This is a genomic window from Streptomyces sp. NPDC058335, assembly GCF_042723915.1.
Classification (GTDB): Bacteria; Actinomycetota; Actinomycetes; order Streptomycetales; family Streptomycetaceae; genus Streptomyces.
Genome location: NZ_JBHXHX010000028.1, coordinates 1 through 103,672, shown reverse-complemented (window position 1 = coordinate 103,672; position 103,672 = coordinate 1). Strand labels below are relative to the sequence as shown.

Genomic DNA, 103,672 nt, shown 5'->3' with positions numbered 1-103,672 from the left:
CCCACGTGGACGTCGGCCACCATGAGGTGGAGCGCCTGTTCCTTCTGGCGGCCGGGATCGCCGTGACGAGCGGCTGGCCTCACCGGAAAACTGGCCGGTCACGGTGAGCGCAACGCCCAGGAGCTCCTTGACGCGTTGGCCAGGTTGCCGCGCCGTACGGCGATGCCCCCGGCCGGCCCGATGACGTGAGGATCCGCCAATCCCGCTACGTGGCTGAGGCCCGCGTTTCACGAGGCCGGCCGCGCCGTGGTCACCGCGGCCTACGGTGCCCACATCAAGGTCATCGGTGTCATTGACCTGCCCGCCGCACAGGGCGGAGCCCCGCACAGGGCGGAGCCCCGCCCCGTGCGGGGCTCCGCCCCGTTCCCGTTCACGGCGATCCGGCGCGCCAAGACCGGGTAGGGGCAGGCCTGCCGCGGAGCGCCCGCGCCGCGGCGGAGACCTGGGTGAAGCGGCGTGGCAGATCACGTCCTCGGCAGTAGCAAGGCCGTACGGCTGCTCCTGGCCGTCCTCTTCGATCGGATGGGCTGCCTCTCCGGCTGCTGCCTGCGGAGCAAGAGCAGATCACGGTGTGCGGGGCGGGAAGAGAGGTCAGGCCGTGGGGACGAGGCGCCACTGCTGGCAGTTGTTGTTCAGCCACGTCCACAGCCGTACGTCCGCCCCGTTCGCGGTGCCGCAGTTCGCGACGTCGGCGACCTTGCCGCTGTTCTCGTTCACGATCCGCACGTAGTCACCGGTGGCCGTGTAGACCAGACGGAACTTCTGGCAGTTGTTGTTCAGCCAGGACCACTGGGCGATGTCGGTGCCGTCGGCCGTCGCGCAGCCCGCGGTGTCCACGACCTTGCCGGTTGCGACGTTCACCAGCCGGTTGGTGTCGTTGCCGAGGTCCTCGATCCGCCACTTCTGGTTGGCGCCGCCGTTGCAACTCCACTGGAAGACGTTGGTGCCGTCCGCAGTGCTGCCGCCCTCGACGTCCAGGCACTTGCCGCTGTTGCGGTTCACCAGGGTGTACGCGGTCGGGGTCGTCGCCGTCTCCCCCGAGGGGCCGGGCAGCGTGGTGCCGAGCGCGACCGGGGTGCCGAAGTTCGGTGTACCGTCCGCGTTCCAGGTGAACTTCTGCGCCCGCGTCGTACGGCCGTTGCCGCAGCCGCCGTTCGCGGCGTTGTTGGCGTGGTAGACGATCCAGTTCTCGGTGCCGTCCGGCGAGCTGAAGAAGCCGTTGTGGCCGGGGGCGTAGACGCCTGCCGCGTCATCGCGCTGGAAGACCGGCGTCTGCTTCTTCGTCCAGGAGGAGGCGAGCAGGGGGTCGCTGCCGGTGAGCTCCAGCTGGCCCAGCTTGTAGTCGGCGGTCTGGCAGTTGGAGGCGGAGAAGGTGAGGAAGGTCCGGCCGTCGTGGTAGAGCGGCTCGGGTCCCTCGTTGACCGGGCCGCCCTGGGTCTCCCAGCTCAGGGTGGGGCTGGAGATGATGGTGAAGGGGCCGCTGAGCGTGTACGGGTTGCTCATCGGGGCGATGACCAGGCTCTGCGTGCTGCCGTTGATCTTGCCACTGCCCAGGAGGTACAGCTTGTCGTCGTGCTTGAGCACACTGGCATCGATGAGCCAGCCCTGAGCGCCGGCCGGGCCGGGTGTGAGGCTGGCGTCGGTGAGGATGTTCTTGTACGTGTACGGGCCCATGGGGTCGGTGCCCGCGCTCTCCAGGACGTGGGTGCGCTGGGAGTCGCAGCAGGCGACACCGCTCTGCGCCGCGGAGTAGTACAGGTACCAGTGGCCATCGAAGAAGTGCAGCTCAGGTGCCCAGATGTTGGTGTTGCGGGTGGGGGTGGTGTCGCTGAAGACCTGGAGGCTGGCGGCGGTGGAGAGTCCGGCCAGGGTCGGCGACTTCCGCATGGTCAGCACACCGGTGAAGGACGTGGTGACCAGGTAGTAGTTGCCGTTGTAGTACTCGAGCCAGGGGTCGGCGCCCTTCTGCGACTTGATCGGGTTGGTGTACGGGCGGCCCTCGGCGGCGGCGGCCGGGGTAGTCGCTGACACCATGGCGATCAGTACGGCGAGCAAGCACAGGATCAGGGATCTCTGGCGTCCGGCGGGGGGCTGCTCTGACATCTTCGGCATGCGGGACCGTCCCTGTGCGTAATTTCGAACATGGTTCGTAAATTCGACCAAAACATAAGTGGGACGCAACTCAGCGTCAACGGTTTCGCCGTATGCGATTTCGACGGTGTCGTCGTGGGCCATGGCGAACACGATGGTGAATTCCCATCGCACAGGCCCCGGACGGACACCGGGCCTGCCGGCAGATGGCGCGGCACTTGGGCGGGTGGCGGCGAATCGGCCACAAGTCCCCTCGCATGCTGTGGGATGACGGGCGTCGGCCCAAGGGCTTGACCACCGTCGGCCCCCGTCACGAAGGACGCCGACGGATACCGGTTCTGCTCCATGAGCAGGTGCTGTCCTCGATGAGGGACAGCGGCGCGCGGGCTGCATCTTGGCCCATGTCGTGCAGCGGCTGACGCACGGTGGTCAGACCGGGGAAGCTCTGCGCCCCTTGCGCGAGGTCGACGAAGCCGACGACCGAGAAGTTGGCGGGTACGGTGAGCCCGCATGCGCTGACGGCGTCGATGGAGCGCCATCGAATCGGCCCGGCGACGATCGCCGTCGGGCGGTGTTCGGTGATCAGCAGAGAGGCGGAGCGGAAGCCGCCGGCCTAGGAGAAATCTCAGGAGGCGACCAGCCGCTCGTCCACTGCGTTCAGCAGTCCTGAGGCGGGCCGAGTATGCGGTGCAGGCCCGGCTCGATGTCCGGGGCGCTGATCGAGCCGTAACCGAAGACGAGGCCTGGGCGCGCGGAGCGGTTCGCGGCGACCTCCGCCAGGGTGTAGACCGCCACGCCGGATGCCCGAGCCCGGACAGCCCGGTTCGCGAGGGCGTCGGGCTCGGCGAGATGGGCTTGGGTGAATGTGGTCACGTGCAGGCCCGCGGCAGACGGCACCAGCTCGGTCAGGTCCGCGAAGTGGTCAGTGAGCGCGCGGGTGATGGCTTGGTGTCGGGTCGCGTACATGTGCTGCATCCGGCGGATGTGGCGGGCGAGCAACCCGTCGTCGACGAAGCGGGCGAGCGCTGCCTGCGTGGGGACCGCTGTGTGCCAGTCGGGTGTACTTGGCGGTGCGCAGGGCTGTGCGCAGCGGGGCGGGCGCCACCAGGAAGCCGACGCGCAGGGAGGGCAGCATCACCTTGGAGAACGACCCCACGTAGATGACGTGTCCGTCCCGGTCCAGACTCTGCAGCGTCTCGACCGGCCGCCCGCCGAACCGGAACTCGCTGTCGTAGTCGTCCTCGATCACGGCCGCGCCGTGCCGCCGCGCCCATCGCAGCAGCGCCGTTCTGCGCCGCAGGGACATCGGCATGCCGAGCGGGAACTGGTGGGCGGGGGTTACGTACACGGCGCGAGTGTCCGGCGGGATGGCGTCCACCAGCAGGCCCTCGGCGTCCACCGGTATGCCCGTGACCTCGGCGCCCTGCGCCAGGAACGCCAGCCGGGCCGGTGGGTAGCCGGGCTCCTCGACGGCCACCCGGTCGCCCGGTTCCAGCATCACCCGCCCGATGAGGTCCAGGGCCTGCTGCGTGCCGGTGGTCACCAGCACGTCGTCCGGGCCGGTCCGCACGCCGCGGGAGAGTCCGATGTGCCGGGCGAGTGCGGCCGGCAGTCCGGCGTGGCCGGCCGGATCGCCGTATCCGACCGCCCCGGCTGCCGAAGGGCGTAGTTCCCGGGCGATCAGGGGACGCCAGGCGTCGTACGGGAAGAGCCGGGCGTCCGGCAGGCCGACCCGGAAGTCGCGGGCCGCCGTGGTCGGCCCGGTGGTCTCCGGGGCTGCCCATGGGGACAAGCCCGCCCACAGGGCGCGCGGGCGCAGTCCCGAGCCGGTGGTGCCGGTGGCGGCCGCGGCCCGAGGCGCTTCCTGCGGCTGCTGCCACCATCGCGGGATCCTGGCCCCTCGTGGGAGCGAGTGCAACCGGAGCGGCCGGGCCCCCGGCGCGCAGGGTGCGTCAGGCGCCCTGCCAGGAGTCCAGCAGGGCGAGGGCGTTGTCTATCCCCTGATCGAGGAGCTCGGTGGCGAGTCGGCTGTCGGTCAAGGCGCGGGAAAGCTGTAGCGTCCCGGCCATCATGCCGAGGAGGCTGAGTGCCTTCACACGTGCGGAGGCCGGGGCCTCGGGCGCCAGGCGGGCGGCAATGCCCTCGACGAGGATCAGCACACCATCGGTGTACGCCTGCCTGGTCGTCTCGGTGCAGCGCCCGATCTCGTCGAGCAGAGCGGCGTTGGGGCAGCCGTCACCAAGCGTTTCGCGGTGCTGGGGCGAAAGGTATCCCCGCACTATCTGCTCGAGTCCGGCACGGCCGGGCTCGGCCAGCGCGACGACGTTCTCGGCCTGCACCTTCAACTGGTCGGCGATCGCCGTGGTGACGAGGTCATCCTTGGATGCGAAGTGAGCGTAGAAGGCACCGTTGGTCAGACCCGCGTCCTTCATGAGCGTCGAGACACCGGAGCCGTCGATACCGTCCTGCTTGAACCGGCGGCCCGCTGTCTCGATGATCCGCCGCCTGGTCTCCGACTTGTGCTCTTTGCCGTACCGCACCACGCCACACGCTCCTTCGCCGGCCGGATGGACCGGCTGTCCTTCCCCCGACTCGCCCAGTCTATGGTATTGCAAACGTAATCCAAAGGTTCGGCAGAGGCGACGGGATCGGCGGCGTGCGTGGTCGTCCCCCACTCGACGGCGGATCTTCGCATCAGTCGTGCTGTTCTTTGTCTAGCAGCGCGAGGGCGTTGCGGATGCCCTGTTCGAGGAGTCGGTCGGCGAGTTGCCGGTCGGTCAGGGCACGGGGGAGTTGCCGTGTTCCGGCCGGCATGCCGAGGAGGTTGAGTGACTTCAGGCGTGCCGAGGGCGGATCGTGGGGTGCCAGGCGGGCGGCGAAGCCGTCGATGAGGGCCAGCGCGCCGTCGGCGCAGGCCTGCCTGGTGGTGTCCGTGGAGGGCGATCTCGTCGAGGAGGGCGGCGTTGGGGCAGCCGTCCTCGATGCCGTCATGCTGCTGGGTGGAGAAGTACCAGCGAATGATCTGTTCGAGACGCCCCGGCAAGGAGAGCGGGGAAGTTGATGTCGGCGGTGAACCTGAGCACGTTGGCGCCGATCGGCAGGGCCTCGGTGGGCACCGACGCGAGAGCAGGATCGGTCAGCCACTCGGTCGCCGATCCGCCCGAGACCGTAACGGACCAGAGGACGCCCTTGAGGCTGTCCGCGATGTGGAGGTCGTCGCCGCCCGCCATCGCATCCGCGATCACGTCGTCGAAGAGGCGCCGTCAGTCTCGGACGGGTCCGGTCACGCGAAAGGTGAGTGTCAGTTCGGCATCCGGTTGAACCTGCGGACGATGCGGTCGAAGATCCGGGCCGGAAGGACGCGGTGGAACACGCTGATGCCGGCGGCCGTCGAGCCGGCGGTGCGCCGCGGTTTCGGGTTCCGGTCGGTGGCCGCCGCGACGATCACCTTGGCCACGGTGGCTGGATCGTCGCCGCCGCTGAGATTCTTCGCCAGCACCTCGTCGAAGTTGCGCCGTCCCGACGCGTAGAGCGGCAACGGGGTGTCGCCCTGCACGCTGTGGTCCCCGAACGGGGTGTTGATCGGGCCGGGCTCGACGAGCAGGATCCGGACGCCGTGCTCGCGGACCTCGTGGTCCAGCGACCCGGAGTAGCCCTCGACCGCGTGCTTGGACGAGGTGTAGATGGCCATGAACGGGCTGGGGACGAATCCGCTGAGGGAGGAGACGTTGATGACGCGTCCGCGCCGTTGACCGCGCATGTGCGGCAGAACCGCCTTGGTCATCCGCATGATGCCGTAGACGTTGACGTCGAAGACCTCGTGCGTGCGGGCGACGGAGAACTCCTCGGCGGCGCCGTTGGCGCCGACGCCGGCGTTGTTGACCAGGACGTCGATGCGCCCGAACCGGTCGATCACCTGCTTGACCGCGGAGTCGACCGATTCGTCGCTGGTCACGTCGAGGTCTAGGTAGGTCACCCCGGCGGGCGCGGTGACTCGCGCGGTGTTGCGGGCGGTTCCGATCACCTCGAAGCCCGCCGCGGCGAAGGCGCGGGCCGTCTCCCTGCCGACTCCCGATGAGGCACCTGTCACGAGTGCCACCGGCCGAGTTGATGCCATCACGAAGCTCCTTTGGATTTGCATTACGTCCGTATGTATTACGATCGTGCGACCATGTGGAGGTCGTCGGTCGATGGCAGTGGTCACGGCTGGCGATGCCAGAAAGGTCCGCGAAGCGTGGGGTGCGGTACAGGAAAGCCCGTGAGCGGGCGACGGGCAGGAACCGCCGACTGACCCTTCGGCGCACAGTCCCTTTTTGCACCCCGACGATTTTCTCCATACGCGCCTGCCTGGCTACCGCGTCGGCGAACCGCGAGTTCCGGTCCTGCGTGCATCACAAGAGGGCCCTCACCGCCAGGACGGCGGAGCCCAGGCAGGGCCGGGCGGCACCGTTGAACTCGCCCGCCTGACCGGAGTGCCAGTCGGGCGCGACGACGGTGGTGCAACGGCCGCGGTGGTCGGGGTGGACGCAGGCCACAATCCCCAGGGCGTCACCCACCGCCGAGCCGGCGAAGCACCAGCGGCCCGCTGAATCCGCTGCATGCGCGAAGGCCTGTGCCGCGCCGACGCCAGCGCTGCCTATTTTCTTTTTCGGCTCCCCGGCTCCCCGGCTCCCCGGCTCCCCGGCTCCCCGGCTCCCCGGCTCCCCGGACCATCGGCGGCTAGCGCGCCTCGTCTGCAGAGGGTGCGCCGTCTGAGACACCTTGGGTCTGAGACACCCGTACAGGTCGTATAACGCCGTCCAGTGCGGTCGCCTCCGGCAGCTGCGCGGCCCCGGTCTCAATCTCTTGGAAACGCCGGAAGCATCCCGGTGCCGTGCCTCGAGCGCAGCACCGCCCGGCCCGCGTCCACGGAAAGCAGGGCCGGCAACCCGTCCCACTTCGGCTCGCCCGCCCGCCCGGTTGCAGAACCGGATCAGGCACGGGGCCGGCCGGCATCGGCTCCGGCAGCGTCCACGTCACCCACCTTGCCTTCCACCCAGGTCATCGGTCGCCCGGTGACCGATGACCGCACCGGTCCTGGTCGGGCCCGGGGTCCCTGGTGGCGTCCACGGCTACTCGGCTCCACCCACCTCGGGGCAGTCCGGAGCCTCCACCGATATCGGAGCGGTTCACTGTCTGCAGATCTCAGCCGGGGAGCTTGTTGCTCTTGCGGACCTGTCCGTCGAAGACCCCGGCGGGAAGGATGCGGTGCGCCGCGCTGAGGAGCCGGGCGCTCCGGCCGGCGGTGTACCGCACCTGCGGCTTGGAGTCGGTGGCGGCCGCGACGATCGCCTTCGCGACGATGGCGGGGTCGTCGCCGTCCTCGTTGACCGCCAACGCCACCTGGTCGGCGATGCGCCGCTGCTCCGCGTAGATCTGCATCGGCATGTCGGGTGCGACGGTGTTCGCCTCGAACGAGGATTTGGTACCGCCCGGCTGGACGATGAGGGCCCGGACCCCGTGTTCGCGGATCTCGTGGTCCAGGGACTCGGTGTACCCCTCGAGGGCGTGCTTGGACGCCGAGTAGTTGGCCATGTAGGGCGCGGGGAGGAACCCGAGGACGGACGAGATGTTGATGATGCGCCCGCTTCCCCGGCCACGCATGTGCGGGAGAACGGCCTTGGTCATGCGCATCACACCGAAGACGTTGATGTTGAAGAGGCGCTGGGCCTGCGCGAGAGAGTTCTCCTCGTCGGCGCCCGAGGAGCCGATGCCCGCATTGTTGACCAGGACGTCGATCCGCCCGAACCGCTCAATCACCTGCTCGACCGCGGCAGCGACCGAATCGTCGTTGCCCACGTCGAGGGCGAGGAACGTCACGCCGTCGCGACGGTCGGCTGCCGACGTCTTCCGGCTCGTTCCCACCGTCTCGAAACCCGCTGCGGCGAGCGCGAGGGCGGCCGCCTTTCCGATTCCGGTGGAAGCGCCTGTCACGAGTGCCACCGGCCGAGTTGTCGCCATCATGAGCTCCCTTGGTTTTGAAGTACGTCCGTATGCCTTACGTTCGTACGACCATATGGTGGTCGTCGGTCGATGGCAAGTGGTCGCGTCCGGTGATTCGAAACGGATCAGAGAAGAGTGGGGTGCAAGCAGCACCCGGCCGCCGCCAAAGGGAAACGAGGTGACGTCCTACTGGACCTTGTCGCCGCCGTCGACGTTGAGGATGGTTCCGGTGATGCAGGACGCCTGAGGGGAGGTGAGCCAGGTGATGGCATCGGAGACCTCGGTGGGACGGCCCATGCGGTTGGCCGGCTGGGGGGCGGCGATGGTGGCCTCGTCCCAGGTGTCGGCCTCGATGGCGGTGCTGAGGATGTCGGTCTTGATCGCGGCGGGGGCGATGCCGTTGCTGCGGATGTGGTCGGTGGCGTACTCCAGCGCGGCGGACTTGGTCGGGCCGACCACGGCGTGCTTGGTGGCGGAGTAGTTGGCCGCGTAGCGCATGCCGCCCAGGCCGGCGATCGAAGCCAGGTTGATGATGGCGCCGCCGGGGTTGTCCTGGGCCAGCATCTGCTGGATCCGATACTTCATGCGCCGGTCAGCGCGGTCAGTCTCGACGAGCTGAGCCGGCGCGTCGGCCTGGCAAAGCCCGACGTGCTGCGCTACTTCGAATCGCGCGAAGCCATCCTGCTGTTGCGGTCACTCTCCTGGCTCTGTCACGGAAGGCGGGTGGCCAGCAGGCCGACGCCTTCCGCACCCACCGGGCGACGATGGTGCGGTGCATCCCGTTGTCTCCGGGGTCGCCCGGCCGCTGGTCACAGCGCAGTACCGCCGGCACGATGCCCGCGATCTTCCCGCGGGCCGGCCCGCCACCTGTAGCCGATCTTCTTCAGATGGCCGCGGTTCAGGTCGGCGAGCCATCAGCGTGGCGCTCGACGGGGGCAGGCGGGCGGTGAGTCAAGCCCGTCAGGGCCTTCGACGGTGCTGTTGGCTTCCTTCAACAGCCGTCCACCAGGCGATCACTCGGACGGCCATCGCGTCCGGTCGCGCGCCAAGGGGATCGAGACCGAAGTGCTCCTCCACCTCGCGGCGCAGGAACTCACCGATCTCCGTCTCGTCGGCACCGCCGCGGAGGCGCTGGAGCATGGGAAGGAGCATGCAGTCGTACTCGTCCTGCACCTCGTCGGCGACGCCGAGCGGGTCCCACTCGTTGAGCAGATGCCGCAGAGCGTTCTTCACAGATGGGCTCCGGGGCTGCATCGGCCCAGATTGCCATCCCCGGCATTTCCTGCCGCACTCGCCCCCACCTTGATCGAAAGGAGAAGCCCTAGGCCTCCGGGGGGCGCGCGGTGTGCCCCTGCCGCGCTGCTGTGCGCAGGGCTGCGATGAGGGCCGTGGTCGTCGGGTTCGCGGATTCGGTGTGGCGCGTCGCGGCGAACAGCAGGCGCAGGATCGGGCGATCCTCGATGGGTGCCGTGCTGATTCCGGGTGTTGCCGGGTCGATGGCCGTTCGGGGGACGAGTGCGGTGGCGAGGCCGGCCCGTGCGAGGGTGAGCTGGGCGCCGGTGTCGGCGGTGATGTAGCGGGCCGTGGGGGTGAAGCCGGCCTGGCGGAAGGCGTGCAGGATGGCCTGACCGCAGTCCGTGGTCGGCGGCGGCACGGCGAGGCTGTGCGTGGCCAGATCCCGGAGGGCGACCGGCCGCTCGTCGCCCTGGTCGGCCGCGGTGACGACGAGTAGCGGATCGTCGAGCAGCGGGGAGACCTCGACGCCCCGAGGTGTGGCATCCGGCAGGTGGTGATACCGCTGTCCCAGCACCACGTCGACGGTGCCGAGGGTGAGTTCCCGCAGTTGCGCCTGGTCGGTGACGAGGCAGGTCACCGTGAGCTGCGGGTGGTGTGAGCGCAGTGCGGTCAGTGCGGGGCCCACGATCCCGGAGACGGTCGACGGCAGCGCGGCCAGGGTGGCGGTGGTGCCGACGGTGCCTTTGACCGCCGCGAGGGCGCTTTCGGCTTCCTGCACGGCGGCGAGGATCCGGTCGGTGTGCTCGAGGAGCACCCGGCCCGCTTCCGTCAGCGCCACGGTTCGCCCGTCGGGGCGCAGCAACTCGACTCCCACGTCGCGGTGCAGCGCGGACAACTGTTGGGACACGGCACCGGCGGACAGCGCCAGTGACTGGGCGGCCGCCGCGATGGAGCCGCGGGCGGCGACGGTTTTGAGCATGTGCAGACGGCGGACATCCAGCATGACCCGAGACCTTACTCGATACTTTCTCTAAAGGGTTTCATCAGAATTCACCCTCTTGACCTATTGGGTCCTGGTGGGCGACCTTCGGCGCATGGAGATCTTCGACTGCATCGCCGCGGTTGCCCGGCCCATCCACGATTTCGGCGACGAGTTCATGTCCGACAAGGCGACCGCCGCCGTCGGTCTGCGTGCCGGGTTTCCCCCGGGGCGCGGCTTCTACTGCCGCGGCCGGTTCGGGGTGCTCGGCGAGGCATCGGTCTCGGTTGTCCAGGCGGTGCAGGGCTTCCTCGGCCCTCATCTGGTTGCTGCGGGCTGGCTGGAGGGACGGCCCGTGATGCCGGCGGAGGAAGCCGCCGCCCTGTACGCACAGGCCATCCGGACCTGGGGGCGTGCCAACATCCCCACCGACGTCGACGTGGAGCACTTCAACCGCTTGGCACAGCAGCTGATCGACGTCGCCGACGCCGACGCACTGCCTCTGTACGCCGGCTGGCGAGCGCAAGCCTGCCCCTCCGGCGACCCGGTCGGTGGGGCCATGCAGCGCATCCACGTACTGCGGGAACACCGTGGCGCCTGTCATCTCGCGGCGGTGCGCATGTGCGGGCTGAGCGCCCGAGCGGCAATGGTCATCAACCTCGGCGACGAGCAGGCAGCCCACTACGGATGGCAAGAGCCACATCTCGTTGCCGCGGCCCTGACACCCCGACGGCAGCGTGCCGAGCAGCTCACCGATGAGCTGCAGGCGCCGCTCTACGCCACACTGACCGAGCGGCAACGCACCGAATTTGCCCAGCTCGTCAACGCGTTGACCGCTTCTCCGACCCCATGACCGGACGTCGAGAACAAATGGCGGCGGTGGGGCGGCTGGCTGTCCGCGCGTTCCGCCTCTGCAGCCAAGCACAGCCCGCCACCCCAGGCCGATGATCCGCGCGTTCGTGGGACCTCGCTGGACGAGCTGGTCGCGGCCCTCTGCCTGCGTGGGCTACGCAGGCCATGAGCGGCTTCGCGGGCCAGGACCTGTTCACCAAGGAGAGCGACGTGGCCGAGACCGTGTGGCGAGCCGTGCCGCGACACGACCGGCCGGCTGCGATCACCGGGCGGTCCGGCGTGCTTCATAGGCGCTGCTGGTGAAGGGCAGGGTCCGCTCAGTTGGTGTGGCTCCGCGATCGGCGGTGGACACGCGTTGGAAACGCAGTGCTGTGACTCGACATGCGAAAACGTTCGCGCCCCCGACGTAGAGCCGCCCCACTTCGGTGACGGGAGTTCCCATGGTCCGGCCTCGGCCCGTGGGCCTGTAGGCGTGGGTGCATCCGTTCCCGGCCAGTGCCTCGGCGTCGGCCGTAGCGGCTGGTGTTGCAGGACCGTGGTGTGCTCGGAAGCGTTGCAGGCCAGCATCGACCGGGCATCAGCCTGCAACGCCGCCACTACCGTGACGCTCAGGCCGCCACCGGCTCCGCCGCAAGGAAGGCTTCCACGGCCTTCCCCGCGCGGCGGTCGAACTCGGTGTACTGCGCCTCGCGCTCGGCTCCCGCGACCGCGTCGCCGACCAGCAGATTGCCCTCGGCGTCGAGGCGCTGAGGGCGCTCCTCGGCGTCGGGGAGCAGGGCGACGGAGGAGTGGGAGAACCCGCAGTAGTAGGCGATGCCCTCACTCAAGTTGGTCTCCAGCAAGGCCTGCATTCCCTCCGTGATGGGGTCGTCCGAGGTGGCACCGGCCAGGCCCAGCCACAGCATGCGCTTGCCCGCCAGGCTGGGCTTGCTGCGCCCGTAGGCGAATCCGTAGTTCCACACGCGATCGATCCAGCCCTTGAGGAGGGCGGGCACGCTCTGCCAGTACACGGGGAACACGGCGACGACGACATCGGCGTCGAGAATGCGCTGCATATGGGCCCGGACTTCGTCCGAGTACGGCTTCTCCCTGTTGCCCCAGTCAGGCTGGTCCGCCACGTTCATCCGCGGGTCGAATCCCTCGGCGTGCAGGTCGAGCAGGTCGACGACGTATCCGGCGGTCTCGAGTTGGGCAGCGGTACGGCGGGCGGTGTGCGCGGTGAGGGAATCGGTGCGGTGGTGCGCGATGACCACAAGGGCGGTTCTGGCTGCGCTGTCGAGGTGCGACATGGTTCCTCCTGGCTGGTCTCGGTCGGTTCTGCCAGTCCAGTACACCCGTGATCGATTGGATGATCCATGGGAGAAACGCTCAGCTGCATAGGAGTTCGTCTACGATGGCGCCCGTGGATCCTTTGAGTTCTCTCCTCAGTGGCATCCGGGCCGAGGGCTCGGTCGTCAGTCACGCCGTGCTGGAAGCGCCCTGGACCATCCGCTTCGCCGACGGCGCCCCGCTCACCATGGTGAGCGTGCTGCGTGGCGGCGGCACCCTGCTGCTGCCCGACGGCACCGAACAAGCGGTCGGCGTCGGCGACACGGCCATCGTGCGCGGCCCCGACCCGTTTCACCTCGCGGATCGGCCGTCCTCCTGCAACCGCCCACACGTCGAGTACGAAATCGCCTGCTTCGCAGAGGATGCCGCATGCACCGCCCAGGATCTCGGCGGTATCCGCTGGGGCAACGATCCGGACGGAGCGACCGCACTGATCGTGGGCGCCTACCGCGCTTCGGGCCATCGCCATCAACGACTGCTGCGCGCCCTGCCACCCGTGCTGGTGATCAATGAGGGCACCGAGGTTTGCGCCTGGCTGGAGACAGCCGCCGCCGATGCCGCCCTGCGCTCGGCCGGCTCGCAGGCGCTGATGGACCGACTCCTGGACTGGGCCCTGGTGTGCACGCTGCGCACCTGGTTGGAGCAGGCGGGCCCGGACGCCCCCGACTGGTATCGCGGCCTGGCCGAACCGATCCTCGCCCCCGCCCTCCAAGCCTTCCACGCCCGGCCCTCCAAGACGTGGACGGTAGCGGCGCTCGCCGCCGAATCCGGCGTCTCCCGGGCGCTGTTCGCCAAACGCTTCACCGAGGTTATGGGCCGCCCGCCTCTGACCTACCTCACGGAATGCCGCATGGACGAGGCCGAGGCACTCCTGTCCGACACCGACTTCGCCATCGCTCAGATCGCCAAGTCTGTCGGCTACGCCGATGCCTTCGGCTTCAGCGCCGCCTTCAAACGCCAGCGGGGCCTGAGCCCCAGCGTCTTCCGCGCCGCGGCGTCCTGACGTCCCGCCACCCCGGGTAGCGGATGTCGCCGAAACCACGGGCGGCCACTCCAGCACACCGAGGCCAGCGTGATACGAGATGACGCTGTCGGCTACGCCGGCGGTCCGCGGCATCGTCCATGAACACGGTCATCATGACCGCGCTGTCCATGCCGCCGGACAACTGGCCGGTGAGGTCGCTGGCCGAGCTGTCGCTGGTGGGTGCATACCACCGGGGCCATGGCGGGCTCTACGCCGCCGTGGCCCGTGGACGCATCGGTGCCGGCTGGCTGCAGCGGGCACTGGCCGAAGTGCCCCTGCCGCGGACCGCCGACGGCCGACTGGTCCTGGCCGTCGACGTCACCTGTCGGCTGCGGCCCGACCACTCTGTACCAAGTCCCCAGGCCAGGGCGGGTTGTGTGGTCCTGCGGAAGGTCGGCGTCGTCAAGTCGCCCGCCCGCCTGCGGATTGGCGATCACCCTCCGGGGGCATCAGGACTGGGCAGGACCGGCCGCCCAAGACATGGCGCGGCCCCGGCGAGCGGCCACGCCGCGAGCATGCCGGGTGCCCTAGGAGGGGAAGTGATCCGCCATGCGTACGCATCGGCGTACCCATCGGCGTTCCGTACGAGTGGAGTATCTGCTGCCCGACCATGCCACATCGGCCGGACGGGCGCGGAGGCTGACCTCAGCGTTTCTCGCCCGGCCCCGCCACCGGATGGCGCCGGTGCATGCCGAGCAGATCGACGACGCGACGCTCATCGTGTCCGAACTGGTCGCCAACGCCACCCGGCACGGCCGCAGTGGCTGCCGGCTGCGCCTGTGGGTGACCGATGAGCAGGTGACCGTCGAGGTCTGCGACGACAGCCCGGCCCGGCCCCGCCTGAGGCCACCCGCGCCCGATGCCGAGAGCGGGCGGGGCCTGGCCATGGTGCGGTGCCTGGCCGATCGCTTCGACGTCACTCCGGTCACCGGGGGCGGCAAGCGAGTACGCGCGATCCTGGCCATCTGACGCTGCACGCACGTCCTGCCGGGATCCGGGGCGCCACCACCTCAAGCCGGCGAACCTCCGCCCAGGGCAGCACCGCACCCGGGGCCGGCGGTTCACCCGGAGATGTCCCAACCGGGCCTGTCAGGGATGCCTGGTGGTCCAGGTCCGCCAGACGTGGAGTGTGTTCGGCAGTTCGGGGTGATCGAGGAGCCAGAGCACATAGCCGGCCTGGCGTCGGCCCCAGGGGTTGTCCGACTGGGCGGCCACGCTGAGCCTTCCGCGCAGGTCCTGGCCGTCGACGGCCCTGGCAACACGTACGTACTCGCGGTCTTTGCAGCGGTAGGGCCGTTGTACGGCGATCTCGACGAGGTCGGTGAGCTTGGTCCTGACCGGATCGTCGTGGCCGGCGACCGCCACATCCCGTATGAGCAGCTGCTTCGTGCCCCACTTCTTGGCGTGCCGGGTCCACTCCTGGGGATACCTCGCCTCCCACTCCAGGAAGAGCAGCGAGTACGGCAGACCCGGCCATACTCTGACGTCCCCTTGCGGGCGGTTCCACAACGCGTTCGGCAGTGAATGCCTCCCGGCGGCGATGTACGCCTCGTGGGCCTGCAGGAAGGCCGGGTCCTGGTACGCCTGTCGGCCCAGCGTCAGTGTCGCCCTCGACAACTCGTTGAACCGGCTCAGTGCCTGGTTGACGCTCCTCTGGGCATGGCCCAGACGTACCAGGGCCGCGGCCCGGTCGGTGGGATCCTCCGCGATGAGCCCGTAAGCCCAGTCCAGCCGTGTGTTCCACGTGTGGGCGTCATCGACACCCGCGCCAGCTCCCGAACCTCCTCTCTTCATCACGCAGGAGATCATCCCCGTCTGCTTCGGTGAGGTACAGGGCTCGGCATCGCCGTCCCCTGACAGCGGGCAACATGGCGGCCATGACGGGTCTGTACTCGCTCGCCGTCCTGTCCGACTGGCGTCGTCCACTCCTCGCCGGGGATAGCCAGCTGGACTCCGTTCGCAGTGGACCGTTCGCAGTGGACTTCTTCGCGTACCCGCTCAGATCGGTCAACGGCGTACCCGATAGCGCAGGTGAAGCACCCGGTTGCCCTGAATCACCACGTCAGGATCCTCCAACAGGTGCTACGCGTCGACCGACCCGAAGTAGCGCTTGCCGGACCCGAACACGACGGGTACGACGTCCATGCGCACCTCGTCGACCAGGCCCGCGGCAAGTATCTGGCCACCGACGTCGCCGGCGGCGACCTCGACCATGCGGTCACCCGCGAGCTCCTGCGCCTTGGCCACGGCTGCCTCGACGCCGTCGACGAAGTGAAACGGCGCCTCGGGGTCCCAGCCCTCAGGCATCGGCCGGTGCGACACGACGACCACGTGGTCGATCCCGCCCGGAGGCTTTCCGTCCCATCCGTCCGTCAGGTCGAAGACGTGGCGACCGACGATCGTGACTCCGATCTGGTCCCAGTACGGCCTGGTGTAGTCGTAGGACGTCTGCGACACCTGCACATCGCCGCTCTCGTCCAACGGGACGTCACCACTGGACAACCAGTCGAACAGCGGTCCGGGCTGGTCATTCTCGTCCGCGACGAAGCCGTCCACCGACACCGAGCTGTACATGACCACCTTGCCCACGGGGCTCTCCTCTGCCTTGGGGTGCCCCAAATTAGCGTGTCGTGAGCTGTCGCTCTGGTAGGCAATCAATCGGCCGACAGGGGCCGGCTGTCCAGCACGTGGCCGGGATGTTCGCGCAGGAACCACCGCCGGACTTCGACGTACCGGGTCGGCATGGGCCCGGTGAACGCCCGGAACTCGTGGCCGAAGACCGTTGGGTGGTCGAGCGGACCTTCGCCCGGCTGCACGGCTTCCGCCGATTGCGCGTGCGCTGGGAACGACGAGCGGACATCCACGAGGCGTTCCTCGAACTCGCCTGCTGCCTCATCACCCGCCGACAACTCGACTCATCTTCGGCCGTTGTCAGCAGTGGTATCCGTCCGGGCATTCGGGGAACAGCACTCCGAACAACAAGAAGAAGAGAATCGGCACACTGGATACCGCGGCCATGATCAGGAATCGCCCGCGTGCCTCTCGCCGGTCTCCAACCTGAGCCACCACGAATCCCGCTGCCGGCGCAAGCACGGCAGTGAACAGGGCCACCAGGCCGAACGCCCAGCCGATCTCTCGTCTCACGTCCGGCAACCCCATCGCATACGCGATCGCCGGGGTGAACAGGAGGAGGGGCGCAGACGCCCACCACCACGACAGTGCTCTGATGATCCCGTCCGCTCGTGTCGGCGCCAGGCCGGTCGGCCTCGTTCCCTCGCGACGGCTTTCCGGAGCGATCCCAGACGATGACATGCGTGCATCGTAGGCGGCTGAGGGGACATGTGGCCGTCTCAGGCATTCAGGTCCCGGCTGGAGTCCGGGCATCGGAGTTCCACCGCTCGTCCTGGGCGGTCGTATGCCCGAGCACCTGGACGACCACTGGACGAACCGGGACGCGGAGGGGTACGAGCTCACCCCGTCCCTGCGGCTGATCCGCACTCCGGGCCACAGCCTCGAGGACATCACGCTGCTGGCGGGCACGGACTCGGGCGTGGTGGCCTTCGCCGGCGACCTGTAGTGGCACGCGAACGGCCCGGCGGACGACCCGGTAGCCCCGGACCGCGAGGTGCTGCGCGCCTCCCGGCTGCGGGTGCTGGCCGCTGCGGACCTGATCGTGCCCGGCCACGGCGGCCCGTTCAAGGCCGACAACACCACTCCGCGCTGACCGTCCCGTCCGCAGCGTGAACTGCGCAATTCAGGTCGATCGGTCTTCGCTGCTCACTGGTGCCACGCCGTTGTGGTCGTTGGCGCTGGTGGCGGGCGGTGTGTCCCCGAGTACAGGGTGGCTTGGTGCGCCTCGTCAGTTCGGGGGTTCTGCGTGAGGACCAGGCTGTGCGGCGCTGCGCCAGAACTCGTTGAGGGCGGCGACGAGCGCCTCGGGTGCCTCTTCGGCGATGTGGTGTCCGGAGGCGATCGGGCCACCGTCCAGCTTGTCGCCCGCCCAGTCTCGCCAGACGCTCAGTACGTCGCCGTAGAGGTCGGCCAGGTCGTCGCGGGTGGCCCACAGCACTTGCAGGGGACAGTCGATGCGCCGGCCGGCTCTGCGGTCGGCTTCGTCGTGGTCCCGGTCGACTCCGAGGCCGGCCCGGTAGTCCTCGCACATGGCGTGCACGGTGGCCGGATCGTGGATCGCGCGTCGGTAGTCCTCGTAGGCGTCGTTGCCCATCTGTTCGGGGGTTGCCCTGTACCAGGCGTCGGGGTCGGCGTTGATGATGCGTTCGGCAGGCTTGTCGGTCTGTCCGAGGAAGAACCAGTGCCACCAGCTTGCGGCGAAGGTCGCATCGCAGCGTCGCAGTGCCTCCGCGATGGGGACGGCATCGAGCACGCTCACGGTCGACACCGCCTCGGGGTGGTCCAGGGCCAGGCGGGTGGCCACGTATGCGCCTCGGTCGTGGCCGACGACGGCGAACCGCTGGTGGCCGAGGCGGCGCATGACTGCCAGGCAGTCGTCGGCCATGGCGCGCTTGGAGTACGGACGGTGCCGCGCGTCGGTCGGTGGCTTGTCGGACTGGCCGTAGCCGCGCAGGTCGGGGCAGACGACCGTGCGACCGGCCGCTGCGAGCAGCGGGGCGACGCGATGCCAGGTCGCGTGCGGGCGGGGATGACCGTGCAGGAGCAGCACCGCGGGACCGCTGCCTCCGTGACGCACCCGCAGGCGAGCACCGTTTCCCTCACATCGTGTCAGCTCAAAGCCGTCGAACACGCAGCCTCCTCACCTCGCACGTCCATGTCCCCTGCCCTGGAGCACACAGCCCATGCCACGGTGGCCCGACCGACACTCGGGGCGCCCCGGTACTTCGCGTGGCCAACTGGCCGGCTGCCGATCCCGGGAGGCCTGCTCAGACCTGGTGCCGACTGTGTGCCCAGACCTTGAGCAGCAAGGGTCTGTTGCCCATGGGTCCGGCCCTGCTGCTGCCATACGCCCACGGCCCGCGGGTGGCCGAGCGCACCCAGCCGGTAGCTGAACGGCCGCGACGATGCCGACCCCCGAACCGCTGTGGGGGGTACTGGCTGCTGTCCGGCTACGGACTGCCTCCTCCAGCGCCATGATCTGGGTGCTCACCGCGCTATGGCCAAGCGGATGCGGTGCTGCAGCCGCCCCCTCGGGTCATTGGGCAATCGCCGACGGGCTTGCGGCAGCACAGGACAAGCAGGCGTACTCGTGAGCCCGCAACGCGAGCCGGGGCCACGTCCTTCGCTCTGCTTCAGGGAGGAAAAGGGACAGGAATGACGCTGCAGGGCCCTTGCCGGCTCTGAAGGGAAACGCTGTTCCCGGGCACTCACCGAAGGCCCTGCCGACACCGGGACGGCGAAGAACTTGGTGTGCGGAGCTGACGGGACCGGGTAACGTCTTCGTCATGTTCTTCCAGACGCCGATTTACGAGTGAGAGCGTGATGGGCCCCTGCTGATGTCCTTCGACGAAGCCGCGCCCGTCCCCCACCCATGAATCCGTAGATCACTCCACATCATTCCGGGAGAACCCGTGAGCAAGAACATCAACAACCCCGTGGGCATGGGCGGCGGCCAGCGCAAGAAGCTGTCCCGCGCCGAACGGCAGAACAACGGTCCGCACCGCAACCTCGACCGTCAGAGTGCCGCCGACCAGAAGACGGAGCTGCTGCGCAAGATGCGCGAGAAGGCAGGCACAGCTGAGGGCGCCGGGCAGACGGGCGACGACACCGCACACAGCTGACGCACCGCCACCGCAGGGCGGGCACCGCACGGGGCAGGGCCCAGACCGCGACACGTGGTCCGGGCCCTGCTGCCGTACCAGGCGCGGGCCTGCCCCGCTCCGCTCCCGGCCGACCAACCGCCATCCCCGCGGGCGCATGGTGCAGGACCTGCGGTAATGCGTCTTCGGTGCGGTAGCGCCGCCATCCCCGGAGGCGCGGGGAGCGGGCTGCGCCACCTGCGACCATCCCCGCGGGTGCGGGGAGCGGAAGACGATGCTGCTGGCACAGCGCTTGAGGCGCTGGACGATATGCCGTGGGAGCGGCTGGAGTCGGCGCTCGGGCATGACCCCGCCGTGGAGCTGCGGCGCGCCCTGCGGGGTTTGGCAGGCAAAGGTACGGCGGCGACCGAGGAAGACTGCGACCCGCTGTTCGCATCCGTCGTGCTGGGCACTGGACGCGTGACCTCCGTCGCGACCGCCGCGCCGCCGTTCGTCATTGCTCTCGCCGGCGATCCGGACATGGGCGCCCAGGGCCACGCCCGTTCAACCGCTGACGGGCATGTCCGAGGCGGCAGCCTCGGGCAGGGAGTCCGCGAGCAGCGCCAGGAGCCTGGGACACCTGGCTGCGGCCACGGGCGGCGGTCGCGCTCTGGCCGATCACGGGCGAACCGGAGCCGAGCGTGTCCGTCCTGGAGGAGTACCTCCCTCCCATCGCCCACGCCGACGACAGCTACGGCAGCTTCCTCGACGCCCTTCAGGCCGTGCCCTGGTCGGGGAGGTGCGGCGCTTGGTTCTCTTGGTACCGGTGGCCGACGAGCGCCTGGGGCCGGTGAGTTCGGGCGGGATGCGGGTGGGCCTGCGGGTTCACCGACGAGACGTCAGCGGCCCGGTTCGCCTTGCGGCACGGGCCAGGGAGCGGCCAGTGGAATACGCAATGCTGCTGGGTGCCCGCTTCGTTGATGAGATCGTGTCCCCGGACGGTCAGTGGGACCAGGCGCCGGACGACACCTTCGGCCCGTCGCCGGAGGAGAGCGCTCGACAGGCGCAGCAGGGGCGGCAGCAGGGCGATTGTGGGGGGAACTGACGGTGGGTATCGGCGACTTCATCAGTGACATCACGCCGGACTCGGTCGAGGACGTGGTCGAGGACGGCACCGAGTGGGTGGGCAACCGGGTCGAGGACGCGGGCAACTGGACCGCCGACCGGCTGGACGACGTCGGCTGGGAGTCCGGCGCGGACTGGGTGCGCGAGCAGTCCCGTTCGGTCGCCAACCGGATGGGCGCCGAGGTCGACGAGATGGACCTCGGCCAGACGGAGGACAAGACCAAGCTGGTCTACGGCAGCCCCGACAAGATTCGTTCCACCGCCGAGAAGCTGTACGCCTTCCAGAAGGCCTTCGACGACGCCGGCGAGGGCCTGAGAGGTCTGGACTCCTCCCGGCTCAAGGGCGAGACGGCCGAAGCGCTGCGCACCGCGGTCAGTACCCAGCCGCCCAAGTGGTTCACGAGTGTCGATGCGGTCGAGAAGGCGGCCGCCGCGCTGGAGACGTTCGCCAACACCGTGGTGTGGGCTCAAGCTCAGGCGCAGACGGCGATCAGCATGTGGAAGGAGGGCGTCAAGGCGTCCGAGAACGCCGCCGACGCCCACCGCAAGAAGGTCGACGACTACAACAGCGCCGTCGACCGCTACAACGCCCAGCCGGCGGACAAGCGCGATCCGGCCTCGCTGCCGTCCAAGCCCGGGGAGACGTTCGACGACCCGGGCAAGAAGCTGATGAAGGAGGCCCAGGACATCCTCGCCGAGGCCCGCAAGCAGCGGAACTCGGCGGCGGAGACGGCCCGTACGGCGGTCCGCGCCGCCCGCGACATGGCTCCGGAGAAGCCGTCGTACGCCGATCAGCTGGGCGACGGGTTCAAGGAACTGCAGATCATCGGCGACCATGTCGGCGGCGGCATCATCAAGGGCACGGCGGGACTGCTCAACTTCGTCCGCAGCGTCAACCCGTTGGACCCGTACAACATCACGCACCCGGCCGAGTACGCCACGTCACTCAACAGCCTGGCCGCCGGACTGGTGGTCGCCGCCAACGACCCGGTCGGCACCGGCAAGCAGATGATCAGCGACTTCATGAAGGACCCGGCCGAGGGCTTCGGCCGCCTGATCCCCGACCTCGCGCTGACCGCGGCCACCGGTGGCGGTGGCGCGGCGGTGAAGGGCGTCCGCCTCGCCGAGGAGGCCGCCGACGCGGCCCGGCTGCGCCGGCTGATGGACGACGCCCCGGACGGGACGCACAACCGTCCCGACGGGAGTCGCATCGTTGCCGGTACCGACCCCGTCGACCTCGCCTCTGGCCGCATGTTCCTGCCTCAGACCGACCTGGAGATCCCCGGCGTTCTGCCGTTGGTCTTCACCCGCCGTACCGAGTCCGGGTGCACGGCCGGCCGCTTCCTGGGGCCCGCCTGGACGTCCACCGTCGACGAGCGGTTGCAGATCGACGCCATCGGTGTCGTCCACGTCACCGCCGACGGTCTCCTGATCCCTTACCCGCACCCGGCGCCCGGGGCCCCCACCGCACCGGAGTCGGGCATCTTCCGCACCCTCCTTGCCCGGGACGGACACGGCGACTACACGCTGACCGATCCCGACAGCGGCCTGGTCCGGCACTTCACCGCCCATCCCGGCACCGAACCGGGAGACGACGGCGTCGCCTGGCTGGAGCGGACCGAAGATATCCACGGGAACTGGTGGGCCGTCGACCGCGGCGAGGACGGGCTGCCGCTGGCCCTGGTCCACTCGGCGGGCCACCGGGCGAAGCTGGCCACCGCCGACGGCCTGGTGACCGCCCTGTCCCTGGCCGGAGCGGGTCAGGACGACGCGGACCTGACCCTGATGAGTTACAGCTACCAGGACGGCGACCTCACCACCGTCACCCGACCCTCCGGCGCCGCGACCACCTTCGTCTACGACGACCGCCGCCGCGTCATCGCCTGGATCGACTCCAACGGCAGCCGCTACGACTATCTCTACGACGAGCACGACCGCGTCGTCGCCGAAGGCGGCGAAGCCGGCCACGTCCAGATCACCCTCGCCTACACCGATCCCGACCCCGCCACCGGCCACCGGACCACCACCCTCACCACCGCCGAAGGCCACGCCACCCGCCACCTCATCGGTGCGAACTGCCGCATCCTGGCCACCACCGACCCTCTCGGCCACACCACCGGCTTCACCTACGACACCCACGGCGACCTCCGGACCCGCACCGACCCTCTCGGCCTCACCACCGCCTTCACCTACGACGACGCCGGTCGTCTGCTTGCCGTCACCCGACCCGACGGAAGCGAACTGCGCGCTGTGCGGGGCTCACGCGGGCTGCCCACGGAGTTCCACGGGCCGGACGGATGCCGCTGGCTCCAGGAGTTCGACGAACGCGGCATCCGCACTGCCGTCACCGACCCGGCAGGCTCCACCACCCGATACACCTACGACGACCGGGGCAGGCTCACCACCGTCACCGACGCCCTCGGCGCCACCACCACCGTGCACTGTGACGCCGCCGGCCTGCCGGTGGAAGTCACCGACCCGGCCGGCGGCACCACCCGACTGGAACGCGACGCTCTGGGCCGGACGGTCCGCATCACCGACCCCGTGGGCGGCGTCACGTGTCTCCAATGGGACGCGGACGGCAATCTCGCTCGTCGTGTGGCCCCGGACGGTTCCACCGAGTCGTGGACCTACGACGGCGAGGGCAACTGCCTCACCCACACCGACCCGGCCGGCGGCGTCTCCCACTTCGAGTACACCCACTTCGACCTCCTGACCGCCCGCACCCACCCCGATGGCACCGGCTACACATTCGAGCACGACACCGACCTACGACTCACCCAGGTCACCGCCCCGCAAGGGTTCACCTGGTCGTACAAGTACGACCAGGCCGGCCGGCTCATCTCCGAGACCGACTTCGACGGCCGCACCCTCACCTACCGCTACGACGCCGCCGGACAGCTCACCACCCGAACCGACGCACTCGGCAATGTCATCTCCTACACCTACGACCAGCTCGGCCAAGCAGTCCGCAAGGACGTCGCAGGCAAGGTGACCACCTATGCGTACGACCGGGCCGGACGCCTGCTGCGGGCAGCCGGACCGGACAACGAGGTCGCCTACGTCTACGACCGACGAGGCAGAACAAAAACCGAACTCGTCGATGGCCGCGCCATGAACTACGCCTACGACGTTCTGGGCCGCCGAGTCCGCCGTACCACCCCCACCGGCGCGGTCACCGATTACGGCTACGACGCAGTCGGCCGCCCCACTCGCATCAGCGTCGACGGCCGCGAAGTCGCCTTCACCCACGACGCGGCCGGCCGGGAACTCGAGCGCACCTTCGGCGGCGCACTCACCCTGACCTCCGCCTGGGACGAGGCCGGAAGGCTCTCCGCCCAACACCTGACGATCAACGACCGCTCCCTCAACCGCCGCCGCTACTCCTACCGCAGCGACGGCCATCTCACCTCCCTGTCCGACGAACTGTCGGGCCCCCGCACCTTCGACCTGGACACGGCCGGCCGAGTCACCGCCGTCCACGCCCAGGACTGGACCGAGCACTACGCCTACGACACCGCCGGCAACCAGATCTCCGCCTCGTGGCCCGCCTCCCACCCCGGCCACGAGACCACCGGACCGCGCACCTACACCGGCACCACCATCACCCAGGCCGGCACCGTCCGCTTCGAACACGACGCCCTCGGCCGGGTCGTCCTGCGCCAGAAGACCCGCCTCTCGCGCAAACCAGACACCTGGCGCTACGAATGGGACCCCGAGAACCGCCTCACCTCCGTCACCACCCCCGACGGCACCCGCTGGCGCTACCGTTACGACCCCCTGGGCCGCCGCACCGCCAAACAGCGCCTCGCCGGCGACGGCGAGAGCGTCGCCGAGGAGATCCGTTTCACCTGGGACGGCAAGACCCTGTGCGAACAGACGGTCCACACCCCGGACGTGCCTCACGTGGTCGCCTTCACCTGGGACCACCGCGGCCTGGCTCCGCTGTCTCAGACAGAACGCCTCCTCACCCCGGACGACCGCCAGGAGGAGATCGACCGGCGATTCTTCGCCATCGCCACCGACCTCGTCGGCACACCCACCGAACTCATCGACGAATCAGGCACCATCGCCTGGCGTGCCAGGAGCACCCTGTGGGGGACCACCGCCTGGACCCGCTCCAGCACCGCCTACACCCCCCTTCGCTTCCCCGGCCAGTACTTCGACCCGGAGACCGGCCTCCACTACAACCTCTTCCGCCACTACGATCCCGAGACCGGCCGCTACACCTCCCCGGATCCGCTCGGTCTCGGACCCGCGCCGAACCCGGTCGCCTATGTGCACAACCCGTTCACCGTCTGTGACCCGCTCGGCCTGTCGCCCTACTCGCGATTCAAGGGACTGGGCTGGCTGACCGAGAAGCAGCTCGCACGACCGTCGTTCCGGTACCAGCGACTCGTCACCGACCAGAGTTACGAGCAGCAATGGATCCTGCCGGACGGCCGAGAGGTCCACATCGACGGCGGCCCACGAGACGGCTGGGTCACCGAAGCCAAGTGGACCGGTGGCGACAAGTATGGCGAGTGGGAAAAGTCCCCGTACAACCCCGCTTCCGACTTCTACGACGAGAACCGGCTCACCACGCAGACCGAGAAGCTGCTCGCCCTCAACGAGGACCTCAAGGGCAAGGGAGTCCGCTATATGGTGTCCAATGAATGGGGCGCCGCACACGTGAACGAGGTGCTGTCCAAGGCCTTCCCCGAGGCCTACGCCGGCGGACAGCTGAAGGCGTATCACGTGCCCGGCAACGGCATGAGTGGAATGAGTTCATGGCTGCAGTGACCGCAATGCTGGAAGACCTCCGGGACTTGGTCCCGCTGACCGTCGAGGGCGCGGCAGCGAAGTTCGCGGCTCAGGAGTGGACGCCTCGCGGCAAGCTCCGCGACGGTGTGGAAACCTCCTGGCGCAAAGACGGCATCCGGGGGTGGACCCAGAAGTTCCGCAGCGGGGCCGTGCGCGTCTCCTTCGCTGTCTGGATGCGCGATGTCGACGAGTCCGGTTACTTCGACGACCTGGACGCCGTCTACGAGCAGGGCGAGCAGGAACTGGCCAGGTTCCTCCCCGAGATCGACAACTCCCCACTGGCCGGCCACCTTGCCGAGGTCGAACTGACGACTGAGGACAAGGACGAGTTCATCGCGGCCCGCAAGTGGACTCTCGGCGCAGGGACTTTGACCGCAGGTGTCGTACAGCAGGACACCGATCTCCCCGTGATGGTCGTGGTCGTGCTGGAGGAACCCGCCCCCGCCTCAGGGTGATGCTGTTTCGGCAGCACAACACCGACTCCGCGTCACAGCAGTACACGTGGGTGATGTCCGGTCCCGTGCACGTCGTCGACGGGGCCGACGCGGTGTCGAGCATGGCGTCTGCCTTCCGGGGACGTCACAACGGTGAGGCAACGGATGTCGGTCGTGATGCCCCGGTGGAAGGTGCGCTCGGCGCCCAGATCTCCGCAGTCACCGGCGCGCTGGGCGCTCAGCTTGATCGCGGGTCGCGCTCAACAGGGCTCGCCAGCGCGGTAGCTCGGTGAACGGCACGACCAGGCACAGGCCGGTCACCGTTGCGGCGATCCAGGTCCCCCACAGCGCCCACGCAGACGCTGCCGCCGCCACCAGATGAAGCACGACCAGCAAGATGGTGACGATGCCCGGCACTGCCACGGGCGCGTCTGTGCCGGGTCGGTCGCCCGGGGTACTGAAGACGGCAGGCAGCCCTATCAGCAACAGGACGGCGCCGATCGCCAGCGGGATGGAGTGCGACCACAGGGCCCAGGGGGTGCACACCCAAGCGGTCATCTCGCCGGCGACGCGCATGCCGCCTCGGACGTAGTCGTGCCCCGGCTGTTTCGTCTTGGTCCTCACGGTGCTTACGGCGGCCTCCTGGCCTCGATCGGCAAAGGGCGCCTCGGGTACCGGCTCGGCCAGTGTCTTCCCGTTCACAGGTGGCTGTGGGGTGGACAGGGAGGGATCGGTGGCGGCCATGTCATCCTTCGGAGGCGCGGTCAGGAGGGTCGGCCTGGAAGCCGGCGATCAGGGTGTCGATGAGGAAGTGAAAACTCCGCGTGGCGTCGCGGGGCATCTTGAAGCCGCTGGCGCCCTCGAGGGTGACGAACCCGTGAAGTGCTGATCGCAGTGCCCGTGCGGAGTCGATCACGCGCGCGTCGGGCAGGCCGAAACCGGCGAGGACGTCGAGCAGAACCTGCAACGCCTCTTCGCTGACGCGGCGGTCCTCCTCGTCACCGGCCGCCGGAGCGGGGACGGTGGCGGCGTAGCGGCCGGGATGTTCCAGGGCCCAGTGGCGGTAGCTGTCGGCGAACGCCCGGACCGCGTCCGGGCCGGAACGGCCGACGGACTCCCGGGCCAGTTGGTGGGCGAATTCGCGCTTGGCCTGGACGGAGATGCCGTGCCGCAGTTCGTGCAGGGAGCCGACGTGCTTGTACAGGGACGGCGGCCGTACGCCGAGCCTGTCGGCCAGCAGATTCATGGTCAGGCCCGCCAGACCGACCTCGTCGGCGAGCGCCGCTCCCGCCGCGACGACGGCGCTCGTATCGAGGCCCGCCCTAGGCACGGGTGTGTGCTTCCAGGAAGGCCAGCATCAGGGACACCGTCTCCTCGGGGTACTGGTCGTGCGGGTAGTGACCGGCTCCCTCGATCACCGCGAGCTGTCCGACACCGGCCGGCATCGCAGCCACGATCGCCTCGCCCTCGGCGCGCGGATCGACCCAGTCGGGGTCGAGCGAGCCCTGCACGATCAGGGCAGGGGACCGTACGTTGCCCAACTGGGCGCCGGCGTCGGTCGGCGCCGACTGCCCCATCTTCTGCAGCGCCCGCATCCGGCCGGGCTCGCCCAGCATCGCCTCGACGCGGGCCAGGCGGTCGGTCCAGTCGGCCGGCTTGCGGCCCGGGTAGGCGTGGTCGAGATAGCGGGACCACAGTCCCACGCTGCCGAACAGGCTGGCGCCGAGCAGCCGGAAGGCACCCTGTCGGTAGCTCTTCGAGCGGAAGTCGCCGAGCTTGATCGACTGCGCGCGCGTGAAGGGGCACAGCTCGATGATGCCCCTGACCAGGCCGGGATCCTGGGCGGCCGCGATGGTGGCGGCGCCGCCGGAGATCGAGTGGCCGACCAGGACGGCCGGGCCGCTGTCGATGTGGCGGATCACCGCGAGCAGATCGCCCGCGATGTCGGTGCGCGAGTAGGAAGGCCATTGCGCGCTCGACTCGCCGCAGCCCCGCAGGTCGACCGCGGCCACTCGATACCCCGCCGCCACCAGACGCGGCAGGACGAACCTGTACGCCGCGCGGCTGTCCCCCATGCCGTGGGCCAGGACGACCAGCGGGCCTTCTCCAGCGGCCTCGTAGGCGATGGTGCCGCCCGGGACGGAGACGAACTCAGCCATGACATCTCCCTGCTCGTTATGCGCAATAGCTACAAGCTAATGCGACTAGCCAAAAGCTAATCCCCATAGCTAAGAGTGTCAACCCTGGCCCGGTGCCAGGCGAGGGCGAGGGGGAAGGTCCAGCTCAGTCCGGAGTGGAGCGATAGGGGCATGAGCTGACGCACAGCTCGGCCGGGCCCGCGTCGTCGTCAAGCTTGTAAAGCCAGTTCGGAACGTACCTCCCCAACCCCAGAGGGCCTCTGCGTGCGCCTCCCTCGACATCCAGCTCACCGACGACCGGGTGCGACCTGGAAGCCCCGTACACGTTGCGGTACGACCGGCAGGGCGTCGGGGGAGGCCGAGTTGAGGCCATCCGCTGGCGCGTCCCCTGCATGACCCTCTGAACCGAGACCACCCTGATCTCCGGGGCCGCCAGGAAGGGGCAGCCTTGCCAGCCGGAGCAGTTCCTCGCGGACCGCGCAGAACCATCAGCCCGACGGCGGCCGTCACTGGTGACGTATCAGCTGGTGGGGAAGGGTGCTTGCGCTGTGCATCTGTGCGCAAGGATGCGGAGCGCAGTTGCGGGTAGGCGGGCGAGAGAGCCCATGGACGGCATGGTGGAAGCGGTTGGGACCAGGCGGGAGCGCGTTCATGCTCACTGTGCGGATGCAGCACCAGGGCACAGTGGTGGCTCAGTTGCCGGAGCAGGTCGATTACGACAACGCCATCCTCGTCGGCGCGCAGTGCGAGGACCTGGTCAGGCAGGGCTGCGTCATCCTGGTGCTGGACGCTTGTCGCCTGGGTACCTCGACTCCTCGGGCATCAGCATGATCATCAAAGTGTGGCGCATCCTCGTCGATCATGCCGGCACGCTGCGCGTGGCCAATCTCAACGCCCACTACCGGCAGGTGTGGTGTTTGCTCGGGCTCGACACGTTGTTCCCGGTTTCTCCCACCGTGCAGGCCGCGCTCGGGCCCGGGTGGAACGGCAGCGCGGCGGGGATGACGGCCTTACCGCCGCGGAGCGGGTGGTAGGCCTTCGTCAGGTCCGGCGGCCGGCAGATCAATGCCGTGACTCCGCGTACCGCACGTAGGCAAGCCCAGTCTCGGCGGCGCCGTACATCTGACCCCGCGGACGAAGGAGGTCTTCCGCCTGAGCAGCCCCTCCATCCACCGGCCTCTCCGCGGCCCTGTATGCAGGGGGAGGCAGGATGGTGCGGGAGATGTGGATGCGCGGGGCGGGGTGCAGGCGGTAGGCCTGCCGCCTGACCCAGAGCGGGCGGAGGACGACGCGGTTGCGTCGGATCCATGGTGATTGCGTGGGGCCACGCCGAGCGAGCGGGGATGGAGCCGGGCCGGGCGGCTGAGCGTCGCGCCCGGCGGCCGGCGCAGGGTGCCGTGGCGAGGCCCGCCGTCACCGGCCCCCAGTGCGGCTGACACCGCCGTCACTGCTCGTCGCTGTCTCCGTACGGCGAGCGAGCGCTGTCCGCTCTGGTGGCCGCGCATGCCGAACGGGCCGGCCTCGGCCGAACCAGCATTTTTCTGGCGGATCTGCAGCAGGATGTGCTGCGTGAGGTGACCGGCCGCGGCATCGACGCCGGTGAGGGCGGCGGGGAGCTGCGTATCGCTGCCACGCTGGTCGGGCAGGCCTTCCAGAGGGGGTTGGGCGGTGCCCTGACCGACGGCCGGGGGCGGGACTGGGTACCGATGGTGGACGGCATCGAGCGTCTGGGCGTGCTGCGGTTCGACACGGTCGACACCACCGCGGACGGTGAGGCGCGTGGCCAGGAGCGGGAGGATCTTGCGTCCCCGGTGGGACTGCTGCCGGTGTCCAAGCGCAGTTACAGCGACTCCTACGCCAGTCCGACCCCGATGAATACGGCCGATGAGCCCGTCCCGCGGAGATGCAGTGGACCCTGATGCCACCGCAGACGTTCTCCGACGGCAGCGTGACCGTCGCGGGAGCGATGGAACGATGGAACGATGGAACGAGCCTACGAGACGGCAGGTGACGCCTTCGACTACGCCCTGGCTGCGGACACCGCCTCCTGGCGATCTTCGACGCGATGGGCCACGACACGGGAGCCGGGCACACCGCCAATCCGGCCGTCGCGACCTGTCGCAGCCACCGCCGCCGCGGCGCGAGCCTCACCGAAGCAGGACAGTCCATCGAAGCAGCTCTCCAGAGCAGTTCCACAAGATCCGCTACGCCACCGGAATCCTCGCCGCCTCGACCTCGCCACCGGGATCCTGCGCTGGGTCAACTACGGCCCCTTCCCCTGTCCTGATACGGGGCGGACGCTGGGTGACCACCCTGGCATATGCGCCCACCCACCCCCTCGGCACTGACCTCGGACTGACCGCCACCGTCTGCCAGGAGCACCTGGAGCCGGGCGACCGACTGCTGTTCTACACCGACGGCATCACCGAAGCCCCCGACGCCAGGGGGCAGGAGTTCGGACGGGACCGCTTCGTCGACTTCATCGTCCGCCAGCACGCCGACGGCGTCCCGCTCCCCGAAACCCTGCGCCGCCGCATCCACTCGGTCCTGCGTTACCACCACGGCCGCTTGGCCGACTATGCCACCGTCCTATGCTGCGAATGGTCCGTCGCCCGGGACTCCTGAAGGCATGTCGGTGCACGGAGCTGCCGCTCCCTGACCGCCGTCGTCCCTTGCTCGCGTACCGTCGGGGCGGCCAGAACCTTTCGGTCCGGCCGCCCCGGCGGTACGTCCCTGTCGGCCTACGCCGCCTGCACGGTGTCGTCGGCGGCGACACTGGTGCCGGCTTGCCCAGGCACATGGCCGGGCCGACCACCGCGTCCACGATCCACGACCTGATGATCGGCTGCCCGGTGCGGGCGGAAGCCCCCTTTCTGGGACGGCGGTGCACCGTCAGCCCGTGGAACGGGGCTGAGCGGGGTTCTCGGGCGTGCCGTGAGAGGGCGGATTCATTGCGGGGCCTGCCGTCACCGGTGAAACCGCGGACGTGGCGTCAGCCGGCGGCGCGTGCTCCGGCGCAGCTGCGAGAGGCGAGCCCTCTGATGGCTCCGCCCCTTCCTGCAGCCCTTGCAGCCGGTGCCGGAGCGTCTCCAGTACGGGGAGCCGGTGCCCGTGCGCTTCCTCGTAGGCGAGCACCGCGCGCAGGCCCACCTCGTCCAGGGTGCGGATGCGATGTTGCAGACTGCCCAGCGGAAGATGGTCGTAGTCCGGCAGCGGCAGTGCGTCATGCTCAGGTACGCCTGCCTCGGTCTTTTCCTTGGACATGGAATGTGCCTTTCTGCGCGTTGCCGAATTGAGGATTACAGACAGCTCCGGCTGGTCAGGGCCGCAGAGCGGCCACGATCTCGTGGGCATTCCGGTAGGTGCCCCCTTCCGGGAGGCCCTGCGCGGCCTGTACCAGTGCGTCGGGTGCCTGGCGTTCCCGCAGCGCACGCAGCACGCTGCCGCGGTCGGCCGGGAAGACAGTGCGGTCCAGGTGGCGGGCCATGTCGAGATGCAGCTCCCGCTGCACGGCCTCCTGCTGGGCGCGATCCCTTTCCGGCCCTGGCGGGGGTACGGGCCCGCTCACTGTGACGCGGATGTCGTCATCCGCCTCCGGTTCTGGATCGACGGCTTCTTCCACGTGTGTGTGCTGCCCGGACCTCAGGTAGCCCTGCAACTCGTGCTTCATCTCGTCGTCCTTGCGGCGACTCACCGGATTGCTGCCACGTTCCATGGGCGTGCTCGCCTTCTTGCCGTTGCCGTGTCGTCCCTGCGGCTGACTGGAACACGGGACGAGTTACCCGAAGAGCGCGCCCGACACAGCGCGTGCGCCATCGGCGGTCGTCCTGAACCGAGCTGCTGCGGGGTGGAAGCGACGGGGTCGGCCGACCGGTCGGGAGACCCCGACAGCGCGATGGCCCACCCGATCCACCAAGCACGACGACAGCGTCGAAGCCGATGGTCGAGCTGGGTGCGGGTTCGGGGGAGAGTGCCCCGGCCGCTTCTCTTGACCGCGGACGATCGTGCGGCCCAATCCCTACGCAGGCCCTTGCTGCACGGTGCACGGAGACTGCCCTCCGTACCCGCCCCTACACCGCCCTGACCGGCCTTCCTCGAGCTGACCGCGGCCCCTACTCACATGTGCCTGGCGTCTGTCCGGTTCTTACATGTGCCTGGCGTATGTCTGGCCGACGCCAGGCTCCTCACGCATGACCGGTGCAGGTTGCGCCCTCGTGTCCGTCATTCCCGCCGCACGCCCGGCGACCGCGGACGGAGCTGAAAGGCCGCCCGCTCGTAGGCACGGTGCGCAGGGGTACTCGGCGGAACCCCGGCATACGGGGTCGCGGCGGTACAGCTGCGTGAGCGAGGTGCTGTGACATCCCGGTGCGTCGATGCCTCACTCGCGTCTGCGCGCCTCGGCCAGAGACGGAGACGCAAAGTGCCAGGTACCTGGTTGATCAATGAGCATGCGGTCGGGGCCGGCCGAGGAGGCGAAACGCAGGCGCGGCAGTGGCGAGCGGTACTGCTCGGTCTCACCGAGCCGGTCGAACCAGGCCCCTCCGGGACGGACTTCCTGGACGAGCTGGAGCGCTTGGCCGCGACCGACGGAATAGCTGTGGTGGACCGGCTGGTGCAGGTCCGCAACCATCCCGATCCGGCGACGTATCTGGGTTCGGGGAAGGTGGCCGAGCTGGCGGAGCTGGTCGATGCCAGGCACGCCGATCTGGTGATCGCCGACGGCGAGCTCACTCCCGCGCAGGTCCACGCCCTGGAGGCGAGCGTCGGGGTGCGCGTCGTGGACCGCACGGGGCTGATTCTGGACATCTTCGGCGAGCACGCGCGCAGCTCCGAGGGCAAAGCACAGGTAGAGCTCGCCCAGCTCGCCTATGAACTGCCGCGGCTGCGCGGCCGTGGCCGAGACATGTCGCGGATCGGTGGCGGCCGGGTCGCCGGCGGGGCGGGTATCGGCGTGCGGGGACGCGGCGAGATGCGGCTGGAGATACAGCGACGCCATCTGCGGCGTCGGATGCGCGCACTGCGCGAGCAGGTGCGCCGCACCGCCCGGCGACGAGAGGTGACGCGACAGCAGCGTGCGCGCAACCGCGTCCCCTCGGTGGCGATCACCGGCTACACCAACGCCGGCAAGTCGGCGCTGCTCAACCGGCTGTCCGGCGCGGACGCCGACGTCGCCGACGTCCTGTTCGCCACCCTCGACCCGCTCGTGCGGCAGGTCCGCACCCCTGACGGACTGACCTACACGCTCACCGACACGGTCGGTTTCGTCCGTCATCTTCCGCACCAGTTGGTCGACGCCTTCCGCTCGACTCTGGAGGAGGTGGTCCAGGCGGATCTGGCCCTGCATGTCATCGACGCCTCTTCGCCGGAGGCGACCGAGCACATCGCCACCGTCCGCAAAGTGCTGGGTGACATCGGGGCCGACGGCGTCCCGGAGCTGCTGGTGCTGAACAAGGCGGATCTCGCCGAACCCGAGGACATGACCATGCTGCGGCGCGAGCATCCCGATGCCGTTGCCGTGTCCGCCCGTACTGGCGAGGGACTCGACGCATTGCGGAACGTCCTGCGGCAACGCCTGCGCGCGCTGTCCCGGCACCCCTCCACCGACCCGCGTCCGACCACGGAGCACACAGCAACTGGGGAAACGGCATGAGGCGAACCCGGGCACGCGGTCCACCACTACCTGCATGGGGCCGTCGACGCTCTCCTTGAGGACTTGGCGGCCTGGGTGCGCATCCCGTCCGTGTCCGCCGACCCGGCTCACGAGCGGAGTGCCAGCCCGTGGTGACCTGGCGTACGGGCTGCCGGGACACGAGCAAGGGCTGGGGCCGATCCACGGGCGCTGGACATCGTCGGCGCGGAAACGTGCTCGCCCTCACCTAGCTCGACGACCGTCGCGAGTCGCACGGGGTACTCACCCAGGCTGAGCAGCTGATGGCCGACGCAAGGCGCCGCCGAGCAGGTGTTCTTCCATGTGTGCGGTGTGCGCGGCCCTATCGGGTACTCGTGGCCCTACCGGGGCGGCCCTGGCCACGAGGCGGGTGGCGACCTCGCCGGTCCACGGAAGGGAGCGATCCATGACGACTATCGCGGAGCAGACGGTCGAGGAACTGGGTGGCCGGGAAAGTATCCTGGCCCGGCAGCGTCGTGATCACGTCGAGATGGACCGGCTGATGAGCGAGCATCAGACGATGGCCGATGGTGAGGGTCGTGAGCGGGTTCTCAAGGAGATCGTCCAGCTGGTCTTCAGTCATGCCTTCGCGGAGGAGACCGTGCTGTGGCCGGCCGTACGGCGCTGCGTCGTGGACGGTCAGGAGCTGACGGCCCGGGTCGAGGACGAGCATCAGCAGATCAACGATCTGGTGGCCGACATCGAGCGCCTCAAGCCGGTGGATCCGGAGCGCGAGGAGAAGGTGCGGCGGGCCTTCGCTCTGATACGGCAGGACATCAGGGACGAGGAGGACCTGCTGCTGCCCCAGCTGCAGGACACGCTGGACGCCGCTCAACTGCGTCGCCTCGGCGCGGCGTGGGAGGCCGTCCGCAAGACCGCACCCACCCATCCCCATCCCGTCGTCCCCCGTCGGCCACCGGGCAACGCGGTGCTGGGTGTACCGCTGAGTCTCTTCGACCGGGCACGGGACACGCTCGGCTCCCGCGGCCTCACGACCAAGGCCAGGAAAGTGCTCACAGCACTGGCCGGACTGCTCGTCTCCGCCATGGCGGCAGTGGCGCTCCTGCGCAGGCGGCGCTGACCGGCCCGCACACGAGGCATGCCGTGTACGTGCCTACCGGCGGTCACCGCCTTCGGGAAGGTAGTAGGTCTGCCTGAGATAGGCGGCCATGTCCTCGAGGGCCTGGACATAACCGGCCGTATAGCGTGCATCGGTGTCCGTGCGTGTGCTCTCTGCCTTCGCCCACCGGTCCAGGTGGAGTGCGATGTGCAGATGATTGCGATACAGCGGCCCGTTCTCACCGTCGAGAGCCGCTCGCACGAGCTGCTCGTCCCAGCCCTCGAGTGCACTGGTGTCGAAATCCAGTAGTTCCTGATCCGCGGGCTGCATGGGCATCCTCCTTCGCTTTCCTCCATGGTCTCCGAACACCTCTGTGAGGGGCTGTTCGGCAGGAGGCCTTCTGATGCGGCTCGTTCCTCCCTGCCGCGCGCCCGCCTGCCCGTTGCTGGGCTGGCTGCCTCCGTGCTGAATGGCGGAGAACCGGGGAGGGCACTGCCGGATACCCGCCGAGCGGCATGCGGTCCGGGGGAACTCCGAGGAACTCGTACTCGTCCATCCAGCAGGCCGTAGAGGCGCTTCGCGATCGAGGCGCCTGAGCACGGCTCTGAACACGGTGATCCAGACTCGACGGCGGTGCGCCCGCCGTTCCACGCCTACCACGCCGGAGCCGCCCAGCGACGGGACGCAGCTCGGTTCAATCGGGTGGGTGAAGGCGCCGGCACCGGGTACTCGCCGGGACATGATCAGGCGCGCTCTGTGGCAGGGACTGATCACAGGCGCCGCCGGAGGCGTCGTGATGACCCTCGGCGAGAAGATCGAGCAGGTCGTCACCGGGCGGCCGGACTCCCACGTTCCCGCCCGGTCCTCCAGCGCCTGACCGGACTGGGCGAACGTCCCGGCACTCAGCCGCTGGTCAACTGGGCGATGCACTACGCCAGGCCGCCATCCTGGGCGTGCTGCGCTCGATCATGGCCCAGGCTGGGCTGCGTGGTCCGCTCGCCCCGGCCAAGTTCACCGTCGTGCGCCTCACCAAGGACCAGATTCTGGAGAACGCAACCGGCGTCGGCGCCCCGTCCTCGACCTGGCCCCGCACCGAACTCGCCGCGGACATCCTGCACAAGGCTCTCTACGCGCTCTCTACGCCTTCCTCACCGGCGCCATCGCCGACAGGCTCGCGGCCATCGACGGCCCTGGGCCGGGGCAACGTCATGCAGCCAGCCGTCCCGGCCGCTACGCTGACGTCGGTCCCCTTCCCCGCGACGCCCACGGCCGATAAGCCGGCCGCACTGCCGTAATCGCCGAATCGTCAGCTTCTTGCCAGCCGTTCTGCGGCGGCCACCGCAGTAGTGGGGTGCCCTGGCGGCCCTCGGGGGAGAGGTGCTCGCGAGACTCCAGAGGGAGAAAGGCCGCCGCTTGGTCATCTTCTTCGGTAGGTGACGTGTCTGTCGGTGTGTGGTGTCACTGGTGTGGTGTGCCTCCTGAGGAGATGGCCTCGGTCCGGGTGGATCTGGTGACGTTCGCGGCGGAGGTGTTCGCCGGTGGTCTGGAGAGAGTCAACGGCTCAATCCCTGCACACACGGTTACGCCATAAGGACTATCGCGGAAGCGCCGAACAGGTCGACGACGAAGCACCACTCCGACCACGCCCGAAGGAACCACCGCCTTGGCCCGGTGGTGGGCGAAGTCCCAGGCGGCATGACCGAACCAGCCGACCGCCAGGACGTACCAGCCGAGGCCGTGATCCACCGCCCACGCCACCATGGCCAGGGCACCCGAAGCCGAACGACCCTGCCGTCCGGAGCATGAGTCCGAGCGGTCCACGGAGTTCCCCTCGCAACGCCCCGAAGATCAGGTAACAGACCGGCATGACGACGAGGAGCCACGCCAGGAATTCCAGGACTGGGAAGCCCGTCTGTAAACGTGGTGACCCCCAACGCGAGCGCCAACTATGTCGGCTAGACGATTGAGTCTAAGGGCTCGTAGCCGTAGGCCGCCGGCGAGTGGTGTCGCATGTCGCTCGCATCGCCCGCCCAGCACGTACAAGGCGTGCCCGTTTCATTTTGGAGGTCAGCGGAGAGCACGCGACGCATGCTTCAGCGACTCGGTGGACGTCCGGGTCGGGGCCCGGCTGAGGAATGGCCTTGAGTCTCCAGCGACTGGAGACAGCAGAGTGGGGGACATGGACGTTACGACCCTCTACTCGATCGGGCAGCTTTCCCGGCGGACCGGCTTGTCTGTGAGGACCATCCGGTTCTACTCCGATTCGGGGGTGGTAGCGCCGACCACCCGTAGTCCCGCCGGTTATCGGCTCTACGACCTCGACGCAATGCTTCGTCTGGAACTCCTCTGCACACTGCGCGAGTTGGGCATGGACCTGGCCACGATTCAACGGGTACTGGACCGTGAGCTCTCGGTGGCGGAAGTCGCCGCGGCGCACGCCGACGCCTTGGACGTCCAGATCCGGATGCTGCGACTGCGTCGAAGCGTTCTGCGAGTCGTGGCCAGCCGCGGGTCAAGTCCCGAGGAGACCAAGCTCATGCACAGGCTCACGCAGTTGTCCGGCGAGGAACGCCGACGTTTGATCGACGATTTCGTGGATGGCACCTTCGGCACAGTGGATGCCGACCCGGCCGCGGTGGCCATGGTTCGCGCTGCCACCCCCGACCTCCCCGATGATCCGACCGGCGAGCAGGTCGCCGCGTGGGTGGAGCTCGCCGAGCTGGTCGGCGACGAGGATTTCCGTGCCCGGATGCGCCAAACGGCCGTACGCCAGGCGGCCGGGCGCCCACTCGACATCGAATGCGATGCCGGCGAGGAACTGATGGAGTTCACCCGTCAGAAGGTGGCCGACGCCATGGAGTCGAGCATCGACCCGCTCGGCGACCGGGGCGCACCCATCATCGACGACCTCGTGCACCGCTTCGCCGAGGTGTTCGCGCGCACCCCTGACACGGAATTCCGGGACTGGATGGCCCAGCAGTTCGAAGAGGCGCACGATCCCCGGGTAGACCGATACTGGCGGCTGGTGTGGACCGTCAACGGCTGGCAGGTAGTACCGAACCTGATCCCGGTGTACCCCTGGCTCACCCAGGCCCTGCGACATAACCGTGACGCATAGTCACCGCAGTGGGCACGCCCCGGATCCCTGAATGGCGTCGGCGGGCATTGCTTTGCTTCGCGGGTCGGTCGGCTCGCGGTGTGTCTCGAAGCTCAGGCGGACCACCGTGACGATTTCCTGCCGATGCTGTCCGTCCCGCGCCACGGACAACTGCATTCCATCCCCGGAAGAAGGCCAAGCTTCGCCGCGCATAATGCCCGCTGCGGGAGGAGCCGTCCGCGTTTTCGGAGATGGCGCATAGGCTGCCGCTCATGAGCATGAACGGGGAGTACCTGCGCGTGACACCTGCGGAACTGGAGCGGGCTCTCACCGATCCCGAATGGGCGTGGGATCTCGCTGCTGAGAGTCAGGACACGCAGGAGGAGAGCGAGCCCGCAACGGCCGCAGCGCGGCACTTCACCACACACCAGACGTGGCATCTGCTCGGGTTCCTCCTGCAACGCTCGGCCTTCCCCGTCGACATCGTTCATGGCGAGGAAGCCCTCGCCACCGACCATTGGGGTTACGGACCGCCGCGATACCTGACTCCGGACCGGGTGCGCCTGGCCGCTGACACCCTGCACCGGACCACGTACGACCAGCTCGTCCAGGGCGTCGATCCCTCCGAACTCACCAAGGCCGAGATCTACCCGGATATCTGGGACTCTCCGGAATCACTTGAGTGGGCCCGCGACCTGTTCACGTCCCTGGCCGGGTTCTTCTCAAGCGCCGCGTCCACGGGTCACGCGATGCTGCTCTGGATCGACTGATCAAAATGAGGACGATCCGGACGCTCGTGGACCAGATGAGCGGCCTCGCCGGCCTTGACGAGCCCGCGACTGGGCCGCGCTGAGTTCGGCCGTCGACGTACAGGAGCGCCTCGCCGACCGTCCCCTGGCCGTCATGAGCCACTCCGCCTCAGCCTCGGCACCGTGTTCCGCTTCGCCTCCGTCCCCGATCGGGCCCGGCGACTGCTTCTCCCTGTTCGCCGACGAACTCGCCCACGTACGCGGGACCGCGCACGCGGAGGTGCCGCTGGCCCCGCCAGTCACGGCGGCCAGCAGATCGGGTGCCGCGTCGGCCTGCAGGGCGTCACCGGCGCCGAACGGGAGCACTCGAGTTGCGGTGCACGGAGTCCGCGAGCGCGTCACAGGAACCGGCGGATGGGCTGGACAGCCACTTCACGGGCCCGCTGGACGATGGAGCGCCTTTTCCATCTGCCCGGCTGGATCAGTTCACTGGCCGTCACATCCTCGTCGAAGTGTTCATCCAGTGTCGCGGTGAACCTCGGGTCCAGTACGGCGAGCATGACCTCCTCGTCGTGATCGAGGGAGCGGCGGTTGAAGTTGGTCGAGCCGATCAGAGCGGCGACGCGGTCGACGGTGATGACCTTGGTGTGCATCATCGTCGGCTGGTACTGGTAGATCTTCACTCCGCATGCGGTGAGATCCTCGTAGTGGTGCTGGCCGCCCAGTTGGCAGACCCGCTTGTCGGTGTGCGGCCCAGGCAGCACGATCTCCACCTCGACCCCGCGCCGCGCCGTGGCGCACAACAGCTCGACGAAGTATGCGTCCGGCGAGAAGTAGGCGGTGGTCAGACGGACGCGCTCCTCGGCCGACTCCAGCATCACGCGGATCAGGGTCTGCATGTCCTGCCAGCCGAAACTCGCCGAACCGCGCACTACCTGCACGATGGCATCGCCTTGGGGGCGATGCTCGATGAACCTGTCCCGGTGGTCGAAGAGTTCATCGTGGCACTCGGCCCAGTTCTGGGCGAACGCGGCGGCGATGCCGTCCACCGCGGGGCCTTTGACTTCGACGTGGGTGTCACGCCACTCCTGCGGGTTACGGGCGTTGCCACACCACTCCTCGGCGATCCCCACCCCGCCGGTGAAGGCGGTCTCCTCGTCCACGACGAGGACCTTGCGGTGGCAGCGGTGGTTCTGCTTGAGGGGGGAGAGATACAGCGGTTTGCGGAACCACGCCACCTGCACTCCGGCCCGCTCCATCGTCTGCAGTTGCTCGGTCTCGATCAGCCGGCTGCCGAAGCCGTCCAGGAGCAGCCGCACACGCAGCCCGGCGCTGGCGCGCTCGGCGAGGGCCTGGGCGAACCGGCGGGCGATGTCGCCCTTCCAGTAGACGAACGTCATCATGTCCACGGTGTGCTCGGCTGATCGGATCGCGGCCAGCATCGCAGCGAAGATCTCGTCCCCGTTGCGCAGGACGGTCAGCGCATTGCCCTCCGTCGCGGCGATGCCGATCAGTCGCTCCAGACGCCGTCGTATTCGCTCGACGCGGTCCTCGACGGCGGGTTCACCTGTTCGTTGGGTGTCGTGCCTAGGCAGCTCGGTCGGCTCCTGCGTACGGGTCATGGCATTTCCCTGGCCGGCACACGATGAGGAAACGTCAGGCCGCGGTGCCCGGTCCGGCGCGGGCGGAGCGGCGAGCAGACTGTACCCCTGGGCGCTTGGGCTGCCGGTGGCCGGTGCATGAGCAGTGGATGTCGGGGCAGGCGGCAGACACACCTCACCTCCGGGAGCCCTTCATGATGATCGTCGCCATCGTTGCTGTCTGTATCGTTCTGGCCGTCCTTGCCTTCCTCGTCCCCCGGCTGTCCCGGCATCCCGAACGCGGTACCCAGCGCACCCTGGGTGCCGGTTCACGCGCCGGGGGCAAAGCCCCCGGAATCCTGGGCCGAATCTTCAGTAAGCCCTTCCGCAGCAGCTCCAAGGCGGTGGGCAACAGCGGCTCCGCCGGCCGACGCGCCCGAGGCCGCATGCCGTTCTGACCCCAGGATGCGGCCGGGTGAAACCTGCTGATCTGCCCAACCCTGGCGCGTCCCAGTGCGCTCCTCAGTCGGAGTCTCGTCGGCGCCGGATGCGTCGTCGCTTCTCCCGCTCGTGATCGATCTCGACGTCCTGTCCGTCTCGTTCTTCGAGGCTGCCCCCTTTTCCCTGGCCTTCTCCGTCTCGGTGCAGCCTTCTCCCGGGCGCCGAGGACGTCCTCGCCCAGGTGCATCCCGCCGCGTCGTGATGAGCGCGCGCGGTCGTGGAGTCGCTGCTGACCAGGGACATATCCCTCTCAGGTGACCGGGTCTGTCGTCAGTGGATGTCATGGTCGGGGTGTGTCTGCTCGTATGCCTGCCGTGCTTCCGCGATGACGGCACGGTGGGCGAGTGACCAGTCGGCGAGTGCCTTGACCAGGTGGGTCAGGTTGGGGCCGGTCTCGGTCAGGCGGTAGTCGACCTGGGCCGGGACTGTCGGGTACACGGTGCGCAGCACGAGGCCGTCGCGTTCGAGTCTGCGGACGGTGACGGTGAGCATGCGCTGGGAAATGCCGTCGATGGCGCGCTGCAGTTCACGGAACCGGCGCGGTCCACCCGCAAGCTCAACGATCACGAGCACCGACCATTTGTCGCCGATGCGGTCCAGGACGTCACGGATGCCGCAGTCGGGGTGGTCTTCGCGGCCGCAGGGGTCGAGTTCGACGGGGGCGGTTACCCCGATGTGCGTGAGTGACATTGAACTGCCTTCTTGTCGCCGGTGGTCACGCGGTCAATGATCAAGCGTGGTTACCGATGAAAACCGACCGAAGGCTGCGATTGACACCACGTGAGCCTCGACCTCACCGGAGTGTCGACCCTGGTGCTGATTTCCGCTGGTTACGCCGAGGACGACCAGGTCGTCGGGCGGCACGCGGCGGTTCTGGACGCCGCCGTGCGCGACGGCGTTGACCACCTCGTCCACACGAGCCTGACCACGCCCGCCGACCATCTCGCTTTCGCGCTGGCGCACCGTGCCATCGAGCGGCAGGACCTGAGGAACCGTTGGCGAGGGCGCCTTCGAAGTCCGCCCGCGGGCGGCTCCGGGCATACGACAGCGGGGCGGGGGCCGCCACCGACCCCCACCCCGTTCCGGTCTCACCCCCTGAATGCTCCCGCTACCCGGCCGGAACCGTGTCCTGGAACGTCGTGCCCGCACTGCGGTACGCCCCGACCATCGTGTTCACCTCCGACGGGGTGAGCACCTGGTCCTTGACGTGCAGGACGTAGTCCACCTGCTGGTCGTAGGCGCGGGGCGTGTTGCTCGGCTGCCCCGCCAGATCGATCAGCCACTGGTTGAAGTTGATCGACATCGGCCGCTCGGGCAGATAGGCCGCCCCGTGCGTCCCGAACTGCTGCCCGTCGACGTAGTACGTGATCCGGTTGTCGTCGATGATCACCACCAGGTCGTGCCAGCCCGCGTACGACTGCCGGGACTCGCTGTGCGCGTTCACCGCCTCCCAGGGGTGGGGCCGGTAGGTCTCCCAGGAGGTGGTGTAGAGGATGTTGGCCGGCTCGCCCCAGCCGCCGTTCGGCAGATACTCGAAGTCGTACTCCGCGTAGTCGTCCGCCATCGGCGCCTTGAGGTCGTTGATCGTGAAGAACGTCTGCACGATCCGGTCGCCGTCCGGCCCCGAGCGTGGGGCGTCGCTGAACTTCACCCGGGCCGCGTACGTCCCGTTCTTGAACTTCATCGACTGCGTCAGGAACTCGGTGTGCTTGGTCGAGGCCCCCGTCCCGGCGGTGGAGGTCTCCAGGTTCATCACCGAGTTCCCGCTCTGGGAGGCGAAGGTGACGTTCTCCGGCGCCCAGGTCGCGCCCGACACCCCCGGACCACCGGAGTTGGACCGTACGCGCCAGCCGTTCGCGTTGATCTTCGGGTCGGTGTGCGAGCTGTAGTTGAAGTCGTCGAACAGCCGCGGTCCGTCGCCCGGCGGGTTGGTGGGCGGGTCCGTGGGGTCCGGCGGGTCGGTCGGGCCGTTGCCCACGGGAGCCTCGCCCCACACCGTCGTGCCGTTCACCTGGGCCGTCACTTTGGACCAGTCGCCGTACGTGGTGCGGTCGGGGCCGAAGGAGTAGTCGTCGGACTGGACGAGCGAGGCCCAGGACGCCTGGTGGAACCGGAGTTGCATATCGCCGGTGTCCGCCCCCGGCGCCAGCGAGCCCGCGCCCGGGGTGAAACCGATCTCCAGATACCGGTCTGCGGTGGGCGTCGGGGAGGCGAGCGTCCCGAACGTACCGGTGATGTTCGCGCATCCCTTCACCGCCCAGGAACAGGCGAACCGGTAGGCGGCGGAGGCCGAGTCGGCCTTGAAGTAGTAGCGCACCTTGACGCTGCTCAGCGGTACGGAGGTGGAGCCGGCGTTGCGCACCTTCAGCCACGGCTCGCTCTGGTCGGCGCTCGCGCCGGTCGCGCCGGTGCGGTACTGGACGACGATCCCGTCCGCCGCGGCGGTTGCCGAGGACGGCAGTGCGGCGAGCCCGGTGGCGGCCAGGGCTACGGCGGCGGCTGAGGCGGCGGCGGTGCGCAGCCTGTTCCTGTGGGGGTTCTTGCGAGGTGTGTTGGCTGGTGTGTTCACGGGCGTGTGCCTCTCCGGAACGGTGGTGGGGGAGTGGTTACGAGTGGGGTCGCGCTGTTCCTGAGGACGGGGACGCGTATGTCGCCGCGAGCGCCTCCGCGTCCAGCGGGCGGTAGGGGACGCCGAGGGCGTCCAGCCGGGCGGTGTGGTGGCGCAGCCGCTCGACGAACCCGGGCCAGTCGCCGCGCCCGCCGGACCAGGAACGGTCCGCCAGCGCGCAGAGCCGCGGGTAGCTGAGGTACTCGATCTCCTCCGGCGTGCGGACGTACTCGGTCCACAGCTGGGCCTGTGTCCCGAGCACCCGGGCTCGCTCGGTCTCCGCCCATTCCGCGGGAGCGCATTCGTAGCTGTGGACCGTGCGCAGGGTGACGGGGACGCCGGGCTGGGCGACCGGTTCGGACGGGTCGCCGGACTGGGCGTAGTCCAGGTACGTGGACCGGTGGTGCGCGGCGACCACCTGGTGGCCGCGGCGGGCGGCGGCCTGCGCGTGCGAGGGGTCGCGCCAGGTCATCACGGTGAAGTCGAGGGGGAGTTCGGTGCCGGTCTCGGCCCAGCCGAGCGGAATCCGCCCCCGCTCCACGAGGAAGGCCCCGATCCGGCCCAAGAACCAGCCGTGCAGCGCCGCCGGGTCCGCGAGCCCTTCGGCCGCGGCGCGTTCCCTGGCCGCAGGACTGGTCTCCCACTCGGTGGTCGGGCACTCCTCACCCCCGATGTGGATGTACGGCGACGGGAAGACGTCCATGACCTCATCCAGCACCGCCCGGCAGAAGTCGAAGACCTCGTCGTGGACGCCGAGGACGGTGTCGCAGACGCCCCACCGGGTCCACACGTCCAGCTCTCGGGCCGGGTTGTTGCCCAAGGCCGGATAGGCGGCGAGCGCAGCCCGTACATGGCCGGGCATCTCGATCTCCGGCACGACGGTGACCCCCCGCTCCGCCGCGTACCGCACGAGCCCCCGCAACTCCGCCTTGGTGTACGCCCCTTCGTGCGGTACGGCGTCGAACCGCACCCCCTCCGGGCCGCTCGGACCTTTCTGCGACCGGGCTCGCCGAGCTCCGACCGAGGTCAGCCGGGGGTAGGCGTCGACCGGCATCCGCCAGCCCTGGTCATCGGTGAGGTGGAGGTGCAGGACGTTCAGCTTGTGCAGCGCCAGCAGGTCCACGTACCGGTGCAGATACCCGATCGGCCGGAAGTGCCGTGCCACGTCCAGCATCGTCCCGCGCCAGGGCCGGTCCGGTACGTCGGTGATCTCGACGCACGGCAACTCCCAGGAGCCGGACCCCCGCGCCCCGCCCGACAGTGCTTCGGCGGGCAGGAGTTGGCGGACGGTCTGGACGCCCCGGAGCAGCCCGGTCGGGTGGGCGGCGCGCAGAAGGAGCTCCTGCGGGCCGACCGTGACCCCGTATCCCTCCTCGCCGAGGCCACCGAGCTGTCCGTCCAGCGCGAGAACGACCCGGCCCTCCGGCGACGGGGCCAGTGGCAGTCCGGCGGCGGGGCCGACCAGGGATCGCAGCAGGCCGGCCGCGGGTTCGGCGCCCGGGAGGGCCCGGACGGTGGTGGACCGGTCGAGGGTGAACCGGCCGGCCGGCGAGGAGACCTTGCTGGGCCGGGGGAGGAGGGCGAGGCCGGGGCGCGATGCGGGCACGGGGTCTCCGGGTTCGGTTCGCGGGCGTGGGCGTGGGCGGCGGCGGAGTGCCGCGGCCCCTCAGCCCTTGACGGCACCGGCGGCGAAGCCGGCGGTGACATGGCGCTGCAGCAGCAGGAAGATCGCCAAGGCGGGCAGCGCGAAGAGCGTGGAGGCGGCCATCGTGGCGCCCCAGTCGGTGCCGAAGGTGTTCTGGAAGGACGACAACCAGACCGGCAGCGTCCGGTTGTCCTGCTGTTTGATGATCAGGAAGTTGGCATAGGCGAACTCGTTCCATGCGGTGATGAAGCCGAACAGCGAGGTCGCCATGAGACCCGGTGCCAGCAGTGGCATCGCCACCCGCCAGAACGCCCCGGTCCGGGTACAGCCGTCGACCTGGGCGGCCTCCTCCAGCTCAGGCGGGATCGTCCCGATGAAGCCGCGCAGCACCACGATGGTGAACGGCAGCGTGATCATGAAGTAGATCAGTGTGAGCGTCGGCAGCCGGTCGAGCATGTCGGTGTCCCGGGAGATGATGTAGACCGGGATGACCAGGGACTCCCAGGGCGCCATCTGCGCGATGAAGACCATCAGCATGAACTGCCGCCGGCCCTTCCACCGCATCCGCGCGGCGGCGAAGGCCGCGCCCAGCGCCACCAACAGAGCCAGCAGGACGGCTCCCAGCGTGACCAGGATGCTGTTGCGCCAGAACAGTGCGAACCCGTCGGCGTCCACGGCCCGTTCGAAGTGGTCGAGGGTCCAGGTGTGCGGGAAGAGCTGCGGGTCGGACGACTGGATGTCTTTGGACGGCTTGAACGCCGTGGAGATCATCCAGTACACGGGGAAGAGACAGACCACGACGGTCACGGTGGCGGCGATGTTCAGCGGCAGGCGCCGGAGTCGAGGGCGTGCTGTGCGCGGGTTCATCAGGTCTCGTCCTCCTGGCGGAACATCTGGCGGAAGTAGAGGACGAGCACCCCGGACATCAGGACCACGGTGATCATCGATGTGGCCGAGCCGAGGTCGTAGCGCTGGCTGGAGAGGGCCGTCTGCACGGCGTAGACCGGCAGGATCGTGGTGGCGTCGCCCGGCCCGCCCCGGGTCATCACCCAGATCTGGACGAACGCCTTGAACGTCCAGATCACCTCCAGCGAGAGGACCAGCACGAAGATCGGCCGGAGCATCGGGAAGGTCACCGAGCGGAAGATCCGCCCCGCGCCCGCCCCGTCCAGCCGCGCCGACTCGTACAGCTCCAGCGGCACGGTGGTGAGCGCCGAGTACAGGGTGATCGCGGCGAACGGTACCGACTGCCACACGATCAGCATCACCAGGATGGCGAAGGCGGCGGTCCCGTTGGCGAACCACGGATAGCGCTCGAAGGAGCCGAGACCGAGCGAGGTCAGTGCCCAGTTGACGATGCCGAACTCCGAGTGGAACAGCCACTGGAACACCGTGGTCGCCGCCACCACCGGCATCGCCCAGGCCAGCACCAGCGAGCAGAGCACCACCGTCCGCCCGGCCCGGCGCAGGCGCTCCACCATCAGGGCGACCAGCGTGGCGATCACCATGATCAGGACGACGTTGATCGCCATGAACAGGAAGGTGCGGCGGACCACCTCCCAGAACCGCGGGTCCGCCAGCAGCGTGCGGTAGTTGCGCAGCCCGACGAACTCCGCGTCACCGGAGATCAGTTGGCGCAGCCGGAAGTCCTGGAAGGAGATCAGGACGGCCCGCACCAGCGGATAGACCAGCAGACAGAGCATGCCGCCCACGGCGGGGGCGATCAGGGCGTACGGCCAGAGGCCGTCGTGCGCCCGGGCCGATACTCGCCGCCGTGGCGGGGCCTTGCGTACCGCAAGGCGCGGGGCCGGTCGCTGCCGGGGTGTGCGCGGCGCTGGGGTCCGTCGGTCGACGACCGGCACGGCACGCCTCCTTTCCTTGTCCGGTGATCGGATGGAGCGGGGTCAGGAACCGGCGTTCATGGCGCGGGTGATGTCCTGCGAGGCCTTCGCCGCCTCCTTGGCCGGATCGCCCCCGGTGAGCACGGCCGTCATGTAGTCCTTGATCGGGTTTTCCGCCTCGACCGCCGCCCATCCCGGGGTGTTGGGTGTGGCGTGGCCGTTGGCCGCGCCGACCGCCATGGCTGCCGCACCCGGGTCACCGGCCACGGCGGAGGCGAGCGAGGTGCGGTTGGGTACGTAGCTCATGGCGACGGCGAGCTTCTTCTGCCAGACGTCCCCGGTCAGCTCCTTGATGAAAGTGACGGCCTCGTCGGGATGGGCCGCGGCGGCCGGTACGACGAGGTCGGAGCCGCCGGTGAAGACTGAGCCGGGAGTGTCCGCGGTCTTTCCAGGGATGGGGAAGAAGGCCAGCTTGCCCTTGAGGTCGGGATTCTTCTCCGTGATCACGTTGGCCCCGCCGGGGGTGGAGATGAGCTGGGCCACCTGCCCCTGCGCCATCACCTCGGCCTGCGGCGGATCGTCCTCGTCGGAGTCCTTGGGCCCTTTGCCGAGCGCCTGGAGCTCCTTGTAGAACGCCATGGCACGCAGCGCCTCGGGGGTGTCCATGGCGCCGGACCACCTGCCCCCGGACTCGGTGGCGAGTTCGCCGCCCTCGTCCCAGACGAAGCCGGCGAGCGCGTACCACATCTGGCCAGGCAGGTAGATGCCCTGCATGGCGCCCTTGTTGAGTTTGCCGGTGGCATCGATCCACTGGTCGCGGGTCTTGATGGCGCTCGCGTCGATGCCCGCCCTCTCGAAGAGGTCGGTGCGGTAGATCACGACCCGGTTCGCCGCGTAGTACGGGATGCCGTACTGCTTCCCCTCGTACGAACCCGGCTCCGCCAGCCCGCTCAGCCAGTCCTCGCCGTTCAGCTCCTCCTTGCGGTCGCTGAGGTCGAGCAGCCCGCCGCTCTCGGCGAACTGCGCCACCTGGGTGTTGCCCGCCTCGATGACGTCCGGGGCGTCGTTGCTGGCCAGGGCTGCGGTGATCTTTTGACCGATGCCGTCCCATTCCTGGATCTGGATCTTCACGTCGATCTTCGGGTGGCGCTTCTCGAAGTCCGCGGTGAACCCCTTCTGGAAGGTGTCCGAGACGCTGTCGCGCATCAGCCAGACGTCCACCGTCGTCCGTCCGTCCCCGCTCGCGGAGTCGGACGGCGAACTACAGGCACTGAGCGCGGCGGCCAGGACGAGCACAGACCCACCGGCAAGCAAGCGGTACTTCACGGTTCACCTCGGAAAGCAGAACTGAGTCCGACCTGAGTCCGACCTGACCACCTGACCAGTGGCGTCCACTGGACAGCTCACCTCTCGATGGAGGTTGAAGGTGGCATAGACCAATAGGGTCGTCAACCCCTGCGTACGAAGGGGCATTTGGCGATGGGCGCGTCACGTGGCCATCCTGGTGGTCGACGGTAAGCGCTACACTTCGCCTGACCAGCGAACCAGTTGGGTCGGCAGCTGGGTCAACTGGTAAGGAAAACGAACCCGTCGGGAGGGATCGCATGGACGCGGATGTGCCGGGGACGGTGCTCAAACGGGAGCGGACGCGTGATGCCGTGCTGGAGCTGATCGAGTCGCGCAGCCCCGGCGACGCGATCCCCTCGGAGCGGGCCCTGTGCTCCCTGCTCGGCGTATCGCGGCCCACCGTGCGCGCGGCGGTCGACGAGCTGGTCGCTGCCGGGCTTCTGGTGCGCGAACACGGCCGGGGCATGTTCGTCGCGCCCGCCAAGATCACCCAGGAGCTGGTGGCGGGGGACCGGCCGCTGACCGTGCCGCAGGCGGCGGGCGCCTGGTCGAGCCGGCTGCTGGAGTTCACCACCCTCCAGGCGGGGGCCCGGGTCGGCCGCAAACTGCGGATGTCACCCGCCGCCGAGATCGTCTACGTGGCCCGGCTGAGGCTGGTCGACGGGGCGCCGATGGCCATCGAGCACCTGCACATCCGGGCCCAACTGGTGCCCGGCCTCAGCGCGCAGGAGCTGGAGAGCGGCGACCTGTACGAGCATCTGCGCACCACCCACGGCGTGCACGTCCACGAGGCCGTCCAGGCGATCGAGCCCACTGTCGTCACCCGGGCCGAGGCGAAACTGCTCGACGTGCCCGAACTCTCCCCGGCCCTGCTTTTCGAACGGTTGACCTCCGACACGACCGGCCGCCCGGTGGAGTACGTTCACTCGCTCTACCGGGGCGACCGCTACCGGATCGTCTCCCGCCTCGCCCTCGGCCCGGCCGCCGAGGTCGCCCCGGACCGGGAGGGGCACCACCCGGGGATCCCGCCGGGCGCCTTCGCGCACGGCGACACGATCACCTCCTCGACCCGGGGGGACATCCAGGCGGGGGCCTGAGCCTCGACTCCGACCGGCGTCGCACAGAGTGCAACCAAGGTCGTGGCTTGTAGCGTTCGGTCGGGGCTCGACGGGTCAGGGTGGCGGGCACATCCGGAGCAGCCGCACCCGCATGAGGCCCTACCTTCTTGACGGGGGTCGAGCGAGCCATTCGTAGGGTCGGCTCGCCCAGGGTGACGGGTGTGGGGTGGGTGGTATTGCCGTTGGTGGCCGAGGCACTTGGCCGCCCGCCACCGCGCGACGACTCGGCCGCTGAGTGGGGATGGCGAACAGATCGCCGCGTAGGGCAACGCCGGCGAGGTCGTCTGCGGGAAGCGCCGTCACGACGACGCACGGGAGCGCGGTGAGCCGGATATGAGCTGGGTTCGACGCCGGGAAGACCCACCACCACTGCGCCGTCCTCGATGCAGAGGGGACGAAACTGCTGTCCCGGCGGGTGGCTGCTCGCCTGGTTGCCGAGCCCCTGGTGCGCGGGGTGGCGGCTGGGCACGCTAGTTTGCTCGGGTGAGTCTCCTTGATGAAGTGGCTGAGCGCGATGGCTGGCGTTGCTGGGTGTGCGACGAACCGGTCGACCCCGACAAGTCGGTGAACGACCCGCAGGGGCCCAGCGTCGACAGCCGGACCGCGGATCGGAAGGCCAAGGTCGCCGAGCGACTCGCGCACCGCGGGTGCAACACCCGCAAGGGCGCGGTCAAGGCGGTCATCGCCTGGCCGGACCACCTGTACGTGGTCGAACCCGCGCCGCTGATCACCGTCGCCGCGAGGCTGGAGCGCAAGGGGGGCCGCGAGATGGTGGGCCGCTGTCCGACCAGGCAGGACGCCCAAGAAGCGGCGGATTGGCTGGTGGACAGGTTTTCCCGACTGGTACCGGGGCTGCCGGTGACCGCCGGCATCGAGGCGGGCGGCGGCCAGTTCCTCGTCATCCTGGCCACCGGCCGCCGCTGACCGGGACCACCGGCGCATACTCGCGTCGAGGTGAACCGTCGGCCCACATCGACCTGTCCGACCGTACCTTGACGAAGACGCTCACCCCGGTGCGAGCGGCCCGGCCCCGCCCCTGCTGACTCGGCCCGGCCGCTCCGCGGTCACCCAGCCGCAGCCCACGACGCGCCCGTGGGTCGGCTCCTTCCCTCACAACGGGTTCTTGCCGACCTCGAGAAAGCCGGGCGGCCCCGCCCCGACCACCGCCCAGCAGAGCCCGACCACGGTGACGATGGGCATACGAAGCTCATGGTCGGGGTCATGGTCGGCCCGACCACAGGCCGATTACAGATCGGCCGTCGGTTCGGAAGAGTTCACGCTGGCGGCCGTGAGCCTCGGCCGACGACGGCAGCGACGCCCCATGCCGCACGGCGGACAGCGCGCCGCGCGGACTGCGCAGACGGACACGGCCTGGGCCCAGAAGACCACTGCCCATCGCGACAGCCGGCTCTGCGCAGGCGGCATCGGGCAGCACGGGCCGGGCTGCGCATCCCTCCGCGTATTCCGACGGCGCACGATCCCGGTCGCTTGCGCAGACGATTGCGTATCGCTCTGACGGTGCCTGCGCAATCGGCCTGCGCAACGACTACGCACAGCTGCTGGGCCTCGTGGTCGGTCCGACCATGACCCCCACCACGGCGGCCAGAAGTCTGCGTTCCCGACCGTGACCGTTGCTCGGGGCTCGTGGCCGCCGCCGTCTGCCGGCCTGGTCGGTACGGATGGGTGAGCTGGCGGAGTGGAACGCACGCACGCCTCCGCAGCTGCGCCCACCGGCTACCCCATCCTGGTAGGCGGAACGCGCTGTCGTGGCCGCTGTGCGCTGCGCTGCCTGCGCCAAGGGCAGCGCGACGAGCGGCTCCGAGCCGGGGTACGACACAGGGCGGCGGGGACAAGGATCCCGTATTCGGCCGGCCACTCCGACGCTGCCGAAAGACGGGTGACCTCGACGCGCGCCCCGGAGTCCTCCCGCGTGACTCCGGCAGTCGTATGGTTTGGGGATTAATGGTGAATTGCAGAGTCTGCCTTTACTGGAGGTGCAATGATGCGCGCCGCGGCAGCGATCGTCTCTCTGGCTGTCAGTGTCGCGACATCGGCTTGTGACCAGGGCGGGTCGGAGTCGTCGGGCGCTCAGTACGGCGACTGCCCGGTCTCTGGGCATTACGGTGAGTTTCACCTGTCACCCGAGACGGCGGGCACCCTCACGGTCAAAACGACCTTGCCCGCGCCCGGCTGGTGGAACGGCGACACGCCGGACTCCCTCAGGGGCGGCTACGAGTACTGCATGGCCGCCAACATCGCCTACCGGTCCGGACTCGACCGGTTGAAAGTGGAGAACGCCCCCTTTCCCGAGGTCGTGTCCGGCCGGACCAAGGACTTCGACCTGGCCCTGGCACAGATCACGATCACCCCGGAACGGAGCGAGGTCGCCGAGTTCTCCCCGCCCTACCTCTCCTCGACTCTGGGAGTGCTGATCAGGGACGGTGCGGAGATCGGCGAAGACGACATCCGTGACGTCCGCATCGGAGTGGCCGAGGGCACCGTGGGCGAGGAGTTCGTCGAGAGGCGCCTCAAGCCGACCAAGCCCGTCACCGCCTTCGCCAACGACCCGGAGATGGTCACGGCGCTGGAGGAGGGAGGAATCGACGCGGTCGTCCACGACACGACGATTCTGCTGGCATATCCCCAGAAACGGGAGAACAGGGTGCGCCTGGTGGGCCAGTACAGGACCGACCAGGGTTACGGCGCCCTGTACCCGAACGGGTCACTCAACAAGGGTGAGCTGGACCGGATCGTCAGGCAGCTGATCGACGACGGAACGCTCACGAAACTGTCGGCCGTCTATCTCGGGGCCGCTTTCGGCCAGGACCCGGCCAAGATCCCGTACTTCACGGTCGATGACGGCTCCTGAACGCTCCGGGCATGCGCACATCCCGGGGCGGCGGTCCGATTTCCGTCCCGCTTCACAGGTCCGCCATCAGGAGACCGCTCAGGTCCCCGGCGGCTCCGGCGTCGAGCGCCTGCTCAGCCCAGATGATCTTGCCTCGGTCGGTGTACCGGGTCCCCCAGCGGCAGGACAGTTGCGCGACGAGAAACAGACCACGGCCGCCCTCGTCGGTGAAGGCCGCTCGGCGCAGGTGCGGGGAGGTGCTGGTGCCGTCGGCGACCTCGCAGATCAGGCTGTCGCGGTCGCGCAGCAGCCGCAGGCTGATGGGGCTCGCTCCGTACCGGATGGCGTTCGTCACGAGTTCGCTGAGGATCAGCTCGGTCGTGAAGGCGGTCCCGCCGAGCCCCCAGGATTCCAGCCTTCGGGTGGCTTCGGCGCGGATCCGGGAGACGGCCGCGGGATCGTCGGGCACCTCCCACTCCTCGACCTGCTCCGGGTCGAGCAGCCGGGTGCGTGCGACGAGCAGGGCGACATCGTCACTCGACCTGGTGCGCAGCATCGCGTCGAGCACCATCCGGCAGGTGTCGTCCGGGGTGGCACCGTCCGTATGGGCGAGCGCCTCCCTCAGCATGCCCAGCCCGGTGTCGATGTCACGGCCGCGGGCCTCGACCAGGCCGTCGGTGTAGAGGACCAGCCGGCTGTCGGCGGCCAGCCGGAGTGCGGCCGTCTCGACCGGTAGGCCTCCTCCCACGCCGAGTGGCGGGGCGACGGGGATGTCGGGGAAGGTCACGGAGCCGTCGGGCGAGACCAGCGCGGGACCGGGATGACCGGCCCGGGCGAGGACGCACTGCCCGGAGACCGGATCGTAGACCGCGTACAGGCAGGTGGCACCGGTGACGGCCTCGGTGTCGCCCTCGGCCGCCGCGTCCTGGTCGATCCGGGTGATCAGGTCGTCCAAGTGCGCGAGAAGCTCGTCCGGGGGCAGGTCCAGGGCGGCGAAGTTGTGCACCGCGGTCCTCAGTCGACCCATCGTCGCGGCGGCGTGCAGACCGTGTCCGACGACGTCGCCGACCACCAGGGCCACCCGGGCTCCCGGCAGCGGGATGACGTCGTACCAGTCGCCGCCCACCCCCGCCTGGGCCGGCAGGTAGCGGTGCCCGACCTCCAGGGCGGACAGCTCGGGGAGTGCGCCGGGCAGCAGGCTGCGCTGGAGAGTGACGGCCGTGGTGTGCTCGCGGGTGTATCGACGCGCGTTGTCGATGCACACGGCCGCCCGGGCGGCGAGTTCCTCGGCGGGGGACAGGTCGTCCGGCTCGAAGGGGTCCTGCTCGGAACGCCAGAATTCCACCACCCCCAGCAGTTGGCCTCGGGCCCGGAGCGGCACCGAGATCATGGAGTGGATACCGGATTCGATGACCTTCTGGGCCCGCTCCGGGTCCTGGGCCCGCCATCCGTCGGCCGTGGCGAGGTGCGTCACCAGGACCGGCCGGCCGGACGTCATACCGATCGCCACGGGGTTGCCGGGCACGTACCGGATCAGCGTCCCGGCAGGGTGAAGGGGTGCGTCCCCCCGGATACCCGCGGTAGCGACACGACGCATTTCCATGCTCACGCCCGTCGGTTCACCACCTTGGAGAACGGGCTCCACCAGCTCGACGGTGGCGAAGTCGGCGAAACGCGGGACCGCCACCTCGGTCAGCTCCTCGGCGGTGCGCTTCATGTCGAGGGTCGTGCCGATCCGTGTGCTGGCCTCGTAGAGCAGTTGCAGGCGCCCGCCCGCCACGTCCGCCCGGCCCGCGAGGGCACGCAGTTCCGTGGTGTCCCGCAGGGTGGCCACGCTGCCCGCCTGCAGGCCCACCGGCCGGACGTTGACCGCGAGCAGGATGTCCCCGGCCAGGAAGACCTTGTCCGTGGCCGCCCGGCCCGATCTCAACAGTCCGGCCAGTGCGGGGCTCAGCCCGAGTTCGGTGACCGGCCTGCCCTCGGCATCCGGCGGCAGTGCGAGCAGTCGGCGCGCCTCGTCGTTGACCAGGAGCAACTTGCCGCCACCGTCGAGGATGATCACGCCTTCACGGACGGCGTGCAGCACCGCGTCGTGGTGCTCGTACATGCGGGTCATCTCCACCGGCCCCAAACCATGGGTCTGGCGCCGCAAACGCCCGCTGACCAGCGCCGATCCACCCGCGGCCAGCAGCAGCGCGATACCGCCGGCGGCGAACATCACCGGCAGGTGGTCCTGCACCACACTGGTCACCTTGTCCACCGTGACGCCCACGGTGACGAGGCCGACGGCGGTCCCGTCCTCGTCGAAGACGGCCACCGTCGAGTCGACCGCCTTCCCCAGACTGCTGTCGAACGTGTTCTGGTGGGGCTCGCCTTCGAGTGCCTGGCCGTAGGTGATGGAGACGTGCTTGCCGATCTGGTCCGGGTCCGGGTGCGTCCACCGGAAGCCGTAAGGGCTCAACGCCACGACGTAGTCGACGCCGGTGTTCTTGCGCACCGTCTCGGCATCTGGTTGGAGTGCCGCCGTCGGGTCGTCGCTCTCCATCGCCTCCGCGGTGCCCGGGGCATTCGCGAACGACTCGGCCGCCACCAGTGACCGGTCGCCGGCTTCCTGGATCGCGCGGTTACGGTCCTGGATCACGAGCGCCACCACGGCCGTGGCGATGAGCAGGAGGACGACCACCAGCTGCAGCAGGAAGACCTGGCCGGCGACGCTGCGCGGTTTCCGCAACGACAGCAGACGTCGGCCGGCCGACTGGTGTGGAGCCTTCGGGCCGGCTTCCGGCGGTCCGGCCGTCGGTAGCAGGCGGTCGGCCCGTCGGCCCGCTGGGACATAGTGCCCAATCTTGCCCATTGCCCCAGTATCTGTGACCGGCCCGGCGGGCGCGGCTCAGGGCTGGCCTGGGCCGGTCCGGCTCGGGCCGGTGCCGCAGGAGGCGGAAGTTGTCCGCATGGACTCGGCGGCGGACACGGCGCGACGCCCCGGCCACGGTCCGGCGGCACCCTCGGACCGTCCTCGGCCGCCGACCTCCTCGAACGGGCGAGGCGGTCGGTAGCCGCCGCCTGCACCGGATCCGGGCGCGGGCGGGTGGCGGGTGGCGGGTGTTGGCCCTGCTCGGGCAACGGTGTGGGCGTCGACGATGTGTATCTGTTCGCGTTGCCGGCCCCGTCCCGCAATGCTGGGTGGCTTTGTTCATGAGAACAGGCTCTGGCTCAATTTCCGTGACGGGCGAATCTGGCAGCCGGTCTCGCAACGGTGTCGCTGTTCTTCCGCCGCACGCCGCACGCCATCACGCCATCACGCCGAAAGGCCACCCGCACCGGCACAGCCCACGGCTGAGACTTGGCAAAGCCCCGCTGGACCGCCGATCACCCGGCTGCCCGCATAGTGTGGACCGGGCCGTCGCGGTCGGACAGGCGCACTCCGCGGCCACCGTGCCGGGTGGCGATGATCTCGGCGGCGATGGATACGGCGGTCTCCGCGACGGAGCGCCCGCCGAGGTCGAGCCCTACCGGGGAGGACAGCCGCGCCAGAGCGAGCGAGGTGACGCCGACCTCGCGCAGGGCCGCGGTGCGGCGTTGATGCGTGCGACGCGAACCCAGCGCGCCCACATACTCGACATCTAGTCCGAGGGCGGTCTCCAGGAGGGGGATGTCGAACTTCGGGTCATGGCTGAAGGACACGATCACCGACCGCGCGTCCACCCTCCCGGCCGCCGCCTCTTCGGCCAGATACTCGTCGGGCCGGGCCACCACGACTTCGGCGGCGTCCGGGAAGCGATCGGCTGTGGTGAAAACTTCTCGGGCATCGCACACGGTGACCCGGTAGCCGAGCGTCCGTCCGATCGAGGTGAGGGCTGTGGCGAAGTCTCCGGCGCCGAACAGCAGCATCCGCGGAGGCGGCGTCAGCGAGCGTACGAAGACGCGGATGCCCTCGGTGACGTAGCTCAACAGCGCGCTGTCACCGGTGCGCAGCAGTGCCCGTGCGTCCTCCATCAGGTCCGGTGGGATGTGCGGCGGATGCAGGCTGCCGTAGTGGTCGTCGGCGCGCAGGACCGCATGTGTACCGACGGCCTCCGGAAGAGGATGGTCGAGCACGGTGGCGACGGCTATGGGGTTGCCGGTCCGCACGGACACCATCACCTTGGCCAGCTCGGGGAAGGTGCGGAGGTCGACGGGCTCGACGAAGATCTCCAGAGTGCCGCCACAGGTGAGGCCGACGGTGAAAGCGTCGTCGTCACTGATTCCGTAGGACACCTGCTGGGAGGTTCCGTCCAGGATGGCCTCACGGGCCCGTTCGAGTACGTCGCTCTCGACGCAGCCGCCGGACACGGAGCCCACCACGCGCCCCTGCGGGGTGAGGACCATGGCCGACCCCGCCGGGCGCGGAGCGGAGCCGAAGGTGCGCACCACCGTCGCCAGACCGGAGCGCTCGCCGGACGACCACGTCTCATACAGTGCGTCCCAGACGCCGTCGTGGCCGGTCACAGCAGCTTGTCCTGGGTGAGGGGCAGGTCGCGCACGCGCTTGCCGGTGGCGTGGAAGACGGCGTTGGCGATGGCGGCGGTGACCCCTGTCATGGGGGTCTCGCCGAAGCCGCGGGCACCCAGGGCGTCGCTGGCCGGGTCGGGTTCGTCGATGAACTGCACCTGGATGTCGGGTACGTCGGCGTTGACCGGCATCAGGTAGCCGGAGAGGTTCGGGTTGACGATCCTCGCCGTCGCGGGGTCGACGAGGGTGTGCTCGAAGAGCGTGAAACCGATGCCCCAGATCACACCGCCGAGGACCTGACTGCGAGCGGTCTTGCGGTTGAGGACGGTGCCCGGGTCGTAGCAGCCGACCACGCGGGTCACCCGGACCCGGCCGAGCAGCAGGTCGACGCGGACTTCGACGAAGACGGCGCCGGTCGAGTAGCCGAGTGGGGTGTTGATGGGTGCGACCTGGAAGGTCAGGGGCTTGCCGCCGTGCCCGACCACCGAGCGATAGCTCACCCGGACGCGGGGGTCGGCGGTGTCGAAGAGGTGGCCGTCGGCGGTGTCCACGCGCTCGGCGGGGACGCCGCGCAGCGGGGAGCCGGACTGGGCCACGGCCATGTCGACGACGGCCTTGCGGGCGGCGGTGCACACCCGGTTGACAGCGCTGCCGACGCCGGGTGCGGTGGTGGAGGCGCCGGAGGCGAAGCTGAAGGGGAAGGCGCTGTCGCCGAGTTCGAAGGTCACGTCGGAGACCGGCACGCCGAGCACTTCGCCGGCGATCTGCGTCATGATCGTGTACGTACCTGTGCCGTTGTCCTGGGTGCCGACCTGGATGAGTACCTTGCCGTCGGTGCCGAGAGTCATCTGGGCACCCGCACCGGGCCTGCCGCCCGCGGTGTGCGCGGAGGTGGCCATGCCCCAGCCGACGAGTTCGGCGCCGTCGCGCATCGAGCGGGGGCGCGCCTCGCGCCGGGACCAGCCGAACACCGAGGCCGCGCGGTCGTAGCACTCACGGAGGTGATTGCTGCCCCACTCCTGGCCGTTCTCCATGTTCCGCGCGCTCCAGTTGCGCTTGCGCAGTTCGACCGGGTCCATGTCCAGGGCGTAGGCGAGTTCGTCGAGGGCCGCCTCCTGGGCGTGGCTGGTGCACGTTTCCGGAGAGCGCATGAAGCTCTGGGTGGGCAGATCCAGGCGTACGGCGCGCTGCTCGTTGGACAGGTTGGGGATGTCGTACAGCATGCGGATCGGTTCGCTGCTGTTGAACAGTGCGATGTCGTTGCGGCTGATCTGCTGGGTGATGACGTGGTTCAGCGCGGTGACACGGCCGTCGTTGCGGGCGCCGAGCTCGATCGTCTGGTGTGTCTGGGCGCGGTGGCCGTTGGAGGTGAACATGTGCGCGCGGGACAGGACGAGCTTGACCGGTCGGCCGAGCGTACGGGCGGCGGCGCAGGTCAGGACGGTGTGCGGCCAGACGGGGCCCTTGGTGCCGAAGCCGCCGCCGAGGTAACGGGAGATGACCCGGACGTCGGCGAGCGGAACCTCCAGGGCCTGGCTGACGGACTGCCGGGTGCCGTCCAGTCCCTGTGTGGTCTCGTACACCGTCACCTTCGGGCCTTCCCATGCGGCCGTGGTGGCATGGGGCTCGATCGGGTTGTGGTGGTGCATGGGGATCGTGTACTCGGCCTTGACCCGGACGTCCGCCTGGGCCATGCCGGCCGCCGCGTCGCCGCGCTGGAAGGTGTTGGGGCCGTCCGGCCCGGTGGGCGGCACGAACGCCTCGCCCTGGGCCAACCCGCCCTGGGGAGCGCCCGATTCCTCGTAGTCGGCCTCGATCAGTTCCGCCGCCCGCTGCGCCTGTTCCAGGGTCTGCGCGACCACGAAGGCGATGGGCTGGCCCGCGTGGTGGATCTGCGCAGTCTGGATGGGGATGAACGACTTGAAGAACGTACGGTAGGTGGGCTGCGTCAGACGCGGCATGGTCTCGTGGGTGTAGACGGCGATCACGCCGCGCACCGCTTCGGCGGCCCGGGTGTCGATCCGGGTGATCCGGCCGCGGGCGATGGTGCTCATCGCCATGAACGCGTGGGCCAGACGGGGCAGCGTCACGTCGGCGGTGTACTCGGCTGCGCCTGTCACTTTGAGCCGGGACTCGACACGGGGCAGCGGGCGGCCTACGACGTCGGTGCTCATCGGGAACCTCCGGTGTAACGGCCGAGCACGTCCTGGAGCGCGCGCTGCACCAGCTCGACCTTGAACGCGTTGTCCTCTCGCGGCTGGGCGCCCCGGACCAGAACACCTCCGGCCGCCGCGATGCTCTGCTCGGTCAGCGCCCGGCCCCGCAGGGCGGCCTCGGCCTCGGCGGAGCGCCAGGGGCGGGTGGCGACACCGCCGAAGGCGAGGCGGGCCTCCTCGACGGTTCGGCCGTTCATCCGCAGCACGGCGGCGACGGACACGACCGCGAACTCGAAGCTGGCACGGTCGCGCACCTTCAGGTAGCGCTGGCGGCTTCCCGGGGCCGGCAACGGCACCTCGACCGCGGTGATCAGCTCACCGTGCCGCAGGGTGTTCTCGATGTGCGGAGTGTCCTCGGGCGCCCGGTGGAAGTCGGCCATGGCGATGGTGCGCGCGCCGTCCGGGCCGAGCGTGTGAATCGTGGCGTCCAGGACACGCAGGGCGACCGCGAGATCGGACGGGTGAACGGCGATGCAGTGGTCGCTGCCGCCCAGGATCGCGTGCCAACGGTTGCGGCCGTCCAGCGCGGCGCAGCCGGATCCCGGCTCGCGCTTGTTGCAGGCGAAGTCCTGCCCGCGGAAGTACCAGCAGCGGGTGCGCTGGAGCAGGTTTCCGCCGATCGAGGCCCGGTTGCGGACCTGCGGGGAGGCTCCGGCGAGCAGCGCCTGGGACAGCACGGGCAGTCGCTTGCGGACCACCGGGTGCAGGGCCACGTCCGCCATTCTCGCCAGTGCGCCGATGCGCAGCCTGCCCCCTGACTCCTCGATGCCGTGGAGCGGCAGACGGTTGATGTCGACCACCAGGTCGTGGTCCTCGGCGCCGTCCTTCATCAGGTTCAGCAGGTCCGTGCCGCCGGCGACGAACGTGGCGTCGGCGCTGCGGGCGACGAGCCGTACGGCCTCGGCGGCCCGGTCCGCGCGCGCGTAGGCGAAGTCCCTCATCGCCGCACCGCCTTCGCCGCGTCGGCCACGGCGTCGACGATGTTCGGGTAACAGCTGCACCGGCACAGGTTGCCGCTCATCCACTCCCGGATCTCGTCCTCGGAGTCGGCGTGGCCTTCCTCGATGCACGCCACCGCGGACATGATCTGTCCGGGTGTGCAGATGCCGCACTGGAAGGCGTCCCGGCGGACGAACGCGTCCTGCACCGGGTGCAGTTGCGCCCCCTGGGCAAGTCCTTCGATGGTGGTGATGGAGCGGCCTTCCTCCATCATGGCCAGCGTCAGGCACGACTTCACGCGCCGGCCGTCGACGAGCACCGTGCAGGCCCCGCACTCCCCTCGGTCGCAGCCCTTCTTGGTGCCGGTGAGGCCGGCGTGCTCACGCAGCGCGTCGAGCAGGGTGACGCGGGCCTCGACTGCCGGGAGCCGGTGCCGGGAGCCGTTGATGTCCAGCGTGAGGTCGCCGGCCGTTCGAGGCTGTGCCGCCGGTGCGGCCGCGGGCTGAGCCGCCGCCGGGTCGGACCCTGGGAGGGGAACCATGACCGCGGCCGCCGCGACGCCCCCGGATTTCAGTACGCTGCGTCTGCTGTGTTGGGACATGGATGAGTGACTCCTCGTGTACCCGGAGTGGGCGGGACAGAAGCGAGCCTGACGCGGTGGGAAGCCGGTCGTCCAACGCAAAGAGTGCATGCTCGCGATGTGTTGAACGCATGATGAGGTCCGGAAGCAGGGCTCTTTATGCGTAGCCTGCATGGCGTTGGCATACGCTCTGTGCCATGTCGCACCTGCGGAACGCGGATTTGAATCTTCTCCAAGCGCTCGCGGTGCTCCTCGAGGAGAGGCACGTCACGCGGGCCGCCGACCGTTTCCACCTGAGCCAGTCGGCGATGAGCCGCGTCCTGCTTCGGCTCAGGGAGACGTTCGGCGACGAACTCCTGGTGCGCACGCGGGGCGGGTACGAACCGACCCCTCGTGGACTGCAGATCCAGTCGGAGCTCGCCGAACTCCTTCCTCGCCTGGAAGCGCTGCTGCGGGGGGATGTCTTCGACCCCTCGACGGCGAACCGCCACTTCCGCGTGCACTGCACCGACTTCGCCACCTCGCTGTTCGGTCCGGTCCTCTTCCCGCGCTTGTACCGCGAGGCTCCGGGTATCTCGCTGACCGTCGTACCGGTGAGTGACCACTCCTTCGCCGATGTCGAGCAGGGCCGTGCGGACCTGGTCTTCTCCGGTGTCGTGGCACCGCCTGCGCTGCGCTGGGAGACGTTGTTCGAGGAGGAGTTCGTGTGCCTGATGTCCTGCGACCATCCTGTGACCGGGGACCGGCTGACCCTGGACGACTTCCTCGCGTACCCGCACGTCGTCGTCAAGTTCCTGACCGAGGGCCAGGCCATGGTCGAGCGCCGACTCGACGAATACGGACTGCGCCGTCCCGTGGGTCTGCGCGTGCCCTACTTCTCCGCGGCGGCGACCGCGGTGCCGGGCACGGAACTCATCGCCACCCTCCCGCGCCACGCCGTTCTTCCATACGCCGACAACTCGGCCTACCGCGTCGCCGCTCCCCCGGAAGAACTCCCGCCCTTCCCCTACGGCATCGCCTGGCATCCCCGTGTCGACGGCGACCCCGCTCACCAGTGGCTGCGGCGAGTTATGCGGGAGACTGCCACGCAGGTGATCGGGCGTGGGCCGGCGGACGATGGCTCGGCGGCACCCGCCTGACCGAGGTCACACGGACGCCCCCTCCGCTGAAACGGCTTGCCCTTGCAGTTCTCCTGGAAGGGTTCCCAACGCACGCCAGGAAGCCCTGTTCATGTGCCAGGGTCTTCGCGAAGACGTGCGAGCCGCGGCGTCGGGTGCTTTCACGGGCGCGCTCTGGGGATGTCGTCGTTGAAGGTGAACGTATCCTTGCAGTCTTTCCAGGTGCCGCCGGGCGTCAGCTTGCACACCCGGAACCGCACGTACTCGCCGTATGCGAGGCGTGAGCTGTTGTGGATAAGCCCGTTGGACTTGCTCGAACCGCATCCAGGTTCACTGTCACGCGAGTGCGCCACGAGGCGCCATGCAATGGGGGGAAGGTGAAAGGCCTTCTCCGCCGGGCCGTTGCAGCGGCCTGATGAGGCTGGCGGCAGCCTGATCCGGGGAGGCCTCCCCCTCGGTGGTGGACACGCTGATACTGGACCTGCTTCATCCGGAGGAAGCGAGAAGACCGCCGATGGCAATGAAGGACTACTCGGACGAGTTAAAGGCCGATGCCGTGGCCCTGTACTAGGGCGTGTTGCGAAAGTGGATCAAGGGGCTCGTTCGGTGTCTGGTACGGGTCGTGTGATGCTGGCGCAATGACTGATCAACGCGAGGTTGTCATCGTCCGCTGGCCAGGCCAGGGCCCTTCCGTGGATCGCTTGGCCGAGTTGCTGGCGGCCTACCATCTGCGGACGGAGGCAGAGAAGGGCGAGGCCGTCGTCGATGTGGACGGGTTGTCGGACTGCTACCGGGCAGAAATCTTGGACCCGCGGGCCGCGTTCGCCGACGATGTCGTGCTGATGGCCCTGAGCGGCGACACAGCCGTGGGCTGCCTGGTGGTGACCGCCCCCGTCGGCGGCCGGTCAGAGGTCAAGAGGCTCTGGACAGACCCGGCATTCCGGAGCCGGGGCATCGCGTCAGGCCTGGTCGGAGCCGCGCTTGCGCATTCCGCGGAGAGCGGCGTCAGCACGGTACGGCTGTCGGTATGGAAGTGGCGGGCAGGTGCCATCGCTCTGTACGAGCGGCTCGGTTTCACCGTCGCCCAATCGTGGGAGGAACGGGATCAGCTGGTGTGCATGGAGCGTGCCGTGTGAGGGGTCGCAGCCACTCGTTGATGGCTGCGACCAGCACGGTTGCCTCGTATCGGACGGCGAGCTTGTCGTATCTCGTAGCCACAGCCCGGTGGTGCTCGAGACGATGGATCCCGCACTCCACCGCGTGGCGCTCTTTGGAGTCGGCCTTGTCGAACTTCGGCGGCCGACCGCCGCGCGAGCCACGCGGCCTGCAGCTGAACGAAGACCTGCTTCCGGGTGCCGTCACGCTGCCGGCGCCGGAACAGGTCGTAGGCCCGGTCCCACGACCCGTACCGCTGCGGCACATCTCGCCACGGCGCACCGGCCCTGGTCCGCCACCGTATGCCGTCGATCACCTGCCGCCGCGTCCACGTCTGCGGACGGCCCGGCTTGGCTGTCAGCGCTGCCCGACAGACAACAGGGCGACCCGAGATCAGGCGCGGCGGGCTGCCCAGACGGTGCGCTCGGTGCGGACCCCGAGGTCGCTTCGGCGCAGGATGCTGTGTGGGCTGTCGACATCCAGGAGTTCGTCGAGTGCGACGAGGTCTTCGGGGCTGAGGGCAGGTGCGGCGGCGCCGCGGATACGCTGCAGGCTTCCGTGGGCGTAGCGGCCGATGGCCTGACTGCGGTTGCCTTCGATGTTCACGGTGATGGTGCGCTCGTCCTCGACGGTGAACCCTGCGGCGGTCAGCATCGGCCCCCAGTCGGCACCGCGGTGGGGTACGTGCTCGGCGTGATAGCTGCTGGTTGCGGCATGGGCGCGCTCTTCGAGCCCAGGCTGGCCCTCGGGCGCGTGGGCGGGCAGGAAGCGGGGGAAACCGTCCAGCTCCACGACGGCGAACAGGCCGCCTGCCGCGAGCAGTTCGTGGACGTCGGCCAGTGCGCGGTCGGGGCGTGCCATGTGATGCATGGAAGCGGAGGCCCACACCAGGCCTGGTGTGCCGAGGTCGGGCCAGTGGTCGGTGTCGAGGTCGGCCTGCACGGTGCGCACACGGTCCTGCATACCGCGGGCGTATGCCTTCTCGCGCAGGAGCTGCAGGTGGCCGGCGGAGGCGTCGACGGCGGTGACATGTGCGTCGGGGAAGCGTTCAAGGAGGGCAAAAGTGCCCGCACCGGTGCCGCAGCCCAGGTCCACGATCTGGCGCGGCTCGGACGTCAGCGGGAGCCAGGCGGTGATGGACGCAATGTGCTCGGCGAGCAGCTCGGCATCCAGGTCAAGGATCTCCGCCTGGCCGCTGTCGTCGTGCTCTGAGTGGTGGCCGTGCGAGCCGCCATGTTGGGGCGTGTGGCCGTGAGCTGGGGTCATGGCACGACCGTACGCACCTCATGCGTGAATTGCGTGACTGCTTGCGCACTACGCAAAGAGGTCACTCTGTTTGCTGCCTGCCACGCAAAACCCCTCTCTTCTGGCGGCACACCGCCGTTCTCGCACGGGCGCTACTCAGGGGGGCCCTGTGCGCTTGCGCTGTCGCCGGACTCGTCGGTGTCGCGTTGGTGGCCGCGGCGAGCGTCGCGGTCGAAGATGCCCATGATCTCGCACGGCCCGCCCTCGGCGCCGATCGCGTGCGGCATCATGGTGGGGAACTCGGCGGCCTGATTGGTATCGATGCGGAACCGGCGGTGGCCGAGCATCAGGATTGCCGTACCGGACAGGACCACCAGCCATTCGCGGCCGGGGTGGGCGCGCATGCGGGCGGGATTGTCGGGCGGCGGTTCGGTCATCCGCTGACGGATGACGCTCATGCCGGGGACGCCCTTTATGGGCCAGCGCATCAGGCCGTGGGTGCCGTCGATCATCGGGCTGATGACGACGTCGTCGGCGGCGTTCTCCACGAGCTGGTCCAGGGTGGTGTCCAGGGCGCGGGCGAGGGTGACGAGCTGGTCGAGGGCGAGGCGGCGCTGACCGTTCTCGATACGGCTGAGCGAGGACTGACTGAGGTTGGCGCGGGTGGCCAGTTCCTCCAGGGACCAGCCCTGTGCGACCCGCAGGGCGCGGATCCGTTTGCGTACGAGGCTGTCCAGCTGCCCATCTTCTTGCGTCATAGGCAACATGTTATGCCTCCACTGCAATGCGGGCTTAACGTCGAATACAGATGGTCCAGCACGGGGGGCCACGTACGACGAAAGGGCGCGACATGTTCGCACGTACTTCCCGCTACGAGAGCGACACCCTGCCCGCCGAGACCGTGGACGTAGTGGTGATCGGCGGCGGTGTCGCAGGCCTGAACGGTGCGCTCATGCTCGCCCGCTCGCGCCGCTCGGTCGTCGTGATCGACAACGGCACCCCGCGCAACGCGCCCGCCGCAGCGATGCGCGGCTTCATCGTCCTGGACGGCACCTCGCCGCCCGAGATCCTCAAGCGCGGACGCCAGCAGGTACGCCAGTACGGCGGCCGGATCGTCTTCGGTGAAGTGGCCGCCACCGAGCCCGCCGCCTCCACGGCCGACGGTGATCTGGGGTTCACCGTCACCCTGGCCGACGGCCGCACGCTCACCGCGCGCCGCGTCCTGGTGGCAACCGGCCTGCGCGACGTCCTGCCCGAGGTTCCGGGCCTGGCCGAGCACTGGGGCCGCGGCGTTGTGCACTGCCCCTACTGCCACGGCTGGGAGGTCCGTGACAAGTCCATCGGCATCCTCGCGACCAGCCCCGCCTCCCTCCACCACGCACTGCTGTTCCGTCAGCTCACCGACGACCTGGTCTACCTCACCGGCGGAACCGTCCTGGACGAGGACGCGCGCGCCCGGTTCGCCGCCCGCAACATCCGCATCATCGAGACCGAGGTGCAGGAAGTCGTCAACGACGGCGGCGGCGCTCTGGCCGGCCTGCGCCTGGTCGACGGCACATTCGTGGAACGGCGGGTCATCGCGGTCGCCACGCAGATGCATGCTCGCACCGAGGGCCTGGACGGACTGAAGTTGCCGATGGAAGACCTGCCCGACAACACGGGCCGCCGCTTCGCCTCCGCCATGGCCGGCACCACCGACGTTCCAGGCGTGTGGGTGGCCGGAAACGCCACCGACCTCACCGCGCAGGTCGGCGCGTCCGCCGCGGCCGGCGCCCTGGCCGGATCCCACATCAACGCCCTCCTGGCCACCGCCGACACCGACGCGGCCCTCGCCGCAGCAAAGGCCGAGAACGCCCCCGCCTGACACCCCAGCCGCCGTGGCTGAACCGCGCGACCGCACACCTGCAGTCCGCGCGGTGAACAGACCTCCTGCTTCACCACCCTTGGCGACCGGCCCTGCTCCGGCGCTGATTCCGCATGCCCCTCTTGAGAGGAAACAATGAGCAGCAACCTGCCTCCCCAGGCGGCGGCCGCACCAGTAAGCGGCGGGAGTACGCCGGATGCGCGTCAGCTCCGCGCGATCCTGATCACCGTCTCGATCGCGCTGATGGCCGTCATCGCCTCGGTGTCCGGCCTGAACGTCGCCCAGACCCATATGGCCGTCGAGTTCAGTGCCTCGCAGACCACCGTCCTGTGGATCATCAATATCTACACCCTGGCCCTGGCCGCTCTGCTGCTGCCGCTCGGCGCGCTCGGTGACCGGCTGGGCCGAAAGCCCATGCTGATCACCGGACTGATCATCTTCGGCGCGGCCAGCGTCGTCGCAGGCCTAGCCCCGTCGGCCGCGGTGATGATCGGCGCCCGCGTTGCCACGGGCATCAGCGCCGCGATGATCATGCCGATCACGCTGGCCGTCATCACCTCCACGTTCCCCGAGGAGGAACGAGGCAGAGCGATCGGCGTATGGACCGGCGTCGCCGGAGGCGGCGGCATCCTGGGCATGTTCCTCTCCGCCCTGCTGGTCGACGTCGCGGACTGGCGCCTGCTGTTCGTGCTGCCCGTGGTCCTGGTCGTCGTCGCGCTGGCGATGACGCTGAAGTCGGTGCCCAACTCCCGCGAACGCTCCAGCCACTCCTTCGACACCATCGGTGCACTGGTGTCCACCATCGCCGTGATCGGCCTCATCTTCGTCCTGCAGGAAGGCCCCGAGCGCGGCTGGACGGACCCCGTCACCCTGATCAGCCTGGCCGTCGGCGTCGCCGCCGCCATCGCCTTCGTGGCCTGGGAACTGCACCGCCGCGACGCATCCCTGCTGGACGTACGCCTCTTCCGTGAGCGCGGCCTGGCCAGCGGCTCGATCACCCTGCTCGTCGTCTTCGGCGTCCAGGCCGGCATCGCCGTCGTGCTCTTCCCATTCTTCCAGGCCGTGCTGGGCTGGTCGGGTCTGCTGTCCACCGTGGCGATGATGCCGATGGCCGTCATGATGATGATGGCCTCCGGCCTGGCCCCCAAGATGGCCGCCAAGATCGGCGCCCGCTCCACCATGACCGTGGGCGTCGCCCTGTCCACCCTCGGCCTGGCACTGATGGCCCTGTTCGTCTCCGTCGACGGCGGCTACCTGTCCATCCTCGCCGGCATGTTCGCCATGGGCATCGGAATGGGCCTGTCCATGACGCCCTCCACCGAGGCCATCACCAGCTCCCTGCCACGCGCCAAGCAGGGCGTGGCCTCCGCCCTCAACGACGTCACCCGGGAATTCGGCACCGCTCTGGGCGTTGCGATGCTCGGCGCGCTCCTGGCCAACGGATACCGCAGCGCCATCGACGACAAGCTCGACAGCATCCCCCCGGGGGCTGCGGACACCGCACGCGAAGGCATCGCCAACGCCATCGAGGTAGCCCCGGGCACTGGCAGCCACGCGCAGGACCTGATCCACACCGCGCAGCAGTCCTTCGTCGACGGCTGGCAGCAGGCCATGTGGGCAGGCGTCGCCGTCATGGCCGGCCTGTTCCTCTACCTCCTCGCCCGCGGTCCGAAGAACACCACCCCGAGACCGAATCACGACGCAGGAGCCCCAGAAGCTGTGTCCGCTCGGTAACTGTGCTTTTCAGCACCCTTTACCGCAAAACACGCCCCTGCTGACCGGCACCCAGGCCCTGAAGGACCCCGCCCTGCACACCAAGAAGGACGGCTGGGCCACCGGTACCGCCCTCGCCGCACATCGCGCCCGGCGCCCGGCGCACGCGCAGTCCGTGCGCGGCTACCCGGAGTGGAGGGACAAGGTCGCCACGCCCGCCTTCCCGGAGTACTACAGCGGCGCGATCGGGCTCGGCGAACTGCGCGAACGCCTGGAGGAGGACGGGAACCTGGTGCTGACCCGGTACCAGCGCTGAGCCCTCCGCGCTCAGGGAACGGCGGGGCCGGTGACGTACCGTCCCTCGTCGTCGTACGGCCAGACGTTGGGCACGCAGCCGTGCATGCCCTTGATCTGCTGCATCATCGCGGGAGCAGGTTTGCCGGGCCCGGGGCAGGTGACATGACCGTGCCCGAGGAAATGGCCGACCTCGTGGTTGATGATCAGCGCCCGGTAGGACGTCACGTCCTTGGCGTAGACGGGCGTTGCCAGTTCCCACCGCTTGAGGTTGACCAGCACGTTCTTGTCCACGCTGCAGTTGACCTCGCCGCCGGTGTCCAGCCCGTACCGACCGCAGATCTTGTCCACGGTCCCCGGTGTCGCGACGCGTACGACGAAGTCGGTACTGCCGCCCGACACCCGCTGGAACGCGGAGCGGCCGTCCGCCGTCCAGCCGCGCCGGTCGGCCAGGATGCCCTCCACCTGCTCGGCGACCGCCGCGGCGGACAGCTTCAGGCCGTCCTCGACCTCGACCCGGTAGCGCAGGACCGTCCCCTGCCCCACCTTGGCGCTTCCGCCGCCGGCGGTCGTGAAGGTGCCCGGTCCCGTGGTTGGGATGACCGGGTCGGAAGGGCCGAGGGAGGGACTCGACGGGCTGACGGACGGGCTCACGGAAGGAGTGCGCGGGGCGGGACTGGACGCCGCGCGCCCGGTGGGCTCGTCCCGCGCGGCGGAGTCGACCCCGGCTCCGGCCCTCGCCCCTCCCCGGTCCGCGGACGTCCATCCCACGGCCGCGAAACCGGTGACCCCGAGGAGGGTCAGCGCGGCCAGTCCTCCCCACAGCGGTCCCTTCGGCCCGCGCGCGGAGGCGTGCGCGCGGCTGCTCCTGCGGCGGCGGGTGCGGGACGGAGTTGCTCGGTGCGCGGTCATGGTCGTTCAGGCTGTGACCGCGATGTGATGGGATCTGGCCCGGATGGTAACGAAACAATAACGGGCCCCTGTTGGGCTCATGTGATCATCCGGTAACAGTGGGCCTGGCTTGTAGAGGTTCTGCGGATACTGAGCGCATGCCACGCGTTCTGCTGATCGAAGACGACCCCGCCGTACGGGAAGGCGTCGCGCTCGCCCTGCGCCGCCAGGCCCACGAGGTCGCCGCCGCCGAGACGGGCGAGGAGGGACTGGAGCGGCTGCGGTCCTTCCGGCCGGACGTCGTGGTGCTGGACCTGATGCTGCCCGGCATGCCCGGACTGGACGTGTGCCGGGGGATGCGGGCCCTGGACCAGACGCTGCCGATCATCATGGCGACCGCGCGCGGCGACGACGAGGACATCGTCGTAGGCCTGGAAGCCGGTGCCGACGACTACGTGGTCAAGCCCGTGCAGGCACGGGTGCTGGCGGCGCGTATCCGTGCCGTCCTGCGCCGGGCGGCCGGGGCGCCCGCCGACGGTGGGATACCGAAGATCGACACGTACGGGGACCTGGCCGTCGACCGGGCCGGCCTCTCGGTCACCTGGCAGGGCGCGCCGGTTTCGCTCGCCCCGTCCGAACTACGGCTGCTGCTCACCCTGTCCGCCTCGCCCGGCCAGGTGTTCAGCCGGCAGCAACTCCTGGAGGCGGTCTGGGAACACAGCTACCACGGCGACGCACGCCTGGTGGACGCCTGCGTCAAACGGCTGCGCGCCAAGATGGGCGAACCCTCGCGCGACCCCCGCTACATCCAGACCGTGCGCGGCTTCGGCTACCGGTTCGCGTCGTCCCGGTGAGGCGGCTGCCGAGAACCCGTGTCAGGGCTCCTCAACTGCGCAGTCTGCGCATGCGGTTGGTGGTGGCGTTCGCGCTGGTCGCCGCCCTCACCGCCGCGACCACCGGCGCCCTGACCTTCCGGGAGGCCCGCACGGGAGTGCTCCAGCAGAGCCAGGACACCGTGATCAAGCTGCTGCGGACCCAGATCGGCCGACTCGCCCCCGAACTCCCCGTCCCACCGGGCGAGTTCGAACTGCAGCGGTTCGCGGCCGACGTGGCCGGCGCCGAACCCGCCGGGACCTGGCGGGTGTTGGTCGCCTACGGCGGGCTGAGCGCCACCTCCGCTCCCGACGATCCGTTCGAGGAGCTGACGCCGACCCTGCGCGCGGCCGTGGACTCCAGCACGGCCACCGTCTTCCAGCGGGTGAACAGCGGCGACCACACCTCCCTCGTCGTCGGCATGTCGGTCACCTTCACCGCCGGCACCGCCGCGACCGGTCCCGCGTCCGGCATCCAGGTGTTTCTCACCGTGCCGCAGACCACGGAACAGGCGTACGTCGACGCCCTGGTCACCGCCGTCGAACGGGCCACCGTGCCCGCCCTCGGCCTCGCCGTGCTGCTCGCGCTGCTCGCCGCCCGCGGGGTGCTGCGGCCGGTGCGCGCACTGCGCCGCGCCACCCGCAGCATCGCCGAGGGACGGCTGGACACCCGGCTCGACGTCAACGGCTCCGACGAACTCGCCGACCTGTCGCACACGTTCAACGAAACGGCCGCCGCCCTGGAGGAGTCGGTGGCCGAACTGCGCGACATGGAGGCCCGGGCCCGCCGGTTCGCCGCGGACGTCTCGCACGAACTGCGCACCCCGCTGGCCGCCATGTCCGCGGTCACCGACGTCCTTGACGAGGACGCCGCCCGCCTCGACCCCGACACCGCCACCGCGGTCCGGCTGATCAGCGAGGAGACCGTGAAACTGGCCCGGCTGGTGGACGACCTGATGGAGATCTCCCGCTTCGACGCGGGCGCGGCGGTGCTGCACCTGGACGAGATCGACCTCGCCGAGTCACTGCGGCGCACGCTCGCCGCCCGTGCCTGGACGGACCTGGTGGACGTCCGCCTGCCCCCGCCCGACGCGCTGCGCGGCCGGGTCGACCCGCGCCGCCTCGACGTCGTCGTCGCGAACCTGGTCGGCAACGCCCTGCGGCACGGCGCCCGTCCCGTCCACCTGCGCCTGTACGAGGGCGGGGAGCGAAGCGCCGTCATCGAGGTGCTGGACAGCGGCCCCGGCATCCCCGACAGCGTGCTGCCCCACGTCTACGAGCGCTTCTACAAGTCGGACGCCGCCCGCACCCGGACCGAGGGCAGCGGCCTGGGCCTCGCCATCACGGCGGAGAACGTCCGGATGCACGGCGGAACCGTCCGGGCGGCGAACCGTCCGGAGGGCGGCGCGGTCTTCACTGTCGAACTCCCGCTGCGGCGGGACGAGCCGACCCGGGGGAGCGGACAGTGAGAGCCGTACCCCGAGCCGTGCTGCTGGCCGTTCCCGCGCTGTGCGCGCTCGCCTCCTGCGGCATCCCCACGACCGGCGTGGTGGAGGCGGGCGGGCCCGCCAGTGGGGTGGTGCCCACGATCCGGGTGCACTTCGTGGCGGGGGACGGCACCCTGGTCGCGGTTCCCCGCAGGACCGTCGCGCCGGTCGACGTCGAGTCGGCGGTGGCGGTACTGCTCGAGGGCCCGACCGAGGCGGAGCGCGTCAAGCGCCTGACCACGCTGCTGCCGCTGCCGGGGCTCCTGGCGACGCCCGTCCCGGCCGCCACGGCCACGGACGGCCCCGTGGCGGCGCCGCAGGAGGAGGTGCGTACGGCCGACCTCGTGAAGGTGGTGGCGGAGGACGACCGGGTGTCCATTGAATTCACCGCCGTCTCAGGTGGGTTGACGGGCCTTGCGGTGGACCAGCTGGTCTGTACGGCCCTCGGGGCGCAGCGCGTCGCCGAACCCGGGGCGGAACCCTTGCCGGTGACCGTCACGGGTCCGGGCGGTCGGCCCGTCGAAGGGACCGGCGCGAGTTGTTCCGACGGCTGACCGAGGTGCCGACTCCGCGTGGACCTGCTGGATCCTCGGCGGGCAGCCTCTTGCGCCTGCGCGGCCCTCTGGCCGGCTGCCTGCCCCGCAATCCCTAGGGAGCACCCCATGACAGTGATGACAAACGCGCTCGTATCGGCATGGGAAGGCGCCCGCGAGGCGCATGAGGCGGTCGTCGACCGGTTCAGGGCGGATGTGACCATCACGCGCCGGCCTCTACCGGCAGATGCTCGAGGGGCGGACCGACCGTGACGGCAACACCCAGGTCCAGACGATCGACCGCGCCTACCTCACGGTCCGGTAGGGCGAGGGCAGCAGAGCGAGGGTCGAAGGGACGGTTCACCGACAGGGCCCGGGTGGAAGACCCGGGACCTGTCGGTGTGGTCGCGCTCCGGTGGACGGCCTTGGGATCACCTGAGCGGTCACCCGGTGAGGGAGGCCACGCGTAGCCTCCCTCACCGGCGAAGGCCGGCTCAGTTGGACATGGGTCCACTCGATCTGGTGATCAGGATGATAGGAGCCCGGTGACGGAAGACTGTCACGCCACCTGGACGGTCGGCCGGTGGGCCGGCATCACCGGGTGGTGTGGTCGGCCTGTTTGTTCAACCGTGCCACGGCCTGTGGCTGGGAAACGGTCACGGCATGTGAGGCCTTGACTTCCCGGGTGTGGGAGCCCGCGCGGTCGGCCATGAGGCGCTGTGCGGCGATGGGGATGGTGAGATCCTGCGTCGTGGTCAGAGCCCGTGAGGGGATCGTCTTCCACGCGGCTTCGGTGGCGGTGTCGTTGAGCGCGGCGTCGGTGATGGGGCGTTGGGTGGTGGCCATCAGGTCGGTGGTCCTGCGGGGAACGTCCGCCGCGAACTGGCTGTGGAAGGCCTTCCGCTTGATGTAGAGGTCGGTGCCCGTGCTGCCGTCGGCCTGGCGGAAGGGAACAGGGTTGAGGGTCGGGCCCAGGGTGCTGCCGGGGAACTTGCCGGCCAGCTCCGCCGAGCTGTCGCCCTTGTCGGGCTGGAACGCGGCGATGTACACCAAGGCCTTGACCTGGGGGTGGTCGGCGGCGGCCTCGCTGATGACGCTGCCACCGGAGGAGCGGCCGGCCAGGACGATGGGGCCGTCGATGCTGTCGAGGACACTGCGCACGGAGGCTGCGTCCTGGTGCAGCCCGCGCAGCGGGTTGGCGGCGGCGACCGGGTAGCCGGCCTGCTTCAGTGGGGCGACGACGTCGTTCCAACTGGAGGAATCGGCGAAGGCGCCGTGCACCAGGACGATCGTGGGCCTGCCGCCACTCGAGTGCTGCGCGGTGGTCGTCCTGGAGTCGAGGCGCGGTGCTCCGTCGGCCGCACCGGCCGCACCGGCCGCTCGCCGGAGGCGAAAGTCAGAGCTGTTCCGCTCGCGGCGGCCGCCGGCAGGGCACCGCCAGTGAGGATCAAACGCCGAGTGCTCTTGTTCATCATGCCCTTCTCGCTCTCGTTCTGAGCCGAAGCCCGGTAGTTGTCACCGCAGAGCCGGTTGAGCTGGTGAATGAGACCGGTCGAAGCAGTCTGGTTGGCACCGGTGAGGCACACGGCTTGTCACAAGCGCTCATTCGGCTTCCTTTCTGTCACCAGCCGCCCCGGCGGCGACAACAAGCTGCCCCCGCGTCGGTCTGGTCTGGTCGGCGTACAGAGGACGCGCGCCGGCCAGTGGCAGCGGTATCGCCGCTCCCTGGCGCTTTGCTCGTCGTCAGCGGCGGGCCTGGATCTTCAGGTCGCCGCGGGTCTGGATGCGGATGTGATCGCTCGCGAGCAGGGCGTGGGGGAATCCGAGGTCGATCGCGCTGACCTCGTCCAGGCGCGCCATCTGGGACGGGGTGAGGTCGACTTCCAGAGCTCCGAGGTTTTCCCGCAGTTGCTCGGCGGTTCGAGCCCCGATGACCGGCGCAGTCACCCCCGGGTTGTGCAGGGTCCAGGCGAGCCCCACCTGGGCCGGTGTGCGGCCCAGCTCGTCAGCGATCTCCTTGACCACGTCCACGATGGCGAGGTTGCGCTCGGTCACCCCGCCGAGGGCCAGGTTGAAACTCTTGCGCGTGCTCTCGCTCTGGCCGGACGGCGACGTGGTCAGGTCCTGGCGGCTGTACTTGCCGGTGAGCACCCCTCCCGCCAGCGGTGACCACAGAACTGTTGCCAGCCCCAGCTCCTGCGCCATCGGGATGAGGTCACGTTCCCCGGTACGCTCCACCAGGTTGTACTCCAGCTGCAGTGCCACCAGCGGTGACCAGCCGCGCAGGTCGGCCATCGTCTGCATGCGTGAGATCTGCCAGGCCGGGGTGTTGGAGATGGCCACGTAGAGGACTTTGCCCTGCCGGACCAGGTCGTCCAGACCGCGAAGGATCTCCTCCACGGGTGTGGTGGGATCCCACACGTGCAGGTAGAGCAGGTCGATGTAATCGGTGTTCAACTGTCGCAGGCTGGTTTCGACCGCCCCGAAGAGGCTCTTCCGGCTCGCGCCACCGGAGTTGGGGTCGTCAGGCCGCCGCAGGGTCGTGTACTTCGTGGCCAGGACCAAGCTGTCTCGCCTGTCCCGGGCGAACTCACCGAGCATGCGCTCCGATGTGCCGTTGGTGTAGGTGACCGCCGTGTCGATGAAGTTCCCGCCGCGCTCGACGTAGAGGTCGAACAGCCTCCGCGCCTCGTCCTGCTCCGCGCCCCAGCCCCATCCGTTGCCGAAGGTGGCGGCCCCGAGCGCGAGCGGCGAGACCCGCAGGCCGGAGCGTCCCAGTTGCCGGTAGGCGTCGAGAGTGAGTGGCATCGTGTTCTCCTGTAGTGGTGGGTTTCTGAGGTTCGAGGGATGCGGGCCGGGGGTCGGCGTGCCTGAGTTTCAGGCGCCGAGCCCGTAGCCGCCGGCCACGGCGACGTCCTGTCCGGTGACGTAGCCGGCGGCGTCCGAGGCGAGGAAGGCGACGACTTCCGCGACCTCCTGGCTGGTCCCGAAGCGCTCGAACGGGATCTTCGTGCGCATGGCGTCCCGGCCGCTCTGGGGTATCCCCAGCTTGTCGAGCAGCGGGGTCTCGGTCGCGCCGGGACTCACGGTGTTGACGCGGATCCTGCGCGGAGCCAGTTCGAGCGCGAGCGAGGGCAGCATCGCCATCAGGGCACCGCGCGTGGCCGCCCCCACCGTGGCGCCAGGGCTGCCCCTATGGGTTGCGATGCCCACGGTGAGGACGATCGATCCGCCGTCGTTCATCAGTGGTAGGGCCTGCTGGAGGGTGAAGTACTGACCCTTGAAGTTGACGTCGACGTGCTTGTCGAACGATTCCTCTGTCACGTCGGCAACCGGTGCGGGGCGGAAGACCCCGGCGTTGAGGAACAGCAGGTCGAGAGACCCGAAACGTTCGGACACCCTTGTCATGAGGGCGTCGGTGTCGGACAGAACGCGTGCGTCGGATCGGATGACGAGTACGTCGTCGGGAAGCTCGAGTCGTGCTCTCGCGAGGGACTCGGAGTTCTGTCCGGTGACGGCGACCTGGTAGCCGCGGGTGTGCAGTAGTGCGGCGGTCGCTCTGCCGATTCCGGTCGTGCCGCCGGTGATGAGTGCTGTGGGCATGGCAGGCCTTTCGTCGGGGCGGGCAGGGTCGGGCACTCCCATAAGCGGAGAACTCCCCGGTTACGTCCACTGTACACTTAACCGGAGACCTCCCCGAATCGCCCGGCACCTCGCCCCGACACTCCTGATCGCGAAGGCCATGACACCTCCACGCAACACCCTGCGCGCCGATGCCCAGCGCAACCGCGAGCACCTGATCGCCACAGCCGCTGACGCTTTCGCCTCCGGAAAGGCAATCTCGCTGGACTCGATCGCCAAGCGCGCGGGCGTGGGAAGCGGCACCCTTTACCGGCACTTCCCGACCCGGGAGGACCTGGTCGAAGAGGTCTACCGCGACCAGATCCGCCCTCTGCGCGACGACGCACGGGACCTTCTGGCCACCGAGAAGCCCGCACAGGCTCTCCACGCCTGGATGCGCCGCTTCGCCGAGTGGGCCGCTGAACGGCGCGGCGTCTGCGAAGCCCTGGTCGCCATGAGCGCTTCCGGACGCTTCGGCACCGGACCCGTCTGCGATGAGATCCAGCAAATCCTGGGGATGGTGCTCCAGGCCGGCGCTGAAGCAGGAGAACTGCGCAGCGACATCGACCCGGCCGACGTCGGCGGGATCCTCGCCGGCGTGCTCTCCGTGGCCGGCGGGCCCGAGCAGCGCGCCCAACTCGACCGCATGCTCACCGTCGTCGTCGACGGGCTGAAGCCGCGCCAGGAAGATCGAGGGTGTGCCTAGTACTCCAGCTGCAGTTCGCTATCGCTGCTGGTCAGGGGCGTGTTCGAGAGTGTACTTGGCTGATGCGCCGTCCAGCGTACGGAACTTCCACACCAGTACGCCGTGTTCGAACCCCGGGCTGTGCATGGAGGTGATGGTGGGGTCGGAATACGTGATGTAGCCGACTCTGGTGACCGAGAAGTCCTCGGTGACGCGCTGCCCTACGGCCGCTGGCTTCGGCCTACTTCCGAAGGGCCGCGTTCCCTCGGCGGCACGGTCCGGCCGCCCAGGGACTGTGCGACCCCGAGGTGGACTGCGAGCCGTGAAGGACCTACTCGCCTACGGCTGCTCGGCACAAAGGCCGTGGTCCGCGCATGTACCCGGCCACACGGGGCTCCAAAGCCGCTCCCACCTTCGCCGAATGCGCGGCGCACCTGGTCAGGCCGCGCCCGCAGGCGGTCAGGAGGTCAGCTCGGCGGTGTGCGGCCGGTCTGGAGAGGGGCGCAGGATGCCGGCCGCAACGGCGCCGGTCGCGCAGAACAGGGTGAGCAGCAGGAAGGTGTGATTGAGGGCCATGAGTTGGGTCATCCAGGCGATCACGGCGGGGCCCGCGAGCATGCCGATGTAGCCGAGTCCGGCGACTCGGGAGACGTTGGTGCCCGCGGCTGTGGGGTCGGCGTGTCCGGCGGCGCTGAACAGTTGCGGGATGCAGCCGGACAGGCCCAGCCCGAACAGCGCCCAGCCGGTCAGCGCCGCCCAGATCCAGGGCGAGAGGGCCACGACCGTGATGCCGACGGCGGCCAGGGCCGCGCCGTACCTCAGGACGGCGACCGGCCCGAACCGCGCGGATATCCGGTCCGCCAGGAGCCTGCCGACGGTCATGGTGGCCGCGTAGGTCCCATAGGCGAAAGCGGCGGTGCTCTCCGGCGCGTCCAAGGCGGTCTTGAGGTGCAGGACGCTCCAGTCGTTGGCGGCTCCCTCACACAGCATGACCAGCAGAGCCAGGACGGCCAGGAGCCAGATCCGGGTGGGAACAGCGCGTTTCTGCATCTCAGGCTCGCCCTCCGCATCGGGTACGGGGGCGGGCGACCCGGTGGGCAGAAGACCACGAGCTGACACCAGAGCGATGATGACGCCGATGCCTGCGGCGGTGCCCAACGTCGTGGCCGGGTCCCAGCCGATGCCGATGGCCGCGGCACCGGCGAGCGCTGCCAGGACACCGCCGACGGAGAACGTGGCGTGGAAGGCCGACATGACAGGCCGCTCGTACGCCCTCTCCACCTGCACGGCATGCGCGTTCATGCTGACATCGAGGGTGCCGTTCCCGAATCCGAAGAGCAGTAGGGCTGCCCCGAGGGCCCACGGTTCCTGGGCGAGACCGGGCAGTACCAGGGTCGCGCTGCACAGCACTCCGGCCACGGGAACGACGGTGCGTGTACCGAGCCGGTCGGACAGCCGCCCGCCGACCTGCATGCCGACGAAGGCCCCGGCCCCCAACAGCACAAGGAACCCGCCCAGGGCCGCATGGCTGATGCCCACGCGTTCCTCGATGGCCGGAATCTGCACGACCCACATACCCAGCAACATGCCATTGAGTACGAAATAGACAAATGTCACGACGCGAGATGCGCGCAGAGTTCTTTCCATGCGGACACCATAACGAACAACTGACCTGTTCGAAACAAGGCGTCTCAACCATCTTTGCTGTTCGAAGCGGGTTCGTGTTGAATCACGGTATGAGCACCGTGGAACGTCACCGACTGATCATCCAGGCCGTCCAGGAGGCAGGAACGGCCACAGTCGCCGAACTCGCGTGCCTGGCGGGTGCCTCGGAGATGACCATCCGTCGTGATCTGGACCACTTGGCCGCGCAAGGCGTCCTCGAACGGTTTCGGGGCGGCGCGCGAACCCTCCTCCTGCGAGGAGACGAACCTCCCTTCGCGCTGCGCGCCCACGAAGCCATCGATGCCAAGCGCCGGATCGCGGCGGAGGTGGTCTCACTCATCACCGACGGCGAAACCGTCCTGCTCGACAGCGGCACGACCTGTCTGGAAGTCGCACGCCTGCTGCACGGACGGCACGTCACCGTGATGCCCCTGTCACTACAGGCGATTCACATCCTCAGTGACGCCCCCGAACCGACCTCACTGTTGGTCCCCGGGGGCCGGCCCCGCGCCGGCGAGGGAGCCCTCACCGGACCCCTCGCCCTCGCCTCCCTGTCGGCGCTGCGCTTCGACACCGCCGTCCTGGGCTGCTGCGGCTTGACCGTCGGCGACGGCATGACTGCCTACGACCTTGACGAGGCAGCGGTGAAAAAGGCGGTCATCTCCTCAGCGCGCCGCATCATCGCCGCCGCCGACGGCAGCAAACTCGGCCGCACGACCCACGCCTGCGTCGGGCCCTCCACCCTGGTGCACACCCTTGTCACCGACACCACTGCACCCGCCGACGAGACCACCGCGCTCGAGAACAACGGCACCACTCTCAGGATCGTCTGACCCGTTCGGTACACCTTCGCCGCACCGAACGCCGTGACTTCACGCATCGTCCAGGCATCTCTGGGCAGTCGGCTCGATGGCCCCGCGTCGTACGCGTTCCGGACAGGAATACTCCCCGGCGTGACGTCGGGCCTTCCGTCGGACGCCTTCCCCCGAGGCTTCCGGCTTGTTTGCGCATACGGCCGATCCTGCTGGCCAATTGCGTTGCTGGTCGGTTGTGATGCTCGTCGGCTCCATGTAGCGGTCGCGTCTTCCGTTTTCTCCGGTCGTGCATCCGGCGGTGGGCCGGGTTCCCGGGTAGGCGTGTGGTCGGCCCAGACGGTGCCGGGGGGCGGGCGACTATCCGGTGGGGGAGTGGGCGGTGCGGGGTGGGGAGGGGCGGCGAGGGTCGAGTGCGTGAGGCGGGGCTGGGAGCCAGAAGACCTAAACGAGGTCTGGATGCCGTGCGAAGACGACATGAAGAGGATGCGGAACAAGTCGAGGGCGACCCGGCTCCGGCAGGCGCCGCCGCCGTCCGCGCTGCTGCTGAAGTCCTTCGAGGTGGAGTCCCAGTTGCTGGTAAAGCGCGCGAAGGCACAGGTTTTCACCACCGACGGTTCCCAGGGCGGCAGCGCCCTGGGAACCGTCGGTGATCACCTCCTGCCGGACCTGATCGGGCTCAGGCGGTCAGCTTGGTGTCGATGATGAAGCTGGTCTCGATGACCTGGCCGGGGAAGGTTAGTTCAGTGACGCCGAGGACTGTGCTGACCGGGCGGTGGTCGCCGAAGTACGTCAGGTTGCCTTCTGACGTCGCCCGGGCGTTCTGCTGCAGGTTCACCACATACAGGGTCTGCGAGATGATTTGGTTGCGGGTGGCGCCGTAGTGGTTCAGGACCTTGTCGAAGTTGGCGTAGGTCTGCTTGAGCTGGGCGGCGAAGTCGTCCGCATGGAGGAAGTTGCCCGCCTCGTCGAGCGAGAGCTGTCCGGAGACGTGGACCAGGTCGTCGGACTTGATCGCCTGCGAGTATCCGAAGTCGCTCTCGGCCGGCACGTTGTGGTTGAAGACGTCGATGGTGGTCATGCTGCCTGCCTTCTTGCCATGAGAGCCCGCGGGTTCGCTTCCGCGGAACCAAGACGCACGTGCTCTCTTGTGGTTACTCGGAAACTGTAGGAGAGTGGCCGTTGACCTGGAAGAACGCACTTTTCAGTGACTGGGGAACCTGATGGTGACCAAGCAGTACACGGGCTCGCCCGAAGACGCGGACCTGAGGCGCGCGGACTCTCTGGCGCGAGAGATCTTCTCGGACGTCGCCAACAAGTGGGCGTTCCTGATCATCGAGGCTCTCGGAGAGCGCACCCTGCGCTTCAGCGAGTTGCGCAACGAGGTCGAGGGCGTCAGCCACAAGATGCTCACCCAGAACCTGCGCATGCTGGAGCGCTACGGCCTGGTCGAGCGGAAGGTGCACCCCACCGTGCCGCCGCGGGTCGAGTACACCCTCACCGAGCCGGGCCGAGCCCTGCGAGCCACGGTCGATGAAATGTGCGGCTGGACCCACCAGTACCTCGGTCACATCGAGGCCGCCCGCCGTCGCTTCGACGTCTGACGGATGCATAGCATTCGCATGAGGCATCCAGCCGTTCAGACCTGCCGGTTACGCAGGCGTGTCGACCGCGCAGGCGTACACACGGGCCGGATCAAGACGCAGTACGTGCGGCCCCATGCAGTCCGCGGCAAGAGTGGCGACGAGCGTCCCGCATACGCATGCCATGTTGCCGCCATCAGTTCCGAGTGACCCAGCCCGGGGCGCCGGTAGGAACCGTGTCACCCATCCTGCCAGCCAATTGCGTTGCCGGTCGGTTGTGATGCTCGTTGGCTCTGTGTAGCGGTCGCGTCTTCCGCCATCGGCCGCAGGGTGGGGTGTGGGGTGTCGATGCAGGCGCGGCCGTGGCCGCAGGTGCCGGAAGCGACCGGGCGGGCAGCCAGGGCCGCGGCGGCGAGAAACCCGTATCCGTTGGCGATGAGGGTCCGTGACGAGCTCGGTGAGCTGTTCTCGGACGCCGAGTTCGCCCAGGCATTCGGGGTGCGGGGGCGGCGGGGGTGGTCCCCGGGGCAGTTGGCGCTGGTGACGGTGCTGCAGTTCGCCGCGAACCTCACCGACCGGGCCGCGGCGCATCGCGTGCGGTCCGGGATGGACGTCAAGTACACGCTGGGCATGGAGCTGGACGATCCCGGGTTCGACGCCTCGGTGCTGTCCGAGTTCCGAGCCCGCCTGGTCGAACACGGCCTGGAGGAACGGGCGCTGGACCTGCTGCTGACCGCGTTGAAGGACAAGGGCATGGTGAAGGCGGGCGGGCGGCAGCGGACCGACTCCACTCGTGTGCTGGCGGCGGTGCGGGACCTGAACCGGCTGGAACTGGCCGGGAAGACCCTGCGCGCCGCGCTGGAGTCCCTGGCATGCGCGGTGCCCGACTGGCTGGCCGAAGCGGTGCCGATTCGACAATGGACAGAGCGGTACCGGCCGCGGATCAACTCCTGGCAACTGCCGTCGTCCCAGGCCCAGCGCACCGAGCTGGCGCTGGCCTACGGCCGGGACGGCTTCGCGCTCTTGGAAGCGGCGCATGCCGCGGACGCACCGGTGTGGCTGCGGGAACTCCCGACGGTGCAGGTCCTCGGGGCGGTGTGGCTGCAGAACTACATGCGCACGGTCACCGAGACGGGGCGGGAGGTGAAACGGCGGGAGAGCGAGGATCTCCCGCCGAGCAGACTGCGACTGACCTCGCCTTATGACCTGGACGCGCGCTACGGCCTCAAACAGGGCTCATGGTGGACCGCAGGACCAGGCAGCGGCAGCGCCTCCGAGGCCTTCGGCGACTTGCGGCAGCAGGGCGGCAGGACGTTGGACGAGAACCGCTTGCGCTCGCCGGCGGACTCATCGACGCGGCGGTCCTTCACCCTGACCACGGTGACCTCGACCGGCCCGGCCGCCATGGCCACAGTCTGCGGTCGGTGGTGGTCGTTGCGGACCACCAGACCCGGCATGCCCGCTCGTCGGTCTCGGCCGCCGACTCGGCTACATACTGGTTGACTTCGGCCTCCAAGGCTGCGGCCGGCATCCGGCGGGCGCCCTCGCGGAAGACAAGTCAAGAGCGCACGTTCGCTCGGACCGCCTCTGCGATGGGTGTCGACCCCGTGTTGAGTTCCAGGATCTGCCGACCGATCCCGGGCTCGTGAAGCAGTTCAGCGAGGGTGGCGGCCACGTCGTCGCGAGCGATCTGGCCGTGGAGCTCTGCCGGCCCGAGGGACACGGTGCCGGTTCCCGGACCGTCGAGGAGGAGTGAGGGACGCAGGATCAGCCAGTTCAGATCGCTGCGGCTGAGCGCGACGTCTGCCTGCTTCTTCACGGCGAAGTAGTACTCGACCTCCTCGCCGAGGTCGCGTTCCCGCCAAGATTCCGGAAGCACCGACACCAGCACGAAGCGCTCCACACCGGCGAGGCGTGCCGCCTTGATCGCTCTGGCGACCCCATCGCCGTCGATGGCCGCCGTGACCTCCGTGCTGCCGCCGTTCGATCCGGCGCTGAAGACGATCACGTCGACGTCACCGAATGCTGCCGCGAGCTGTTCCGCCGTCATGCTGGAGAGATCGCCGACGTGTGCGTTCACTCCTCGCGTTGCCAGTTCAGCCTGCTGGTCTTTTCGGCGTACGAGCCCGTGGACGGCGTCTCCCCGCGAGCGCAGTTTCTGCGCGAGCAGACCTCCGATACCGCCGGTGACGCCGATGATGAAGACGTCCACCTTGGATGCTCCGTTCTCTCGATGTGACTCTTCGGCTCCGTCGTCAGAGCGATGCCTGAGCGATCAACGGCCTCGCTCGCACGGGTATTCCAAGCGTGCAGACGGTACGGGTGGTCGGGCGCGAGACGGTATTCGACCGAGACAACGACGCAGTTGGTTGCCCGGGCAAGCTCGGCCGCTTTCGCGTCGTTGCCGTCGACGCTGCCGGTGACCATCCCGCCACCGTGGACGTAACAAATGCACGGTGCGGACACGGCGCTTCCTGCCGGACGACAGACCCGCACCTGAACGGCTGAATGCGGGGACGTATCGGACCGGATCGAGAAGTCACGGACATCGACGTCGTGGTGGGCGGCAGCCCTCGGGCGGAGGGCGGCGAGTCAGCCTGTTTACGGCGTCGGGCCGTGATGCTGTCGATGCCACTCAGCCCCTGAGGGCCGACAAGGCTGAGGTACTGGTCGAGGCGGGCCCGGACCTGCGGGTCTTTACGGTCTTTCGCGTCCACGTCCACAGTCCTTTCACTCAGCCGATGCCGGTACCAGGAACGGGACCGTGGCTCCGGTCTCGCGCGTCCTTAGGACGACTCTGCCAATTGGTCGACGAAGGGATCCACCGGCGTCACACCTGGCACGACGATCCCGTTCTCGTAAGCGAAAGTGATGAGTTGACCGCGGTGACGGACGCCGAGCTTCGTCAGCATCTTGGCTATGTGCGTCTTCACAGTGAGAGGACTGAGACTCAAGACATCTGCGACGGCGGAGCCTTCATGGCCGCTCGCCAGCAGGGTGAGGATCTCACGCTCTCGCCTGGACAACAGCGGAACCGCTCTGGAGCTGACGATTCGTCGCGCGTTCATCGTGACGGCGGGAGCGGTTTCGAGGACCACGACGAGACCGCCGCGCAGCACCGTCTCCATCGCTCCGGTGAGTTGTGCGGCTGTGATGTCGGGGGCGAGAACCCCCGTGGCACCCGCCCTCAAACAGACGTCCGCTTCCTGAGCATCGAGGGCGCCGAAGACGAGGGTGCGGGCGACCGCAGAGGCGGCGGAGACGAGTTCCGAGGATTCGGAGATGCCCTGAGGTCGGATGGCGCGGTCGAGGAGAATGACATCTGGTCCCGCATCAGCCTTGAGCAAATCTCGGAGCTGGGCGCCCTCGGCAGCCTGCCCGACCACCGTCAAGACACCGCTTCGCTCGACGACTTGCGTCACGGCTGCGCGTACGAGCGTCGGGCCGCTGGCGAGAATCACCGTTTGCATGTGTGGCCTCTCTTCATCGGACGACAGCGGTCGTCGGGTGGACCGGCCCATGTCATGGGGTTCCGTCTCCATCGCGGCGGCACAACTGAGGTCAACGGTGGCTTGAGGCTCTGATTGTTCTCGGCGCGCTTGACGGGTGCCCCCCGCTGAACGTGATGGGTTCTTGACGGTCCTCCTGGATCACCGGCTGCGGCGCTGACCAGTACGCCGCCGGAGCCCGCGCAAGGACACCGACGGCGGACGAACAGCGGGCTTCAGCCGTTCCGAGGGGTCGCCGGCTGTCAGGTCGCAGGTACGGGCAGCATGGCCAGCGGCACATGCTGTTGCCCGGAGTGGATGTCACGGTCACGGAGCGAAGCCTGGCCGACGGGACGCGGGAAAGAGATCTTGACGACGTTCAGCGACGAGATACGGAACATCTGAACCTCGCTCTCGTCGACTCCGTAGAGCCCGGCGACCGTACGCTCGTTGAGGAACGACTCGTCGGCCGCGATGCCGTATCCGGCCGCGTCACGCATGAACAACTCCATGGTGACCCAGAACGGCCCGGCGTTCTTGGAGCGGACCTCGAATGCCAGGTCTCCGAGGGTGGTAGGGCCCGTCTCAGCCATGGTGCACGGTCTCCTCGATCTCGATGCGGAACATGTCGGTGGGAGTGACGCTGTCGACGACGTGATGGAGTACGAACTCGTACGCGGGCCCGCGCTCGACCTCGGCCGGGGACGTGGCGAAGGCGAGGCTGGGCAGGTAGTCCATGTCGGCTGTCGGCAGATGCAGCATCAACGGGTTGGCGACCTTCGCCACGGCTGTGGCCGTCTCCTGGTCCGGCGCATTGACCAGCAGCATGACTCCCACCTCACGGGGTGGGCCCTGGGCCGGGTCGCGGTCCTTCAGGACCGCGTTGTAGCCGTAAAGGCGTACGTCGAAGGCGTACTTGTCCTCGCCCAGGCCGAGTGTCTGCTCCACCCGCCGGCTGACCATCACACGCAGAAGGTCGGCCCAGTCCTCGATGTTCGCGAGGATGTGAGGGTCCCGGATGGCGGTGAACGACATCGTCTCGTAACCGGTGATCCTCGCGCCCTCCAGCTTGACGGTGTGCTGGTCGGCGACGTGGAACCGCGAGCCCTCGACGCGCACCGTACGGTCGTCGAGGGCCGTGTAGGCGGCTTCCCGGACGTCCAGGGTGCCGTCCGGCTCACGCATCCGGAAGGGGTTCGCGGTCTCGTAGAGCATGTGGGCGGCGACCAGGATCGGTGTGCAGGACGCGGCCGGGTCGAGCGGCTCGATGGTGAAGCCGCCGGCGTCGATGGTGGCCAGCACCCCACCGGAACGTGGGTTGCTGGTGCACTGTCCGCCGCATTCGACGATCTTGGAGGCGTGCCACGTCGGTCCGGTCGGCATCCCCTTCATGAGGGGGTAGGCGGCCGCGACGGCCGTGTCGGTGGCGCGGCCTGCCAGTACGACCTGGGCCCCGGCCTCGAGCGCGGCGACGATCGGCTCGTGTCCCATCATGCCCACGATGTGCGTGCAGCTGTCGAGCGTCTCGGGCTGCAACTCCCCCAGGGGAGGCAGTGCATGAATGTGGCCGGAGTCCAGACGCTCCTTGAGTGCGTCGGCGTCCTGCTCGCTGTAGATCCGGGCGACCCGCAGATCCAGTCCCTCGTCCGCCAGGATCTCGGTGACGATGCCCGCAACCCAGTCGACACCGTCGTCGGTGCCGCTGGTGCCGCACGAACCCACGATCAGCGGGATGTCGGCACGTGCCGCGGCCCTCAGCAGCACACGCAGGTCGCGGGCGACCGCTGCGCGCGCGGTCTTGGGCTGTGACGAGCCGAGGTAGTAGGGGCCGGAGTCGGTACTCCCACCGTCGACGGAGATCACGTCGGCACCGAGTTCCAGGCCTCGGTCGATCGTGGCCTCGGGAAATCCGGCTCCCAGCATGCCGGTTGGTGCCATGACCTTGACGGAGTCGTCCGGTTCGTTGTGCATGGTTTCCTCTTCCTGATCGGTGTGGGGCAGCCGACGGGCAACGTCATCCGGTTCCCTCGCCGGTGTGGGTCTGGGGCAGCAGGTGGGCGTTCACGAGGAACCGGGGGCGCCCGGCGAGGGCGGCCACCAACTCCTCCGCGCCCTTGCGGCCGGTGTCCGCCCGGGCTTCGGCGGTCTGCCCTGCGAGATGGGAGTGGACGACGATCCCGTCCACGTTCCGCAAGGGGCTGTCGGCGGGGAGCGGCTCGTCGCTCACCACGTCGAGGGCTGCCGCGGCGATCTGTCCGTCGCGGACGGCATCGGCGAGGGCCCGCTCGTCGACGATCGCTCCCCGCGCGGTGTTGACCAGGACCGCTGTCGGTTTCATCCGGCGGAAGGCGGAGCCACCCAGGAGACCTCGCGTCCGCTCCGTGAGCGCGGTGTGCACCGAGAGGTAGTCGGCCGTGGCCAGGAGCTCGGGGAGGTCGACGAACCGCACTGACGGATCGGTTCGCAGGCTCTCCGGCACACCGGTCGTGCAGAGCACCCGCATTCCGAATGCCTGCGCCAGCGGCACGACGGCGCGCGCGGCTGCCCCGTATCCCAGCAGGCCGAGCGTGGCCCCACGCAGTTCACGACCGTCATGCCTCGGCCAGGCACCGGCCTGGACTCCCATCGCGCTGTGCACCAGTCCTCGTGCCGCGGACAGCAGCAGGCCGATGGTGTACTCGGCCACGGCGTTGGCGTTGACCCCCGGCAGATTGCTGACCGTGATGCCGAGCTTGCCCGCGGCGGCGATGTCGATGGAGTCGTGGCCCACGCCGGTGCGCACGATGACGCGCAGGCGGCGTGCCCGGGACAGGACCTCGGCGGTCAGGGGCTCGTTCGCGACGAGCGCCGCGTCGATCCCGTCGAGGGCGGCTGCAAGGTGCTCCGGGTCGCGGCGGCCGGCCGGCGGCGAGTGGACCGTCGTGTGGCCCTGCGCGCGAAGGTAGTGATCGACCTCGTCGCCGGGATGTAGGTAGTCGGTGGTGATCAGGATGCGGGACACCTGTTTCTCCTCTGGCTGCGCCCTTCGCTCGGCTCGTGTCGGCCTGCGGGACGGGTTCGCTACGCGGCGGTGACTGGGGCGGTTCGGCGCTGCAGGGCGCTGATCCTGGTGACGACGACGATTGACAGCGAGGCGACGACGGCGATGTCGAGGAGCATCAGGGGCCAGCCGGTGACGTCGACCATCGCACCCACCAGTGCGGGGCCCAGGAAGCCACCACCGGCCCAGCCGACGGTGTACATGCCGGCGTAGGTCCCGAAGACCCGGGCCGAGGGGGCGAGGTTCCACAGGACGACCACCGCGTTGACGAGGAAGCAGGCCGCACCGGCTGCCGCCAGGCACAGGGCCACCGTGGCCCCGGTCGAGGTCTGCAGAAGCGTCCCCAGCACCATGGCGGCGGCGAAGACCGACATGCCCACTGTCATGACCCGAAGCCGTCCATAGCGCTCGGCGAGTACCGCTGCCGGGTAGGCCGCCAGGATGAAGGCGATTCCACTGGGCAAGGTGAGACCGCCGGCGGCTCCCCGGGGCATGTCGAGAGCTTCCATCCCGTACGGCGTGATCAGTGACCGGGACGCGGCCCATGCGCTGCCGAAGAGGAAGATCGCCACGAGGAGCAGGAGCCGGCTGCGGTCGGTGTCCTTGACGATCTCGACGAAGGTGTCCCGGACCCGTGGCTCCTTGCTCTCGCCACGCCGCGGCTCAAGGCCTTCCGCCACCACGGCCCGATAGGCCGGGGAGCGATTGTCGCGCACGGTGGCCGCGAGCACCCCAATCGAGAGGACCATGATGATCGCGGGGATCGCGAACGCGAGACCCAGATGGTTGTCGACCAGGAAGATACTGATGACCGCGGCGACGATGGCCGTCAGACTCGAGGCGATCTTGACCGCGGCGTTGGCCCGGCTGCGTCCCTCGGGCCCGATGAAGTCGGGAACGAGTGCCTCGGCGATCGGTTTGAAGGTGTTGGCCACGAGCGCGTACGCGAACATGATCGCGACCAGGAGGGGAAGCGACGACGCGGCGTGCGGGATGACGACGAACAGGGCGGCGGCGATCGGCATTCCGACCACCAGATACGGCATGCGCCGTCCCCAGGACGTCCTGGTGCGGTCCGACCGGTTCCCGATCCACGGCTGGATGAAGATGCCCAGCAGGTTGTCCATGCCCATCAACAGACCGACCAGAGCGGCGCTGCCGAGGTGCTCCCGCAGCAGCGGGGGAACCTGGGATTCGTAGAAGTTCCAGGTCGACTCCTGTGCGAAGACCGCGAGAGCGACCAGGAACGTGATGCGCCGGGTCCGTGAGCGCTGCCCTGCCGACATCGTCGTCATGAGGGTCGTCCCTTCACGCCGCCACCATGCCGGCGGCTGCTGGATCAGAATCGTGGTGCGGGCAGGTGGGGGTCGAGGGCCGTCGCGCCCGAACGCGGCACGGCTGGAGGCCACCTGTTCAGCGAGCTGCTCAGGTGGGTGAAGCCCATGGCCGCCGGGTCAGTCAGGGCCAGGGGCTGGGGGAGCCCGCGCACGCCCCGCGGCGCGTCGTCGCCTCCACGGCCACGAGCGGGTCGACCGGGCGGCTGCGCGCGGCTCTCGGGCGGATCACTGGCCGACCTCGACGACGAGGGTCAGGTCGTCGGTGACCCTGATCCGGCATTCCGACCCGGAAGCGCAGGACGCCTCGCGTTCCTCGAAGACGGCCGGGCCGGCCAGTTCGGTCCCGGGCGTGAGCTCGTAGCGGTTCCGGACCGTGGCTTCGAGCAGCCCGTGTCCGGGGAAGTGGACCGGGCGGACACCGCGGCTCACGTCCTCTCCTCGCGCGTACGGGCCCTCCGTGGCCAGGTCGTGGTCGGGGAGCCTCATCGAGAGCCGCCAGTTCACGACCTCCACGGCCCCGTCGAGGGACCTGCCGAGCACGGTGCCCTACGTGGCCCCGAAGGCGGTCCGGACCCGCCCGACGGCGTTCGGGCCCAGGTCTTCCCCGGGAAGATCGACCTCGATGTCGAAGCCCTGGCCGAGGTAACGCATCTCCGCCGAGCGGCGGATCCGCACCCGTGCCGGGTCTTCCGGCTGGAGAGTGCCGGTCGCACGGGTGGACTCCCGGATGATCGTCGAGAAGGCCGTGCGGAGCATGGTGGAGGCCGCCTCGTCCGTGGCGGCGGCGAGCCGGTCCCAGCGCACTTCGAGGCCGATCGGGTCGGAGACGGGCCTGATCATGGGGCTGCGGTCTCCTCTTCGGCCGGGTGACCCGCCGTGCGACCGGCCGGGCCGCCGGCGTCCGTTCCCCCAGCGTTGTCCACCGGCACGTCCGCCGCGATCTGGTCGGCGATGGCCTTCCCGAGGTCCACCGTGGTGCCCGTACCTCCGAGGTCGGGAGTGAGCACGCCGGGCCGGGCGTCGAGAACACTCTCGATCGAGGCCACCACGCGGGCGGCCGCCTCGTGTTCGCCGAGGTGCGTGAGCATCATCGCGCCGCTCCATATCTGCCCGACGGGGTTGGCGATGCCGAGGCCGGCGATGTCGGGGGCCGATCCGTGAACCGGCTCGAACAGGCTGGGAAAGCTGCGGTCGGGGTTGATGTTGGCGCTCGGGGCGATGCCGATCGTGCCGGCGCAGGCGGGTCCGAGGTCCGAGAGGATGTCGCCGAAGAGGTTGCTGGCCACGACGACGTCGTAACGGTCGGGTCGCAGGACGAACTTGGCGGTGAGGATGTCGATGTGGTCCTTGTCCGCGGTCACCTCGGGGTACCGCGCCGCCATCTCGGCGGCCCGCTCGTCCCAGTACGGCATGGAGATCGAGATCCCGTTGCTCTTCGTCGCCCAGGTCAGGTGCCTGCGGGGGCGGCTGGAGGCGAGGTCGAAGGCGTAGCGCAGCACCCGGTCGACGCCGGTCCGTGTCATCACGGTCTCCTGCATCACCGTCTCGCGGTCGGTGCCCTCGAAGATCCGGCCACCGATGCTGGAGTACTCGCCCTCGGTGTTCTCGCGGACGACGTAGAAGTCGATGTCGCCGGGCTCGTAGTCGCGCAGGGGGCTGCGCACGCCGCGCAGCAGCCGCACCGGACGCAGGTTGACGTACTGGTCGAAGCCGCGCCGCAGTTGCAGGAGACTGCCCCACAGCGACACGTGGTCCGGGACCACCTCGGGCCAGCCGACCGCACCGAAGAAGATCGCGTCGAAGGCGCCGAGTACGTCCCGCCAGTTCTCAGGCAGCATCGTGCCGTGCGCCAGCCAGTAGTCGGCACTGGCGAAGTCGAACTCCGTCACGTCGAGTTCGAACCCGTGGACCTCGGCGGCGGCCCGCAGGGACCTCAGTCCCTCGGGCACGACCTCCCGGCCGATCCCATCGCCCGGGATCGCCGCGATGCGATATGTCTTCGGCATGAATCCACTCCTCAGCCCGCGTGATGGACGTACCGGCTCGGCGGAACGCCCTGTCCAGGGCAGCTCATCTGCCGCGGTGTGAGCCCACCTTGGCGACCGGTGGCACCCGCTTCAAGCCCGCTACGGGCAAGGTGAATTTTCCGCGAGGGAAAGCCGCTCGCGAGAGACAGCGGGCCCCTCGACGTGCCCGAACGGAAACCGGGACCTCTCAAGGCGGCTTTGTTCAGCTGGAACGTCCCAGGCGGCCTGGCAAGCGGATCGCAAGATGCTCGATGAGTTCGGTCACTCGGCGCGGGACATGACCGTCATCCTCGATCAGGGCGTAGATGTCGGCCGCAGGTGTCGGCACGTGAGGGAGCACGCGAACAAGCTCACCACGTTCGATGTGAGGTCCCACATGCCATGCGGAACGCATGATCACGCCGCGCCCCTCCAGAGCCCAGTTGGTCACCACGTCACCGTCGTTGCTCGACAACGGACCGCGCACCCGCACATGGCGCGGATCACCGACATCACCGAACCGCCAGAGCGCGAAGTCGCTCTCGTTCTCGCGCAGCACGATGCAGTCGTGCTGCGCGAGATCCTCCACCCGCGTCGGAGCGCCACGCCGGTCCAGGTAGGACGGTGCGGCACAGGGCACACGACGGTTCTCCGCCAGGCGACGCATCCGCAGCGAGGAGTCGGGCGGACTGCCGACGTGCACAGCCACGTCGAACCCGCGCTGATGTGGTCGCAGAGGCAGCGCCGAGGTGTTCAGCTGCACCTGCAGCTCGGGATGCGTCCCCGCGAACTCGGCCAGCAGCGGGGCCACATGTGCTCGGCCGAGGCCAAGGGTCGCCTGGACGACCAGAGAACCGCGCAGAGCCCCGGAGCGGTCGGTGACGAGCTCTTCGAGTTCGCGGAGCTGGTCGAGGATCGCGTCGAGCCTGCTCGCGTACAGGGCGCCCTCCGAGGTCAGGACCAGCCGGCGTGTGCCCCGCTGGGCGAGACGGACGTCGAGGCGTTCCTCCAGTGCCTTCAGCCGCTTGCTGACGACGGGCAGTGAACATCCGAGCTGGTGTGCCGCTGCCGTGAGCGTGTCGCTGGCGGCGACGACCTGGAAGAACTGCAGGTCGTCGATGGACATCTTCATGCGGTACCCCGTTCCGCCGTGGCTTTCCGCGGGAGAAAGGACACGTTGCCTGCGCCGTACAGTGAGACGCAGTCTTCGCCTGGGTGCCCTCTACAGGTAGGGAGACCACAGGGGTCTCGTACAGGTCAATGACCGTTGACCCAAACACGCTACAGCAAATAGCATCCGCAGTATGGGACAGTTGCCGCAGCTCATGACACCCGTGACCTTGGGGGACCAGGCCTACGCGGCGATTCGCGAAGCGATCATCTCAGGCTCGCTCCAGCGCGGCGAGAAGGTGACTGAACGTGGTCTGGCCGAATCGCTGGACATCAGCGCGACACCTGTCCGTGAAGCACTGCGGCGCCTTGAACAGGACCGGCTGGTTGAGAGGGTCGGCCCCCGCTCCGTGCGGATCGCCAAGTTCGAGGAGAGCGAACTCCGTGAGTTCACGATGATCGAGGACTCACTGCGGGCACTGTCCGCGCGACTCGCGGCGGAGAAGTCGACGGCGCCACAGCGGCGGGCGATGTGCGCGCTGCTCGACAGGGCTGACGAACTGGTCGGCCAGTTCGACGCGGCGAGTACGGACGGTCCGAGCGAGCGCGAGTTGGTCGTGGAACTGCTGGACTGCATGCGTCAGTTCCATGCGGCGGTCGACCAGGCCAGTGGTAATTCCACGCTGATCCAGATGCTGCACATGGTCGACGCCTTCGGCACGGACGAACGGCGCGGCAGCCTTCTTGACGAGGTCAACAGTGAACGGCGCAGCGCCGTACGGGAGCGTTACCGCCAGCACCGCGCCATCTACGACGCCATCGCAGCAGGAGACGGAGACCGCGCGGAAGAGCTGATGCGCGCGCACAGCCGGGACTCCAACACCTCGCGCCTCGCGGCACGTTTCTCCGGCTGATAGCGCGGAGCCACACCGGCCGACGCGGGAGGGCATCCCCTGGCAGTCGCTCAGCGGGACGCCAGTCCAGCGGACGCATGACGGGGTGTCAGCTCCTGGGCCGCCTGTGGGGAAGGCAGATGGTGACCTTGGTGCCGACTCCCACTTCCGACTGCACGCGCACCTGGCCCTGGTGGGCGTGCACGATGGCTTCCACGATGGCCAGGCCGAGACCCGAGCCGCCGTAGGCACGGCTGCGGCTCGCCTCCGCACGCCAGAAGCGCTCGAAGACGCGCGACAGGTCCTGCGCGGAGATGCCGGGGCCGTTGTCGACGACGGTCAGCTGGACCTCGTCACGCTGGTGGGTGATCTCCACGTATACGGCGGTCTGCGCGGGGGTGTGCTGGACGGCGTTGCCGACGAGGTTGCGCAGGACCTGTTGCAGGCGGTTGGCGTCGCCGGCGACGGGAGCAGGCGGTGCGGGTGCCAGGGTGATGCTGCGCTGCGGATAGATGATCTGGGCGTCCTCGATGACGCCGGCGGCCAGGACGGTGAGGTCGACGTCGTCCCGCTCGACGGGCCGGCCGGCGTCCAGGCGGGCGAGCAGAGCGAGGTCTTCGACGAGCAGACGCATGCGTCCGACCTCGTTCTCGATGTGCTCCAGGGCTGTTTCGAGGCCCGGCCCTGAGACACCGCCCTGGCGGTGCAGGTCGAGCCAGCCGGAGATCGTGGAGAGCGGAGTGCGCAGTTCGTGGGACGTGTCCGCTGCCAGGGAGCGCACGGTCGCCTCCGCTCGGGCCTGGGCGTCGAAGGCCCGGTTGACGGCTTCGGCGAGCCGGTCGACTTCACTGCCGTTGCGTCTGGCCGGCAGGCGTTCGGTGAGGTGGCCCTCGGCGATGGCGTCCGCGGTGCGGGCCATGCGGGCCAGGGGCCTCATGCCAAGGCGCAGGACGATGACGGCGAGTGCCAGCAGTACCAGCAGGGCGGCTCCGACGAGGGCCAGTTGACGCCTGATGACTGAGTCGACGGTGCTGTCGTCGACGGAGGTGTCGATGGTCAGGATGAGGGCGGCCGGCCGGACGAGGTCCTCGGTGCGGCCGCGGTCGATGGTCAGTCCGGGGCTGGGGATGCGAACCGCCGCGAGGCCGTGCTCGCCCTCGTCCCCGTCGTAGGTGACGAGGGCGCCGGCCGGTGCGTTGGCGCAGAGTGCGACGAGTTCGTCGGCTGCCGTGGTGGCGGAGCCGGTGCTCTCCAGCACCTTGTCGTCCGTGTCGACGACGACGATCCCGAGCGGTGTCCCCAGAAGAGCGGCGAGTTGGTCTGCGTCGGCAGTCTGAGGTCCGCGGTCGATCACCTCGGCGAGCCGGTCGGCACTGGCTTCGAGGGTCCTCTCGTAACGCTTGTCGAGGAAGTCCTCCAGGAGGGAGGCGCTGATGACCGCGCTGGCCGTCAGGCCGGACACGAGCAGGACGGCAAGGCCGGCCAGCAGGCGCAGGCGGACGCTGGAGCGGGACCAGGTGACGCGGCTGCGGAGGTTCACTTCTGGGCCTGTTCTCGGAGGGTGTAGCCGACGCCTCGGACGGTGTGCAGCAGCGGGGTGCGCCCCTGGTCGATCTTGCGGCGGAGGTTGGAGACGAAGCGTTCGACGACGACGGTGTCTCCACCGAAGTCGTACTGCCAGACAGCCTCGAGGATCTGGGCCCGTGAAAGGACCTGCCCCTGATGGCTCAGAAGGTAGTGCAGGAGTCGGTATTCGGTGGGTGAAAGTTCGACGGCCTGGCCTGCGCGACGGACTTCGTGACGGCGATCGTCCATGACCAGGTCAGCGCAGCACAGCGGTGCTTCCTCGGGGGGCGGATGATCCGCTGCGCGCGCGGCGCAGCAGAGCCTGCAGGCGGGCGCCGACCTCTACGACGCTGAAAGGCTTGGTGACATAGTCGTCCCCGCCCAGGCGCAGGCCCCGTACGCGGTCCTCGACGGCGTCACGGGCCGTGAGGAAGAGGACCGGCACGTCCACCGCACGGGACCTGAGCAGTTGGAGGATCTCGAATCCGTCGGCACTGGGCAGCATGACGTCGAGAACGATGACGTCGGGAGGCTGACGGTCGATCTGCTCCAGGGCTTCCGTCAGTTCACCTGCCACGTCGACCTCGAAGCCGGCGAAGCCGAGAGCCGAGATCAACAGGCGCCGTATACCGGGGTCGTCATCGATCACCAGCACCCGGTCCGTGGTGCCTGGTGTGTCGACGGTGTTCATACGTGCTCCTTGAACGGGCGGGGTGGGTTGCCCGGCATCTACCACTGCTTGCGTCAGCGCGGCGGGAGCGCTGTATGTCCCGGTATCGGCTTGGCTGTTCATCGCGTCACGTGCCTACGGGCGTGGAGGGTCGGACGGGAACCTGAGGTGTGGCGTCGGGGGTGTCGGAGGCGTGGAAGTCTCCGCCCTCGACGTCGAGATGAGGCAGGAAGCGGTCCAGTCGGCGGGGCAGCCACCAGGCCCGGTCGCCGAGGAGAGCCATGACCGCGGGGACCAGGGTCATGCGGACCAGGAAGGCGTCCACCAGGACTCCGAAGGCCAGGGCGAAGGCGATCGGCATGATGTCGGCGTCGTACGAGAACAGGAAGCTGACGAACACCGAGATCATGATGAGGGCGGCCGCGGTGACGACGCGGGCGGCGTTGCGGGCGCCGGCGACGATGGCGACGCGGGCGTTGCGGTGGTGGACGTAGTCCTCCCGCATGGCGGATACGAGGAACACCTCGTAGTCCATGGCGAGTCCGAAGAGTACGGCCATGACGATGATGGGCATGAAGCTGGCCACCGGGCCCTCGCTGCTCACGCCCAGCGGGCCGGCCAGCCAGCCCCATTGGAAGACGGCGACCGTGGCTCCGAACGCGGCGCCCACCGAGAGCAGGAATCCGATGGTGGCCTTGAGGGGGATGGCGACGGACCGAAAAGCGATCATCAGGAGGAGCAGGGAGAAACCGACGACGACGATCGCGAAGGGGACCAGTGCGCCGCTGAGCTTGTCGGCGACGTCGATGCTGACGGCGGTCATCCCGGTGACGGCGATGTAGCTGCCGGTGGACTGTGCGAGGGGTCGCATCTCGGAGCGCAGGTGGGCGACCAGGTCGCTGGTCTCCGTCGTCCGGGGCCCTGTGGTGGGGATGAGCTGGATGCGGGCGGCGGTCTTGTCGTCGGCCACGTCGACGCTACTGACGTCCGCGATGCCCTTGACGTCATCCAGCGTGTTCTCGACGGCGGTGGCCGTGGCGGTGATGACAGTCGGGTCGTCGTCCTCGACGAGGATGACGAGAGGACCGTTCGCTCCGGGGCCGAAGGCGTCACTGATGGCGTCGTAGGTCTGACGGCTCGACGAGGTGGTGGGGCTGTTGCCTTCGTCGGTGACCGCGACCTCGAGCTGCATCGCCGGCAGGGCGAGGGCGATGATGCTGACGGATCCGAGGATCAGGGTGCGTACCGGGCGGCGCAGCACCCCCTCGGTCCAGCGCACGCCCAGCGGGGTCCGGCCACCGCGTGCCTTCCTGCGGCGCGCGCGGGCACCGGGCCGGGGGATAAGCCTCCGGCCGAGCATTCCCAGCAGCGCCGGCAGCAGGCCCAGGGCCAGGATGACGGCGGCGGCGACGGCTCCCGCGGAGGCCAGGCCCATGGAGGTCAGCATGGGAACGCCGGCGACGGAGAGACCGGCGAGGGCGATGATCACGGTGGCGCCGGCGAAGACGACAGCGCTGCCCGCGGTGGCGTTGGCCCTGGCGATGGACTCCGCGACGGGCATGCCGGAGGCGAGCTGGGCACGGTGGCGCGAGACGATGAACAGGGCGTAGTCGATGCCGACGGCGAGCCCCAGCATGATGGCCAGGGTGGGCGCGTTGTCACTCACGCCGAACACTGTTGCCAGGCCCATCGTGGCCGCCATGGCGCCGACCACGCCGAGGATGGCGGTGAGCAGCGGCAGTCCCGCGGCGGCGAGCGATCCGAAGGTGATGACGAGGATGACCAGCGCGACGCCGATTCCGATCAGCTCGGTGGGCCCGACGGGAGGGTGCGACTCCTCGTAGGCGTCGCCTCCGTAGATGGTCTTCAGACCCGCCTGCTCGGCCTGGCTGCCTGCGGCCTTGACCGCGTCGAGCGTGCCGGCGGGTACGTCCTCGTCCGCCTTGGTGGTGAAACCGACCTCCGCCACCGCGGTACGTCCGTCATCGGAGACAGTGCCGTCCCCGGCCGGGTCGCTGACCTCGCGCACGCCGCTCACATCGCTCGTGGCGGCGAGGGTGGACGCCAGCGACCTCTGCAGGTCGGCATCGGTCACCTTCCGGCCGGAAGGGGCCTGGAAGACGATCTGCGCGGACTGCACGTCCGGAGAGGGAAAGTGACGGTCCATCTTGGTCAGGGCTGTCTGTGCCGGTGACCCGGGGATGGAGCCGCTGTCCTGGAAGGATCCCGCGAACGAGAACCCGAGGCCGATCACCGCTCCCAGAGCCAAGAGCCATGCGACCAACATCGTTCGCCACCGTCGGGCGCCGAACGCGCCCAGCCGGTACAAGAGCGTAGCCATGCCTGCATCCCTCATCGGTAGTGGATTGAGGCTCCGATCCTTCTCGGCGAACTTGACGGGCACCCTCCGATGCACCTGAGGGTTTCTTGACGGTCGACCGCAGCGTCGTCAACTTCGCCGTGGCTCACCCAGGGGCTGCCGCTCAGAAGATCCGACCTCGTCGCAGGTCGTCCGACCGAAAAATTTACTGCATGCTGTAGAACAGGCCCACCGAGCAGGGGAGCTAGCGGCCTTTGGGGAAGCCTCACCGCACGAGGAGCATCGGCACGCCTGTGCAGAGCAGGCCGCAAGGGGCCTGCTCTCCCCAGCAGGAAGGCGTCCCGACACCGTCGACGATCCCACATCTGCCGGGCCCCAACTGGTCGACAGTGGTGGGCGAGCTCCGCCGCGACGATGCCCTTCCGTGCAGCGTTGGGGGCAGAGCATCCCTGGTGTGCGTGGTGCCCCTCGCCTACGCCTCCTCCCGGCTGCGACAGGTGCGGGCCATGCGCTACGGCGTCGGCCTGTTCGTCATCGGCCTGCTGGTGCTTCGCCGTCCCCACGGTTCCCGGCACGGCCATCTCGATGGTTGTCACCTCCGTCGGCTACGCGGCTTTCGCCGTCAACGCCCTTGTCGGATTGTGGTGTCTCGCTCCCAGCGGGCACGTTCTGGGCACTTACACCGGCCTACCGATGGGGTCGACATGGAACCGGCGCACCACGCCATCCACATCGAGGCTCGGAAGCCCGACGGCAAGGGCTACACCCTGCTGCGCCTCGGTCCCTACACCCATCTCGTCATGCGAGTTCAGGTTCGATGACATGAGGGGGGTGCGCCATGTCGGCAGTCGGTCCGGGCGGCACACGTGTATCACCGTCGACCTCGCGCCCGCGGGATCCTCTGCACCCAGCTCATACCCCGGCCCCAACCCCGGCCTCAGTGACACGGATCACTGAATCAGGCCTGTATCCGCCTCGCCCGACCCGCAACCCCGAGGGTCTTGGGACGTCTGTTGGGGTGGATGCGCCTCCAGCACTGAGCCGCCGCAAGGGAAGCCACCCCTGACGGTCGGTCACCCAACCGCCAAGACCGATGACTAAGAGGACCGAACATGTCAGTACGTCACGCCGCTGCCCGCAGCCCCCGTCCGAGCCGGCTTCGCGCCGCGCTGGGCGCCTCGGTTGTGGGCACCGCGCTCGCCCTGGGGGGAGCCTTCACCGCCCACGCCGCACCCGCCTCGTCGGATGCACCCACCGAGGCACAGAAGGCGCAGGCTGCTTCTCCGGTGACGTCCACTTCCACCGGGAAGCACGCCAAGCCCTACGTTTCCGGGTCGGAGACGCCCGCTCCGAGCTCAGAGACGGACGTCCCGGCTGACGCGAAGCCCGCACAGCCCTACGTACCGGGATCGGAAACGGACGTCCCGGACGACGCCAAGCCCGCACAGCCTGTGCAACTCGCGGCTGCGGCCAGGTGAAGCTCTTCAGCGTTCGGCCCGCTGATCGACGCTAGGTCGTTCGGCGACACCACGTGAAAGAACGCTGCAGGGCTCAGGCCCAGCAGCGGTCCGCCCGCCCGGGGTCCCGGGCGGACGGACCGGCACTGTGACGTCCAGGAGACATGTGAGAACAGCGGCGATCCCCACCGCAGCACCGTCGCTCGCCTGGTGGCGGACCATGTGCAGACCAGTGCGCCCCTTGTTCTGCGGCGGAGTGGACCTGATACGCCGAACGCAGAACACACTCGCGCTGCGTTCGCGGGCCGGCCGGAAGGGCAGCGGGAGAAGGCTGTTCGAAGCCGTGCCCCCCAGCACGGTGACAGCCGGGGACGAGCACGGCTTCAGTGAGCTTTACCACCATCGACGGTTGGTGCTTGTGCGGCTGGCACTGCTTCTGGTGGACGATCTTCCGACGGCAGAGGACGTGGTACAGGACGCCTTCGTCGCTCTCCTGCGCCGCCACGGCCGTCGGCTGGCGGAGCTGGACGACCCCGAGGCCTACTTGCGAACCAGTGTGGTCAACAGAGCTCGCTCGGTTCTGCGCCGGCGCCGTACGGCACGCGCCTACATTCCTGAGCGGGAACGCCATGTCCCGTCCGCCGACAGGAGCGTGCTCCTCGCCGAGGCCCATCAAGAAGTCATCAACGCGTTGCAGCGCCTCACCCGCCGGCAGCGCGAGGTCCTGGTCCTGCGCTACTGGTCAGACCTCACCGAGGCCCAGATCGCCGACACCCTCGGAGTCTCCCGTGGGACGGTCAAATCAACCGCCAGCCGGGCCCTGGACGCTCTCGGCAGACACCTGGAGGTACCTCGATGACCGAGCACCCCTCTCAGCCGCGCTCCAGCTCTTCCCGCTGCCGGCGCCTTGCGGAGATCCAGCGATGAGGCGCAGCCGGCTCCACCACGCGGAGATCGAACAACGACTGCGCGAGGCCCTGGAAGCCCGGGCCAACAGCGCTGACTTGGCACACCTGCGGCCCGCCGCCCTTCCCACCAGGTCCAGACGGTCTTTCCTCCCCCCTCGCCGGATCGTCATCGTGTTGTTCGGCCTGGCTGTGGTTGCTGCCTGCGCACTGCTGGCCGTCACGGACAGCAATTCAGACAGCCCGGTCCGTCCCGCCGACTCCCCCTCGCATTCAGTAAGCCCCTCCACGTCTCAGGCTCCGGCTTCCCCCGCCATCCAGGTGCCGCCCTCCAGGGAGGCCGCTACTGCGGGAACACCCGACTCAGCTTCCTCCGTCCCGCCACCGTGACGAGACAATGACCAGCCTGACGGTGCGGGCTTGCAGTGTCGGCCTTTGTGCGGGTCGTGTCTCGTTCGGTGACCCTCGACCACGGGCTTTCATCCGAAGTCGATCAGGACCGCGTGGTCGAGTTGGTGCAGCACGGCCTCGTGCAGACAGGCCCACACGCCGGCCCGGGACCAGATCAGGAATCGGCGGTGGGCGGTCGACTTGGAGATGCCAAAGCACGGCAGCAACGTGAGCCAGGCGCAGCCGCTGGACCAGTACATAGCTGATGGCCGCGAACAGGGTCTCATCAGGCGTGTCCTGCGTTGCTGCCCTGCGGCCGGATCTACGGCTTCGGGATCTCCCGCAACCCGTCCGGAACAATCCAACTCCAGGTACCCCGCCCCACGGCCGACTCAACGAGCCACCGCCACATCACGGTGGTGGTGACCAGATCAGAAGTCACCCGGGTTGACGACCTGAGTTAACAAAGATAAGTTATCGCCACTAACTTGGAGGGGAGTGGCCCATGGTCACACTTGAAGCCGAAGAGGTCTACGCGCTCGCGCCGTATGCCAAGACGCTCGGAGTCGAGTTCAAGGAGATTACGGAAGCCGGCGTTCAAGCCAGACTGGCGCACGATCTCTCCCTTTCCACGGTGGGCGGCGGCCTCCACGGAGGGGCGTTGATGGGGCTCGCTGATGTGTGTGCTGCCGTGTGCGCCGCCCTCAACGGTCCAGCCGGCGCCGCACCAGCCACCGTGGAGTCGAGCACGCATTTCCTTCGGCCCGCACGCACGAGCGTCGTTGCGACAGCTCGTCCCTTGCGTCTGGGGCGCAACACTGTCATCGAGGTCGACATTCATGATGACGAAGGTGAACTGTGCGCCCGGTAACCCAAGTGGTCACCGCCATCAAACCGAAGGCATCTTGATGCCTCGTCACGCACGTTCGGGGCATCGCGGTTTCGTCACCTTCGTATGGTCGCCCTCTCACGGAGGCTCGTATCTGTGACCGGTTCCCGGGTTCGCGCCGCCAAAGGTCAGGGCGGTCTGCTCCGAAACCAGCTTCTCGACATCGCCGATCAGCTACTGGAAGGCGGAGGCGCCGACGCTCTTACGATTCGTGCAGTAGCAACAAGTGCGGGAGTCAGCCCGCCAGCCGTCTACCTCCACTTCGCCTCGAAGAGGGAACTCGTCCATGCGACGTGCCTGCGTGTGTGGAGCTCACTGTTCATCGAGTTGGAAGCAGTGTCCCGGGAAATCCCCGATCCCGTTACGGCGCTCTACGAAACCTGCGTCGCCTACATCGCATTTGGACTTCGTCATCCTTCCCAGTACCGACTGGTGATGGCCGGTGAGGCCACCGAAGCCAGCCGCCGGAACGAAGATGAATGCTTCCGCTATTTCCGAGACAAGGTCGCAGCCTGTGTTGATGCCGGGGTACCTGTGACGAGTAAGACCGAAACCGCCAGAGTGCTGTGTGCCAGCGTGCACGGGGCGGTTTCTCTTCTGATCCACCAAGAGCGTGATGTATGGCCTCCAAATAGCGACCGCTACGTCAGGCGGGCGGCGTCCTCAGCCGTCCACGGCGCTCTTCTCACTGCATCTCACGCGTTCACACCCTCGATGGCTGGCGTGCTTCAGTCGGGCTGAACCATGAGTGCCAAAGGCGCGCCGCTGGGATCACTGGCCAGTGAGGGAGGCGACGGACAGGGGCAATGAACGGCTCGCCGACGTTCCTGCTGGACGGCGTGGACCGCTTCGTCCAGGCCGGAGGGGTGCCGAGTGTGTCGTGCCGTCTGTATCGGGAGGGCGACGGCACGGTTGTCGACGTCCCTTGCGTGGCCGCGCTGCGCGAGGCTTTCACCGATACGGATCAGGCAGAGGCCGTCGCCCCCGGGGCTGCTGCGAGCCGGACGTTCTCGATGTAGTCGGGCGAGGCTGGGCGGGGACGCTACGCACCTCATGAGCGGGGTCTGCGTGCGGTGCACCAGGCGGTGTTGCGGCACTTCGCCGACATCGGAACACCACACGGATCCGACGCACTGAAACCGGTCGCCGCACAGCGGGCCGGGCGACCTGGGAGGTGCTGGCCCAGCGAAGCCCGCTCAAACGCCAGGGACGTGTCCATCCGGTGAGGCGGACTGTGCCTCCCTCGCCTCCAGCGTCGCCAAAAGTTCGTCCGACATCAGCGGTCGGCTGAAGTCCAACAGGTCCTGGGTCAGCGGAGCCGGCCGCAGCGTGCTGGCATCGAGGTTCACCATTCCTCGTGTTCCGCTGGCATGGACGGTCGCGCGGGTCAGCAGACAGAATAACGAACTTGTACATGAAACTCGTGCGCCCCGCATGCTCGAGTCAGAACTGCACCTGGATCTCCCCGAGCCTGGTGATGGGGGCGTCATAGGTCAGTTGCATGGACCGGACGACCTGAATCATCCCGATGGGAGATCTCGAAGCACGGCCAAAAGGGAACACCCCTTTCGATTCAAGTAGCTGTTGAAAGCCCGTTCGAAGAGGAAGGGGTACTTGTTGTGATGGACCGTGCCGTACGCATCAAGATCTTCGAAGTGCACGGAAACCGCTTCGTACGTACCCACGGGAGCCTTGTTGTTGGCCGAAGTCATCCTGCATTCGATTCTGACAAATCGTTCAGTGGATCTGGCGCTCATTACGCGCACTCTGTATGAGGGCCGCGATGCTGTACGCGTCGGCTCGGTCTCGGCGGGGAGCGATGCAGTTGCCGACGGCACGCGACCACCGGGTCCCGTTGCAACGATATCAGCCGAGAAACGGTCCATTGAGACGCCATCGGCTTTCCGAACGTGATCGGTTGCTTCGGGGTGGGTGGGTATGAACTCCGCTTCGCAGCGGGGGAGATGAGCGTGGTTCGTCCGTTCGTCTCGCTTGCGGGACCCCCTTCGCCCGGGCCTCCAGCAGAACCGAGCACCGACGGCACTCGAGGTTGTCCCGTAACCGTTGGGGCGGTTGGTGCGTGGGGTGGGCATGGGGGGGTGATCTCAGCGGGTGATCCGAAGTGGATCGAGCCGTTCGCGGGTTTGACCGAGGTGCAGTTCGCCAGGTTGGTGGCGCTGGTGCGGCGTCGTGGTGGTGACATTAGTGTGGCCGGCCGTGGCGGTTGTCCTTGGAGGACCGGGTGTTGCTGGTGGCGACGTACTGGCGCACGAATCTCACGTTGCGGCAGGTGGCGCCGTTGTTCGGGGTGTGGAGGTCCGCGGCCGACAGAATCCTGGACCACCTGGCGCCTCTGCCGGCGATCTCGCCTGCCCGGCGGCCGCGCAAGGACACCGTCCACATCGTCGACGGCACTCTGGTGCCCACCCGCGACCGCAGCGTCGCGGCCTCGAGCAAGAATTACCGGTACTCGGCCAACCTCCAGGTGGTCATCGACGCCCACAGCCGCCTGGTGGTGGCAATCGGCCTGCCACTGCCCGGAAGCCGCAACGACTGCCGGGCCTTCACCGAGTCCGGCGTCGACCGGACCTGCCGTGGAGCCCCCACCATCACCGACGGCGGATACCAGGGCACCGGCCTGCTCATCCCGCACCGCAAACGGCGGGGCCAGACACACCTCAGCCCACAGCAGGAGGCGGAGAACGCTGTCCACCGCCGGGCGAGAGCCCGGGTGGAACACGGCCTGTCGCGGCTGAAGAACTGGAAAATCCTGCGCGACTGCCGGCTCAAGGGCAACGGCGTTCACCCACCGGATCCGCGACAAGTTCGGCACCGGTGCGATCGGTCCGGCGGCCGTCTTCCGCCGTGCCTGCTGATCCGTTCCCGCCGCCGGCTGTGGAGGGCCTGCTCGTGACGCTGAACCGCCCTGGCTGTCCGGCTCGACCATCGGATGCACGGGTGACTTGCCATGGCCGGACCGGTCTTGGGCCGCCCGTCCGATGGCCGGGATCCCTTTTACCAGGGACATCAGACGGGTTCGATCCGGAGGAAACCGCCTAGAGCCGATGGCCGTGTACGGCGATGCCCGCCGCGCCCTCATCCAGGCCGTGATCGACGAGTCCCTGACCTGGTCGAGCCCGGTCGGCGTGGCGATCATGCTGGCGGGCCCGGCGCTGACCCAGGTCCGGCCGAAGTGACGGGCGGCGTCACGGCCAGCCGGTTCACCAGTCGTCGCCGATGTCGAAGTTCGCGGCGATCGGCATGCCGTCGTGCGCGAACACCACCACGAGGTAGTCGTCCGACGCGGTCAGCCCGGCGTAGATCCGTTCCGCCAGCTCCGAACTCGCGACGTCCTCCGACCGTGAGATCACGGTGAGCATCGCAGGCGCCTGGTCCAGCACTCCGGAGCCCGATTCCGGTGGACACGAGTAGAGAGAAGCGCTCAGGTCGTCGTTGCCGAACCAGTAGTTGTATCCGTCGTAGTCGTCGGGCGTGACCGTCCCGCCCTCGAAGGGTGTCCCCAGGATGCGCGAGACGTCCGCCCACAGACGGTCGCCGAATTCTCTGCTCCGGAAGGCGTCCGGCTGCGCGGGCCCGACAGAGAAGTCGAAGTCTCTTTTGTAACCGTCGTATTGCGCGAAACCTGCCATCGGAATCTCTCTACAGGTTGCCATGAAAGGCGGGGAGGTAGCGAGGTGCTGGTCTACTCCAACCTCGTCTCCGACGCCCGCCGCTTCGCCCGCGAACTGCCCCACACCCTGGGCAGACGCTACCCCCGCCGTCCTTGTGTAGGTCATCGACGAGAAACGCCGCCGCGCACTACCGCGCCGGCCTCCTCGACGGGCAGGCCTCTTCCTCTGCGCGCCCGTCGAGGCCCTGTCGCCGTCCGGACTCGCCTTCCTGAACTGCGCCCCGGACTTCTCGCCGCCGAGCGGCCACCGAACGCTCAAGACGCTCCTCGACGGCTGAGTACCGGGCGACTACTTCCCGAGGTGACCGGCGGTGTCCTGACCGGTGCTGTGCGGTTCGGCGAAGGGGGTGAAGCGGGCGGGTGGATGGTCGATGGGCAGG

General features: G+C 68.9%; 96 protein-coding genes and 10 pseudogenes. 43 read left to right on the top strand and 63 right to left on the bottom strand.

All coding sequences use genetic code 11. The annotated features are described in order from the left end of the window. Nucleotides 1-591 precede the first annotated feature (591 nt). The 11 genes and pseudogenes from ACFWJX_RS37170 to ACFWJX_RS37120 all read right to left on the bottom strand — a co-directional run bounded on the left by ACFWJX_RS37170 (nucleotide 592) and on the right by ACFWJX_RS37120 (nucleotide 8,658). Nucleotides 592-2,112 (bottom strand): family 43 glycosylhydrolase, encoded by a 1,521-nt coding sequence (locus tag ACFWJX_RS37170; protein WP_383250973.1) that lies wholly within the window; start codon nucleotides 2,110-2,112, stop codon nucleotides 592-594. A gap of 289 nt (nucleotides 2,113-2,401) precedes the next feature. Further along, a complete protein-coding gene (locus ACFWJX_RS37165; protein WP_383250981.1) occupies nucleotides 2,402-2,620 on the bottom strand; it encodes a substrate-binding domain-containing protein in 219 nt (72 codons plus the stop codon). Between the two features lie 128 nt (nucleotides 2,621-2,748). After that, nucleotides 2,749-3,057, bottom strand: a complete 309-nt coding sequence (locus tag ACFWJX_RS37160; RefSeq protein WP_383250972.1) for a hypothetical protein — start codon at nucleotides 3,055-3,057, stop codon at nucleotides 2,749-2,751. Further along, on the bottom strand, nucleotides 3,014-3,883 hold the full coding sequence (locus ACFWJX_RS37155; RefSeq protein WP_383250970.1) for a PLP-dependent aminotransferase family protein: 870 nt from the start codon (nucleotides 3,881-3,883) through the stop codon (nucleotides 3,014-3,016). Before ACFWJX_RS37155 ends, ACFWJX_RS37160 begins: the two co-directional genes overlap by 44 nt. 160 nt (nucleotides 3,884-4,043) lie before the next feature. Continuing rightward, on the bottom strand, nucleotides 4,044-4,634 hold the full coding sequence (locus ACFWJX_RS37150; RefSeq protein ID WP_383250968.1) for a TetR/AcrR family transcriptional regulator: 591 nt from the start codon (nucleotides 4,632-4,634) through the stop codon (nucleotides 4,044-4,046). 151 nt (nucleotides 4,635-4,785) lie between these two features. Next, nucleotides 4,786-5,082 carry a hypothetical protein gene (locus ACFWJX_RS37145; RefSeq protein WP_383250966.1) on the bottom strand — a complete coding sequence of 99 codons (297 nt, stop codon included), beginning with the start codon at nucleotides 5,080-5,082 and terminating at the stop codon, nucleotides 4,786-4,788. After that, nucleotides 5,079-5,336 (bottom strand): hypothetical protein, encoded by a 258-nt coding sequence (locus tag ACFWJX_RS37140; RefSeq protein WP_383250964.1) that lies wholly within the window; start codon nucleotides 5,334-5,336, stop codon nucleotides 5,079-5,081. The genes ACFWJX_RS37145 and ACFWJX_RS37140 overlap by 4 nt, the downstream gene beginning before the upstream one ends. Before the next feature lie 56 nt (nucleotides 5,337-5,392). Then, on the bottom strand, nucleotides 5,393-6,208 hold the full coding sequence (locus ACFWJX_RS37135) for an oxidoreductase (protein WP_383250962.1): 816 nt from the start codon (nucleotides 6,206-6,208) through the stop codon (nucleotides 5,393-5,395). A gap of 286 nt (nucleotides 6,209-6,494) precedes the next feature. After that, nucleotides 6,495-6,629 (bottom strand): annotated as a pseudogene (locus ACFWJX_RS37130) (ADP-ribosylglycohydrolase family protein); the annotation flags it as partial. Nucleotides 6,630-7,275: 646 nt separating this feature from the next. Then, the gene (locus ACFWJX_RS37125; protein ID WP_383250979.1) at nucleotides 7,276-8,091 is read right to left on the bottom strand and encodes an oxidoreductase; all 816 of its coding nucleotides are present in this window, start codon (nucleotides 8,089-8,091) and stop codon (nucleotides 7,276-7,278) included. A gap of 168 nt (nucleotides 8,092-8,259) precedes the next feature. Then, complete coding sequence (locus ACFWJX_RS37120) at nucleotides 8,260-8,658, bottom strand: SDR family oxidoreductase (RefSeq protein ID WP_383250960.1); 399 nt, start codon at nucleotides 8,656-8,658, stop codon at nucleotides 8,260-8,262. 3 nt (nucleotides 8,659-8,661) lie between these two features. Here ACFWJX_RS37120 and ACFWJX_RS37115 point away from each other — a divergent pair. After that, a pseudogene (locus ACFWJX_RS37115) lies at nucleotides 8,662-8,760 on the top strand (TetR family transcriptional regulator); the annotation flags it as partial. A 273-nt stretch (nucleotides 8,761-9,033) separates the two neighbouring features. On the opposite strand, the gene ACFWJX_RS37110 reads toward ACFWJX_RS37115, so the two are convergent. Beyond that, nucleotides 9,034-9,306 (bottom strand): hypothetical protein, encoded by a 273-nt coding sequence (locus ACFWJX_RS37110; protein ID WP_383250958.1) that lies wholly within the window; start codon nucleotides 9,304-9,306, stop codon nucleotides 9,034-9,036. Nucleotides 9,307-9,394: 88 nt separating this feature from the next. Beyond that, entirely contained in the window at nucleotides 9,395-10,312 is a 918-nt protein-coding gene (locus tag ACFWJX_RS37105) for a LysR substrate-binding domain-containing protein (protein WP_383250956.1), read from the bottom strand. 91 nt (nucleotides 10,313-10,403) lie between these two features. Here ACFWJX_RS37105 and ACFWJX_RS37100 point away from each other — a divergent pair, with 91 nt between their 5' ends. Next, nucleotides 10,404-11,141, top strand: a complete 738-nt coding sequence (locus tag ACFWJX_RS37100) for a hypothetical protein (protein WP_383250954.1) — start codon at nucleotides 10,404-10,406, stop codon at nucleotides 11,139-11,141. Nucleotides 11,142-11,748: 607 nt separating this feature from the next. Here the strand turns inward: ACFWJX_RS37100 and ACFWJX_RS37095 are convergent. Continuing rightward, a complete protein-coding gene (locus ACFWJX_RS37095) occupies nucleotides 11,749-12,429 on the bottom strand; it encodes an NAD(P)H oxidoreductase (protein WP_383250952.1) in 681 nt (226 codons plus the stop codon). Nucleotides 12,430-12,533: 104 nt separating this feature from the next. Here ACFWJX_RS37095 and ACFWJX_RS37090 point away from each other — a divergent pair, with 104 nt between their 5' ends. The 3 genes and pseudogenes from ACFWJX_RS37090 (at nucleotide 12,534) to ACFWJX_RS37080 (ending at nucleotide 14,462) form a co-directional block, all read left to right on the top strand. Continuing rightward, nucleotides 12,534-13,472, top strand: coding sequence for an AraC family transcriptional regulator (locus tag ACFWJX_RS37090; protein WP_383250950.1), 939 nt, complete (start codon nucleotides 12,534-12,536; stop codon nucleotides 13,470-13,472). Between the two features lie 119 nt (nucleotides 13,473-13,591). Continuing rightward, nucleotides 13,592-13,846: pseudogene (locus ACFWJX_RS37085) on the top strand (transposase); the annotation flags it as partial. 196 nt (nucleotides 13,847-14,042) lie between these two features. Next, nucleotides 14,043-14,462: an ATP-binding protein gene (locus ACFWJX_RS37080; protein WP_383250948.1), complete on the top strand. Its 420-nt coding sequence runs from the start codon at nucleotides 14,043-14,045 to the stop codon at nucleotides 14,460-14,462. A 120-nt stretch (nucleotides 14,463-14,582) separates the two neighbouring features. Here ACFWJX_RS37080 and ACFWJX_RS37075 read toward each other — a convergent pair whose 3' ends face one another. Together ACFWJX_RS37075 and ACFWJX_RS37070 are read right to left on the bottom strand one after the other, a co-directional pair. After that, entirely contained in the window at nucleotides 14,583-15,287 is a 705-nt protein-coding gene (locus ACFWJX_RS37075) for a hypothetical protein (RefSeq protein WP_383250977.1), read from the bottom strand. 213 nt (nucleotides 15,288-15,500) lie between these two features. Next, a pseudogene (locus tag ACFWJX_RS37070) lies at nucleotides 15,501-16,082 on the bottom strand (dihydrofolate reductase family protein). 152 nt (nucleotides 16,083-16,234) lie between these two features. On the opposite strand from ACFWJX_RS37070, the pseudogene ACFWJX_RS37065 reads away from it, so the two are divergent. Further along, nucleotides 16,235-16,405, top strand: a pseudogene (locus ACFWJX_RS37065) (transposase); the annotation flags it as partial. 19 nt (nucleotides 16,406-16,424) lie between these two features. Here the strand turns inward: ACFWJX_RS37065 and ACFWJX_RS37060 are convergent. Next, nucleotides 16,425-16,805, bottom strand: coding sequence for a hypothetical protein (locus ACFWJX_RS37060; protein ID WP_383250946.1), 381 nt, complete (start codon nucleotides 16,803-16,805; stop codon nucleotides 16,425-16,427). 109 nt (nucleotides 16,806-16,914) lie between these two features. On the opposite strand from ACFWJX_RS37060, the pseudogene ACFWJX_RS37055 reads away from it, so the two are divergent. Then, nucleotides 16,915-17,217, top strand: a pseudogene (locus ACFWJX_RS37055) (MBL fold metallo-hydrolase); the annotation flags it as partial. Nucleotides 17,218-17,352: 135 nt separating this feature from the next. Here ACFWJX_RS37055 and ACFWJX_RS37050 read toward each other — a convergent pair. After that, nucleotides 17,353-18,255, bottom strand: coding sequence for an alpha/beta fold hydrolase (locus ACFWJX_RS37050; protein ID WP_383250944.1), 903 nt, complete (start codon nucleotides 18,253-18,255; stop codon nucleotides 17,353-17,355). Between the two features lie 781 nt (nucleotides 18,256-19,036). Here ACFWJX_RS37050 and ACFWJX_RS37045 point away from each other — a divergent pair. From ACFWJX_RS37045 to ACFWJX_RS37035, 3 genes are all read left to right on the top strand, one after another. After that, nucleotides 19,037-19,246, top strand: a complete 210-nt coding sequence (locus ACFWJX_RS37045) for a DUF6243 family protein (RefSeq protein ID WP_383250943.1) — start codon at nucleotides 19,037-19,039, stop codon at nucleotides 19,244-19,246. Between the two features lie 1,065 nt (nucleotides 19,247-20,311). Next, nucleotides 20,312-25,111: a putative T7SS-secreted protein gene (locus ACFWJX_RS37040; RefSeq protein WP_383250941.1), complete on the top strand. Its 4,800-nt coding sequence runs from the start codon at nucleotides 20,312-20,314 to the stop codon at nucleotides 25,109-25,111. A gap of 5 nt (nucleotides 25,112-25,116) precedes the next feature. Beyond that, nucleotides 25,117-25,587 (top strand): hypothetical protein, encoded by a 471-nt coding sequence (locus ACFWJX_RS37035; RefSeq protein ID WP_383250939.1) that lies wholly within the window; start codon nucleotides 25,117-25,119, stop codon nucleotides 25,585-25,587. Nucleotides 25,588-25,785: 198 nt separating this feature from the next. Here the strand turns inward: ACFWJX_RS37035 and ACFWJX_RS37030 are convergent, their stop codons facing one another. Genes ACFWJX_RS37030 through ACFWJX_RS37020 form a run of 3 tightly spaced genes read right to left on the bottom strand, consistent with a single transcriptional unit; the run spans nucleotide 25,786 to nucleotide 27,725 of the window. Then, nucleotides 25,786-26,310: a hypothetical protein gene (locus ACFWJX_RS37030; protein ID WP_383250937.1), complete on the bottom strand. Its 525-nt coding sequence runs from the start codon at nucleotides 26,308-26,310 to the stop codon at nucleotides 25,786-25,788. Between the two features lies 1 nt (nucleotide 26,311). Continuing rightward, entirely contained in the window at nucleotides 26,312-26,896 is a 585-nt protein-coding gene (locus ACFWJX_RS37025) for a WHG domain-containing protein (RefSeq protein ID WP_383250935.1), read from the bottom strand. Continuing rightward, nucleotides 26,889-27,725 carry an alpha/beta fold hydrolase gene (locus ACFWJX_RS37020; RefSeq protein ID WP_383250933.1) on the bottom strand — a complete coding sequence of 279 codons (837 nt, stop codon included), beginning with the start codon at nucleotides 27,723-27,725 and terminating at the stop codon, nucleotides 26,889-26,891. Before ACFWJX_RS37020 ends, ACFWJX_RS37025 begins: the two co-directional genes overlap by 8 nt. Nucleotides 27,726-28,355: 630 nt before the next feature. On the opposite strand from ACFWJX_RS37020, the gene ACFWJX_RS37015 reads away from it, so the two are divergent. From ACFWJX_RS37015 to ACFWJX_RS37000, 4 genes are all read left to right on the top strand, one after another. After that, the gene (locus ACFWJX_RS37015) at nucleotides 28,356-28,535 is read left to right on the top strand and encodes a hypothetical protein (RefSeq protein ID WP_383250932.1); all 180 of its coding nucleotides are present in this window, start codon (nucleotides 28,356-28,358) and stop codon (nucleotides 28,533-28,535) included. Continuing rightward, the gene (locus ACFWJX_RS37010; protein ID WP_383250930.1) at nucleotides 28,532-28,738 is read left to right on the top strand and encodes a hypothetical protein; all 207 of its coding nucleotides are present in this window, start codon (nucleotides 28,532-28,534) and stop codon (nucleotides 28,736-28,738) included. The genes ACFWJX_RS37015 and ACFWJX_RS37010 overlap by 4 nt, the downstream gene beginning before the upstream one ends. A gap of 459 nt (nucleotides 28,739-29,197) precedes the next feature. Further along, a complete protein-coding gene (locus tag ACFWJX_RS37005) occupies nucleotides 29,198-29,623 on the top strand; it encodes a hypothetical protein (protein ID WP_383250928.1) in 426 nt (141 codons plus the stop codon). Then, nucleotides 29,589-30,329, top strand: a complete 741-nt coding sequence (locus ACFWJX_RS37000; RefSeq protein WP_383250926.1) for a PP2C family protein-serine/threonine phosphatase — start codon at nucleotides 29,589-29,591, stop codon at nucleotides 30,327-30,329. The genes ACFWJX_RS37005 and ACFWJX_RS37000 overlap by 35 nt, the downstream gene beginning before the upstream one ends. Before the next feature lie 267 nt (nucleotides 30,330-30,596). Here ACFWJX_RS37000 and ACFWJX_RS36995 read toward each other — a convergent pair whose 3' ends face one another. Beyond that, a complete protein-coding gene (locus ACFWJX_RS36995) occupies nucleotides 30,597-30,968 on the bottom strand; it encodes a hypothetical protein (protein WP_383250924.1) in 372 nt (123 codons plus the stop codon). Between the two features lie 55 nt (nucleotides 30,969-31,023). Beyond that, nucleotides 31,024-31,419, bottom strand: coding sequence for a DUF2795 domain-containing protein (locus ACFWJX_RS36990; RefSeq protein ID WP_383250922.1), 396 nt, complete (start codon nucleotides 31,417-31,419; stop codon nucleotides 31,024-31,026). A 720-nt stretch (nucleotides 31,420-32,139) separates the two neighbouring features. On the opposite strand from ACFWJX_RS36990, the gene hflX reads away from it, so the two are divergent. Continuing rightward, on the top strand, nucleotides 32,140-33,354 hold the full coding sequence (gene hflX / locus ACFWJX_RS36985; protein ID WP_383250920.1) for a GTPase HflX: 1,215 nt from the start codon (nucleotides 32,140-32,142) through the stop codon (nucleotides 33,352-33,354). Nucleotides 33,355-33,778: 424 nt separating this feature from the next. After that, on the top strand, nucleotides 33,779-34,453 hold the full coding sequence (locus ACFWJX_RS36980) for a hemerythrin domain-containing protein (protein WP_383250918.1): 675 nt from the start codon (nucleotides 33,779-33,781) through the stop codon (nucleotides 34,451-34,453). A 33-nt stretch (nucleotides 34,454-34,486) separates the two neighbouring features. Here ACFWJX_RS36980 and ACFWJX_RS36975 read toward each other — a convergent pair whose 3' ends face one another. Further along, nucleotides 34,487-34,762, bottom strand: a complete 276-nt coding sequence (locus tag ACFWJX_RS36975; protein WP_383250916.1) for a hypothetical protein — start codon at nucleotides 34,760-34,762, stop codon at nucleotides 34,487-34,489. A gap of 409 nt (nucleotides 34,763-35,171) precedes the next feature. On the opposite strand from ACFWJX_RS36975, the gene ACFWJX_RS36970 reads away from it, so the two are divergent. From ACFWJX_RS36970 to ACFWJX_RS36955, 4 genes are all read left to right on the top strand, one after another. Next, nucleotides 35,172-35,309 carry a hypothetical protein gene (locus tag ACFWJX_RS36970; RefSeq protein WP_383250914.1) on the top strand — a complete coding sequence of 46 codons (138 nt, stop codon included), beginning with the start codon at nucleotides 35,172-35,174 and terminating at the stop codon, nucleotides 35,307-35,309. A gap of 76 nt (nucleotides 35,310-35,385) precedes the next feature. Further along, nucleotides 35,386-35,727 (top strand): hypothetical protein, encoded by a 342-nt coding sequence (locus tag ACFWJX_RS36965; RefSeq protein WP_383250912.1) that lies wholly within the window; start codon nucleotides 35,386-35,388, stop codon nucleotides 35,725-35,727. A gap of 884 nt (nucleotides 35,728-36,611) precedes the next feature. Continuing rightward, entirely contained in the window at nucleotides 36,612-37,550 is a 939-nt protein-coding gene (locus ACFWJX_RS36960; protein ID WP_383250910.1) for a MerR family transcriptional regulator, read from the top strand. Nucleotides 37,551-37,801: 251 nt separating this feature from the next. Next, entirely contained in the window at nucleotides 37,802-38,299 is a 498-nt protein-coding gene (locus tag ACFWJX_RS36955) for a YfbM family protein (protein ID WP_383250908.1), read from the top strand. Nucleotides 38,300-38,676: 377 nt separating this feature from the next. Here ACFWJX_RS36955 and ACFWJX_RS36950 read toward each other — a convergent pair whose 3' ends face one another. Continuing rightward, the gene (locus ACFWJX_RS36950; protein ID WP_383250906.1) at nucleotides 38,677-39,900 is read right to left on the bottom strand and encodes a phosphatidylserine/phosphatidylglycerophosphate/cardiolipin synthase family protein; all 1,224 of its coding nucleotides are present in this window, start codon (nucleotides 39,898-39,900) and stop codon (nucleotides 38,677-38,679) included. A gap of 173 nt (nucleotides 39,901-40,073) precedes the next feature. On the opposite strand from ACFWJX_RS36950, the gene ACFWJX_RS36945 reads away from it, so the two are divergent. Continuing rightward, on the top strand, nucleotides 40,074-40,316 hold the full coding sequence (locus ACFWJX_RS36945) for a DUF6411 family protein (protein ID WP_383250904.1): 243 nt from the start codon (nucleotides 40,074-40,076) through the stop codon (nucleotides 40,314-40,316). A gap of 313 nt (nucleotides 40,317-40,629) precedes the next feature. On the opposite strand, the gene ACFWJX_RS36940 is transcribed toward ACFWJX_RS36945, so the two are convergent. The 7 genes from ACFWJX_RS36940 to ACFWJX_RS36910 form a co-directional block, all read right to left on the bottom strand. Further along, on the bottom strand, nucleotides 40,630-41,049 hold the full coding sequence (locus tag ACFWJX_RS36940; protein ID WP_383250902.1) for a winged helix-turn-helix transcriptional regulator: 420 nt from the start codon (nucleotides 41,047-41,049) through the stop codon (nucleotides 40,630-40,632). Between the two features lie 33 nt (nucleotides 41,050-41,082). Further along, a complete protein-coding gene (locus ACFWJX_RS36935) occupies nucleotides 41,083-41,322 on the bottom strand; it encodes a hypothetical protein (protein ID WP_383250900.1) in 240 nt (79 codons plus the stop codon). A gap of 145 nt (nucleotides 41,323-41,467) precedes the next feature. Continuing rightward, nucleotides 41,468-42,928 carry a cellulose binding domain-containing protein gene (locus ACFWJX_RS36930; protein ID WP_383250898.1) on the bottom strand — a complete coding sequence of 487 codons (1,461 nt, stop codon included), beginning with the start codon at nucleotides 42,926-42,928 and terminating at the stop codon, nucleotides 41,468-41,470. A gap of 37 nt (nucleotides 42,929-42,965) precedes the next feature. Further along, on the bottom strand, nucleotides 42,966-44,573 hold the full coding sequence (locus tag ACFWJX_RS36925) for a beta-N-acetylhexosaminidase (RefSeq protein WP_383250896.1): 1,608 nt from the start codon (nucleotides 44,571-44,573) through the stop codon (nucleotides 42,966-42,968). A gap of 60 nt (nucleotides 44,574-44,633) precedes the next feature. Beyond that, the gene (locus tag ACFWJX_RS36920) at nucleotides 44,634-45,479 is read right to left on the bottom strand and encodes a carbohydrate ABC transporter permease (RefSeq protein ID WP_383250894.1); all 846 of its coding nucleotides are present in this window, start codon (nucleotides 45,477-45,479) and stop codon (nucleotides 44,634-44,636) included. Then, nucleotides 45,479-46,474 carry a carbohydrate ABC transporter permease gene (locus ACFWJX_RS36915; RefSeq protein WP_383250892.1) on the bottom strand — a complete coding sequence of 332 codons (996 nt, stop codon included), beginning with the start codon at nucleotides 46,472-46,474 and terminating at the stop codon, nucleotides 45,479-45,481. Before ACFWJX_RS36915 ends, ACFWJX_RS36920 begins: the two co-directional genes overlap by 1 nt. Nucleotides 46,475-46,516: 42 nt before the next feature. Next, entirely contained in the window at nucleotides 46,517-47,779 is a 1,263-nt protein-coding gene (locus tag ACFWJX_RS36910) for an extracellular solute-binding protein (protein ID WP_383250890.1), read from the bottom strand. 278 nt (nucleotides 47,780-48,057) lie between these two features. Here ACFWJX_RS36910 and ACFWJX_RS36905 point away from each other — a divergent pair, with 278 nt between their 5' ends. The 3 genes from ACFWJX_RS36905 (at nucleotide 48,058) to ACFWJX_RS36895 (ending at nucleotide 51,787) form a co-directional block, all read left to right on the top strand. After that, nucleotides 48,058-48,897 carry a GntR family transcriptional regulator gene (locus ACFWJX_RS36905; RefSeq protein WP_383250888.1) on the top strand — a complete coding sequence of 280 codons (840 nt, stop codon included), beginning with the start codon at nucleotides 48,058-48,060 and terminating at the stop codon, nucleotides 48,895-48,897. Between the two features lie 504 nt (nucleotides 48,898-49,401). Beyond that, complete coding sequence (locus tag ACFWJX_RS36900; protein WP_383250886.1) at nucleotides 49,402-49,842, top strand: hypothetical protein; 441 nt, start codon at nucleotides 49,402-49,404, stop codon at nucleotides 49,840-49,842. Nucleotides 49,843-51,094: 1,252 nt separating this feature from the next. Further along, nucleotides 51,095-51,787 (top strand): ABC transporter substrate-binding protein, encoded by a 693-nt coding sequence (locus ACFWJX_RS36895; protein WP_383250884.1) that lies wholly within the window; start codon nucleotides 51,095-51,097, stop codon nucleotides 51,785-51,787. A gap of 52 nt (nucleotides 51,788-51,839) precedes the next feature. On the opposite strand, the gene ACFWJX_RS36890 is transcribed toward ACFWJX_RS36895, so the two are convergent. The 5 genes from ACFWJX_RS36890 to ACFWJX_RS36870 form a co-directional block, all read right to left on the bottom strand. Then, on the bottom strand, nucleotides 51,840-54,620 hold the full coding sequence (locus tag ACFWJX_RS36890) for a SpoIIE family protein phosphatase (protein WP_383250882.1): 2,781 nt from the start codon (nucleotides 54,618-54,620) through the stop codon (nucleotides 51,840-51,842). A 515-nt stretch (nucleotides 54,621-55,135) separates the two neighbouring features. Beyond that, nucleotides 55,136-56,254, bottom strand: coding sequence for an XdhC family protein (locus ACFWJX_RS36885; protein ID WP_383250880.1), 1,119 nt, complete (start codon nucleotides 56,252-56,254; stop codon nucleotides 55,136-55,138). Next, nucleotides 56,251-58,431 (bottom strand): xanthine dehydrogenase family protein molybdopterin-binding subunit, encoded by a 2,181-nt coding sequence (locus ACFWJX_RS36880; RefSeq protein ID WP_383250878.1) that lies wholly within the window; start codon nucleotides 58,429-58,431, stop codon nucleotides 56,251-56,253. The genes ACFWJX_RS36885 and ACFWJX_RS36880 overlap by 4 nt, the downstream gene beginning before the upstream one ends. Next, nucleotides 58,428-59,414 carry an FAD binding domain-containing protein gene (locus ACFWJX_RS36875; protein WP_383250876.1) on the bottom strand — a complete coding sequence of 329 codons (987 nt, stop codon included), beginning with the start codon at nucleotides 59,412-59,414 and terminating at the stop codon, nucleotides 58,428-58,430. The genes ACFWJX_RS36880 and ACFWJX_RS36875 overlap by 4 nt, the downstream gene beginning before the upstream one ends. Next, nucleotides 59,411-60,013, bottom strand: coding sequence for a (2Fe-2S)-binding protein (locus ACFWJX_RS36870; protein ID WP_383250874.1), 603 nt, complete (start codon nucleotides 60,011-60,013; stop codon nucleotides 59,411-59,413). The genes ACFWJX_RS36875 and ACFWJX_RS36870 overlap by 4 nt, the downstream gene beginning before the upstream one ends. Before the next feature lie 176 nt (nucleotides 60,014-60,189). On the opposite strand from ACFWJX_RS36870, the gene ACFWJX_RS36865 reads away from it, so the two are divergent. Both ACFWJX_RS36865 and ACFWJX_RS36860 read left to right on the top strand, forming a co-directional pair. Beyond that, nucleotides 60,190-61,131, top strand: coding sequence for a LysR family transcriptional regulator (locus ACFWJX_RS36865; RefSeq protein ID WP_383250872.1), 942 nt, complete (start codon nucleotides 60,190-60,192; stop codon nucleotides 61,129-61,131). A gap of 617 nt (nucleotides 61,132-61,748) precedes the next feature. Further along, complete coding sequence (locus tag ACFWJX_RS36860) at nucleotides 61,749-62,246, top strand: GNAT family N-acetyltransferase (protein WP_383250870.1); 498 nt, start codon at nucleotides 61,749-61,751, stop codon at nucleotides 62,244-62,246. Here ACFWJX_RS36860 and ACFWJX_RS36855 read toward each other — a convergent pair. From ACFWJX_RS36855 to ACFWJX_RS36845, 3 genes are all read right to left on the bottom strand, one after another. After that, complete coding sequence (locus ACFWJX_RS36855) at nucleotides 62,216-62,581, bottom strand: transposase (RefSeq protein ID WP_383250868.1); 366 nt, start codon at nucleotides 62,579-62,581, stop codon at nucleotides 62,216-62,218. The genes ACFWJX_RS36860 and ACFWJX_RS36855 overlap by 31 nt on opposite strands. Before the next feature lie 77 nt (nucleotides 62,582-62,658). After that, on the bottom strand, nucleotides 62,659-63,531 hold the full coding sequence (locus ACFWJX_RS36850; RefSeq protein ID WP_383250867.1) for a methyltransferase domain-containing protein: 873 nt from the start codon (nucleotides 63,529-63,531) through the stop codon (nucleotides 62,659-62,661). A gap of 131 nt (nucleotides 63,532-63,662) precedes the next feature. Beyond that, complete coding sequence (locus ACFWJX_RS36845) at nucleotides 63,663-64,268, bottom strand: helix-turn-helix domain-containing protein (RefSeq protein WP_383250865.1); 606 nt, start codon at nucleotides 64,266-64,268, stop codon at nucleotides 63,663-63,665. Nucleotides 64,269-64,360: 92 nt separating this feature from the next. Between ACFWJX_RS36845 and ACFWJX_RS36840 the strand changes: the two genes are divergently transcribed. The 3 genes and pseudogenes from ACFWJX_RS36840 to ACFWJX_RS36830 form a co-directional block, all read left to right on the top strand. Continuing rightward, a complete protein-coding gene (locus ACFWJX_RS36840) occupies nucleotides 64,361-65,374 on the top strand; it encodes an NAD(P)/FAD-dependent oxidoreductase (RefSeq protein ID WP_383250863.1) in 1,014 nt (337 codons plus the stop codon). Nucleotides 65,375-65,509: 135 nt separating this feature from the next. Then, nucleotides 65,510-67,108, top strand: coding sequence for an MFS transporter (locus tag ACFWJX_RS36835; protein WP_383250861.1), 1,599 nt, complete (start codon nucleotides 65,510-65,512; stop codon nucleotides 67,106-67,108). 37 nt (nucleotides 67,109-67,145) lie between these two features. Next, nucleotides 67,146-67,403 (top strand): annotated as a pseudogene (locus ACFWJX_RS36830) (sugar ABC transporter substrate-binding protein); the annotation flags it as partial. An 11-nt stretch (nucleotides 67,404-67,414) separates the two neighbouring features. Here the strand turns inward: ACFWJX_RS36830 and ACFWJX_RS36825 are convergent. After that, the gene (locus tag ACFWJX_RS36825) at nucleotides 67,415-68,293 is read right to left on the bottom strand and encodes a DUF3152 domain-containing protein (RefSeq protein WP_383250859.1); all 879 of its coding nucleotides are present in this window, start codon (nucleotides 68,291-68,293) and stop codon (nucleotides 67,415-67,417) included. 137 nt (nucleotides 68,294-68,430) lie between these two features. Between ACFWJX_RS36825 and ACFWJX_RS36820 the strand changes: the two genes are divergently transcribed. The 3 genes from ACFWJX_RS36820 to ACFWJX_RS36810 are packed head-to-tail and all read left to right on the top strand — an operon-like array spanning nucleotide 68,431 to nucleotide 71,185. Then, nucleotides 68,431-69,126, top strand: a complete 696-nt coding sequence (locus ACFWJX_RS36820; RefSeq protein WP_383250857.1) for a response regulator — start codon at nucleotides 68,431-68,433, stop codon at nucleotides 69,124-69,126. Nucleotides 69,127-69,176: 50 nt separating this feature from the next. Next, a complete protein-coding gene (locus ACFWJX_RS36815; protein ID WP_383250855.1) occupies nucleotides 69,177-70,613 on the top strand; it encodes a sensor histidine kinase in 1,437 nt (478 codons plus the stop codon). Next, the gene (locus ACFWJX_RS36810; protein WP_383250853.1) at nucleotides 70,610-71,185 is read left to right on the top strand and encodes a hypothetical protein; all 576 of its coding nucleotides are present in this window, start codon (nucleotides 70,610-70,612) and stop codon (nucleotides 71,183-71,185) included. Before ACFWJX_RS36815 ends, ACFWJX_RS36810 begins: the two co-directional genes overlap by 4 nt. A gap of 573 nt (nucleotides 71,186-71,758) precedes the next feature. Here ACFWJX_RS36810 and ACFWJX_RS36805 read toward each other — a convergent pair. The 3 genes from ACFWJX_RS36805 to ACFWJX_RS36795 all read right to left on the bottom strand — a co-directional run bounded on the left by ACFWJX_RS36805 (nucleotide 71,759) and on the right by ACFWJX_RS36795 (nucleotide 74,767). Continuing rightward, complete coding sequence (locus ACFWJX_RS36805; protein WP_383250851.1) at nucleotides 71,759-72,445, bottom strand: alpha/beta fold hydrolase; 687 nt, start codon at nucleotides 72,443-72,445, stop codon at nucleotides 71,759-71,761. A 462-nt stretch (nucleotides 72,446-72,907) separates the two neighbouring features. Then, a complete protein-coding gene (locus ACFWJX_RS36800; protein ID WP_383250849.1) occupies nucleotides 72,908-73,972 on the bottom strand; it encodes an aldo/keto reductase in 1,065 nt (354 codons plus the stop codon). 69 nt (nucleotides 73,973-74,041) lie between these two features. After that, on the bottom strand, nucleotides 74,042-74,767 hold the full coding sequence (locus tag ACFWJX_RS36795) for an SDR family oxidoreductase (RefSeq protein ID WP_383250848.1): 726 nt from the start codon (nucleotides 74,765-74,767) through the stop codon (nucleotides 74,042-74,044). 139 nt (nucleotides 74,768-74,906) lie between these two features. Between ACFWJX_RS36795 and ACFWJX_RS36790 the strand changes: the two genes are divergently transcribed. Beyond that, nucleotides 74,907-75,491 (top strand): TetR/AcrR family transcriptional regulator, encoded by a 585-nt coding sequence (locus ACFWJX_RS36790; protein WP_383250846.1) that lies wholly within the window; start codon nucleotides 74,907-74,909, stop codon nucleotides 75,489-75,491. Between the two features lie 438 nt (nucleotides 75,492-75,929). On the opposite strand, the gene ACFWJX_RS36785 is transcribed toward ACFWJX_RS36790, so the two are convergent. Next, nucleotides 75,930-77,117, bottom strand: a complete 1,188-nt coding sequence (locus ACFWJX_RS36785) for an MFS transporter (RefSeq protein WP_383250844.1) — start codon at nucleotides 77,115-77,117, stop codon at nucleotides 75,930-75,932. Nucleotides 77,118-77,206: 89 nt separating this feature from the next. Here ACFWJX_RS36785 and ACFWJX_RS36780 point away from each other — a divergent pair, with 89 nt between their 5' ends. Beyond that, a complete protein-coding gene (locus ACFWJX_RS36780) occupies nucleotides 77,207-77,968 on the top strand; it encodes a DeoR/GlpR family DNA-binding transcription regulator (RefSeq protein WP_383250975.1) in 762 nt (253 codons plus the stop codon). Between the two features lie 658 nt (nucleotides 77,969-78,626). Here the strand turns inward: ACFWJX_RS36780 and ACFWJX_RS36775 are convergent. Then, on the bottom strand, nucleotides 78,627-79,028 hold the full coding sequence (locus tag ACFWJX_RS36775; protein WP_383250842.1) for a RidA family protein: 402 nt from the start codon (nucleotides 79,026-79,028) through the stop codon (nucleotides 78,627-78,629). A 142-nt stretch (nucleotides 79,029-79,170) separates the two neighbouring features. On the opposite strand from ACFWJX_RS36775, the gene ACFWJX_RS36770 reads away from it, so the two are divergent. Next, the gene (locus tag ACFWJX_RS36770) at nucleotides 79,171-79,551 is read left to right on the top strand and encodes a winged helix-turn-helix transcriptional regulator (RefSeq protein ID WP_383250840.1); all 381 of its coding nucleotides are present in this window, start codon (nucleotides 79,171-79,173) and stop codon (nucleotides 79,549-79,551) included. A gap of 414 nt (nucleotides 79,552-79,965) precedes the next feature. Then, the gene (locus tag ACFWJX_RS36765) at nucleotides 79,966-81,033 is read left to right on the top strand and encodes a transposase (RefSeq protein ID WP_383250838.1); all 1,068 of its coding nucleotides are present in this window, start codon (nucleotides 79,966-79,968) and stop codon (nucleotides 81,031-81,033) included. Nucleotides 81,034-81,088: 55 nt separating this feature from the next. On the opposite strand, the gene ACFWJX_RS36760 is transcribed toward ACFWJX_RS36765, so the two are convergent. From ACFWJX_RS36760 to ACFWJX_RS36710, 11 genes and pseudogenes are all read right to left on the bottom strand, one after another. Continuing rightward, nucleotides 81,089-81,742, bottom strand: coding sequence for an NAD(P)H-binding protein (locus ACFWJX_RS36760; protein WP_383250836.1), 654 nt, complete (start codon nucleotides 81,740-81,742; stop codon nucleotides 81,089-81,091). A gap of 113 nt (nucleotides 81,743-81,855) precedes the next feature. Then, nucleotides 81,856-81,996 (bottom strand): annotated as a pseudogene (locus ACFWJX_RS36755) (alpha/beta hydrolase); the annotation flags it as partial. Between the two features lie 320 nt (nucleotides 81,997-82,316). Next, complete coding sequence (locus tag ACFWJX_RS36750) at nucleotides 82,317-83,000, bottom strand: LuxR C-terminal-related transcriptional regulator (protein ID WP_383250834.1); 684 nt, start codon at nucleotides 82,998-83,000, stop codon at nucleotides 82,317-82,319. A gap of 281 nt (nucleotides 83,001-83,281) precedes the next feature. Further along, nucleotides 83,282-83,611 (bottom strand): DUF4387 domain-containing protein, encoded by a 330-nt coding sequence (locus tag ACFWJX_RS36745; RefSeq protein WP_383250832.1) that lies wholly within the window; start codon nucleotides 83,609-83,611, stop codon nucleotides 83,282-83,284. Further along, nucleotides 83,604-84,989, bottom strand: coding sequence for an acyclic terpene utilization AtuA family protein (locus ACFWJX_RS36740; RefSeq protein ID WP_383250830.1), 1,386 nt, complete (start codon nucleotides 84,987-84,989; stop codon nucleotides 83,604-83,606). Before ACFWJX_RS36740 ends, ACFWJX_RS36745 begins: the two co-directional genes overlap by 8 nt. 43 nt (nucleotides 84,990-85,032) lie before the next feature. Then, entirely contained in the window at nucleotides 85,033-86,019 is a 987-nt protein-coding gene (locus ACFWJX_RS36735; protein WP_383250828.1) for a phosphoglycerate dehydrogenase, read from the bottom strand. 59 nt (nucleotides 86,020-86,078) lie between these two features. Continuing rightward, nucleotides 86,079-87,353, bottom strand: a complete 1,275-nt coding sequence (locus ACFWJX_RS36730; protein WP_383250826.1) for an MFS transporter — start codon at nucleotides 87,351-87,353, stop codon at nucleotides 86,079-86,081. Nucleotides 87,354-87,620: 267 nt separating this feature from the next. Then, a complete protein-coding gene (locus ACFWJX_RS36725; RefSeq protein WP_383250824.1) occupies nucleotides 87,621-87,935 on the bottom strand; it encodes a hypothetical protein in 315 nt (104 codons plus the stop codon). Nucleotides 87,936-87,941: 6 nt separating this feature from the next. Next, nucleotides 87,942-88,235 carry a hypothetical protein gene (locus tag ACFWJX_RS36720; protein WP_383250823.1) on the bottom strand — a complete coding sequence of 98 codons (294 nt, stop codon included), beginning with the start codon at nucleotides 88,233-88,235 and terminating at the stop codon, nucleotides 87,942-87,944. Then, on the bottom strand, nucleotides 88,232-89,401 hold the full coding sequence (locus tag ACFWJX_RS36715) for a tartrate dehydrogenase (protein ID WP_383250821.1): 1,170 nt from the start codon (nucleotides 89,399-89,401) through the stop codon (nucleotides 88,232-88,234). Before ACFWJX_RS36715 ends, ACFWJX_RS36720 begins: the two co-directional genes overlap by 4 nt. A gap of 223 nt (nucleotides 89,402-89,624) precedes the next feature. Continuing rightward, nucleotides 89,625-90,527: a LysR family transcriptional regulator gene (locus ACFWJX_RS36710; protein WP_383250819.1), complete on the bottom strand. Its 903-nt coding sequence runs from the start codon at nucleotides 90,525-90,527 to the stop codon at nucleotides 89,625-89,627. Nucleotides 90,528-90,705: 178 nt separating this feature from the next. On the opposite strand from ACFWJX_RS36710, the gene ACFWJX_RS36705 reads away from it, so the two are divergent. Continuing rightward, the gene (locus ACFWJX_RS36705; RefSeq protein ID WP_383250817.1) at nucleotides 90,706-91,425 is read left to right on the top strand and encodes a GntR family transcriptional regulator; all 720 of its coding nucleotides are present in this window, start codon (nucleotides 90,706-90,708) and stop codon (nucleotides 91,423-91,425) included. 88 nt (nucleotides 91,426-91,513) lie between these two features. Here ACFWJX_RS36705 and ACFWJX_RS36700 read toward each other — a convergent pair whose 3' ends face one another. The 4 genes from ACFWJX_RS36700 to ACFWJX_RS36685 all read right to left on the bottom strand — a co-directional run bounded on the left by ACFWJX_RS36700 (nucleotide 91,514) and on the right by ACFWJX_RS36685 (nucleotide 95,981). After that, nucleotides 91,514-92,944, bottom strand: coding sequence for a sensor histidine kinase (locus ACFWJX_RS36700; protein WP_383250815.1), 1,431 nt, complete (start codon nucleotides 92,942-92,944; stop codon nucleotides 91,514-91,516). Further along, the gene (locus ACFWJX_RS36695; protein ID WP_383250813.1) at nucleotides 92,941-93,219 is read right to left on the bottom strand and encodes a winged helix-turn-helix domain-containing protein; all 279 of its coding nucleotides are present in this window, start codon (nucleotides 93,217-93,219) and stop codon (nucleotides 92,941-92,943) included. The genes ACFWJX_RS36700 and ACFWJX_RS36695 overlap by 4 nt, the downstream gene beginning before the upstream one ends. Nucleotides 93,220-93,226: 7 nt before the next feature. Next, nucleotides 93,227-93,661 (bottom strand): response regulator transcription factor, encoded by a 435-nt coding sequence (locus ACFWJX_RS36690; RefSeq protein WP_383250811.1) that lies wholly within the window; start codon nucleotides 93,659-93,661, stop codon nucleotides 93,227-93,229. Between the two features lie 106 nt (nucleotides 93,662-93,767). Beyond that, complete coding sequence (locus ACFWJX_RS36685; protein ID WP_383250809.1) at nucleotides 93,768-95,981, bottom strand: MMPL family transporter; 2,214 nt, start codon at nucleotides 95,979-95,981, stop codon at nucleotides 93,768-93,770. A gap of 1,656 nt (nucleotides 95,982-97,637) precedes the next feature. Here ACFWJX_RS36685 and ACFWJX_RS36680 point away from each other — a divergent pair. Beyond that, nucleotides 97,638-98,276 (top strand): SigE family RNA polymerase sigma factor, encoded by a 639-nt coding sequence (locus tag ACFWJX_RS36680; RefSeq protein WP_383250807.1) that lies wholly within the window; start codon nucleotides 97,638-97,640, stop codon nucleotides 98,274-98,276. A 462-nt stretch (nucleotides 98,277-98,738) separates the two neighbouring features. Here the strand turns inward: ACFWJX_RS36680 and ACFWJX_RS36675 are convergent. Then, nucleotides 98,739-99,097: pseudogene (locus ACFWJX_RS36675) on the bottom strand (transposase); the annotation flags it as partial. Between the two features lie 120 nt (nucleotides 99,098-99,217). Between ACFWJX_RS36675 and ACFWJX_RS36670 the strand changes: the two are divergent. The 5 genes and pseudogenes from ACFWJX_RS36670 (at nucleotide 99,218) to ACFWJX_RS36650 (ending at nucleotide 102,798) form a co-directional block, all read left to right on the top strand. Then, nucleotides 99,218-99,583: a PaaI family thioesterase gene (locus ACFWJX_RS36670; protein WP_383250805.1), complete on the top strand. Its 366-nt coding sequence runs from the start codon at nucleotides 99,218-99,220 to the stop codon at nucleotides 99,581-99,583. Nucleotides 99,584-99,697: 114 nt separating this feature from the next. After that, on the top strand, nucleotides 99,698-100,342 hold the full coding sequence (locus ACFWJX_RS36665) for a TetR/AcrR family transcriptional regulator (protein WP_383250803.1): 645 nt from the start codon (nucleotides 99,698-99,700) through the stop codon (nucleotides 100,340-100,342). Between the two features lie 65 nt (nucleotides 100,343-100,407). Beyond that, nucleotides 100,408-100,620, top strand: coding sequence for a hypothetical protein (locus ACFWJX_RS36660; protein ID WP_383250802.1), 213 nt, complete (start codon nucleotides 100,408-100,410; stop codon nucleotides 100,618-100,620). 1,080 nt (nucleotides 100,621-101,700) lie between these two features. Then, nucleotides 101,701-102,407, top strand: a pseudogene (locus ACFWJX_RS36655) (transposase); the annotation flags it as partial. A gap of 259 nt (nucleotides 102,408-102,666) precedes the next feature. Then, complete coding sequence (locus tag ACFWJX_RS36650) at nucleotides 102,667-102,798, top strand: hypothetical protein (protein WP_383250800.1); 132 nt, start codon at nucleotides 102,667-102,669, stop codon at nucleotides 102,796-102,798. A 24-nt stretch (nucleotides 102,799-102,822) separates the two neighbouring features. Here the strand turns inward: ACFWJX_RS36650 and ACFWJX_RS36645 are convergent, their stop codons facing one another. Further along, the gene (locus tag ACFWJX_RS36645; RefSeq protein ID WP_383250798.1) at nucleotides 102,823-103,251 is read right to left on the bottom strand and encodes a hypothetical protein; all 429 of its coding nucleotides are present in this window, start codon (nucleotides 103,249-103,251) and stop codon (nucleotides 102,823-102,825) included. Nucleotides 103,252-103,672 lie beyond the last annotated feature (421 nt).

Excerpts from the sequence above, each read along its gene's own strand:
- ACFWJX_RS37170 (WP_383250973.1), bottom strand. The coding sequence starts at position 2,112 with ATGCCGAAGATGTCAGAGCAGCCCCCCGCCGGACGCCAGAGATCCCTG.
- ACFWJX_RS37160 (WP_383250972.1), bottom strand. The coding sequence starts at position 3,057 with ATGTACGCGACCCGACACCAAGCCATCACCCGCGCGCTCACTGACCAC.
- ACFWJX_RS37145 (WP_383250966.1), bottom strand. The coding sequence starts at position 5,082 with ATGACGGCATCGAGGACGGCTGCCCCAACGCCGCCCTCCTCGACGAGA.
- ACFWJX_RS37135 (WP_383250962.1), bottom strand. The coding sequence starts at position 6,208 with ATGGCATCAACTCGGCCGGTGGCACTCGTGACAGGTGCCTCATCGGGA.
- ACFWJX_RS37125 (WP_383250979.1), bottom strand. The coding sequence starts at position 8,091 with ATGGCGACAACTCGGCCGGTGGCACTCGTGACAGGCGCTTCCACCGGA.
- ACFWJX_RS37120 (WP_383250960.1), bottom strand. The coding sequence starts at position 8,658 with ATGAAGTATCGGATCCAGCAGATGCTGGCCCAGGACAACCCCGGCGGC.
- ACFWJX_RS37105 (WP_383250956.1), bottom strand. The coding sequence starts at position 10,312 with ATGCTGGATGTCCGCCGTCTGCACATGCTCAAAACCGTCGCCGCCCGC.
- ACFWJX_RS37100 (WP_383250954.1), top strand. The coding sequence starts at position 10,404 with ATGGAGATCTTCGACTGCATCGCCGCGGTTGCCCGGCCCATCCACGAT.
- ACFWJX_RS37095 (WP_383250952.1), bottom strand. The coding sequence starts at position 12,429 with ATGTCGCACCTCGACAGCGCAGCCAGAACCGCCCTTGTGGTCATCGCG.
- ACFWJX_RS37090 (WP_383250950.1), top strand. The coding sequence starts at position 12,534 with ATGGCGCCCGTGGATCCTTTGAGTTCTCTCCTCAGTGGCATCCGGGCC.
- ACFWJX_RS37080 (WP_383250948.1), top strand. The coding sequence starts at position 14,043 with ATGCGTACGCATCGGCGTACCCATCGGCGTTCCGTACGAGTGGAGTAT.
- ACFWJX_RS37075 (WP_383250977.1), bottom strand. The coding sequence starts at position 15,287 with ATGAAGAGAGGAGGTTCGGGAGCTGGCGCGGGTGTCGATGACGCCCAC.
- ACFWJX_RS37060 (WP_383250946.1), bottom strand. The coding sequence starts at position 16,805 with ATGTCATCGTCTGGGATCGCTCCGGAAAGCCGTCGCGAGGGAACGAGG.
- ACFWJX_RS37035 (WP_383250939.1), top strand. The coding sequence starts at position 25,117 with ATGCTGGAAGACCTCCGGGACTTGGTCCCGCTGACCGTCGAGGGCGCG.
- ACFWJX_RS37030 (WP_383250937.1), bottom strand. The coding sequence starts at position 26,310 with ATGGCCGCCACCGATCCCTCCCTGTCCACCCCACAGCCACCTGTGAAC.
- ACFWJX_RS37020 (WP_383250933.1), bottom strand. The coding sequence starts at position 27,725 with ATGGCTGAGTTCGTCTCCGTCCCGGGCGGCACCATCGCCTACGAGGCC.
- ACFWJX_RS37015 (WP_383250932.1), top strand. The coding sequence starts at position 28,356 with ATGCTCACTGTGCGGATGCAGCACCAGGGCACAGTGGTGGCTCAGTTG.
- ACFWJX_RS37010 (WP_383250930.1), top strand. The coding sequence starts at position 28,532 with ATGATCATCAAAGTGTGGCGCATCCTCGTCGATCATGCCGGCACGCTG.
- ACFWJX_RS37000 (WP_383250926.1), top strand. The coding sequence starts at position 29,589 with ATGAGCCCGTCCCGCGGAGATGCAGTGGACCCTGATGCCACCGCAGAC.
- ACFWJX_RS36995 (WP_383250924.1), bottom strand. The coding sequence starts at position 30,968 with ATGTCCAAGGAAAAGACCGAGGCAGGCGTACCTGAGCATGACGCACTG.
- ACFWJX_RS36990 (WP_383250922.1), bottom strand. The coding sequence starts at position 31,419 with ATGGAACGTGGCAGCAATCCGGTGAGTCGCCGCAAGGACGACGAGATG.
- ACFWJX_RS36980 (WP_383250918.1), top strand. The coding sequence starts at position 33,779 with ATGACGACTATCGCGGAGCAGACGGTCGAGGAACTGGGTGGCCGGGAA.
- ACFWJX_RS36975 (WP_383250916.1), bottom strand. The coding sequence starts at position 34,762 with ATGCAGCCCGCGGATCAGGAACTACTGGATTTCGACACCAGTGCACTC.
- ACFWJX_RS36970 (WP_383250914.1), top strand. The coding sequence starts at position 35,172 with ATGATCAGGCGCGCTCTGTGGCAGGGACTGATCACAGGCGCCGCCGGA.
- ACFWJX_RS36960 (WP_383250910.1), top strand. The coding sequence starts at position 36,612 with ATGGACGTTACGACCCTCTACTCGATCGGGCAGCTTTCCCGGCGGACC.
- ACFWJX_RS36955 (WP_383250908.1), top strand. The coding sequence starts at position 37,802 with ATGAGCATGAACGGGGAGTACCTGCGCGTGACACCTGCGGAACTGGAG.
- ACFWJX_RS36950 (WP_383250906.1), bottom strand. The coding sequence starts at position 39,900 with ATGACCCGTACGCAGGAGCCGACCGAGCTGCCTAGGCACGACACCCAA.
- ACFWJX_RS36945 (WP_383250904.1), top strand. The coding sequence starts at position 40,074 with ATGATGATCGTCGCCATCGTTGCTGTCTGTATCGTTCTGGCCGTCCTT.
- ACFWJX_RS36940 (WP_383250902.1), bottom strand. The coding sequence starts at position 41,049 with ATGTCACTCACGCACATCGGGGTAACCGCCCCCGTCGAACTCGACCCC.
- ACFWJX_RS36920 (WP_383250894.1), bottom strand. The coding sequence starts at position 45,479 with ATGAACCCGCGCACAGCACGCCCTCGACTCCGGCGCCTGCCGCTGAAC.
- ACFWJX_RS36905 (WP_383250888.1), top strand. The coding sequence starts at position 48,058 with ATGGACGCGGATGTGCCGGGGACGGTGCTCAAACGGGAGCGGACGCGT.
- ACFWJX_RS36890 (WP_383250882.1), bottom strand. The coding sequence starts at position 54,620 with ATGGGCAAGATTGGGCACTATGTCCCAGCGGGCCGACGGGCCGACCGC.
- ACFWJX_RS36880 (WP_383250878.1), bottom strand. The coding sequence starts at position 58,431 with ATGAGCACCGACGTCGTAGGCCGCCCGCTGCCCCGTGTCGAGTCCCGG.
- ACFWJX_RS36875 (WP_383250876.1), bottom strand. The coding sequence starts at position 59,414 with ATGAGGGACTTCGCCTACGCGCGCGCGGACCGGGCCGCCGAGGCCGTA.
- ACFWJX_RS36870 (WP_383250874.1), bottom strand. The coding sequence starts at position 60,013 with ATGTCCCAACACAGCAGACGCAGCGTACTGAAATCCGGGGGCGTCGCG.
- ACFWJX_RS36865 (WP_383250872.1), top strand. The coding sequence starts at position 60,190 with ATGTCGCACCTGCGGAACGCGGATTTGAATCTTCTCCAAGCGCTCGCG.
- ACFWJX_RS36860 (WP_383250870.1), top strand. The coding sequence starts at position 61,749 with ATGACTGATCAACGCGAGGTTGTCATCGTCCGCTGGCCAGGCCAGGGC.
- ACFWJX_RS36850 (WP_383250867.1), bottom strand. The coding sequence starts at position 63,531 with ATGACCCCAGCTCACGGCCACACGCCCCAACATGGCGGCTCGCACGGC.
- ACFWJX_RS36845 (WP_383250865.1), bottom strand. The coding sequence starts at position 64,268 with ATGACGCAAGAAGATGGGCAGCTGGACAGCCTCGTACGCAAACGGATC.
- ACFWJX_RS36840 (WP_383250863.1), top strand. The coding sequence starts at position 64,361 with ATGTTCGCACGTACTTCCCGCTACGAGAGCGACACCCTGCCCGCCGAG.
- ACFWJX_RS36835 (WP_383250861.1), top strand. The coding sequence starts at position 65,510 with ATGAGCAGCAACCTGCCTCCCCAGGCGGCGGCCGCACCAGTAAGCGGC.
- ACFWJX_RS36825 (WP_383250859.1), bottom strand. The coding sequence starts at position 68,293 with ATGACCGCGCACCGAGCAACTCCGTCCCGCACCCGCCGCCGCAGGAGC.
- ACFWJX_RS36820 (WP_383250857.1), top strand. The coding sequence starts at position 68,431 with ATGCCACGCGTTCTGCTGATCGAAGACGACCCCGCCGTACGGGAAGGC.
- ACFWJX_RS36815 (WP_383250855.1), top strand. The coding sequence starts at position 69,177 with ATGCGGTTGGTGGTGGCGTTCGCGCTGGTCGCCGCCCTCACCGCCGCG.
- ACFWJX_RS36800 (WP_383250849.1), bottom strand. The coding sequence starts at position 73,972 with ATGCCACTCACTCTCGACGCCTACCGGCAACTGGGACGCTCCGGCCTG.
- ACFWJX_RS36795 (WP_383250848.1), bottom strand. The coding sequence starts at position 74,767 with ATGCCCACAGCACTCATCACCGGCGGCACGACCGGAATCGGCAGAGCG.
- ACFWJX_RS36790 (WP_383250846.1), top strand. The coding sequence starts at position 74,907 with ATGACACCTCCACGCAACACCCTGCGCGCCGATGCCCAGCGCAACCGC.
- ACFWJX_RS36785 (WP_383250844.1), bottom strand. The coding sequence starts at position 77,117 with ATGGAAAGAACTCTGCGCGCATCTCGCGTCGTGACATTTGTCTATTTC.
- ACFWJX_RS36780 (WP_383250975.1), top strand. The coding sequence starts at position 77,207 with ATGAGCACCGTGGAACGTCACCGACTGATCATCCAGGCCGTCCAGGAG.
- ACFWJX_RS36775 (WP_383250842.1), bottom strand. The coding sequence starts at position 79,028 with ATGACCACCATCGACGTCTTCAACCACAACGTGCCGGCCGAGAGCGAC.
- ACFWJX_RS36770 (WP_383250840.1), top strand. The coding sequence starts at position 79,171 with ATGGTGACCAAGCAGTACACGGGCTCGCCCGAAGACGCGGACCTGAGG.
- ACFWJX_RS36765 (WP_383250838.1), top strand. The coding sequence starts at position 79,966 with ATGAGGGTCCGTGACGAGCTCGGTGAGCTGTTCTCGGACGCCGAGTTC.
- ACFWJX_RS36750 (WP_383250834.1), bottom strand. The coding sequence starts at position 83,000 with ATGCAAACGGTGATTCTCGCCAGCGGCCCGACGCTCGTACGCGCAGCC.
- ACFWJX_RS36745 (WP_383250832.1), bottom strand. The coding sequence starts at position 83,611 with ATGGCTGAGACGGGCCCTACCACCCTCGGAGACCTGGCATTCGAGGTC.
- ACFWJX_RS36740 (WP_383250830.1), bottom strand. The coding sequence starts at position 84,989 with ATGCACAACGAACCGGACGACTCCGTCAAGGTCATGGCACCAACCGGC.
- ACFWJX_RS36730 (WP_383250826.1), bottom strand. The coding sequence starts at position 87,353 with ATGACGACGATGTCGGCAGGGCAGCGCTCACGGACCCGGCGCATCACG.
- ACFWJX_RS36720 (WP_383250823.1), bottom strand. The coding sequence starts at position 88,235 with ATGATCAGGCCCGTCTCCGACCCGATCGGCCTCGAAGTGCGCTGGGAC.
- ACFWJX_RS36715 (WP_383250821.1), bottom strand. The coding sequence starts at position 89,401 with ATGCCGAAGACATATCGCATCGCGGCGATCCCGGGCGATGGGATCGGC.
- ACFWJX_RS36710 (WP_383250819.1), bottom strand. The coding sequence starts at position 90,527 with ATGTCCATCGACGACCTGCAGTTCTTCCAGGTCGTCGCCGCCAGCGAC.
- ACFWJX_RS36705 (WP_383250817.1), top strand. The coding sequence starts at position 90,706 with ATGGGACAGTTGCCGCAGCTCATGACACCCGTGACCTTGGGGGACCAG.
- ACFWJX_RS36695 (WP_383250813.1), bottom strand. The coding sequence starts at position 93,219 with ATGGACGATCGCCGTCACGAAGTCCGTCGCGCAGGCCAGGCCGTCGAA.
- ACFWJX_RS36690 (WP_383250811.1), bottom strand. The coding sequence starts at position 93,661 with ATGAACACCGTCGACACACCAGGCACCACGGACCGGGTGCTGGTGATC.
- ACFWJX_RS36685 (WP_383250809.1), bottom strand. The coding sequence starts at position 95,981 with ATGGCTACGCTCTTGTACCGGCTGGGCGCGTTCGGCGCCCGACGGTGG.
- ACFWJX_RS36680 (WP_383250807.1), top strand. The coding sequence starts at position 97,638 with ATGTGCAGACCAGTGCGCCCCTTGTTCTGCGGCGGAGTGGACCTGATA.
- ACFWJX_RS36670 (WP_383250805.1), top strand. The coding sequence starts at position 99,218 with ATGGTCACACTTGAAGCCGAAGAGGTCTACGCGCTCGCGCCGTATGCC.
- ACFWJX_RS36660 (WP_383250802.1), top strand. The coding sequence starts at position 100,408 with ATGAACGGCTCGCCGACGTTCCTGCTGGACGGCGTGGACCGCTTCGTC.
- ACFWJX_RS36650 (WP_383250800.1), top strand. The coding sequence starts at position 102,667 with ATGGCCGTGTACGGCGATGCCCGCCGCGCCCTCATCCAGGCCGTGATC.
- ACFWJX_RS36645 (WP_383250798.1), bottom strand. The coding sequence starts at position 103,251 with ATGGCAGGTTTCGCGCAATACGACGGTTACAAAAGAGACTTCGACTTC.